Raw genomic sequence first — 114169 nt, 5'->3', positions numbered from 1 at the left:
AGCCACGCCCGAAGGCTTCGCGCTTGCCCATCGCGCCCGCGCCGCCGACCCGCCCGCGCGAAGCGGCCTGAACGCCGCGATGCTCATTGCCTCCCCTTCCCTCCTGTTCCGGACCGACGATGCCCCATTTCTATGAAACCGACGGCGCGGCGATCTACCGCCAATCCTTCGCCACGATCCGGGCCGAGGCCGACCTGGGCCGCTTCACCCCGGAAGAAGAGGTCGTCGTGGTGCGTATGATCCACGCCCTTGGCTTCGTCGGGCTGGAGGCACAGGTTGCCTTCACCCCCGGCATGGCGGTCGCGGCCCGCGCGGCGCTGGAGGCCGGCGCCCCGATCCTGTGCGACGCGCGCATGGTCAGCGAAGGCATCACCCGCCCGCGGCTGCCCGCCGGCAATCAGGTGATCTGCACCCTGCACGACCCGCAGGTGCCGGACCTGGCCGCCCGGCTGAACACCACCCGCAGCGCCGCCGCGCTGGAATTGTGGCGCCCGCACCTGGGCGGCGCGGTGGTCGCGATCGGCAATGCGCCGACCGCGCTTTTCCATCTGCTCAACATGCTGGAGGATCCCACCTGCCCGCGCCCGGCGGCGATCATCGGCTGCCCGGTCGGCTTCGTCGGCGCGGCGGAATCGAAGGACGCGCTGATGGCCGCGCCGCCCGCGCCGTCGCTGATCGTGCGCGGACGGCTGGGTGGCTCTGCCGTCACCGTGGCGGCCATCAACGCGCTTGCCAGCCGAAAGGAATGACCATGGGCCGCATCGTCTGTACCGGGCTTGGCCCCGGCGACCCCGATCTGATCAGCCTGCGCGCCGACCGGCTGATCCGCGCCGCGCGGCATGTCGCCTATTTCCGCAAGGCCGGACGCACCGGCCAGGCGCGGCGCATCGTCGAGGGGATGCTGCGCCCCGATTGCGCGGAATACCCGATGGAATACCCGGTCACGACCGAGCTTGCCTTCGACAGCGCCGAATACAACACCTGCCTCGCAGATTTCTACGACGGCTGGGCGAACCGGCTGGCCGGCCTCGCCCAAACCGAGGAGGTGCTGGTGCTGTGCGAGGGAGACCCGTTCTTCTACGGCTCCTTCATGCATCTTCAGATCCGCCTTGCGGGCCGCGCCGAGGTCGAGGTCGTGCCCGGCATCACCGGCATGTCGGGTTGCTGGACGGCGACGGGACGCCCGATCACCTGGGGCGACGACGTGATGACGGTGCTTGCCGGAACCCTGCCTGAAGCCGATCTGGTGCGCCACATGCGCGCCGCCGATGCGCTGGTGGTGATGAAGACCGGGCGCAACCTGCCCAAGATCCGCCGCGCGCTGGCCGCCGCAGGACGGCTAGAGGCCGCCTGGTTGGTCGAGCGCGGGACAATGCCGCAAGAGCGCATCCTGCGTCTCGCTGAAATGCCCGAAGGCGACTGCCCCTATTTCGCGCTGGTCCTCGTCCACGGTTCGGGCCGCCGGCCGATGGCGGCGGCGACGCCCGCCGAGGCGGCCGCGCAATGAGCGGCTGGCTGGCCATCGCGGGGCTTGGTCCGGGCGACGCGGCGCTGGTCACCCCCGAGGTGCAGGCGGCGCTTGACGCCGCGACCGACGTGATCGGCTACATCCCCTATGTCGCCCGCGTGGCGCCCCGGCCCGGGCTGACCCTGCATCCTTCCGACAACCGGGTCGAGATGGACCGCGCCCGCCATGCGCTGGAACTGGCCCAGGGCGGCGCCCGGGTGGTCGTGGTCTCGTCGGGCGATCCCGGCGTCTTCGCCATGGCCGCCGCCGTGTTCGAGGCCTTGGAAGATGCGCCCGCATGGCAGTCGCTCGACATCCGCGTGCTGCCCGGGATCACCGCGATGCTTGCCGCCGCGGCCCGCGCGGGCGCGCCGCTGGGGCATGATTTCTGCGCGATCAACCTGTCGGACAACCTCAAGCCCTGGGATCTGATCGAGCGCCGCCTGCGGCTGGCAGCCGAGGCCGATTTTGCCATGGCGTTCTACAATCCACGTTCGAAATCCCGCCCCCAAGGCTTCCAGCGCGCCCTGGAAATCCTGCGCGACGCCTGCGGGCCAGAGCGGCTGATCACCTTCGCCCGCGCGGTGTCCACCCCCGACGAGCGGCTGACCACCGTGACCCTGGCCGAGGCCTCCCCCGAAATGGCGGACATGCGCACGGTCGTGCTGGTCGGCAATTCCACCACCCGCCGCGTCGGGCGCTTCGTCTATTCCCCGCGATGTGTGGAAGCGGGGGGCGCGGGATGACCCAGCCAGCGCATCACCTCGGCAACACTGCCCGCCACCTGCCGCGCGGGCAGCGCGGGCCGGTCGATCATCACCACCGGCAGCCCCAGCGCGCGGGCAGCATCCAGCTTGGCCCGCGCCCCCGCGCCGCCGGCGTTCTTGGCCACGATCAGGTCGATCCGGTGATCGCGCAGCAGCGCCGTATCGCCCGACAGATCGAAGGGGCCGCGCGCGATCACGACTTCGGTGCGCGGCAATGGCAGGGCGGCCTCGGGCGGATCGACAAGACGCAGAAGGTAAAGATGATCGGGCCGCGCGGCGAAAGATGCAAGCGTCTGACGGCCGATCGCCAGGAAGACCCGCGCCGGTGCTTCCGGCAACGCCGCAACCGCGGCCTCGGTATCGGCCACGGCGACCCAGCGGTCGCCTGGCCCGGCCTGCCAGGCGGGGCGTTCCAGCGCGATCAGCGGCACGCCGGTGGCGCGGGCCGCCGCGACGGCATTGCAACTGATCTGCGCGGCGAAGGGGTGGGTCGCATCGACCAGATGGGTGATGCGCTCGGCCCGCAGCCAGTCGGCCAGCCCCTGCGGCCCTCCGAAACCGCCGACGCGGATCGGCAGCGGCTGGGCCGCCGGCGCGCGGGTGCGCCCGGCATAGGAAAGCACCGCCTCGATCCCCGCATCGGCCAGCGCGCGCGCCAGGGCGCTCGCCTCGCTGGTGCCGCCCAGAACCAGAACCCGTGCCATCCGCGGCCCTTTCCGTCCATTGCCCGCCCCGAGCAATGCCGCGACCGGGCCGCGCCTGCAAGCACGGAGCGCGCCGATGCCTGACCCTTGGCTTTCGATCATCGGGCTGGGCGAGGACGGGCTGACGGGCCTAGGCGCGCCGGCCCGCGCGGCGCTGGACGCGGCCGAGGCCATCTTCGGCGGCCCGCGCCATCTGGAACTGGCCGTCGCCGGCGACAGGGGGCGGCCCTGGCCGGTGCCCTTCGCGCTGGCCCCGGTGCTGGCGCTGAAGGGGCGGCCGGTCGCGGTGCTGGCCTCGGGCGATCCATTCTGGCATGGCGCGGGCGGCAGCCTGGCGGCACGGCTTGACCCCGGCGAATGGCGCGCCTTTCCCGGCCCCTCGACCTTCTCGCTTGCCGCCGCCCGGCTTGGCTGGCGGCTGGAGGAAGTCGCCTGCCTTGGTCTTCATGCCGCGCCATTCGCTCGCGCCCTGGACCACCTTGCGCCCGGCGCGCGGCTGATCTGCCTGATGCGCGACGCCGCCGCGCTGCCCGAATTCGCGGGCTGGCTGGTGACGCAGGGTTTCGGCGCCTCGCGCCTGTGGCGATTGCAGGCGCTTGGCGGGCCGCGCGAAGAGATCACCGAAACCACCGCCGCCGCCCTTGCGGCCAGCGCCCCCGCCGGGATCGCGCCGATCGCGCTGGCGGTCGAGGCCGCCGGTGCCCCCGGCTTGCCGCGCACCCCGGGCCTGCCGGACGCGCTGTTCGCCCATGACGGCCAGATCACCAAGCGCCCGGCCCGCGCGCTGACGCTGGCCGCACTCGCCCCGCGCCCGGCCGAGATGCTGTGGGACATCGGCTGCGGCTCGGGTTCGGTCGCGGTCGAATGGCTGCGTGCCGCCCCGCGCAGCCGCGCCGCGGGTGTCGAGGCCGATCCGACCCGCGCCGCCCGCGCGCGCGCCAATGCCGAAGCCTTCGGCCTGGGCGACCGCCTCAGCGTGACCGAGGCGCGCGCACCCGAGGGGCTGGAAGGCCTGCCGCGCCCCGATGCCGTGTTCATCGGCGGCGGCGCCGGCGAGGCGCTACTGACCCGGCTGTGGGAGATCCTGCCCGCAGGCACCCGCCTTGTCGCCAACGCCGTGACGCTGGAGACCGAGGCGCTGCTGACCCGCTGGTCGGGCGCCCGGGGCGGCACCCTGCTGCGGATCGAACTGGCCGAGGCGCAGCCGCTGGGCACAAGGCGCGGCTGGCACCCCCTGCGGCCGCTGGTGCAATGGAGCGTGACGCGATGAGGGTGGCCGGATTGGGATTTCGCGCGAATGCGCCGCTTGCCGCGCTGAAGGATGCCCTGGCGCGGGCCGGCGGCGGGCCGCTTGACGCGCTGGCCACCGCCGAGGCGAAGGCCGAGGCACCGGTCTTGCGCGCACTTGCGGCAGAATTGGGCCTGCCGGTCCTTGCCCAGTGGCCCGCGGCGCTGCGGGCCCAGACCACCGCCACCCATTCTTCGCGGATCGCCGCGCGGTACGGCACCGGCAGCCTGGCCGAGGCCGCGGCCCTTGCCGGCGCTGGGCCGGGGGCGCGGCTGATCGGCCCGCGCGCGATTTCCGCCGACCGCACCGCCACCGCCGCCATCGCCGAAAGGAACCCGACATGACCGTCCACTTCATCGGCGCAGGCCCCGGCGCGCCCGACTTGCTGACATTGCGCGGCCGCGATCTGATCGCGAGCGCCCCGGTTTGCCTGTATGCCGGATCGCTGGTGCCGCCCGGGGTTCTGGACCATTGTCCCCCCGACGCGCGGATCGTGAATACCGCGCCGCTCTCGCTGGACGAGATCATCGCCGAGATCGCCGCCGCCCATGACGCGGGCCTTGACGTGGCGCGGCTGCATTCGGGGGACCTGTCGGTCTGGTCGGCGATGGGCGAACAGCTGCGCCGCCTGCGGGCCCTGAACATTCCCTATGACGTCACCCCGGGCGTCCCCGCCTTCGCCGCCGCCGCCGCCACGCTGGAGACGGAACTCACCCTGCCGGGCCTGGCGCAATCCGTGGTGCTGACCCGCACCTCGGGGCGTGCCTCGCAGATGCCGCCGGGCGAGACGCTGGCGAATTTCGCGGCCACCGGGGCGACGCTGGCAATTCACCTTTCAATCCACGTCCTTGCCCGCGTGGTCCAGGAACTGGCCCCGCATTACGGGCCCGCCTGCCCGGTCGCCGTGGTCTGGCGCGCCTCGTGGCCGGACGAACGGGTGCTGCGGGGCACCCTCGGCACCATCGAGGCGGCGATGGACGGCGCGATCTCGCGCACCGCGCTGATCCTGGTGGGGCCGGCGCTGGCGGGCGAAGGTTTCGACGAAAGCCGCCTTTATGCGGGCGATTACGATCGCCGCTACCGCCCGGTCGGGCCCAGCCCGCGTTTTCCGGAGGCGCAATGATCACCGACGCGCTTCCCCCGGGCCTGCTGATCTCGGCCCCCGCCTCGGGGACCGGGAAGACCACGCTGACGCTGGGCCTCGCCCGCGCGTTGCGCGACCGGGGCCTGGCGGTGCAGCCGTTCAAATCCGGGCCGGATTACATTGATCCCGCCTTCCACACGGCGGCCTCGGGGCGGGTGTCGGTGAACCTGGACAGCTGGTCGATGCCCGCCGGGCAGATCGGGGCCGAACTGACCCGCGCCGAGGGCGCCGACCTGATCCTGGCCGAAGGGTCGATGGGCCTGTTCGACGGGGTCGCCACGCCGGGCGAGACGGGGACCGGCGCCAGCGCCGACATCGCCGCGTTGGCGGGCTGGCCGGTGATTCTGGTGCTTGACGCCAGCGGCCAGGCGCAAAGCGCCGCCGCCACCGCCAGGGGCTTTGCCAGCCATAGGCCCGGCGTCACCCTCGCGGGTGTGGTGCTGAACCGCGTCGCCAGCCCCCGGCACGAGGCCCTGCTGCGCGCGGGAATGGAAGAGGCGGGCATCCAGGTTTTCGGCGCGCTTCCCCGCGCCGCCGACATAGAGATGCCCGCGCGCCACCTGGGGCTGGTGCAGGCCGAGGAACACCCAAGGCTCGATCCGCTGCTTGCCGCTGCCGCCCGACTGGTCGAGGCTCATTGCGATCTGGACGCGATCCTAGCCGCCGCGGCCTGCGGCCCTCGCCCGCAGGCGCGACCGGCGGTGCCCCACCCACCCGGCCAGCGGATCGCGCTGGCCCGCGACGCGGCCTTTTCCTTCGCCTATCCGCATCTGGTGGACGGCTGGCGCGCGGCGGGGGCCGAGATCCTGCCGTTCTCTCCGCTGGCCGACGAAGCACCCGACGCGCGCGCCGATGCCTGCTGGCTGCCCGGCGGCTACCCCGAGCTTCACGCCGGGCGCCTGGCCGCCGCGACCCGCTTCCGCGCGGGTTTGCGCAACTTCGCAGAAACCCGTGCGGTGCATGGCGAATGCGGCGGCTACATGGCGCTTGGCGCGGGACTTGTCGATGCGGATGGCACCCGGCACCAGATGGCCGGGCTTCTGGGCCTGGTCACCAGCTTCGCCAAGCGCAAGATGCACCTCGGCTACCGCCGCGCCCGGCTGGCGGCGCCGCTTTTCGACCTGCCGCCGGGGACCGCCCTGGCGGGACATGAATTCCACTATGCGACGCTCTTGGACCAGCCGGACGCCCCGCTGGCCGAGGTTACCGACGCCGAAGGCCGCCCCGTCCCCGAGACCGGATCGCATCGCGGGCGGGTCAGCGGCACGTTCTTCCACTTGATCTCGGTGCCCGCATGACCGGTTTCGTCTCTTTCGTCTCTTCCGGGCCCGGCGATCCGGAGCTTCTGACCCTCAAGGCCGTGCGCCGCCTGGCCGAGGCCGACGCGGTGCTGTTCGACGACCTGTCGGCCGGGCCGATCCTTTCCCACGCCCGGCCCGAGGCGGATCTTGTGGGGGTGGGCAAGCGCGCGGGGCGGACCTCGCCCAAGCAGGACCAGGTCAGCTGGCTGCTGGTCGATTACGCCAGGGGCGGCGCCCGGGTGGTGCGGCTGAAATCGGGCGACGCGGGGATCTTCGGGCGGCTGGAAGAGGAGGTCACGGCGCTGCAAGAGGCCGGGATCGGGTTCGAGATCGTGCCTGGCGTGCCCTCGGCCTGCGCCGCTGCGGCTGCCGCCGGGATCCCGCTGACGCGGCGGATCTGCGCGCGCCGGGTGCAGTTCGTCACCGGCCACGACGTGACCGGCGGCCTGCCCGAGGGGCTGAACATGGCGGCGCTGGCCGATCCGGGGGCGACGACCGTGGTCTATATGGGCAAGCGCACCTTTCCGGCGCTGGCGCAGGCGCTGATCGCGGCGGGGCTGCCGCACGGGACACCTGCATTGCTGGCCGAATCGATCGGGCATCCGGATCAGGGCCTGACGCGCAGCACCGTCGGCGCGCTGGCCGAGACGCTGACACAAGCCGTCGGCACCGCCCCCGCGCTGATCCTTTACGGGCCGCTGGCCGGCGCGGAGGCTGCGCCATGACCACGCTTTCGCTGATCGGCATCGGCACGGGCAACCCCGAGCATCTGACGCTGCAGGCGATCCGGGCGCTGAACGCGGCCGACCTGATCCTGATCCCCCGCAAGGGCGCGGCCAAGGCGGATCTGGCCGAGCTGCGCCGCAGGATCTGCGACGAGGTGCTGACCGCACCCGCGCCCCGGATCGCGGAATTCGACCTGCCCCGCCGCGACGCCGCCCATCCCGATTATCGCGCCGGGGTCGAGGATTGGCATGGCGCGATCGCCCGGGTCTGGGCCGGGGCGATCGCGGCGCAATCGCCGGCCCCCGGGCGGGTCGCGCTGCTGGTCTGGGGCGATCCCTCGCTTTACGATTCGACCCTGCGCATCGCCGCGCGGCTGGGTCACGCGGTCGAGGTGATCCCCGGCATCACGGCGATCCAGGCGCTGACCGCGGCACATGCGATCCCGCTGAACCGCATCGGGGCGCCTGTCACCATCACCACCGGCCGCCGCCTGCGCGACCATGGCTGGCCCGACGGGGTGGACAGCCTGGTGGTGATGCTTGATGGCGATTGCGCATTCCAGACGCTCGACCCCGCAGGCATCGGCATCTGGTGGGGCGCCTATCTGGGCATGGCCGAGGAGATCACCGAAGCCGGCCCCCTGGCCGAGGCCGCGCCGCGCATCATCGCCGCCCGGGCCGCCGCCCGGGCCCGTCACGGCTGGATCATGGATGTCTACATCCTGCGCCGTGGCGGGGATCTGAACGAGGAACAGGAGGTGCCGACACAGCAATAAGTCATCGACAGGTTCCGCCACGGCCAAGCCGGGCGGATGAAAAGGGAACACGGGAGGGCGGACCAAATGAGGGCCCGATCCGTGGCTGCCCCCGCAACTGTAGCGGCGACTGTCGTCCGAACGGCCACTGGCTAACGCCGGGAAGGCCGGGCGACAGAAAGACCCGCGAGCCAGGAGACCTGCCTGTCCGAACCGATCCGTTGGCCCCGCGGGGCCAGACAACCAAGCGGCACGGAGGGTGCCGCGAAGGAGAAATCATGTACGACACGATCCCGGCCGCGCCGCCGAAAGGCGCCTCGGCCAATCTCGGTCTGCGACGCAGGATCACGGCGATGAGCGCCGCGCTGGTGACCGTCAACCTGGCGCTCTGGGCCCTTGCGCTGGTCAGCTTCGGGGACGATCCGGTGCTTTTGGGCACCGCGCTTCTCGCCTATAGCTTCGGCTTGCGTCACGCGGTCGACGCAGACCATATCGCGGCGATCGACAACCTCACGCGCAAGTTCATGCAGCAGGGCCGCAGGCCCGTGTCGGTCGGGCTATGGTTCTCGCTGGGGCATTCCAGCGTCGTCCTCATCCTGTCGGCAGTGGTGGCGGGCACGGCCTCGGTCCTTCAGGCGCCGGAATTCGCCGAGTTGCGCTCTGTCGGCGGGGTGATCAGCACGCTGGTATCGGCCGGCTTCCTGATGGCGATCGCCGCCGTGAACCTGATGCTGATGCGCGGCACATGGCAAAGCCTGCGCGCACTGAACCGCGGCGCGGCGCCGCGCGAAGGCGATCCGGCCCTCGGCTTCTCCGGTGGCGGCATCCTGACCCGGGCATTCAGCCGGCTGTTCCGGATGGTCGACCGCAACTGGCAGATCTATCTTCTGGGGTTCCTCTTCGGCTTCGGCTTCGACACCGCGACCGAGATCGGCGTACTCGGCATCTCGGCCACCGGCGGGGCACACGGGCTGCACCCGTGGGAGATCATGCTGTTTCCGCTGCTATTCTCGGCCGCGATGGCACTGGTCGACACGGCCGACGGGATGCTGATGCTGGGCGCCTATCAATGGGCCTATGTCGAACCGCGCCGGAAGCTGGTCTACAACCTTGTCATCACCGGGCTTTCGGTGGCTGTCGCGTTGCTGATCGGGCTGGTCGAGACGCTGGGGCTGATCGGCGACAAGCTGTCGCTTTCGGGCGGCTTCTGGCAGGCGATGTCCGCGGCGACGGACAGCTTCGGCACCATCGGCTATGGCATCGTCGCCCTGTTCCTTCTGGGCTGGCTGGGGTCTTGGCTGTACGTCCGCCTCGGGGCCCATAAACGGGAAATCCGCGCGAGGGCAGGCCAGCCCGGCAGCGGGCCCCGGCCCTAAGGGGGCCAGGCAAGGGCACGGGGTAGCGCCGCAAGTCGCCCGTGGCGACCAGCCACGGCGATCTTGCGACGCCTCAGCCCGCGCGCTTGCCGATGCGCGCCATTGCCGCGGTCTGGCGGGCCCGGTGACGGGCAATCCAGGTGTCGGTGATCTCGAACCGCATCGGCTTGCCGATCCCGAACCCCTGTACATGGCCACATCCCAACTGCGCCAGAAGAGCGTGTTCGGCCGCGCTCTCGACACCTTCGGCGAGCGTTTCCAGCCCCAGTTGCTCGGCCATCGACAGGATCGCCGCGACCATCTTGCGCTGTTCGGCTTCCTCTTCCAGCCGGGTCACGAAGCTGCGGTCGATCTTGATGCGGCGCACACCGAAACGGCGAACCGCTGCAAGAGAGGCGTGGCCGGTGCCAAAATCGTCCAGGTCGATGCCGCAGCCCATCTTGGACACCGCCGCCAGATTTCGCACCACGACGTCGTTCTCGGTGCCGGCCACGACGGTTTCCAGCACCTCCACCGTCAGGCGCGAGGCCCCCAGACCGAAACGGTCCAGTTCCCATTGCAGGCGCTCGGGCAGATGGGGGTTGGCAAGATCTTCCTGGGTGAAGTTCACCGCCACGCTGGGAACGTCCAGCCCCTTCGCATCCCATTCCGACAGCGCCGTCAGCGCACCAAAAAGCATCACCTCGCCAAGCCGCTCGGACAACCCGGCTTCGGCCACCAGCGGCAGGAATTCGGCGGTCGGGATCATGCCGCGCTCGGGGTGGTCCCAGCGGGCCAGCGCCTCGAACCCCGAAAGCGCGCCGGTCTCGGTCGAGATTTGCGGCTGGAAATAGGGCCGTACCTGGCCGTTGCCAAGCGCGGTCTCCAACTGGTCGCGCAGGGATCTGCGATCGCTATGGGCGCGCTGCATGCTGTCAGACCACGCACGAACCGCCCCCGGACCATTGGCCAGCGCCTGTTTGGCGGCAATCTCGGCGGCGTCAAGCAGATCCCGCCCGCCCTTGTCCGGGGCCCGGGCGGCCAGGCAAAACCCCACGGAAGCGGAAACATGGACCCGCAGCGCGTCGATCGCGATCGGCACTGTCAGCGCCTGTTGCAGTCGCGTCGCCAATTGCAGCACGCTTTCCAGATCGATGCGCGCCACCGGCTGCAGGACCACGGCGAAGCTATCGCCCTCCAGCCGCGCGACGATGTCACCCCCGCGCAACACGTCATGCATCCGTTCCACGGTGCGGCGCAGCACTTCGCCACGGGCGGCATGGCCGTGACGATCCGTCAGCGTCCGCGCATCGTCGAGATGGATCACCAGACAGGCGGTGCTCTTGCCGCTTTGCCCCAGGCCGGCAAGGATCGCGTCCAGTGCGCCAACCAGCCCCTCGCGCAGGATCAGGCCGGTCGTGCCGTCCTGGGCCGCGCCCTCCGGAGGGCGGGCATCCACCTTGAAGGCGCCGCTCATCAGATACAATATCGGCAGGCCCAGCGCGGCCAGGATCAACGAGGCCTCGCCCCCCAGCCAGAAGGCGGCCAGCGTCACGGCCGGCAGAAAGGCCAGGTTTTCGGGCCGGCGCAACCCCTGCCCCAGCCGATAGAAGAAAATCGCCGCCCTTGGCGCCAGTTTGCCACGCATATCACCACCCGTCCTTGCGGGCGCACCCCTTGCCGCCCGGATCGTCGGAAAGGTTAGGAAAACGGGCTGAGAACTTTCTTAATCGCGGGCACCTAGTTGTGGCGGATTTTCCTCAAACCCGGCAGGCCCGTCCAGCGCGAGGCCGGCGAAGTCGAAAAGCCCCGGATCCAGCAGATGCGAGGGCCGCGCGTTCATCAGGGCGCGGAACATCACCTGACGGCGGCCGGGAGAACGCGCTTCCCAGCCATCGAGGATCTGCTTGACCTGCTGGCGCTGCAGCCCGTCCTGGCTGCCGCACAGGTCGCAGGGGATGATCGGATAGTTCATGGCGCGGGCGAAACGGTCGCAATCGGCCTCGGCGACAAAGGCCAGCGGGCGGTAGAGAAACAGATCGCCCTCTTCGTTCACCAGTTTCGGTGGCATGGTCGCCAGCCGTCCGCCGTGAAAGAGGTTCATGAAGAAGGTTTCCAGGATATCATCGCGGTGATGGCCCAGTACCACGGCCGAGCAGCCCTCTTCGCGCGCGATGCGGTAGAGGTTGCCGCGGCGCAGGCGCGAACATAGCGCGCAATAGGTTCGGCCCGCGGGCACCTTTTCCTTCACCACGGAATAGGTATCCTGGTATTCGATCCGATGCGGCACGCCCATCTTTTCAAGGAATTCCGGCAGCACCGTCGCCGGAAACCCCGGTTGCCCCTGATCAAGGTTGCAGGCCAGCAGATCCACGGGCAGCAGGCCGCGCCACTGCAATTCGTGCAGCACCGCCAGCAGGGTGTAGCTGTCCTTGCCGCCCGACAGGCACACCAGCCAGCGCGGCCGCGACGCCCCGGCCCCCGGCAAGACGGGATCGCGCACGCCCTCGTCCAGCATTCCATAGGTTTCGATCGCGGCGCGGGTCTCGCGCACCAGACGCTTGCGCAGCTTCTTGAATTCGGTCGTGGTCGGCGCGCCGCGGAAGAGGGGGTGGATCTCGTCGCCGTCGTCAAGCATCGGGGCCTCGGTGCGCATCTGGATGATCGGGGTGATGATCGTGGACATGTCCGGAATCGGCGCCGGGCACGGGATCGTACCCCGACCCGCCCCAGGGATGGCAGCGCGCGATGCGGCGCAGCGCCAGCCAGCCGCCCTTCAGCGCGCCATGGCGCTGCAAGGCCTCCAGCGCGTAGGCCGAACAGGTCGGCTGATAGCGGCAATTGCTGCCCAGCAGCGGCGAGATCACCAGCCGATAGACATGGACCGGCACCGCGAAGAGGCGCGCCAGGGGGCTCATGCGCCACGCTCCCGGACGGCGTGGACCCGCGCAAGCGCGGTCTGAAGGTCGGCCACAAGGTCGGCGAAGGGGCGATCCACCGTCGCGCCGGGGCGGCCGACAAGGACGTAGTCCCAGCCATCGCGGCCCAGGGCGGGCAGGACCTGCCGGGCCGCCGCGCGCAGGCGCCGCTTCGCGCGGTTGCGCGTCACCGCGTTGCCGATCTTCTTGGAGCAGGTGTAGCCCACGCGGATGCCCTGCGCGGCCTCGTCGCCGGCGCGGCGGCGGGCCTGCAGCAAGAACCCAGCGGCGCCCTGACGCCGGGCCCGCGCGGCGCGCAGGAAATCAGCCCGCTTGGCCAGCACGCTCAGCCGGGACTGCGGACATGCCGACACCGCCGGATCCCCCCCGGCTGTCCCGGCATCTGCCTGGGCCAAGGGGGGTGCCGACGGTGTCATGACAGTGTCGCCTATACCCGGCCTCAGGCCGAGAGATTCTTGCGACCCTTGGCGCGACGCGCGTTCAGGATCTTGCGGCCTGCGGCCGTCGCCATGCGGGCGCGGAAGCCGTGGCGGCGCTTGCGAACCAGGTTCGAGGGTTGGTAGGTGCGTTTCATCGCAAAGGCTCCGTCAGACCAGCCCCGCAATCACTGGGATTCGGGGCCTCATGCATTCGAAGCCCGTCCTTTACGCAGGCGCGGCGCGCAAGTCAACGCAGCGGCGGCGATTTTGTTGGGTCCGGCCCGCCCCGGCGACACGGTCCCGGGACATCCCGGTTGGAAAAGCGGCTGGGCGCGGCGCGCGCCGGCTTCCGACGGACAGGCGGGGCGGGCGCGGCGCAAGCGGCTGCGGAGCGCGCCGGCGCAAGGGACAAGATGCCTTGATCGCCTTGCCGGTGTGCAGTCTGCACCACACCCCGCGCATGCTGGATGCATTGCCCCTCGCATCCCACCGGCCCCGCCGCTAGGGTCGCCTCATTGACCCGAAATCCGGTTAGACGAGGCGCTTATGAGGAAATTCGTTGGTCAGGTCGTGCTGATGGTCCTGATGGTCATGCTGGCCGGTGCCGGGACGTTGCGGGCCCAACAGCAGGCCTGGGTCCAGATCGAGGCCCGCCCCAACCTGTTGCAGGCGCAGGATCGCGCCCGGGCTTATGACGCGTCCTTCGGCAATGTCGAGGGCTTTGCGCTGACGACCGGGTGGTACGCGATCGTGCTGGGCCCCTATGGGCCGGCCGAGGCCCGCGCCAAGCTGCGGCAGCTGCGGCGCAACGGCCAGATCCCGTCCGATTCCTATGTCGTCGAAGGCGAAAAGTTCCGCCGCCAGTTCTGGCCGATCGGCGCGACGACGCAGATGCCGCAGGCCACCACTGCCGCGGCAGCCGAACCCGCGGCGAATGACGAAGCTACCGCGACGGGCGGCGCCGCGATCGCCTCGTCCGCCACGCCAGGGGTGGACCACAGCGCCCGGACTGTTCCCGAGGCGGCCGAGCGTCCCGAGACCCCGGCCGAAGCGCGACGCGCGGAAGCGCAGCTAGACCGCCAGCAGCGCGAGCATCTGCAGCAGGCGCTGAACTGGGCGGGCGCCTACAACGGCGCGATCGACGGCGCCTTTGGCCGGGGCACCCGCGGCGCGATGGCGGATTGGCAATCGGCCCAGGGCTATGAGCCCACCGGCGTTCTGACCACGGCACAGCGCAGCGCGCTGCTGGCCCGCTATGACAAGGAACAGGCGGCACTGGGCCTGAGAACCGTCACCGACGAGAATGCCGGCATCGAGATCGCGCTGCCGATGGCACTGCTGGATCCCCCGCGCTACGATCCTCCCTTCGCTCATTACGACGCCAAGAACGGCAGCGGCGTGCGGGTGTTGCTGATTTCGGAACCCGGCGACCGGGCGGCGCTGGCGGGCCTTTACAACCTGCTGCAGACGCTGCGGATCGTCCCGGTGACGGGGCCGCGCGCGCTGAAATCGGAATCCTTCACCATCTCCGGCAGCGACGACAAGAATTCGTCCTACAGCTATGCCGAGCTGCAAGACGGCTTGATCAAGGGCTTCGTGCTGGCCTGGAAAACCGGTGACGGCAAGCCGATGTCTCGGGTTCTGAAGGCGATGCAATCCAGCTTTCGCCCCTTCGGCAAGGCATCGCTCGATGCCTCGATGGTGCCCACCCCGGCCGATCAGCGCCGCGATCTTCTTGCCGGGCTGGAGGTGCGCAAGCCCGTCGCCGCCCGCAGCGGCTTTTTCGTCGATGGCCAGGGGGCGGTGCTGACCACGGATGCGGTGCTGAAAGACTGCGCCTCGATCACCATCGGCCCCGATACCCAGGCGCGTGTGGCGCATGAGGACCACAAGCTGGGGCTGGCCCTTCTGACGCCCGAGACCGCGCTTGCCCCGCAGGCGGTCGCCCGGTTCGAAAGCGCGGCGCCCTCGGTCGGTGATCCGGCGGCGGTGGCGGGCTTTGCCTATGGCGGCGTGCTGAGCGCGCCGGTGATGACCTATGGCACGATCGAGGGGCTGACCGGCCTGTCGGGACGGACCGATCTGCGCCGCCTAAGCCTGAAGGCGATGCCCGGCGATGCCGGCGGGCCGGTCTTCGACCAAAGCGGGGCCGTGATCGGCCTGCTGTTGCCGCGCGAGGCGGATGCGATCAAGACCCAGGCAGGTCAGCAATTGCCCGATAACGTGCGCTTCGCGATCGACGCGAAGGCGCTGACCGGCGTGCTGAAATCCGCGGGCCTGAATCCCGCCGACAACGACCGGATCGGCACGATGGCGCCCGAGGATCTGGCCGCGCTTGGCGCCGACACGACTGTACTGGTGCGCTGCTGGAAGTGACGCGCCGCCGCCATGTCCCGGGCGCCACGGCGGCCGGGACGGATCGAGGCATCCGTTTCCCTGAGACATCCCATCGATCCCGCCCGGCCTGCCGCCGCCCCCGTCGGTGCGGCTCGGCCCGGTTCAGCCCCGCCAGAAGCGCGGCACGAACAGCACGAAGACCGACAGCAATTCCAGCCGGCCGGCCAGCATGCCGAAGCTCATCAGCCATTTCGCCGGCCAGGGGAAAGTGTCCATCGCGCCGGTCGGGCCCACCCCGGGGCCAAAGGCCGGCCCGATGTTGAACACCGAGGTCCAGGCCGCCGTCACCGCGGTTTCCGAATTCAGGCCGATGAACGACAGCCCGACCGCGACCGCCCCGAAGGTCAGCACGAAAACCGTGAGCAGCACGATGACCGAGTTGATCACGTCCTCGCTGATCGGGCGGCCCTCCAGCCGCACGGGCAAGATCGCGTTGGGGCGCAGGATACGGCGGATCTGGGTGCGGATCGCCTCGAACACGATGAGAAAGCGAAACACCTTGATCGAACAGCCGGTCGACGCGGTACAGCCCCCGATCATGCCGGCGATAAACACCACCATGAAGGGAAAGGGCCCCCAAAGCCCGATGTCGACAGAGGTGTAGCCGGTGCCCGAGAAGATCGTGACCACGTTGAAGGTGGTCTCGCGCAGGGTCGCGAAGACGGGCGCGCCGCGGTCCACCACCTCGTAGGCCACGATCGCGGCGATCGCATAGGCGTTCCAGCGCAGATAGGCGCGCACCTGTATGTCGCGCCAAAGCGGCCGCCAGTTGCCGCCGCCCAGCTGCACAAAGCGGATGAAGGGCATCGAGGCCAGCAGCATGAAGGCGGCCGCAGCATATTCCATCGGCCCGGCATAGGCCGCGAAACTTTTGTCGGACGAGGCGAAGCCGCCGGTCGAGACGGTGGTGAGGGCGTGGACGAAGGCGTTGAACCCGGTCATGCCAAGGGCGAAGTAGGTCGCGGTACAGGCCAGGGTCAGCGCCAGATAGACCTTGATCAACCCGGTCGAGATATCCAGCGCACGCGGCAAGATCTTGCCCAGCGTATCAAAACTTTCCGACCGGAAATACTGCATTCCGCCGACCTTCATCACCGGCAGGAAGACCATCGCCACGATGACGATCCCCAGCCCCCCCAGCCATTGCAGCAGCCCGCGCCACAACAACGTGCCCGCGGGCAGGTGATCAAGGCCCACGAAAACGGTCGATCCCGTAGTCGTCAGGCCCGACATGGCCTCGAAATAGGCATCCGTCAGGCCGACATGCGGAGCGCCCAGCATGAAGGGCACGGCCCCGAACAGCGGCAGGATGACCCAGGTGCCGGTGGTCAGCAGAAAGCTTTGCTGGATCGTCAGCCCCTGCGTCACCCCGTTGGCGCAGGCCAGCGCCAGGGCGACGCCGGCAAGCGAGGTCATTGCCGCGCAGCCCAGGAAGACCGGCCAGTTGCCGTCGCCCTCGATCAGGTCTGCGGCAAACGGCAACAGCATCACCGCCCCGAGGGCGGCAACAAGCAGGCCGATCACATATCCGACGGGGCGCAGATCCGACATGGTCGGGCAGGATTGACCCGGCCAGCCCCAAGCTGTCAAGCGCGCCAAGGCGCCCGCGACGCAGGGTCTCGGGGCGGGCCGGCCCGGCCACCCGCCCGGCCCTTGGCCCGCCCACCGGCCGGCCCGCCCGCGGCACCATGCGGGATCCGTGGCGTCACGCACCGGTCACGACGCCTTCACCGGCTGTTTGCATTTCCGTGCCAAGCTGATCCCCGAGGCAGAACGAAGACGGGCGGGGGGTGATGTGGCCATGGTGCTGATCGCCATCAATGCGAACGAAGGTCGGGCAGGAACGCCGGAAACCGATGCCAGGCTGGATGCGGCGCTGGCCGCCCTGCCCTCGGACGCACCGCTCCTGGTGATGATCCACGGCTATCGCTTCTCGCCCCGGGTGCCGGGCCAAAGCCCGCATGGGCATATCCTTTCCTTCACGCCCGATCCCAGATGCTGGAAGGCCCGGTCCTGGCCGCGCCATCTGGGCGCCACGCCCGATGGGCCCGATCTGGCCATCGCCTTCGGCTGGGAGGCGCGCGGCTCGCTCTGGGCGGCCTATGCGGAGGCCGCGCGCGCCGGTGCCGCGCTGGGCGCCTTGCTGGAGCGGATCGCGACGCGGGCGCCCGGGCGCACGGTCGGACTGGTGGCGCATTCGCTGGGCGCGCGGGTGGCGCTCGCCGCGCTGACCGCCTTGCGCGGGCCGCTGACGCTGCGCGCCGTGCTGATGGCGGCGGCAGAATTTCGCGGACCCGCCCTGCGCGGGCTGCACGCGGCGCCGCGGGCCGAGGTGATGAACGTCACCTCGCGCGCCAATGGCGCCTATGACCTTGCGCTGCGCGCATGCCTGCCGCGATCCGGCCCGACCCTGGGGCACGGCTTGCCACAGGCCGGACGACACTGGGTGGATCTCAGCCTCGACGACACCCGCGCGCTCGACGCCCTGGAGGGGCTGGGCCAATCCATAGCCCGCCCCGGCCCCCGCTTCTGCCACTGGAACGCCTATCTTCGTCCCGGCATCTTCGGCCTCTATCGCGCAGTCCTGAGCGGGGCACTGCCCTTCGCGGCCCTGCGCGGGGCGCTTGCCCATCCGACCCACCGGCCGCACCCGCAGACCCGCGTCAAAGCCCCGACCGGGCCGCATCTTTCCCCCTCGCGTGCCGCGCGCCCCTTGCCTGGCGCCCGCAACGTGCCAAGTTAAGGCCGGCACCGACAGGAGGGACATATGGCCGCACCGATCGAACTTTACTTCTGGCCGACGCCGAACGGCTGGAAGATCACCGTCGCCTTGGAAGAAATGGGACTTCCCTACAACCTCAACCTGGTCGACATCGGCGCGGGCGCGCAATTCGCCCCGGAGTTCCTGAAGATCTCGCCCAACAACCGGATGCCGGCGATCGTCGACCCCGAGGGCCCGGATGGCGCGCCGATCTCGATCTTCGAAAGTGGCGCGATCTTGCAATATCTGGCGCGCAAGACCGGCAAGTTTGGCGGACCGACCGAACGCGACCGGATCGCGGTGGACCAGTGGCTGATGTGGCAGATGGGGGGGCTGGGCCCGATGGCCGGCCAGGCGCATCACTTCCTCAAATACGCCCCGGCGATGGATCCGCCGCACGACCTGCCCTATGCCAAGGACCGCTACCGTTCCGAGGTGGCGCGGCTTTACGGCGTGCTCGACCGGCAGTTGGCAAAGAACGAATTCGTCGCCGGCGATTTCCTGTCGATCGCCGATTTCGCGATCTGGCCCTGGTCCTCGCTTTGGGAAGGCCAGCAGCAGACCCTGGACGACAAGCCGCATCTGCGGCGCTGGCTGGACCAGATGGGCGCGCGGCCTGGCGTGCAAAGGGGCCGCGCCGTCGCGGCCGAAAAACGCGGCGACATCGCCAAGGATCGCAAGGCGCAGGAGGCGCTGTTCAAGCGCGGCTAGCCGCAGGGCGCCGGCCGTCCGGCCGGGGCACCCGCCCCGGCCAGACGCCGATGAAGCAAGGCCCAAGATGCCACGCGCGGGTCCGCCGTTCGGGCCCGTCGCCAAAGCCCATCGCTTAGGCCTGCCCCGCTGCGCCCGAGGCCAGCCAGGCCATGACGGCCGCGCGCACCGATTGCTGGCCCTCGCGGCCGGCGGCATCGATCACCTGACGCAATTCGCCCAGATCGACACGGCGGATCAGGTGCTTCACCGGCCCGATCGAGGCCGGACGCATGGAAAGGGTGCGCAAACCGATCGCCGCCAGGCAGATCGCCTCGACCGGTCGTCCGGCGTCCTCGCCGCAGAAGCTTACCGGCGTGCCCGCCTCTTCGCAGCGCTTCACGATCATGTCGATGAACCGCAGGTAGGAACAGTTCAGCGTGTCGTAACGGCGGCGCACGCGCTCGTTTTCGCGATCGGCTGCGAAGAAGAACTGCTTCAGATCGTTGCCCCCGATCGAGATGAAATCGGCCAGCTCGAAGAATTGCCGCGGCGCATAGGCAAGACTGGGGGTTTCCAGCATCGCGCCGATCTCGACCTTCTCGGGCAGCACATGGCCCATCTCGCGTTCGCGCGCGACCTGTGCCAGGACCAGGTCGCGCGCCTGGACGAATTCCTCGAACTGGGTGACGAAGGGGAACATCACCTGCAGAGGTCGCCCGTTCGCGGCCCGGATCAGCGCCTGGGCCTGCATCTTCATCACGCCGGGCTTGTCCAGTCCCAGCCGCAGCGCGCGCCAGCCCATCGCCGGGTTGGGTTCGTCCTGCGGCTTCATGAAGGGCACCACCTTGTCGGACCCGATGTCGAGGGTGCGAAACACCACGGGCTTTCCCTTGGCGGCATCCATCACCCGCCCGTAAAGCGCCGCCAGTTCGGACCTGCGCGGCACCTTGGTACGAACCAGGAACTGCAATTCCGTCCGGAACAGCCCCACGCCCTCGGCGCCCGACCCCGCCAGCGACGGCAGATCGGCCATCAGCCCGGCGTTCATGTATAGCTTGATCTCGGTTCCGGCCCGATCGGTGGCGGGCTTGTCGCGAAGCCCGGCATAACGTTCCTGCGCCTTGGCCTGCATGGCGATCTTGTCCCGAAAGGCAGAGGCCACGGTTTCCTCTGGTCTCAGATGGACCACGCCCTGATCGCCATCAACCAGGATCGGATCACCATTCAGCGCCTCGGTGGTGATCCGCTGGGCATGAATCACCAGCGGGATCGCCAGAGCCCGTGCCACGATCGCCGCATGGCTGCCGACGGCGCCCTCCTCCAGCACCACGCCCTTCAGCTTGCGGCCGTAATCCAGCAATTCGCCGGGGCCGATGTTGCGTGCGATCAGCACCGGATCGTCAGGCATCTCGGCCCCGGTTTCGTTGCCCTGCCCCGTCAGGATGCGCAGCAGCCGGTTGGACAGATCGTCGAGATCGTGAAGCCGCTCGCGCAGATAGGGATCGGGCACCCGGCCCAGCCGTGCGCGGGTCAGCGATTGTTCCTTCTCGACCGCCGCCTCGGCCGACAGGCCACGCGCGATATCCTCTTCCATGCGCTTCATCCAGCCGCGGGAATTGGCGAACATGCGGTAGGCTTCCAGAACCTTGGTCTGTTCCATGTCGCCGGTCGATTGCGACAGCAGGTCATCGACCGACAGCCGCAATTCGTCCACCGCCGCCTGCAGGCGCACCAGTTCGGCCTGCGGATCGTCGGCGACCGGGTTGGTGACCACGACGCGGGGCTCATGCAGCCAGACATGCCCTTCGGCCGCACCCTCCTGCCCGGTCGCGCCGCGAAACAGCACCGGATGCTTGTGCGGCGCGGCCAGCGCCTCGCCCTCGCCGACGAAGGCGCCCAGCTCCGCCATCTCGGCCAGCACCATGGCGACGACTTCCAGCGCGTAGACCTCGTCTTCCGAGAATTGCCGCGCCTCGCGCGACTGCACCACCAGCACCCCCATGCGTTCGCCCAGGCGCTGGATCGGCACACCGAGAAAGCTGGAATAGGCCTCCTCGCCGGTCTCGGGCATATAGCGAAAGCCGCGCTCCTTCGGGGCCTCGGCGGAATTGATCGGCCGGGCCTCGCGCGCGACGCGGCCCACCAGGCCCTCGCCCAGGCGCAGGCGGGACTGATGCACCGCCTCGGGCTTGAGACCTTCCGAGGCGCAAAGTTCCAGCGTGTCCATGTCGCGAAACAGGTAGATCGAGCAGACCTCGCAGCCCATCGAATCCGCGATCAGATGGGTAACACGGTCCAGCCGCTCCTGCCCGGCGCCGCGCTCGGCCAGGCTGTCACGCAAGCGGCGCAGCAGCTTGCGGCTATCGGTTTCCAAATGCTCGGGCATCCCCTCGCCCCGACTAGATGCTGGGGCCGAATGCCGGATTAGGCACCCGCCTCCAATTCGAAAGCATCATGCAGCGCCTGAACCGCAAGTTCCATGTATTTCCGGTCGATCAGCACCGAAATCTTGATCTCGGAGGTTGTAATGACCTTGATGTTGATCCCCTCGGAGGCAAGCGCCTGGAACATTTTCGCGGCCACACCGGTATGACTGCGCATGCCGATACCCACCACCGAAACCTTGGCCACCTCGGTGTCCTCGACCAGTTCCTCATAGGCGATCTGGCCGGCTGCGCGGGCTTCCTCCATCGCCTTGCGAGCGCGCGCGACCTGGTTCGTGGGGCACGAAAAGGTCATGTCGGTGACCGCGAAGGTGCGACCCCCGTAATCCTTTTCGGAAATGTTCTGGACGATCATGTCCACATTCACCCCGGCCTCGGCCAGGGGCCCGAAGATCGCGCTGGCCACCCCGGGGCGATCTTCCACGGTGACCAGGGTCAGCTTGGCTTCGTCGCGCGAATAGGCGACGCCAGAGACGGCTTTCGATTCCATGATTTCCTCCTCGTCGCAGACGAGCGTTCCAGAATTGTCGTCACTGTCCTCGAAGCTCGACAGAACCCGCAGGCGCACCTTGTAGCGCATCGCAAGCTCGACCGAACGGGTCTGCAATACCTTGGCGCCCAGGCTGGCAAGCTCCAGCATCTCCTCGAAGGCGATCTTCTCCAGCTTGCGGGCCCTGGTGCTGATGCGCGGGTCGGTGGTGTAGATGCCATCGACATCGGTGTAGATATCGCAGCGCTCGGCCCCGAAGGCGGCGGCGAAGGCCACGGCGGTGGTGTCGGAACCACCGCGCCCCAACGTGGTGATCCGGCCTTCGGGGCTAACGCCCTGAAACCCCGCGACCACGGCCACCTTCATGCCCTCGGCGAACTTCTGATCGATGTTCTCGCGCGGAATATCCACGAACCGCGCCGCCGCATGGGCGCTGGTGGTCTGGATCGGCACCTGCCAGCCCTGCCAGCTGCGCGCGGGCACGTCCATCTCCTGCAGGGTCAGCGCCATCAGCCCGGCCGTCACGTTCTCGCCCGACGAAACCACGACATCGTACTCGCGCGCATCATAGAGCGGCGAGGTTTCCTCGACCCAACCGACAAGTTCGTTGGTCTTGCCCGACATCGCGGAAACGATGACGATCACGTCATAGCCGCGCTCGACCTCGCGCTTCACCTTCTGGGCGGCGTTCGCGATACGCTCAAGGTCGGCCACTGACGTGCCGCCGAATTTCATCACCAGAAGCGGCATTTACCCCCCCCTGACAGGACCGGACCGGGGGCGGCTTAGCCGGGTGCGGGGCTTTGCGCAAGGGGCAATGCGACGGCGCAAGACCCGTTGGGATCGCACGCTCACAGATACGAATCCCCCTCTCTGCCCTTCATCTTGGCGGAAATAATCGGCCTTATGTATCAAGGTGGCTCTGTTGCACAAATCCGGTGAGGGATTCATCTCGAGAATCCAGCATGGTAGCTGTGCGTCATGAGCAGACCGATACCACCGACCTATAAGACCAGAAACTGGCCAGCCTATAACGAAGCGCTCAAGCGCCGGGGTTCACTGACGATCTGGTTCGATCCCGAGATGAGGTGGAATGCTGCGCCGATGGGCAAGCGGGGTCGACGGCGACGCGGCGATCCGGGCCTGTCTGTCGATGAAGGTGTTGTTCGGCATGGCGCTTAGGCAGACGACCGGCTTCATCGAGAGCCTGCTGCGCCTGGTTGGGCTGGACTGGGGGGGGGGGGGGGGGGGGGGGGGGGGGGGGGCCGATTTCAGCGCCCTGAGCCGCTGCCAGAAGACGCTGACCGTCAACATTCCCTATCGCGGCTCCAAGGGGCCGCTGCACCTTCTGATCGCCAGCACGGGGATCAAGGTTGAGGGCGAAGGCGAGAGGCCCGCGCGCAAGCATGGCGGCCCAAACGGCGGGTCTGGCGCAAGATCCACCTCGGGATCGACGAGCAGACGCTGGAGGTCCGGGCCGTCGAGATCACCGGAAGCCACATCGGCGATGCACCGGTCCTGCCCGAGCTGCTCAGCCAGATCCCGGCTGACGAGGAGATCGGTTCGGTGACCGCCGACGGCGCCTACGATACCCGCAAGTGCCACGATGCGATCGCCGACCGCGGCGCCCATGCCGTCATTCCGCCGCGCAGGCACGCGAAACCATGGAAGACCGTTGCCGCCGGTGCGATGGCAAGAAACGAGGCCCTACGAGCCTCGAAATACCTCGGTCGGGCACTTTGGCGACGATGGAGCGGATACCATCGCCGGAGCAGCGTCGAGATATGAGCCGGATCAGAAAACGATCCGGGGGATCGTTTGCCCGGCGATTGGATGCACTGCGTGAAACTTCTGGGTCAGCGCCTCATGGCGCGGGACTTCGACCGCCAGATTGCGGAACTTCAGGTCCGCATTGCCGTGCTCAACGGCTACACCGCGCTCGGCATACCCGTCACAGACGTCGTGGGATAAGTCCGTCCGGGGATAGGGGAAGCTCAGCTATCACCCGATTTGTGCAACAGAGCCCGTTTGATGCATAAAGCCGGAAATACTCCTGGGGTGCAGGGGGCAGAGCCTCCTGCCTTCGCCCCGGCCCTCCGCGCCACGGGGTTTACATTCCCGTCCCGGCTTGTCAGGTTTGTCCCTCATCCAAGAGCACCTGCGCCCCCAGGCGCGGCCTCGAAAATTCCCCCGAAACAGAGAGAAATCCATGACCCAGGTGAAACCCGGCGACAAAGTGCGCATCCATTACACAGGCACCTTGGCCGACGGCTCGGTCTTCGACAGCTCCGAGGGGCGCGATCCGCTCGAATTCACGGTCGGCTCGGGCCAGATCATCCCCGGCCTCGACGCCGCGCTGCCCGGCATGTCGGAGGGCGAGGAAAAGACTGTCACGATCGCGCCCGAACAGGCCTATGGCCCGGTCAATCCCGATGCCCGCCACGCGGTGCCCCGCAACCAGGTGCCGGACAACATCCCGCTGGAAGTGGGCACCATGCTGGAACTGCGCACCCCCGAAGGCCAGGCGATGCCGGTCCAGGTGGTCGAGGTGACCGAGGACCAAGTCACGCTGGACGCCAACCACCCGCTGGCCGGCAAGGAACTGACCTTCGCCTTCTCGATCGTCGAGATCGCCTGAAGCGGGTTTCGCCGCGCGAAAGCCTCCTGCGGCGATCTCTTGGTCAAAAAGAAGGGGCGGATCTGGTCAAAAAGAAGGGGCGGATCCGCTGCCCCTTGAAGGAAAGGGAACCGCGTGCCGACCGTTCGGAGACGGGATCAGAGGTTTTCCGGCTGCGGCATGCCCAGGACGTGATAGCCGCCGTCGACGCGGATGATCTCTCCGCTGGTGCAGGCGCCGTAATCCGACGCCAGGTAGACTGCAGTGCCGCCCACCGCCTCGAGCGTGGCGTTGATGCGCAGCGGGGCGTTGGCCTCGGTCTGACGGAAGGTCTTGCGCGCGCCGCCGATGGCCGCGCCGGCCAGTGTCTTCATCGGTCCGGGAGAGATCGCGTTCACGCGAATGCCGTCGGGGCCCAGGTCGTTCGCCAGATACCGCACCGCCGATTCCAGCGCGGCCTTCGCCACGCCCATGACGTTGTAATAGGGCGTGACCCGGTTCGACCCCTGATAGGTCAGCGTCAGGATGGTGCCGCCGTTCGGCATCAGATGCGAGGCTCTGCGCGCAACGTCGATCAGCGAAAAGCATGAGATCGACAGAGAATTACGGAAGTTTTCGCGCGAGGTGTTGATGAAGCGACCGGTCAGTTCGTTCTTGTCGGAATAGGCGATCGCGTGGACCACGAAATCCAGGCGACCCCATTCCTGCTTGAGCGTGGCGAAGGCCGCGTCCAGAGACGCGTCATCCATCACGTCGACCTCGACCAGGATGTTCGAGCCCAGGCTTTCCGCCAGCGGCTGCACCCGCTTGCCGAAGGCTTCTCCTTGGTACGAAAAGGCAAGCTCCGCCCCTTCGGCGGCCATCGCCTTGGCGATGCCCCAGGCGATCGAGCGATCATTGGCCACGCCCATGATCAGCCCGCGCTTGCCCTTCATCAGATCGGCCATGACGCCCGCTCCCTCAATCCAAGTATCTGCTGAACATCAGCGAGGCATTGGTGCCGCCAAAGCCGAAGCTGTTGGAAAGCACGGTATCCAGCGCCACCCCTTCGCGCAGGGTGGTCACGATCTCGTCGGGCTTCAGCGCGGGATCCAGTTCGCTGACATTGGCCGAGGCGGCGATGAAATTGCCCTGCATCATCAGAAGCGAATAGATCGCCTCATGCACGCCGGTGGCGCCAAGGCTGTGGCCCGTCAGCGACTTGGTCGAACTGATCGGCGGCGTCGTGCCATCGCCGAAGATGCGGCGCACGGCCTCGACCTCGCCCACGTCGCCCACCTGCGTCGAGGTGCCGTGGGCATTGATGTAATCGACATGGCGGCCTTCGGGCAGCGTGGACAGCGCCAGGCGCATCGCGCGCTCGCCGCCCTCACCCGAAGGCGCGACCATGTCGTAGCCGTCCGACGTGGCGCCGTAGCCGGTAACCTCGGCATAGATCTTGGCGCCGCGGGCGCGGGCGTGTTCCAGTTCTTCCAACACCACCACGCCGCCGCCGCCGGCAATGACGAAACCGTCGCGCGTGGTGTCATAGGGGCGCGAGGCGGTTTCGGGCGTGTCATTGTATTTCGACGACATCGCGCCCATCGCGTCGAACAGGCATGACAAAGTCCAGTCCAGTTCCTCGCCGCCGCCGGCGAAGACGATATCCTGCTTACCCATCTGGATCAGCTCGGTCCCGTTGCCGATGCAATGGGCCGAGGTCGAGCAGGCCGAGGTGATCGAATAGTTCACGCCCTTGATCTTGAACGGTGTCGCCAGGCAGGCCGAATTGGTCGACGACATGCAGCGCGTCACCATGAAGGGGCCCATCCGCTTCGGGCTGCCCTTCTCGATCACGATCTGATGGGCCTGGAAGAAATTCGACGTCGACGGCCCGCCCGACCCCATGATCAGGCCGGAACGCTCGTTCGAGACGTCGGACGGCTCCAGCCCGGCATCGGCGATCGCGTGCTCCATGGCCAGGAAATTGTAGGCCGCGCCATCGCCCATGAAGCGCATGTTGCGCTTGTCGATATGGTCCGACAGCACGATCTGGGGCTGCCCCTTCACCCGGCTGCGAAAGCCGTGTTCGGCATAGTCCTCGGCGAAGACGATGCCAGAGCGACCCGCGCGCAGGCTTGCCTCGACCTCGGCGGCATTGTTTCCAATCGGGCTGACGATGCCAAGCCCGGTGACGACGACGCGGCGCATGTTCGGCCTCCTCATCTGGTTCCTGGTCAGCTCTCGGAGAGCGCGACCCTCATGTCCTTGACCTGGTATATAACCTCGCCATCGGCCTCAACGATCCCGTCGGCAACGCCCATGGTCAGACGGCGGGTCTGCACGGCCTTGGTGAAGTCGATCTTGTAGGTAAGCAGCTTGCGGTCGGGACGCACCATGCCGGTCAGCTTCACCTCGCCCACGCCCAACGCATAGCCCCGGCCCTTCCAGCCGCGCCAGCCCAGGTTGAAGCCGGTCAGCTGCCACAGCCCGTCAAGGCCCAGACAGCCGGGCATGATCGGGTTGCCGGGGAAATGGCAGTCGAAGAACCACAGATCGGGGGTGATGTCGAACTCGGCCAGGACATGACCCTTGCCATGGGCGCCGCCATCCGCGGAGATGTCGGTGATACGATCCATCATCAGCATCGGCGGCGCGGGCAATTGCGCGTTGCCGGGGCCGAACAATTCGCCCCGCGCGCATTTCAGCAGCGCCTCCCTGTCGAAGCTGGTCGGATACTGCGCCATGCGGCCCTGCCCCCTCATGATCCCGTCTTGGTCCCGGTCCGGTCGTCCGTCCCGGTTCTTCCGATCCCTCTATCACCCAGTCCAGAAGTCATGCAAGGGCGCCGGATCGCGCGCCCGGGCACATGTCGTTTTCGTTTGAACTTGGCCCTGCAGGCATTCTATACTTGTGCGCCATGAGGGAAAGGCCCCAACGGATGAGCGGAAGCGTCACGGAACGCGAGCGCGGTGCAGCCTGGCTGGCCGGCGCGGGGTTGCGTCCGACGCGGCAGCGCCTGTCGCTGGCGATGTTGCTGGTGGGCGATGGTGAAAACCGCCATGTCACCGCCGAGAGCCTATATGTCGCAGCCCGCGCCGCGGGTGAGCAGGTTTCGCTTGCCACGGTCTACAACACCCTGCGCGCCTTCTGCGATGTCGGCCTGATGAACGAGATCGCCGTCGACGGTTCGAAAAGCCATTTCGATACCCGCACCGACGACCACCCCCATTTCTACTGGGAAGACGAGAACCGGCTGAGCGACGCCCCGGCCGAGCATCTGCGCATCTCCGGTCTGCCAAAGCCGCCGGACGGCACGGTCGTGTCGCAGGTCGACGTGGTGATCCGGCTGAAACGCGCCTGAGGCCTCGGCCGCGCGGTCGTCACGGCAGCCATGGAACAAGCCTGCTGCTTCGCGGCCCGCGCAAGGCGGCGCAAGAAGGTGCGGCCCGATGATCCGGGCGGCGCACCGCATCCGGCGCCGGGAACGCCCCCCCCGCCTGGAACCGCCCAGCCTAGAACCACTGCCCCGGCTCCATCAGTCCCAGATCCATCAACTGCTTCGACTGCCATTGGAACGGGACCGAATTGCGCCATTGGAAACTGCCGATATCGAAGGTCGACCCAGGGTTGGACTTCAGTGCCTTGGCAGTCCTGAAAGAGGCGATCGCCGCCGTCAGGTTATGGTGCCACGGACAGGAATAGGTATTGTATTCCTCGTCATTGAAACAGTGATCCTCGCGCAGCCGCAGGCCCTTTCGGGCGCGAAACAGCGCGATCCGGTCGATCCGGCGGCGCTCCTTGGGGATGAATTCCTCGAACCGCCAGCGCAGCCCGCCGAAGAAATCAAGCTGGCGCTCCTTGGGGTGGTCGTGGTTGGCCGGATCGGTGCGGGCCAGCGCATAATAGCCCGAACGATCCAGCATCGCCTCTTCCAGAGATACCGCATTGGGATAGCGTGACAGATCCCCCGCATAGAGATCTATCACATAGGTCAGCATCGCCTCGCGCCGCTCTTCCGTGTGGAAGGCCAGCATTTCGCGGACATTGCGGGTCTCGCAGAACGGATGGAACAGGTATTCGGCATTGTAGCAGTAATACATCCAGGCGCCCGGCGCGGCCTCTATCACCCGGTTGACGGCGCGGGGCACCGCACCCACGGCATGCACGTCGAACGGAATGCGGTGCACCCTGCCCGAAAGCTTCAGCGCGAAATCTATGCTTTCCGGGCAGAACACCAGGATCTGCTCGAAGCTCGCGTCCAGATGATGGCGCACGGTGGAATTCACCTCGACCGCGTCCTCTATGAAGATCAGCGCCAGGGGCCCGGCGCCCAGCCGCCCGCGCTGGCGGGTCAGGAAATCGTCGAACCCCGTGTGTTCCACTGCCGGCTCCTGTCGCACATCCTTGTTCGCGCCCAGAATCAGACAACACCGCCGGCATTGCAAGGCACCACGCCCGACCTTCGGCGCATGGCCCGCCGATCACGGCCTTGCGATCCCGCGCCGACCGCATGACAAGCCTCTTGTCAGAAATGAACCAACGTTCAATTATTGGTCGGCGTCCCGCCCGCGCGGGCCGCGCGAGGGAGGATGACATGACCACGACAACACAAGCGGGCCCGCGCCCGGGCATAACGCCGGCGGGCGGGATGGCCCATGTGGCGGGGGCCACCGACACTCCGCTGATCGAATTGACGATGCCGGCGCTGCTGGCGCGAACCGTCGCACGCTGTGGCGACCGCGATGCCGCCGTGTTCAGCGCCGAGGGCATCCGCTGGACCTGGGCCGAGTTCGCAGCCCGGGTCGACCGGCTGGCGGCGGGTCTAGGCGACTTGGGCCTGAAAAAGGGCGACCGGCTGGGGATCTGGGCGCCGAACCGTTCGGAATGGCTGTTGACGCAGTTCGCCACCGCGCGGATCGGGGTGATCTTGGTCAACATCAACCCCGCCTACCGCCTGCACGAACTTGAATACGCCCTGCGCAAGACGGGCTGCAAGGCGCTGATCCTGGCGGAGCGGTTCAAAAGCTCGGACTATGTGGCGATGACCAACAAGCTGCTGCCGGAACTGGCCCAGGCCCGACCCGGCGCGCTGAACGCCCAACGGCTGCCGGACCTGCGCCACATCATCACGCTGGGCCAGACCGCCCATCCCGGCTGTCACCGTTTCGCCGATATCGAGGCGCGGGGCGAAGGCTTCGACCGTGCCGCGCTGGATGCCATCTCGGATCGCCTGGATCGGCATGACGCGATCAACATCCAGTTCACCTCTGGCACCACCGGATCGCCGAAGGGCGCGACGCTGAGCCACCGCAACATCGTCAACAACGCCAATTCCACCACCGATGCCCTGGACCTGACGGAACACGATCGGCTGTGCATTCCGGTCCCGTTCTACCATTGCTTCGGCATGGTGATGGGCACGCTGGGCTGCGTGACCAAGGGCGCCACAATCGTGGTACCGGGCGAGGGCTTCGATCCGGCCCAGACGCTCGCCACCGTCGCGGCGGAACGATGCACGGGCCTATACGGGGTGCCGACGATGTTCGTGGCGATGCTGGAACATCCCGATTTCGCCCGGCACGACCTTTCCAGCCTGCGCACCGGCACGATGGCCGGCGCCCCCTGCCCGATCGAGATCATGAAGCAGGTGCAGAACCGGATGCACATGTCCGAGGTGACCATCGCCTACGGCATGACCGAAACCAGCCCGGTCTCTTTCCAGTCGGTCACCGACACGCCGCTGGAAAAGCGCGTCTCCTCCGTCGGTCGGATCCGCCCGCATCTGCAGGTGCGCATCGCGCGCGAGGACGGCACGACGGCGGCGGTCGGCGAACAGGGCCAGCTGCTGACCAGTGGCTATTCGGTGATGAAGGGCTATTGGGGCGACGAGGCCCGTACCCGCGAGGTGATCGATACCGAGGGCTGGATGCACACCGGTGATCTGGCCACGATCGACGCCGAGGGCTACTGCAACATCACCGGGCGCGTGAAGGACATGATCGTGCGCGGCGGCGAGAACATCTACCCGCGCGAGATCGAGGAGTTTCTCTATACCCATCCCGATGTCAGTCAGGTCCAGGTCTTCGGCGTGCCCGATCACAAATACGGCGAGATCATCGCCGCCTGGATCGTCGCGCGTCCCGGCACAGAACCGACCGAAGACGCCATCCGCGATTTCTGTCGTGACCGGATCGCGCATTTCAAGGTGCCTGCGCTGATCCGCTTCAAGCCCGAACTGCCGATGACGGTCACCGGCAAGCCGCAGAAATTCATCATGCGAGATGCGATGATCGAGGAACTGGGATTGGTGGTCGAAAAGACCGCCTGAGCCGTCTGGGACGGGTGGCAGGCCGCCCCGCGCGCCGCGCGGTGCAAAAGACAGTGCCCGCCTGGCGGCCGGCGCCGCTTGACGGCCCGCGCCGGTCAAATCTGTGAAATCTCATTACATCTGCTGTTCAGTCGCCGTGGAGGCCGCCATGTCCGCCCCTCAGATGTCCGGCCTTCCACCGCACGGCGGCGCGGCCGGCCAGCCCTGGCGTCATCGGGCACTGCTGGCACTGGACATCGCGGTGAATATCGGTGCGCCCTACCTGATCTACGGCTGGGTGCAGCCCGCATCGGGCGATGTGAACGGGCTGCTGGTGGCCGCGCTGCCGCCGATCCTGTGGAGCCTGGGCGAATTCCTGATCCGCCGCCGTGTTGACGCGCTGTCGCTGATGGTATTGGCAGGGATCGCGCTGTCGCTGCTGGCCTTCCTGGGCGGCGGCTCGGCGCGCTTCCTGCAATTGCGCGAAAAGCTGGTGACGCTGGCGATCGGCCTGGCGTTTCTGATATCGGCCGCGCTGGGGAAGCCCCTGATCCTGCCGCTGGCGCGGGCTTCCATGGCGCGCCGCTCGCCCAAGGATCTGGCGCGGTTCGACGCGGTCCGCGATCAGGCGGTGCTGCGCCGGATGATGATGGTCATGACCCTGGTCTGGGGCGCCACGCTGGTGGCCGAGTTCTGCCTTGGCGCGGCGCTGATCTTCATGCTGCCCATCCGCGATTTCCTGATCGTCGGCCCGGCGCTCACCTATGGCACGCTGGGCCTGCTGTCGCTGTGGACACTGGTCTACCGGCGGCGCCTCACATGCCGGATGCGCGCCGCCCCGGCCTAGGCCGGGACGGCGCCAGAACTGTCGCGCGGCAAGTCAGGCCCGGCGGCTGGCACGCGCCTTGTCGGCAGCCGCCCCACCTTCTTCCGCGCCACCGGCGCCGAAACGCACGTCCTTTGCGCCGTCGACCTTGGCACCCTCGCCGCCCGCCAGGCGAAACCGGGATACCAGCGTGGCCAGTTGTTCGGCCTGTTCACGCAACGCGTGGCTTTCACTCGTGGATTGATCGACCATCGAGGCATTGCGCTGGGTCACCTCCGACAGCGCGTTGGCGCCGCCGCTGATCTCGGACAGGCCCATCGATTGTTCTTCCTGGGCCGCCGCGATGCCCGAAACCAGCGTCGACAGGTTGGCCACCGCGCTCAGCACGCTTTGCAGCGTCTCGCCGGCCTGTCCCACCAGCCGCACGCCGGTGTTCACATGGCCCGACGAGGCAGAGATCAGATCCTCGATCTCCTTCGCGGCCTCGGACGAGCGTTGCGCCAGATCGCGCACTTCCGAGGCGACCACGGCAAAGCCGCGCCCGGCCTCGCCCGCCCGGGCGGCCTCGACACCGGCATTCAACGCCAAAAGGTTGGTCTGGAAAGCGATGTTGTCGATCACGCCGATGATCTTCGATATCTGGCTGGAAGAGGTCTGGATCTCGCCCATGGCGCCAACCGCCTGGTTCATCACCTCGCCCGAAGTCTCGGCGTCCTTGCGTGCCTCGCGCACCGCCACGTCGGCCTTGCCGGCGCCCTGGGCTGTGGTCTTCAGGCTGGCGGTCATCTTGTGCAGCGCGGCCGAGGTTTCCTCGAGCGTCGCCGCCTGGCTTTCGGTGCGGCGCGACAGGTCGTCCGACGCCTTGGCGATCCGCACCGCGCCGCTGTTGATATGCCCCGAGGATTCGAGCAGCTGCGACACCAGATCTTCCAGCTTCTCGCGCGCGGCGTTGAAATCGCGCCGCACCTCCTCGTATTCCGACGCGAAGGGGGTGTCGAGTGCGACCGTCAGATCGCCCTCGGCCAAGGCCGAAAGACCCTTGCGCAGATCGTCGACGACACGCTGCTGCATCTCGGCCTGGGCCATTGCCTCGGCCTCGGCCTTCAGGCGCGCCACTTCAAGCCGGGTCACATCGCTGCCGATCTCGACGATACGGTCCAGTTGGCCCTGCTTGTTGAAGACCGGGTTCATCACCACCTCGACCGAGACCTTGCCGCCCGATTTGGTGGGCCGCTCGACCTTGCGCGTGACACTGAGCCCGTCGCGCAGGCGTTGCATGCCGATACGGGTGTCCTCATTGGGGCCGAAGAGGTCCTCGAAGGTCTTGTTCAGCGCCTCTTCGCCCCAACCGAAGACCTCGGTGAACTTGTCGTTGAACTTGCGCAGACGGAACTGATCGTCATATTCCATCATCGCCTGGTTGCGGCGCAGGGCTTCCATGATCGCGCTGTTGATGCGCGTGTCGGCCACGTCACGCCATTCAAGCGACGCGCCGACATATTCGCCCTCATCGTCGAAGATACCGTCGATCAGCAGTTGCAGCCGGGTCTCGCCAAGGGTGATGTCGGCCGTATAGGGCAGGTTCGCCGGATCGGCCAGGATCGCGCGCTGATGGGCGGGGTTCTTGTGGAACTTGTCGATGTTGATGCCCAGCAGCTTCTCGGGGTCGAAATCGGGCCAGCGCGCGCGCAATTCATCGATGTTGTCGGCGAAAAGCTTCTTCAGCGCCGTGTTGTAGTCGATGATCTCAAGATCGCGGTCGACCAGCATGAAGGCCGCCGCCGCGCCGGAGAAGGCCCGCGACTTGACCAGCGCCATCTTCTCGGCCGCCTCGTTGGCCTGCAACTTACCGCGGAAATCCTCAAGATGGCGGGCGATCGCGCCGCTCTCGTCCCGGCCCTTGCGGTAGGGCACCTCGAAATCGTATTCCTTCGCGGCGATCCGGTCCATCGCGCCCATCACGCCCTGCAGCGGGCGGACGATCTGGCGGGCCATCAAGAGGCCCACGATCACCGCAGCCACCACCGCGCCGGCCATGATCAACAGGCCACGGTCGCGCAGCATTTCGGCCTCGGCCAGGAATTCCTCGCGGCTCTGCTCGGCCAGCAGCGCCCAGCGCTGGCCCATCACGTCGATCGGCGCATAGGCGAAGGCCACCGCATGGCCGGTTTCCGGTGAAATGCCGTTCAGATTGACCCCCGACTTGCCGGACAGCGCCGCCTTGATCTCGGGGATCTGTTGGACCGGATCGAGGATCTTGCTGACCGTGGCGCCATCTTCGACCACCACGTTGCGCAGCCGCCCGTCACCGCCGATCAGCGCGACATGGCCCGCCTTGCCTAGGCCCGTGCGGTCTGCTGCCAGCGCGTTGAGGCGCTGTTCCGGCATCTGCGCGGCCAGAACGCCCGCGAAGGACCCGTCGGGATTGTTGACCCGCGTCGCCACGAAGGCGGTCGGCGTGCCGTTCATCGGGGCGTATTCGGTGAAATCGACGAAGACAACCTTGCCTTCGGGCAGGTCCTTCGCCGCGCGATAGGCATGGCCCAGCCCGGAGTCGGCATAGGGGCCGCTTGCCAGATTGGTCGCGAAATCGGCCTCTTTGAAGACGCTGTAGACGAGGTCGGCCTTGGCGTCGATCAGGAAGATGTCCGAGAAATCGCGCATCTCCTTCAACTCGCGGAACTGGGGATGATATTCGGCATGCGCCTGGCTCCAGCTGGAGCCGTCCTTCGCCGCGTCCAGCTTGTGACGGCTGCCCGCGGGATGCTGATTGTCGAAGACGTAATGCTTTTGCAGATAGGTCCGGGGATCGGCGTCGATCTCGTGCCAACCGGCGTTGAAGGCATCCAGCGCCTCATGCACGTTGGCGCTGTGGCGCATCTCCTTCACTTCCGCGGTCAGCAGCCTCAGCCAGGTCGTCAGTTCCTTCGCGCGGCTCGCGGCGACGGCCTGAAGCCGGTTCTCCGCCTCGTGTTCCAGGCCGCGCTTGGCGCTTTGATAGCTGGAATAGGTGATGATACCGGCAAGTATGACGGCGGACACAGTGAACATCACCGGAATGCGGACGGCCAGAGACGAAAAGGTGATCTTCATTTTCGGTTCCCGGTTTTGGGCGCGCAAAGAAGCCGCGACAGAAAATGGTCTGCATCTGCTATCGCAGGAATCCGTAAATGTAGTCTTAGGACGGGCTAAACGCCGGGCCCGGCCCGCAGTTGACGGGCGCGCAGGTCCTCGGCCGCGGCGCGCACCACCTCTGACAGTTGCACCAGCTGCTTCGTCAGCGGGCTGGTGCGGCGCCAGACCATGCCGATCGTGCGCGAGGGCTGGATCCCCTCGAAACACGATATCGTCACCGCAGCGGAACGTGTTTCCACCCCGACCGCCATCTCAGGGATCAAGGTTACCCCGATCCCCGCGGCCACCATCTGCACCAGGGTCGACAGCGAAGACCCGTCCAGCAATTCCCGCGGCGGCGCCGCGGGCAGGTTGCAAAACGACAGCGCCTGGTCGCGAAAGCAATGCCCCTCTTCCAGCAGCAAAAGCCGCATCTCGCGCAGCCGCTCGGGCGAGGGCGCAGGTTTTCCGGCGTCGCATTCCGGGCGCACCAGCACGAAATCTTCGGAAAACAGCGCCACCTCGTGCAGGTTGGGTTCCGACACCGGCAGCGCCAGGATCGCGGTATCCAACCGCCCTTCGGCCAGCTCGGTCAGCAGCTTGGAGGTCACCGTCTCACGCACCCGCAGATCAAGGCCGGGGCTGCGTTCGGCCAGCTTGCCGATCAGCGTGGGCAGCAGATACGGCGCGATCGTCGGGATGATGCCGATCCGAAGCCGCCCCGCCAGGCTTTCGCGCGAGGCGCGCGCCAGATCTTCCAGTTCATCGACAGAGCGCAGGATCGCCTGCACCCGGTCGGCGAATTCCTCGCCGAAACCCGTCAGCCGCACCTGGCGGGCGCTGCGCTCGAACAGCGGCGTGCCCAACACGGCCTCCATCTCCTTGATCTGCATCGACAACGCCGGCTGCGAGACAGAGCAAACCTCGGCGGCCCGGCCGAAATGACGGTGCCGGGCAAGCGACTCGAAGTAGCGCAATTGGCGCAGGGTCAGGTTGATCATAAGGTCACCTTATCCTCACGATCAGGAGATTCAACTTAATCTAATGGTTCGGCTTTGTTACCTGTCGGATTGGGAGGCGGCGACTCGGGCCCATGGCCCCACCCGCCTGCAAGGAATGAAATCCAGAATCGGAGACAGAGATGGACGGAAACGACGTTTCGAAATCGGGCGGCTGCCCGGTGGCCCATGGCGCCACTCATGTCGGAATACGGTCGAACAGCGATTGGTGGCCGAACCAGCTCAACCTGCGTATCCTGCATCAGAACGGGCCGGCGTCGAGCCCGCAGAAACCCGGCTTCAACTATGCGAAGGCGTTCAAGGCGCTGGATCTGGACGCGGTGAAGCAGGATCTCTTCGCGCTGATGACCGATAGCCAGGATTGGTGGCCGGCCGATTACGGCCATTACGGGCCGCTGTTCATCCGCATGGCCTGGCATTCGGCCGGGACCTATCGCACCGGCGACGGTCGCGGCGGCGCCGGATCGGGCACGCAACGCTTCGCCCCGCTGAATTCATGGCCCGACAACGGCAACCTCGACAAGGCGCGCCGCCTGCTGTGGCCGATCAAGCAGAAATACGGCGATGCGCTGTCCTGGGCGGACCTGTTCATCCTGGCCGGCAATTGCGCGATCGAATCAATGGGCGGCAAGACGTTCGGCTTCGGCGGCGGGCGAGAGGACGTCTTCGCCCCCGAGGAAGACATCTACTGGGGCGCCGAGGCCGAATGGCTTGCCACCTCGGACAAGCCCAACAGCCGCTATTCGGGCGAACGCGACCTGGAAAACCCCCTGGCGGCCGTGCAGATGGGCCTGATCTACGTCAACCCCGAAGGCCCGGACGGCAAGCCCGATCCGATCGCCTCGGGCCGCGACATCCGCGAAACTTTCGCGCGCATGGCGATGAACGATTACGAGACCGTCGCGCTGACCGCCGGCGGCCACACCTTCGGCAAGACCCATGGCGCGGGCGACGCGGCGCTGGTCGGCCCCGAACCCGAGGCCGCCCCGCTCGAGGCGATGGGCTTCGGCTGGCTTTCCACCCACGGCAGCGGCAAGGGCCGCGACGCGATCACCTCGGGGCTGGAAGGCGCCTGGACGCCGACGCCCACCACCTGGGACATGAGCTATTTCGACGTGCTCTTCGGCTTCGAGTGGGAGCTGACCAAAAGCCCCGCCGGCGCCTGGATCTGGCAGGCCAGGGATCTGCCCGAGGACAAGATGGCCCCGGATGCCGAGGACAGCACGAAGCGCGTGCCGATCATGATGTCGACCGCCGACATGGCGATGCGGATGGATCCGGCGTATGAGAAGATCTCGCGTCATTTCCACGCCAACCCCGAGGAATTCGCCGACGCCTTCGCGCGCGCCTGGTTCAAGCTGACCCACCGCGACATGGGGCCGAAGACGCGCTACATCGGGCCGGAAGTGCCGAAGGAAGACCTGATCTGGCAGGATCCGATCCCGCCGGTGGTGCACAAGCTGATCGATGCCGCCGACATCAAGGATCTGAAGGCCAAGATCCTGGCCTCGGGCCTGACCGGGCCGGAACTGATCCAGACCGCCTGGGCCTCGGCCTCGACCTTCCGCGGTTCGGACAAGCGCGGCGGTGCCAACGGGGCGCGTATCCGCCTGGCGCCGCAGAAGGATTGGGAGGGCAACCAGCCCGAACAGCTGGCCAAGGTGCTGGAGGTGCTGACCCGGATCCAGTCCGAGTTCAACGCCACGGCCTCCGGCGGCAAGAAGGTCACGCTGGCCGATCTGATCGTGCTTGGCGGTACCGCGGCGGTGGAACAGGCCGCCAAGGCCGGCGGCCACGCGGTCGAGGTGCGCTTTACCCCCGGCCGGGCCGACGCCACCGCCGAGCAGACCGACGCCGAGGCCTTCGAGGTGCTGGAGCCCATCGCCGACGGCTTCCGCAACTACCTGAAGAAGCAGTATTCGATTTCGGCCGAGGAACTGCTGCTCGACCGCGCTCAGCTTCTGACGCTGTCGGCGCCCGAGATGACGGCGCTGGTAGGCGGTCTGCGGGTGATCGGCGGCAACGTGGGCGGATCGAAGCACGGCGTGCTGACCGACCGCGAGGGGGCGCTGACCACCGACTTCTTCACCAACGTCCTCGACATGGGGACCGAGTGGAAGGCCACCGGCGCGGACGCGCAGGAGTTCGAGGGCCGCGACCGCGCCTCGGGCGCGGTGCGCTGGACCGCGTCGCGGGTGGATCTGGTGTTCGGCTCCAACTCGCAGCTGCGCGCGCTTTGCGAGGTCTATGCCGGGGCCGGGAACGAGGCGCAGTTCGTGCAGGACTTCTGCGACGCCTGGTCGAAGGTGATGGAACTGGACCGCTTCGACCTGGCCGCCTGACGGGCCGGAGGCGCGACATCGGGCCGGGGCGCGGAAAACCGCGCGCCCCGGCCTTTTCTTTTGGCACGGGCCGCCGCAGGATGGCCCTATGCCGACACGCATGGCCCTATTCTCTCTGCTCGTGCCCGACTACGACGCGGCACTTGCCTTCTTTCTGCCGCTGGGGTTCGAATGCCGCGAGGACACCGACCTTGGCGGCGGCAAGCGCTGGGTCCGCATCGCCCCGCCCGGCGCCGAGACCGAGATCCTGCTGGCCCGCGCGGTGGGCGAACGGCAAGGCGCGGCGATCGGCGCGCAGGGCGGCGGCCGGGTCTGGCTGTTCCTGGAGACCGAGGATTTCGATGCCGACCACCGCCGCATGCAGGCGCAGGGCATCCGGTTCGAGAGCGCCCCGCGGGATGAGCACTATGGCCGCGTCGCGGTGTGGTCGGATCCCTGGGGCAACCGCTGGGACCTGATCCAGTTCACCCGCAGCGATCGGGGCGGAACCGCGGCGGAACCGGGGCCTGGGGCAGCCTAGGCCGCCGCGTAGGCCTTCTTGATCTCTTCGCCCACGGGGATCATGAACTGCTGGCCGATGTGATCGACCTTGCGCTCCAGCCCCGCCCCGGCGAGGAATTCCATCACCGCGTCGCGCACATGCATCCGATCGTCGCGCTTCCAGAACAGATCGTCGCCCGCGATCACCCCGCCCAGCCGCACCTTGCGCGCCGCCGCCCGCAGATCGCGGCGCACGAATTCATAGCGGTGATTGCCGTCGATATAGATCCAGTCGAGGCAATCGTCGTCCAGCGTCTCCAGCACATCCGCCGAAAAGCCCTGATGCAGCTTCACCTCGGGACGGTCGGCGAATTTCGCGGCCACCCGGTCGCGCATCGAGCCCATGAAATCCTCGTCGGCGTGCTTCTTGTGGGTCTGCTCGCCCTCGGGGCGGTCAGACAGCAGATCCCAGGGGTCGATCAGGATCAACTCGCGCGGGCGGGTGACTTCGAGGATGTATTCCGAGAACGCCCCGTTCCACACCCCGATCTCGGCGCAGCGCCCGCCGCGGGGCATCTGCGCCAGAAGGCGCAGGCGTTTCTGGTGGCGGTTCGGCGCCTTCAGCTCCAGCTCGCTGCCCTCGGGCACGCGGTAGGGCGGCGGCAGATCTTGCATCGCGGGATCTTCGGGCTGGTCAGCGGGCATCGGTCGGCTTCCTTTCGGATCAATCGGGGCGGATCAATCGGGCTGCGCGAGGTCCAGAACACCCGCGCGCTGCATCGCGCGCAGGACACGCGCGCCGTATTCGGGGGTGCCGTGGATCCCGTCTTCCTCCAGCAGCGCGGGCGGCACCAGGCCACCGGCTTCGCGCGCGAATTCCGGGCTGGGGTCGAAGACCGCAAGCCCCTCGTCACGGTACCAGGCCAGCAATTCCTCGCGGAAGGCGCGGTAATTGGGGCGCTCGAACGCAGGCGGCGGCGCGACCAGGATCAGCCGTTCCTGCCGCGCCCAGCGCCGGGCAATGCGGAAATGGCGGCGGCGGTGGTGGCGGATGTAGTCGCGCAGAAAGGCGCGCGAGGTCACATCGGCCTCGGCCGGGAAACCCTCGGCCCGGGGCAGTGCCTCGTGCCCGTTCCAGCCATAGGGCGGCACCAGCCGGCCCAGATGGAACCCCAGGGTCGACACCACCGGCCGGCCCGGCGGCACCACCCGCGCGCGCCCGACCCGTTCGCGCAGCGCCTCCACCAGCCGCCCCGCCTGCGGCAGGCCGCGCGGATTGATGCCGTTCTCGTTCAGCGCGAAGCGCCCGTCATGCCAGGTCGAACCTGACCAAGAGGCCCCGTCCGCGGCGATCCCCAGAAGCCGCGCGCCGGCCAGAAGTGCCGCGCAATGGCTGTCTCCGATGAAATAGACCTGGGGCTCTGGGCTAGCCGTCATTGAACTGCTCCAGGATGATCTCTTCGCAGACCAGATCCTCGGCCGCCATTTCGGCCTCGGAAGCCTTCTGCCGAGCGGCGGCCCCGTCCTGCGCCCCGTCCTGCGCCTCGCCGCGTTCGGGCGGGGCGGAAATGTCGAGACCGGCGAAGAAATGCGTCATCACCAGGTTCACCCCCTCGGGGGCGATGGTGCGCATGTTGGGCTCAAAGAAGGTGGCGCGGGCGGGTGGGCTTGCGATGATCTCGTAGGAGGGGAAATAATCGACCTCTTCGCATGCGGCGGCCAGATCCCCCGCCACCGCCCGCAAGACGGATTTCGAATGCGTCGTCGCCACCAGCACATGCCCGCCCGAGGCGGTCGCGACCAGCGGCACCGGCGACACGGTGAACAGAAACCGCAAGCCCGGCGTGACGCCGCGCATCAGCGCCATCGCGGCCTCCAGATCCGCACGGATGCGGGGGTAGTCGTAATTGACGAAGACATGGCGCGCGGGGTCGAAGGTGCCCACGCCGGTGCCGGGGCAAAGCGGCCAGCACTGGCCGGTGGAGGCGTCCTCCCAGCCCTCGGTGAGACCCAGGGTGAAGACGAAGACCTCGGCCTCGGCAAAGGCGCGGCGGAAGGCGCGGGCTGTGGTGGCAAGCGAGGCGCGTGCCTCGGCGATGCTCTCGAAGCCGTCGGGTTCTATCTTCGGGCGCAGGGTGTCGTGGAAGCGGCCCTCGGGACCTTCCCAGATCTCGATCGCCTCGATCGGCATCTCGCCCAGTGCCAGGCGGGTCCAGGTCAGCAGTTGCGCGGCAGTGTAGATATTGCCGGTGCGCGCGGTGAAGACGCCGTAATTGTACTTGCGCGCCAATTCGTCGGGGGTGCGGCCCGGGGCGGGCTCGGCATCTTTCCAGGTCACCCCGCGCGCCACCAGTGCCCGGCTGATGTGCTGGGCAAAGCACGACCCGAAGGTGGAAAACCGCGCATCCGACGGCAAACGCCAGGGCGATTTCCAAAGGCCCTGCAAACCGAACAGCCCCGCCTCGGCCACGCCGGTGCGCCAGAACGCGGTTGGGGGAAGTTCCCGATAGGGGTTGTCTGCCACGACCCTTGGCCTCTTTGGTCCGCCGGATGCGGGGTGCGATCCCGTGCCGCGCCCTCGTTGGCACCATCTTGCCAAAATAGGCCCCGGCTTGTCACCAGCTTTGACGCTGCCCGATGCTGGCAGCCACGCGCGCGGCTGAACGGGGCGTCGGGGGCGGATCAGGTGATCGCTTCTAGGCGTTCCTTGGACATCTCGCCCGGGACGATGGTGATCGGGATTGGCAGCGTGCCCGAACTGCGTGTCAACGCCGTGACCAGATTGCCCGGCCCGCCGCGATCGGTCCCCGCGCCCAGCACCAGGATTCCGATCTCGGGGTCTTCCTTGATCTGGGCCAGGATCTCGGCCACCGGCTCTCCTTCGCGGATCACCAATTCGGGATCCACGTTCTGCCGGGTCCGCATCCATTTGGCGAACACCTCGAAATGCGCCTCGATCCGTTCACGTGCCTCGGTGCGCATCACCTCGGCCACGCCCAGCCAGTGCTGGAACTCCTCGGGCGGGATCACTGAAAGGATCTGCACCCCCGCCTTGGTGTGATTTGCACGCAGCGCGGCGAAGCGCATGGCGTTGAGACATTCTCGGCTGTCGTCGAGTACGACAAGAAACTTGCGCATGGGGCCCTCCTAGGACCGTGGGATCATCGCCGAAACCGGGGGCGGCTGACAAGTGGGGATCGCGTCGGCGGCCTCAGCGCGCGTCGCTGAGCGCCCAATCCCAGTACAGTTCGCGCGCGCGGCGGGTGACCGGGCCGATCTGATAGCTTGTATCGTCGAACCGGGTCACCGGCATCACCTTGGACATGTTGCCCGACAGGAAGACCTCGTCCGCGGCATGGAAATCGGCAAAGCTCAGCACCGTCTCGTGGCAGGCGTAGCCCGCGGCGCGCAGGTTCGACAGGTGCCGCGCGCGGGTGATGCCCGACAGGAAGGTGCCGTTGGCGATCGGGGTAAAGACCTCTCCGTCCCTGACCATGAAGACATTCGCGGTGGCGCTTTCGGCGACGTTGCCCATCGCGTCGGCCACCAGCGCATTGCCGAAGCCCTTGGCGCGGGCCTCGGCCAGCATGCGGGCGTTGTTGGGATAAAGGCAGCCGGCCTTGGCATTGACCACCGCATCGGCCAGGATCGGGCGCTGAAATTGCGTCCTGGTCAGCGTGGTCGCGGCCTCGGCCGGAGGCATCGGGATTTCCTCCAGGCAGATCGCGAAGCCGGTGGCGCCGCTTTTCGGCACGATCGCGCTTTCGTCCCCGTCCAGCGCCCAGTACATCGGCCGGATATAGACCGGAGTGCCCTTGGGATAGAGCGCGAGCCCCTCGCGCACGATCTTCACCATCTGGTCGGTCGCCACCGAGGGCGTGATCATCAGCGCCTCGGCCGAGCGGTTGATGCGCGCGCAATGGGCGTCGAGATCGGGGGTGACGCCCTCGAACATCCGCGCCCCGTCGAACACGGTGGATCCAAGCCAGCTGCCATGGTCGGCGGCCTTCATGATCGGCACGTCGCCCTCATGCCAGGTGCCGTCGTAGTAGGTGCGGATATTGCTGCCGCTGGCCATCGTCATTCTCCGTTTTCGCGATCGGGCGGAGTTAATCACCTGCCCGCCGCAGGGTCCAGAGCGGGCGGCGCACGAAGTGGCGGCCAAGGCGGGGGACCTGCCCGCCCGCGCCGCCTTCGCGCCGGGATGCTCTGGCATTTTCCCGCGTTTCACGGCAGAACGTCGGGTGAAAGGAGCCTTTGGATGCATCTCTTCGCCGGCCTTGGCAATCCTGGCGCGAAATACGCGCGCAATCGCCACAATATCGGCTTCATGGCCCTGGACCGGATCGCCGCCGATCACGGCTTTGCCCCCTGGCGCGCGCGGTTCCAGGGCGAGGTGGCCGAGGGCCGGCTGGGCGAGGTGAAGGTGATCTTGCTGAAGCCCCATACCTTCATGAACCTCTCGGGCCAGTCCGTGGGCGAGGCGATGCGCTTCTACAAGCTGGCGCCCGAGGACATTACCGTCTTCCATGACGAGCTGGACCTTGCGCCCGGCAAGTGCCGGGTAAAGCAGGGCGGCGGTCATGCCGGGCACAACGGGTTGCGGTCGATCCACGCCCATATCGGCGAGGCCTATGCGCGGGTGCGGATCGGCATCGGCCATCCCGGCCACAAGGACCGGGTCGCGGGCTATGTGCTGCATGATTTCGCCAAGGCCGATGAGGCATGGATCGACGATCTGCTGCGCGGCATCTCGGATGGCGCCACGGCGCTGGCCCAGGGCGACGGCGCGCGCTTCATGAATGCGGTCAGCCTGCGCACCGCGCCGCCGCGGTCTTCGGGCGGCAGCGGGGGCGGCGCGCGCGCCGCGACACCCGCCCGATCCGACGACCGCGCAAGGGCGGCAGCACCCGAAACCGGCCCGGCCCCGGACGACCGCAGTCCGCTGCAGAAGCTGAAGGATCATTTCAAGTGAACGCCCGGTTGGGTCTGGCCGAGGCCCTGCACGGTCAGGCAAAGGCCTGCGCGGCGCTGGGGTCGCCCTTTACCGCGCGGCTGCTGCGGCTTTGCGCCGACCGCCTGACCCCGGGCACGCCGCTGACCGACAGGCTGTTCGGCTGGCCCGGCGACATCACCGCCCGGGCCGATTCCGTGCCGCTACGACTGGCGGGGGCGCTGCATGCCCTGGTGCAAAGCGGACAGGACACGCCGCTGGCGGCGGTCTATCCGCCGCATGAGGCCGCCGATGCCGCCTTATGGGACGCGGTCGCGGCGGCGCTGGTGCGGCACGAGGATTTCATCCTGCGTTGGCTGGACAGCCCGCCGCAGACCAACGAGGTGCGCCGCTCGGCCGTTCTGATCGCGCTGGCGGCCTGGCTGGAGAACCGGATCGGCCTGCCGCTGGTGTTGTCGGAACTGGGCGCAAGCGCGGGGCTGAACCTGCTGTGGGACCGCTACGCCCTGCGCGCGGGCGGTGCCGAACTGGACCCCATCGTCCTGGGCCCCGCCGATCCGGTGCTGGAACTGGCACCGGAATGGCGCGGCCGGCCGCCCGGCGGCGCCCTGCCCCGGGTCGCGGCGCGGCGCGGGGTGGATCTGAACCCGCTTGACCCGCAGGCCGACCGGCTGCGGCTGATGTCCTATCTCTGGGCGGATCAGTTCGACCGCCTGACCCGAACCGACGCCGCCCTGGCCGAAGCCCGGCGCCTGCGCCCGCAGGTCGACCGCGGCGACGCCGCCGACTGGCTGGAAGCGCGGCTATCCAAACCCCACCCAGGTCACCTGCACCTGGTCTTCCACACCATCGCCTGGCAATATTTCCCCGCCGCGGTCCAGGCCCGCGCCGCCAGGGCGCTGGCCCGGGCTGGCAGCTGCGCCACACCCGAGGCGCCGCTTGCGCATTTCGGGATGGAACACGATGGCAGCGACGATGGCGCGGCGCTGACACTGACGCTATGGGACGGCACGGCGCCCGCCGGCGAAGCGCTGAATTTCGGGCGCGCGGATTTTCATGGCCGCTGGGTCGACTGGCAGGCGCCGGGCTGACGGCCGGCCTGGGCGCTGGCGCGCGCAAACCCGGTGCGGCGCCCGCTGCGACCTGGGCTTGCGTATTTGGGGAACAATGAAAAGGGTCAGTAGTGAGGAGGCACCTGATCGGCCAGCGGGATCGCGCCGGCGGTGTCGTATTCGCGCTCGGCCTCGCGGGCGATCAGCAAGTCCAGACGCCGCGTCAAACGGTCGATTTCTCGTTGCTGGCGGGTGACGACGTCCGAGAGGTCCTCGACGCTGCGGGTCAGGTGGGCGATCTGCTCCTCGAGCGTATCTGTCGCGGTCATGTCGGCCTCCTGTCGCTGTGACCGGTCCAATGTAGGCGGGCGCCGAGCCGGGGCCAAGGGGGCACCTGCCGGGACGGCGGCGGGACCGGCGCCGCCTTGCCCTGCGCCCCCCCTTCGGCTAGACGGGCCGCGACAGCAGTCAAGCGGGTATGGACATGGCGAAGGCAAAGGCCCCCCGGCGCCCCCGGGCGGAAACCCCAAAGGGATTTCGCGACTATTTCGGTGCGGATGTGACCGAGCGCAAGGAGATGCTCGACCGCATCGCCACCGTCTACCACCGCTACGGTTTCGACCCGCTGGAGACCTCGGCCGTCGAGACGGTCGAGGCGCTGGGCAAGTTCCTGCCCGATGTCGACCGACCGAACGAGGGCGTCTTCGCCTGGCAGGAGGAGCCCGGCGCCGACAAGCCCGGTGACTGGCTGGCGCTGCGCTATGACCTGACCGCGCCGCTGGCGCGCGTGGCGGCGCAGTTCCGCAACGATCTGCCCAACCCCTACCGGCGCTTTGCGATGGGTCCGGTGTGGCGCAACGAGAAGCCTGGACCGGGGCGGTTTCGCCAGTTCTATCAATGCGATGCCGATACGGTGGGCGCGCCTTCGGTGGCCGCCGATGCCGAGATCTGCGCGATGCTTTCGGATGCTTTGGAAGAGGTCGGCATCCCGCGCGGCGACTACATCGTGCGGATCAACAACCGCAAGGTCCTGAACGGGGTGCTTGAGACGATGGGCGTCTCGGATCTGGGGCAGGCGGCGGATGTGCTGCGCACCATCGACAAGTTCGACAAGGTCGGAGAAGAGGGCGTGCGCCAGCTTCTGGGCAAGGGGCGGCTGGATGCCTCGGGCGCCTATATCGACGGCGTGGGCCTTGCCCCCGAACAGGGCGAGCCGGTGCTTCTGTTCCTTACCTCAAAGGGCGCTGACAATACCGCGACGCTCACCAATCTGCGGGCAGCGGTGGGCGACAGCGCGGACGGGCTGGCCGGGGTGGACGAGCTTGACCAGATCGTGACGCTGCTGGCCGCCCAGGGCTACGGCCCCGACCGCATCGTGATCGACCCCTCGGTGGTGCGCGGCCTTGGCTATTACACCGGCCCGGTGTTCGAGGCCGAATTGACCTTCGAGATCCTGGACGAGAAGGGCCGCCCGCGCCAGTTCGGCTCGGTCGCCGGCGGCGGGCGTTATGACGATCTGGTCAAGCGCTTCACCGGGCAGGCGGTGCCCGCGACCGGCGTCTCGATCGGGGTTGATCGGCTGCTGGCGGCGCTGCGCGCCAAGGGCCGGATCGGCGCAGAGGCCACGCATGGGCCTGTGGTGGTGACGGTGATGGACCGCGACCGTATGGCCGATTACATGGCCATGGTGGGCGAGCTTCGTGCCGCCGGCATCCGCGCCGAGGTCTATCTGGGCAACCCCAAGAACTTCGGCAACCAGCTGAAATACGCCGACAAGCGCGGCGCGCCGGTCGCGGTGATCCAGGGCGAGGACGAGGCCCAGCGCGGCGTGGTGCAGATCAAGGATCTGATCCTCGGCGCGAAGATCGCGGCCCAGGCCACGCACGAGGAATGGAAGGAACAGCCCGCCCAGACCGAAGTGCCGCGCGCCGAACTGGTCGCCGCCGTGCGCCGCATCCTGGAAGGCTGAGATGCCCGACAAGGCCGCCATCCGCGCCGAGGCGCAGCGCCTATTGGAGCGCTTCATCCAGGCCGGCGCGCAGCCGGTCGAGGCCGATATCCTGCTGCCCGCCGAGACGCTGCTCGACCTTTACGGAGAAGATATCCGCGCCCGCGCCTATGTCACCGCCGATCCGCTGCAGGGCGAGATGATGCTGCGCCCCGATTTCACCGTGCCGGTGGTGCAGATGCACATGAAAGGCGGGGCGGAACCGGCGCGCTATGCCTATGCCGGAGAGGTGTTCCGCCGGCAGGAACATCGCGGCCCCCGGGCGCGGGAATATTTCCAGGCCGGGTTCGAGCTTTTCGCCCGTGACGACCGCGAGGCCGCCGATGCCGAGGTCTTCGCGCTGTTCGCCGAGGTGCTGGCGCCGCTGAACCTGCGCCCCGCGACCGGCGATATCGGCATCCTTCGCGCCGCGGTCGAAGGCCTGTCGACCAGCCCGGCGCGCAAGGCCGCGCTGTTGCGCCACATCTGGCGCCCGCAACGTTTCCGCACGCTGCTGGACCGCTTCGGCGGCCGCCTCGCGCCGCCCGAGGCCCGCAAGCGACTGATCGAGAGCCTCGCGCAAGCCACGCCCGAGGATCTGGTGGCCGGGGCCGGGCCCCGGATCGGGCTGCGCGCGCCCGAAGAGATCGCCGCGCGCGCCCGGGCGCTGGCTGAAGACGCCGCCGTCGCGCCAATCTCGGCGGCCGAAGTCGACGTGCTCGACGACGTGCTGAAACTGCGTGGCCAGGCGCCGGCGGCCCTGGCGCATCTGCGGGACGTTGCGGTGGATCTGCCCGCGATCCAGCCCGCCGTGGATCGCCTTGCGCGACGGCTCGAGGCATTGGCGGCACGCGGGATCGGTGTCGACGATCTCGATTTCGAGGCCAGCCACGGGCGCTCGACGATGGAATATTACGACGGTTTCGTCTTCTCCTTCCATGCCGAGGCGCGCGCGGATCTGCCCCCGGTCGCCACCGGCGGGCGTTACGACGCGCTGACCCGGGTGCTGGGCAAGTCGCTGGAAGGCGGGGCGCGCGAGATCCCCGCCGTGGGCGGCGTGATCCGCCCGGGGCTGGTCGTGGCGCTCAGGGAGGGCACCGCATGAGCCTGAAGATCGGGGTGCCGTCGAAGGGCCGGCTGATGGAAAAGACCTTCGACTGGTTCGGCGCCCGCGGCGTACGGATGGCCCGCGCCGGATCAGAGCGCGAATATGCCGGCCGGGTCGAGGGCGCGGACGGGGTCGAGATGGTGCTGCTCTCGGCCGGCGAGATCCCGCGCGAACTGGCGGCGGGGCGGATCCACCTAGGGGTGACGGGATCGGATCTGGTGCGCGAAAAGCTGGCGGATTGGGACAGCGAGGCGACCGAACTGGCCAGGCTGGGCTTTGGCCATGCCGATCTGATCCTCGCGGTACCGGCGTGCTGGATCGATGTCGATACGCTCGACGATCTCGACGCCGCCGCGGCGGCTTTCCGGGCGGCGCATGGCCACCGGCTGCGGATCGCCACGAAATACCACCGCCTGGTGCGCGAATTCCTGCGTGAGGTCGGGGTCGCCGATTATCAGCTGGTCGACAGCCAGGGCGCGACCGAGGGCACGGTGAAGAACCTGACCGCCGAGGCGATCGCCGACATCACTTCGACGGGCGAGACGCTGCGTGCGAACCACCTGAAGATCCTCTCGGACGGGGTGATCCACCGCAGCCAGGCGACGCTGTTCCTGGCGCGCCGGGCGGATTGGGAGAACGGTGCCCTGCCCGCGCTTGAAGGCCTGGCCGAAACCCTGGGGCTGGACCTGCCCGACGGGATCTAGCGGCGCCCCGCGAACCCCGCGCCCGCTGTCCCGAAGTGCGCGGCAACCGCGCCGGGGGGCCTGCCGAGGCGGGGGGACTGCCGGGGGCCGGATCGCGGCTAGGATCCGGCCTTTGTCACATCATCGGCACGGTCCGGCCCGCCCACCTTGCCGGCCAGCAGGTCCTCGACGAAGAAGGCCGCGAACTGCGCCCGCCCCGAGGTTCCGGATTTCGCGTAGACCGCGGCCATCTGCGCCCGCACCGTGCCCTGGGCGGCGCCGCGCAGACGGGCGATCTCGGACAGGTCGAACCCTTTCAGCGCGAACATCGCCACGTCCTTCTCCGCCGGGGTCAGCCCCCAATCCTCGAACTGGGCCGCGATCACATCCGCGAGCGCCCCCGATGCCGAGGCAAGCGCTGTCTCATGACTTAGCAAAAGATCGTGAGACCGCCGCAATTCATAGACGCCGAAGGCCGTGCCCGCCGCCAGGCCCAGCGCGAAGACCACCTCGAGATAGGTGCCCCAGCCGGCTGACGCGCTGGCCATGTCGGCCCCGACATCCACAACGAAAAAGACCGCCGCGGCGGCCTGGACCAGTGCAAAAAGGGCGACGGCGAGCTTTCGCCGCCGTCGTTCTCTTTGCGTGCTCGGATGTGGCGGCATTATTCTCCTGGCGTGTTGGCTCTGCCTCTCTGGCCATGGATCATAGGCCGCACAAGGTTGCGCCGCAACGACAGGCTCTCGGCGATCACCCCGCCCAGATGGATACCGGACAGCACCAGGATAAGGTCCGCAGCGTAAACGTGAACCAGAGGAATCAGCCAGCCGCCGTGGAAATGCCCCTCGGCGAATTGAGGATTGCTTGAGATCTGCCACGGCATCGCGCCACCGGTCATGTACAGGCCGGTCCCCACGACCAGCAGCAAGAGGCCCCACAGCGCGTAGATCATCATCGCCCCGGCCGGATTGTGCGAACGGTATTCCGGCGGACGGCCGCGCAGCACGGCCCGCAGGTGGCCCACGGCGGCGCTTGGGCTGGGCGGGAACGAGGCAAAGCGCGCCTCAGCCGTGCCCACCAGCCCCCAAAACAGCCGCGCCACCAGCAAGACGAGCGCGGTCCAGCCCAGCCAGACATGGACCACGCCGCCGCCGTCGGTGAACAGGCCGTTCAACAGCACCACGGTGGCGATTCCCCAATGACTTAGGCGCACCAGCGGATCCCAGACGCTGGGCGGCGCACCTTTCAGATGTTCGGTCATCTCAGGCCTCCGTGGACTGATGCGCGGAATGCGGGCGAAACACGGCGGATCGCGAGCCGCGGCGCCGCTGCAAGACGGGAATCAACAGCAGTTGCATGGGGGAAACCTTTCTTGTCATGTCGGTACATCCATCCTTGTCCAGACGGATCGTGGGGGTGGATCATGGGGTGACTACCATACCCGGCTTATACCATGATGGGCATTATATTGCGGCGACGCCCTGCCAAATCGATAGCCGATCCGCTTATCTTTTCGCCGTAAGCAGTTGCTGATGGCGGCTTCTTGCCCAGTTCCGGCGCTTGAAAGCCACCGCCGGGTCTGCCATTTCCATAACTGGCAACAGGAGCGGCGCATGGCCCTGACAGTTCGCGAGCAGCTGAAATACTGGGGGATCGCGACCGCGCTCTTCCTGGCCGCGCTGTGGTTCCTGGGGTCGGTCATGCTTCCCTTCCTGGTGGGGGGGGCGATCGCCTATTTCCTGGATCCCGTCGCCGACCGGCTTGAAACTCTGGGCTTGAGCCGCGCAGTTGCGACGGCGCTGATCTCGGTCGTGGCGCTGTTGATCTTCATTCTCGCAGCGCTGCTGATCCTGCCGCTGCTGGGGCAGCAATTGCTGGCGCTGATCAACTCGGCCCCGAAGCTTCTGAACCAGTTGCAGACCTTCCTGACATTGCATTTTCCGCAGATCCTCGAACAACATGGCGTTGCGCACCAGACCCTGGTGACGATCGGCGAGACGATCAAGTCGCAAGGCGGCAAGCTGGCAAACAGCGTGCTGACGTCGGCAATGACGGTGATCAACGCGCTGGTGTTCATCGTCGTGGTACCGGTCGTGGCCTTCTATCTGCTGCTAGATTGGGACCGGATGGTGGCCCATGTCGACGACTGGCTGCCGCGCGAACACCGTCCGGTGATCCGCCGGCTGGCGCGCGAGATCGACGCCGTGCTGGCGGGCTTCGTGCGCGGGCAACTGACCGTCTGCCTGGTGCTGGGCACCTACTACGCGGTGGCGCTGATGCTGGTGGGGCTGCAATTCGGCCTGGTGGTGGGCGCGATCGCGGGGCTGATCACCTTCATTCCCTATCTCGGCGCCCTGACCGGGGGCACCCTGGCGATCGGGCTGGCACTGTTCCAGTTCTGGGATCAGCCGCTCTGGATCGGCGTGGTCGCGGCGATCTTCGCTGTCGGCCAGACCATCGAGGGCAACTTCCTGACCCCGAAGCTGGTGGGCCATTCCGTGGGGCTGCATCCGGTCTGGCTTTTGTTCGCGCTGTCGGCCTTCGGCACGCTCTTCGGCTTCGTCGGCATGTTGGTCGCGGTGCCGGTGGCGGCGACGCTGGGGGTGCTGGCGCGCTTCGGCATTCGGCAATACCTTAACAGCATGCTCTATCGCGGCACCGAGATGGAGCGGCCCGGCGCGATCGGCGCCCCCCCCGACACAGGCGCCCCGGGCGGGAAAAGCGGCGCCTGACATGGCCGAACAACTGACATTCGACCTGCCCATGCGCGAGGCACTGGGGCGCGAGGACTTCTTCGTGTCCGAGGCCAACGCCGTGGCGCTGGCCGCGCTTGACGATTGGCCGAACTGGCCCCAGGGCAAGATGGCGCTGATCGGCCCGCCCGGCGCGGGCAAGACCCACCTCGCCCATGTCTGGGCCGCCGAGGCCCGGGCCCGTATCCTGCCCGCCCAGGCGCTGACCCGCACGGATCTGCCCACGCTCGGCCCCGCGGTGGGCATCGAGGACGCCGACGAGATCGCCGGTCAACCCGCCGCCGAAGAGGCGCTGTTTCATCTTCACAATCTGACCGCGGCTCAGGGCGGGCGGCTGCTGCTGACAGCCAAGACGCCGCCCAACCGCTGGCCGCTGACCCTGCCCGACCTGGCCAGCCGGATGCAGGCCACCGCGCTGGCCCGGCTTGATCCGCCCGACGACGCGCTGCTGACCGCCGTGCTGATGAAGCTGTTTGCCGACCGCCAGCTTGCCGTGCCGCCCTCTGTACTGACTTATGTCGCGACCCGCATCGACCGCTCGTTCGCCGCCGCCCGCGTCGCGGTGGAACGCATCGATGCCCTCGCCCTGGCCGCGCGCCGCCCGATCACCCGCCCCCTGGCCGCGCGGGCGCTGGACTTAGAGGCCCCCGACACGCCATAGTCGGACGTCACCGAACCGTCACACGCCGTGCCCATAAGCCCCTCATGACCGACGCCGATTACCTTTCCGCCCCGTTCCCCGCGGCCACCGAGCTGCCCGCGCCCCTGTTCGAGGGGCCAAAGCGGTTCTTCAACCGCGAACTCAGCTGGCTGGCCTTCAACTGGCGCGTGGTGGAAGAGGCCCGCAATCCCCGCGTGCCACTGCTGGAACGGGTGCGTTTCCTGTCGATCTCGGCCACCAACCTGGATGAATTCTACACTGTCCGCGTCGCCGGCCTGCGCGAACTGGCGCGCGCCGGCAACACCACGCCGGCCGCCGACGGCAGCCGTCCCGCCGAACAGCTGGTGCACATCAACGAGGACGCCCGCCGCCTTCTGCAGACCCAGCAGGCGATCTGGAACAAACTGAAGAAGGAAATGGAATCGCAGGGCATCACCCTGCTGACCCGCGCCAAGCTGACCCGGCGCGACCACAGGTTCCTGGAAGATTATTTCCTGCGCCAGGTCTTTCCGGTGCTGTCGCCGCTGGCGATCGACCCGGCGCATCCCTTCCCGTTCATCCCCAACACCGGCTTTTGCCTGGCGCTGCAGCTGGAACGCAGCGCCGACGCGCGTCCGCTGCAGGCGCTTTTGCCGATCCCGCAGCAGGTGGCGCGCTTCGTGCCGCTGCCCGCCGAGCCGGGCGAATTCCGCTTTCTGCCGCTCGAGGAACTTCTGCTGCTGCACCTCGGCCTGATCTTCCCGGGCTACCGCGACGCCGGCCATTGCGCCTTTCGCGTGCTGCGCGACAGTGATCTGGAAGTCGAGGACGAGGCCGAGGATCTGGTGCGCGAATTCGAGGTCGCGCTGAAGCGCCGCCGCCGGGGCGAGGTGATCCGCATGACCATCACCGCGGGCGCCCCTGACGACCTGCGCGAAACCGTGCGCCAGGAACTGGGTGTGGCGCTCGATGAGGTGATCGAGATGCGCGGCCTCCTGGGCGTCGCGGACCTGAAGGAGCTGGTGCTGGATGCCCGGCGCGATCTGCAATGGCCGGCCTTCACCCCGCGCGTGCCCGAACGGGTGCAGGACCACGAAGGCGACATGTTCGCGGCGATCCGCCAGAAGGACATGTTGCTGCACCACCCCTACGAGACCTTCGACATGGTCATCCGCTTTCTTGACCAGGCGGCGCGCGATCCCAATGTCCTTGCGATCAAGCAGACGCTCTATCGCACGTCGCGCGACAGCCCGATCGTCGGCGCGCTGTGCGAGGCGGCCGAGGCGGGCAAGTCGGTGACCGCATTGGTCGAACTGAAGGCGCGGTTCGACGAGGCCGCCAACATCCGCCAGTCGCGCAGGCTGGAACGCGCCGGCGCGCATGTCGTCTATGGCTTCCTGCATCTCAAGACCCATGCCAAGATCAGCACGGTGGTGCGGCGTGAAGGCGACCAATTGGTCACCTACACCCATTACGGCACCGGCAATTACCACCCGATCACCGCCCGCATCTACACCGACCTGAGCCTTTTTACCTGCGACGCCGCGCTGGGACGCGACGCGACCAAGGTGTTCAACTACCTCTCGGGCTATGCCCAGCCCGAGGGGTTGGAGAATCTGGCGATCTCGCCGCTCAACATGAAATCCCGGCTGATCGAATCGATCGATGCCGAGGCCGCCCATGCCCGCGCGGGTCGCCCGGCCCAGATCTGGGCCAAGATGAACGCGCTGACCGAACCGGCGGTGATCGACGCGCTCTATGCCGCCAGCCGTGCCGGGGTGAAGATCGACCTGGTGATCCGCGGCATCTGCAACCTGCGCCCCGGCATCAAGGGATTGTCGGAAAACATCCGCGTCAAATCCATCGTCGGGCGGTTCCTGGAACACAGTCGCATCGTGTGCTTCGGCAACGGCCACGGCCTGCCCTCGGATCAGGCGCGGGTCTACATCTCCTCGGCCGACTGGATGGAGCGCAACCTCGACCGCCGGGTCGAGACCTTGGTCGAGATCAAGAACCCCACGGTCAAGGAACAGATCGTCGGCCAGATCATGGCCGGCAACCTGGCGGACGAGGCGCAAAGCTTCCTGCTGCAGCCTGACGGGCATTACATCCGCCAGCTCAACCCCGTCGGCGGAGCATTGTTCAACTGCCACCGCTTCTTCATGGAAAACCCCTCGCTTTCGGGGCGCGGCAGTGCGGGGGCGAAGGACGTCCCGCAACTGGCCCGATTGAAGACCTGACCCCCGGGATGATCGCCACCATGCCCCCGCGCCCTGCCATGCCTTCCCAGCCGCACGAAGCCCCCGGGCCCGTTGACGCGCCGCGCGCGCGCCGGCACAGTCTTCGCGAACCAAGGCGAACCGCCAGATGACCGACCAGACCGCAACGGCCGAGGATTGGGGCCCCTTCGGGCGCCCGCTTTTCGAGGATCCCTCGGCCCGGGCGCTGTCGCGCATCGGCGTGGTCGATGTGGGCTCGAACTCGGTGCGCCTGGTGGTCTTCGACGGCGCCGCGCGTTCGCCCGCCTATTTCTACAACGAGAAGATCCTTTGCGGTCTGGGCCAGGGACTGGCGGCCACCGGCCGGCTGAACCCCGAGGGCAAGCGGCGCGCGCTTTCGGCGCTTCGCCGCTTCGTGCTGATCGCGAAGAGCATGGGCATCCCCTCGCTTACCGCGGTCGCCACAGCCGCCATGCGCGAGGCCGAGGACGGCGACGCATTCCGCGCCGAGATCCTGCGCGAAACCGGCCTGCGCCTATGGGTCATCGACGGCGCCGAGGAGGCGCGGCTGTCGGCGCAGGGCGTGCTTCTGGGCTGGCCCGAGGCCGAGGGCATCGTCTGCGATATCGGCGGCTCGTCGATGGAGTTGGCGGTCGTCGGCCAGGGCCGCATCGGCAAGCGCGTGACTTCGCCGCTGGGGCCGTTCCGCCTGCAGCAGATCGAGGGCGGCGCCAAGGGCCGCAAGAAGCATATCGAGAAGGTGCTCAACGAGCTGAAGGTCGAATTGGAGGCCGATCACCGGCGGCTTTACCTTGTCGGCGGATCGTGGCGGGCGCTGGCCAAGATCGACATGGAGCGGCGCGACTATCCGCTGGCGGTGCTGCATGAATATCGCATGAGCCAGAAGCACGCGCTGGCCACGATCGACCTGATCTCCAAGAGCGATCTGAACGAATTGCGCGGCAAGACCGGCACCTCGCCCGCCCGGATGGAGCTGGTGCCGCTGGCCGCCGAGGTGCTGAAGCAGCTGATCCGGATCTTCCGCCCCAAGGAGATCGACATCTCCTCCTACGGGATCCGCGAAGGCCTGCTGTACGAGCAGATGCCGCAGCGTCTGCGCGCCCGCGACCCGCTGATCGAAGCCTGCCGCTTCGCCGAGGCCACCAATGCCCGGCAGCCCGGTTTCGGCCGCAAGCTGTATGATTTCCTAATGCCGCTTTACCGATCCGCGCCCCGCGCGCGGCTGCGGCTGATCAAGGCAGCCTGTCTTCTGCACGACACCACCTGGCGCGCGCATCCCGATTACCGCGCCGAGGTCTGCTTCGACAACGCGACCCGCGCCAACCTGGGCGGGCTGGACCACCGAGAGCGCGTGTTCCTGGGTCTGGCGCTTCTGCACCGCTACAAGAACAGCCGCTCGGGCACCCGTTTCGAGCCGCTCTACAAGTTGCTCGACGCGCGCGAATTGCAGGAGGCCGAGGTGCTGGGCAAAGCGATGCGCTTTGGCGCGATGATCGCCATGGATGATCCGACCCGGGTGGCGGAGCTGCGCTATTTCCCGCGCAAGGAGATCCTGGAGCTGCGCCTGAAGGATGATGGCGAGGGCCTTTTCGGAGAGGTCGCGCAGGCGCGCTTTGCCTCGCTTGCCGCGGCGCTGCAGGTGAGCGCAAAGGTCACCGTCGCGCGCGGCCACGGCCATGGTCGCGGCTAGCTAGAGCGCGGTCTCGTTGCCCGGATCGCCCGGCGGGATCGGCACCAGCGGCACCTTTCGGCGGATCAGGATATCGCCGTTGGGCAGCACGACCGGTGCCTCGTAGGCGTTCAGGTCGCCCATCAGCGTGCCCAGGCTGTCCAGCATCTGCCGCATCTTGGGCTGCATCTGCGCCAGCATCCCGCGTAACATCAGCCGCGTGCCCTGCTGCATCAGGTCGAAGCCTTTCGACATGTCGCCGGACGCGGCGGGCGGGCTGGATGGCGGTGCAGGAGGCGGGCCGTCGCCCTCGGCCAGGGCGGGGGATGCAAGCGCGAGGCAAAGAACCAAGACCGGCGGTTTCATGCAGGCAGTATAGGCCCGGAGGGTGAGTCGCTCAAAGCGTCGGCTTCGGCGCCCCGGGGCCGGTGGCGGCGCCGGGGGTTTCACACCCCCGGACCCCCGTGGAGTATTTTTCCAAGGTGAAGGGGGAAGACCCGGATGGGGACGGGCGGCTAGATCTCCAGATCGACGCTGACCGGGAAATGATCCGATGCCGCAAGCAGGGCCTCGCGCAGGGGGGTGTCGGCCCAGCATTCAGGATCGTCGAACGGGTGCCAGATGCGCCAGGCCGGCCGTTTCGACATCAGATCGGGGCTGAGCATGATATAATCCAGCAGCGCCGAGAAATAGCGTTTCTGATCGACCAGGTAGAACCGCGCCGACGCCGGCTGTGCCCCCATCCGCGCGCTCAGCGCCATCTGTGCATGCGGATCGATCAGCCGCCGGCTGCTGTCGGCGTCCAGCCCCAGCACCACCTCGATCCCTGAATGGCCGAAAAGGCGCTCATATTCGTCGAGACCGGGTCCGTCGTTGAAATCGCCCATCACCATCAATGGCGTGCCCGCGTCCAGCACCTCGTCGACCCGGGCGCGCAGCCAGACGCATTGCGCCAGTTGCTTGCGCCGGTTCTCGATGCCGATGCGCACCGCCTGTTCGGGTGTGCGCGCGCCGTGCGGGGCCTTCGATTTCGCATGGACCCCGATCATCCGCAGCGAAAGCCCGGCCCTGGTGGTGACCGCCAGTTCCAGCGGCGGCTTCGAAAAGGTGATCGGCTCCGGCGCGGCATCGATATCCAGATCATAGCGAAACACCGTGTCGAAGCGCGGCGCGCCGTTGGGGCCGGCAGGCGCGCCCTTCTTGCCGGTCGGCGCGCCCATCGGCGCATGTTCGGCACTGATCCGGTCGGGATCGAACAGCAGCGCGATCTCCTGCTCGGTGTCCGAGGGAAAGCCGATCACCGCACGCCGCGCCCTGAGGCCGGCAAAGGCCGCGAAGGCCTGCAACTGGGTCACCGTCGAGCGGCGATGATTGTCGTCGGGGGCCTCGATCACCATGACCGCGTCGGCATCGAGCGCCGCAAACACCCGCGCCAGCGCCGAAAGCTGCTGCGCCCGCGTCACCTGATAGCGGGCCGACCATCCGCCATCGTCCAGCATCCGGCCGTCGGCGCTGAACAGGTTGCCGAACCATTCCACATTGTAGGTGGCGATGCGCATCGCGCGTCAGGCTGCGCGCTGGCCCGAGATTTCCTCCCAGGCGGCATTCACGGCGATCAGGCGGTCGTTGGCCAGCGCCAGCGCCTCTTGCGGGACGCCGCGCGCGCGCATCCGGTCGGGGTGGCAATCCTTCACCGCGTGGCGCCAGGCGGTTCGGACCTCGTCGATCGGGGCGTCGGGCGCGACGCCCAGCACGTCATAGGGATCGGGTTGCACATCGGCCATGTGGCGGGCCTTGAGGCTGCGAAAACAGCGCCCGTCGAGGCCGAATATTTGCGCCACGCGGTGCAGGAAGGCGTCTTCCGAGGGGTGATATTCACCATCCGCCACCGCGATGTGGAACAGACCATCCATCAGGTCGATCAGCACCTGGTCGTCATCGGTAAACATGCGCTTGATTCGGCGGGCGTATTCCTCGAACCCGGCGACATCCTGGCGCGCCAGGTTGAAGACCCGCGCGGCATTGGCCTCTTCCGAGGGGGGGATCTCGAACACCTGACGGAAGGCGGAAACCTCGTCTCGGGTGACATGGCCGTCGGCCTTGGCCATCTTGGCCCCCAGCGCGATCACCGCGATGGTGAAGGCGACAGAGCGTTCGGGCGGCGCGCGCAGCTTTTCGAACACCGCACCCAGCCCCTCGCCCTTGGCGAGAGACGAGATCGCGGCAGAGATGCGGGCCCAGATCGACATGGGGCCAGTTTAACCGCTGCGGCGCGGCATGTCAGGAGAGCATTTTGCACATCAGCACCAGATCCATCCAGCGCCCGAACTTGAAGCCGACCTCGCGCAGCACCGCGACCTCGGCATAGCCCAGCGCTGCATGAAAGGCCCGGCCGGCCGGGTTTTCGGCGCTGACCCCGGCGAAGATCGAATGCGCCCCATTCGCGCGCGCGTGATCCTCGATCGCCGCCATCAGCGCGCGCCCCACGCCTCGGCCGCGGGCGGCGGGGGCCAGGATGATCGTGTGTTCCATCGTATGCGCATAGCCGATGCCACCGCGAAACTGCCCGTAGGTGGCGAAACCCAGAAGGCCCCCCTCGGCCTCGGCCACCAGGAAGGCATGGCCGTCGGCCCGTTTCTGCGCGAAACTTTGGGTCAGGTCGTCGGCGGCCTTTTCGATTGCGTTGAAGGTGATCGCGGTGTCGCGGATCACCGGGTTCCAGATCGCCGCGACGGCATCGGCGTCGCAGGCGGTGGCGGGGCGGATCAGGCTCATATCCGGCGCCTCCCGTGCGGGGTGTCGATCTCGGCCCGCATCTCGGGGCGCGGGCCGGGCACCACCATGACGCGGGGCTCGACGATCAGCGGGGCAAGGGCCGCGCGCAGGGCCTCTGCCCCGGGGTGGGCGATCTCGAGCCGTCTCAGCCGGCACCCTGTTTCCGGCAACCGCCGGGTCGGGTGCCGCGTGGTGGCCGCCGCGCCCTGCCACTGGATCAACGCCGGGAAGGCATTGTCGAAGGGCAGCCTGCCATCGGCCGGCACCGCCATGCGCCAGCGCAGATCGTCGCGCGCGAATTGCATCGGCTGGCCGGCGCCAGCGGGCGCGGCGGCCAGGGCGGTTTCCAGATCGTTGCTGCGCGCGATCCAGTTGGTCACCCGCGCGCCGCCCGAAAACCCGTCCAGATCGAACCAGCGCGGGTGGTCGGGGGCCGGCGCGGCGGGATCGACGGCGATCACCTCGAGATACAGATCGCCAAGCCCCAGCAGGCGGTTGTGGGTGCCCATCCGCGCATGGCGCCCCCCCGGCCCCATCGGCAGCCCCAGCGCCGCCTCGATGGCGGCAACCCCGTCCTCCAGCGTCTCGGCAGACACGGCGAAATGGTCGAAGATCAGCACGGTGCCCCCTTGATTGCTGGCGCCGGTTTCCGCCCGGCGCCGCCGTCGCGCGACTATTCCCGCGACGGCGGGGAATGTCACGGGGTTGCGCGATCGGACGGATCTGCGCGGAGGTTTGCCATGCGGCGCGATCGTGTCGTGCCATGCCCCGCGCGCCCGGCTGGATCGGGGCGCCGCCTCTCAGATTGACTTTCTCTCGGCGACGGGAAATCATTCGCACACAAACGGTTGATGCGGAGGCAGGGATGGAGGCTCGGGGACAGGTCGTGGGGGTCGATGTGGGCGGCACGTTCACCGATCTTGTGGCGCTGGATCCGGGCAGCGGCGCGGTGCGGCTGGCCAAGGTACGATCGACGCTGGAAAACCAGGCCTTCGGCGTGCTTTCCGCGCTGGCCGAGGCAGAGGTGGATCTGCCCGCGCTCGACCTGATCGTCCACGGCACGACGACGACGACCAATGCGGTTCTGGAACGCAAGCTGTCGAAGACCGGGCTGATCACCACCCAGGGCTTTCGCGACGTGCTGGAACTGGGCCGCCGCACCCGGCCCCAGGCCTATGGAATGAAGGGCCGCTTCACCCCGATCATCCCGCGCGATCTGCGCCTTGAGGTGCCCGAACGGATGGACGCGGCCGGAGAGGTGATCGTGCCGCTGGACGAGGCCGCGCTGCAAGAGGCCGCCTATCATCTACTGGCCCAGGGCTGCGAATCGCTGGTGATCCATTTCCTTCATGCCTATGCCAACCCGGCGCATGAATTGCGCGCCGCCGAAGTGCTGCGCCCGATCTGGCCCAACGCCCACATCACCTTGGGCCATGCCCTGCTGTCGGAAAGCCGCGAATTCGAGCGCGGCGTGACGGCGGCGGTCAATGCCTCGGTCCAGCCGCTGCTGGAACGCTATATCCGCCGGCTGGAAAAGGAACTGGCCCGCGGCGGCTATGGCGGCGAGGTGCTGGTGATGAACGGCAACGGCGGCATGGTGTCCTCGCGCAGGGTCGCGCGCGAGGCGGCAAAGACGGTGATGTCGGGGCCGGCCTCGGGCGTGATGGCGGCCGCCTACACCGGGCGGGCCAGCGGTTTCGCGGATCTGATCACCTATGACATGGGCGGCACCTCGACCGATGTGGCGCTGATCCGCGGGGCCGAGCCCTCGGTCTCGAACGAGATCGAGATCGAATATGCGATGCCGATCCATGTGCCGATGGTCGATGTGCGCACGGTGGGCGCGGGCGGCGGCTCTATCGCGCGGGTCAACGCGGCGGGGCTGCTGGAGGTCGGGCCCGAAAGCGCCGGCGCCAGCCCGGGGCCGATCTGCTACGGGCGCGGCGGGGTGGAGCCCACGATTTCGGATGCGAACCTGCTGCTGGGGCGGCTTGACCCGGCCGGGCTGAAATCGGTGGAAGGCGGCGTCACGCTGGAGACCGTCGCGCGGATCTTCGACGAAACCCTTGGCGCGCGGCTGGGCCTGTCGGCCATCGAGGCGGCCGAGGCGGTGATCCGGTTGGCCAATATCAAGATGGCGGGGGCGATCCGCATGGTCTCGGTCTCGCTGGGCGCCGATCCGCGGGACTTTGCGCTGTTCGCCTTCGGCGGGGCGGGGCCGTTGCATGCCTGCGCGCTGGCGCGCGAATTGGGCATTCCCCGGGTGCTGATCCCGGCGCGCCCCGGCATCACCAATGCGCTGGGCTGCGTCGTGGCCGATCTGCGCCATGATTTCGTCACCACGCTGAACGCGCCGCTCGACACGCTGGACATGGGCCTGCTGCACGACACGTTGCGCGCGCAGGCGCGGGAGGGAGAGGCCCTGATCGCCGCCGAGCGGATCGAGATAGGCGAGGTCCGGCATCTTTATTCCGTGGACATGCAGTTCCAGGGCCAAACCCACCTGTTGCGTGTGCCGCTGGACGGCCTCGACATCACCCGAGACGCGCTGCGCGCCCGCTTCGAAGCGGCCTACTACGCGCGTTTCCGGGTGGAACTGGCCGAGATCCGCGCCGCGGTGGTCAATGGCAATTGCTCGGTCATCGGGGCGCGTCCCGCGCTGGATCTGTCGACCCTGATCGACCCCGCCGGGCGCCGCCCCAGACCCCGGGACGCCCGCGTCGCCACCCGCCCGGTCCGTTTCGACGGCGCCTGGCACGACACCCCCGTCTACTGGCGCGATCACCTGCCGCTGGACGCGGTGCTGCAGGGACCGGCGGTGGTGGCGCAGATGGACACGACCCTTCTGATCCCGCCGGGCGACCGTGCGGAAGGCGACGCCCAGGGCAATATCATCGTCACGATCGGAGGCGCGGCATGAGCCTTGATCCCATCACCCTGTCGGTCATCCAGGCCGGCTTGCAGCAGGTCTGCGACGAGATGGACCTGAGCTTTTCGCGCGCCGCCTTCTCGCCGGTGATCGCCGAGGCGAACGACCGCTCGGACGGGATCTACGCCGCCGAGGATGGCGCGCTGATCGCCCAGGGCGCCGGCGGGCTGCCGGTTTTCGTGGGCACGATGCAGGCCTCGACCGCGACGCTGATCGAGATGATCGCCGCGGGCCGCGCCGCCGCGCCGAAGCCCGGCGATATCTATATCGTCAACGATCCCTACCTGGGCGGCACCCATCTGATGGACGTGCGCTTCGCCCGGCCCTTCTATCGGGGCGGCAAGATCTTTTGCTGGTTGTCGAATACCGGCCACTGGCCCGATACCGGCGGCGCGGTGCCGGGGGGGTTTTCGGCCTCGGCCACCGCTGTCGAACAAGAGGGGCTGCGCCTACCGCCGGTGCGGCTGTTCAAGGAAGGCCGGCTGGATCAGGAGATCTACGCGATCATCTGCTCGAACATCCGGGTGGCCGACCAGCGCATCGGCGACGTGAAGGCCCAGGCCGCGGCGCTGATGGTGGGCGAGGACCGGTTGGGCGCGCTGATGGATCGCTACGGCGATGCCACTGTCGCCGAGGCGATCGCCGAATTGCGCGCCCGCGCCGCCACGCAGATGCGCGCCTTCATCGCGGCAATCCCCGAGGGCACGCATCGCGGCCTCGCGTTGATCGACAGCGACGGGGTGGTGAACGAGCCGCTGGAAATCCGTCTTGCCGTCAGGCGCCGGGGCGAGGATCTGATTTTCGATTTCGCCGGCTCGTCCGCGCCCTGCGCCGGGCCGATGAATTCGGTGAAGGCGACGACGCTGTCCTCGGTCTATCTGGCCATGCGCCACATCTTCCCCGAGGTGCCGATCAGCGCAGGTGCCTTCGCGCCGCTGATCGTGACGGGCATCGAAGGCACCTTCCTCGATGCCCACTACCCACGGCCGGTGTCGGGCTGTGCGGCCGAGGTAAGCCAGCGCATCGCCGAGGCCGTCTTCGCCGCGTTGGTGGCGGCGCTTCCCGACCGCGTCACCGCCGCGCCCGCCGGCACATCGGGCAATTTCGCCCTGGGCGGGCACGACCCGGCGCGCGGGCGCGATTTCGTCATGTATCAGCTTTCGGGCGGCGGCTATGGCGGCAATGCCGATCACGACGGGCTGTCGAACGGATGCTCGACCATCGGCATCTCCAAGGCGCCGCCGGTCGAGATCATGGAGCAGCAGTTCCCCGTCCTCTACCATCATTACGCCCTGCACGAGGGATCTGGCGGGGCCGGGTCGCACCGCGGCGGGTTCGGGCTGGATTACCTGCTGGAACTGCGCCGCGGAACGGCAAGGGCAAGCTTCGTGATGGATCACGGACGCGTCGGTCCGCAAGGCGCGTTGGGTGGCGCGGACGGAGCGGTGAATATCGTGACCGTCTGGCGCGACGGAAAAGCGCTGACACCCGAACACCTTTCCAAGGCACAGGACATCGCGCTGGGGCCTGGCGACCGGGTGCAGGTGCGCACCCCGGGGGGCGGCGGCTATGGCGACCCACTGAAGCGCGACCCGCGCGCGGTGGCCGAAGACGTGCGCCTGGGCCGCTACACCGCGGCGCAGGCGCGGCAGTTGTTCGGCGTGGCGTTGCAAGGTACACCGCCCGCGCCGGATCCGACCGAAACGGCCCGGCTTCGTGCGATGCCGTAAGGCTGGGCGCGTAGCCCGGGCGCAAAGGGCGTGCAGGCAGCCCTGGAGGCGCCCCCTCACCCCCGGGGAGCATTTGCGCTAAGGCGAAGGGCCACAGGCGCCGCAGTTCCGTTCGCGTCAGTTGAGTTCAAGGATCCTGTCGGGCCGGGCGCGGCGCAGGGCCAGGTCACGCAATGCCATCAGGTTGCCGCGCAGCCGGCCACGCCGGTCGACCCAGGGTTCGGGCCGGATCGAATGCAGCAGATTGGCAGCCAGATTGCGCAGCATCAGCCGCAGCGCCCTACGCGGGGCCATGGTGCCCTTGGCGATAAGATAGGCCGGGTTGGCGACCTGCGAATAGCCCAGCTTCACCCCCGGCGTGCGCCCCGACTTGCTGCCCAGATGCACACCGCGCAGCGCCTCGGAGCGTACCACCCGACCGTGGGCCGCCACGCGGCGCGAGAAATCGACATCCTCGAGCCAGGCATAAAGCGGCAGCGCCTCGTCGAAGCGCAGGCTATGTTCAAGAAGCGGACGTGCCCGCACCGCCATGTTGCAGCCATAACCGTTGTAGGCCTCGGACAATCCCCCCGGCGCGGGCTTGTCGGCGGCATCGCGCAGCCGCGCCAGCCCCTCGCCGAACTCATAGCCCGGGCCACAGATCCCATCGGCCACGACCCGCCCGGTCGCCACCGCCACCTCGGGGTGGTCGGCGAACAGCCGCACCGTCTGCTCGACATAATCGGGGGCCATCAGGAAATCATCGTCGAGCAGCAACAGCACGTCCTCGGGCCCCAGCATCTCGATCGCGCGGTTGCGTTGCACCGAGGCGCCCTTCTCTCCAGTCACGACCAAGCAGGGAAACGGCAGGTCCTGCAGCGCACGCTCGTCCACATCCTCGACGCCCGAGACCGAAATCACGACGAAATCCGGCAGCCTGGTCTGGCGGCCGATATCATGCAGCACCTCGGACAGAAGCGCGGGACGTCCCGCCGTGGGAATGGCCAGAACCAGCCTCATTTTCGCCACCTTTCGCTGCTCAAATTTTGTAAAGACCGGGTATGATTCAAGATAATCATCACGCGCTGGCGGGCTGATTGTCATGGAGTCCTCGTCTAGTGATGGATTTAGGTGCAGACCGCGAGCCCCGCGTCCCGGGAACGAACTACTGGAGGACAAGCCTTGGCGATGGTAGACGACCGCAGTGCGACCGCGCCCTGTCCCGCCTGGGTGGCGAAGCTGTCCGATGTGACGCTGCGGCGTCTGGTGATTGGCGGGTGCGCCCTGTTCTGGGTGTGTCTGGCGGTCGCGGTCTTCGCCTGAAATGGAGCATGGGACAGGTGGTCTCCTAAACGGCGCCTTCACGGAGGAGCACGACGCGCACCGTTCGAAAGAGCACGCAGAGATCGCCCACGAAACTGCGGCCACGCACATAGGCCACGTCGATCGCCACGCGCTGCGCATAGGTTGTGGTACTGCGTCCGCTGACCTGCCACGCCCCCGTCAGCCCGGGACGGACCGACAGGTAGTCGGCGAAGTGTTGGCCGTAGTAGATGCTTTCGTCCTCGACGATCGGGCGAGGGCCGACCAGAGACATCTCGCCGCGCAACACGTTGAAAAGCTGGGGAAGCTCATCCAGGCTGGTGCGACGCAGGAAATGTCCGACACAGGATACCCGCGGGTCTTGCGACAGCTTGTGTGTTTCGGCCCATTCCTGGCGCGCGGCGGGGTCGCTATCCAGCAGCCGCTGAAGACGGGCTTCGGCATCGGGCACCATGGTGCGGAATTTCAGGCAGCGGAACGGCTGGCCGCCGCGCCCCACGCGGGTATGGCCGAAGAGTATCGGCCGGCCTTCGGTTACCAAAAGCACCACGGCGACCAGGATCAGGAACGGCGCGAAAAACACCAGAAGTAGCGCCGCAAAAAGCCGGTCGAAGACCCGCTTCGACATCGGATCGCGCGTCCTGTACAGGTCGGCCGTCCGCATTTTCGCCGGGGCAATCGCAGCCCGGCCGGCCTCCGCAATGGGAGGTTCGGTTACGTCACTCATGCTTTGTCAAGCCGGAAACCGGCCCCCCATCGGCTTGCACCACCGAATCACACCCAGTTCCCCTGATAGGTGCTCAGGGCACTTTCCTGTGAGCAAAGAGTTGTTAAATGACTGTTTCCCAATAAGAAACAGACGCCCCGCGATTGCCCGAGGCTGCTCATAACCAACTGTCTTCAAACACTTTCCCTGGGGATTTCGCCGGGCGTGGCCGCGGGGTTTCCCCCTGGCCCATTCCTTCCGCAGCACGGCCCCATTGCCGCCACCGGGGCGATCCGTGGATAGTGCCCCAGGCCTGACGGGCCGACGGGACCGAAGCCGGCCGCCCCTTTGGCGCTGGAGATCTGCGAGGCAGGAGTGACGCGAGACCCGGATCAGCCCAAGGAAACGCGCCGCAAGACAGGCGGTTCGGGCGCCATCGGTGGCGGCCTCTGGACCGTGTTGGAACGGGTTCTGTCGCAGGGCACGCAACTGGTCATATTCGTGGTGGCGGCCCGTCTTCTCAGCCCGGCGGAGTTCGGGGTTTTCGCGCTGGTTTCGGCCTGTGCGATCCTGATGCTGCGCGTGTCCGAGGCCTCCTGGGCACCCTATATCATGTCCTGGGCCGGCGACGCGAAGGTGCCGCGCCAGGTGGTGATGGTCTCGATCTGGTCCGGGTTGGCGCTGGCCGCGGCCGGGGCGCTGGGCGCGCTGATGTTGCCGCTGCTGGGGGTGGACGTCGCGACAAGCCATCTGGTGGTTCTGTTTTCGGGCTGGGTGTTCCTGGCCACCGTTTCGTCCGCCCAGAAGGGGATGCTGATCTGGCAGGGAGGCCTGCGCGCCTCTGCCCTGTGCGAGATCCTGGGCGATCTGATCGGCATGGCGGTGGCGGTGGCGGCGCTCTATGCCGGTTGGGGGGTCTTCGCGCTGGCCTTCGGGCGGCTGGCGTTTCAGGCGACGCATCTGACGCTTAGCTTCGGCTTCACCCGGGCGGCACCGATGCGCGGAATGCGCGGGGCCGCGCTGGCAGATCTGTGGGCCTATACCCGGCAAAGCTTTACCGCGCGGATGATCGCCAATGTCCGCCTGTACGTCGCGACCTTCCTGATCGGCGGTTTCCTGGGGCCGGCGGCGGTTGGCTACTATCGCGCCGCGCAAAGGCTGGTGGGCTCGGTGGCAGAGATCATCGGCCAGCCCGCCCTGCTATTGGCGTGGAACCTGTTTCGCCGCGCCCGCGACGCGGCCTCTGGCACCGCCGGTTTCCAAGCGGTGGCGCGGGTCTTCTTTCCGGCCCTGGTGGCGATCAGCGGGCCGGTGTTCATCTGGCTGGTGCTGATGGGCGAAGACCTGATCGAGGGGCTACTGGGGCCGAAGTGGCTGCCGGCGCTTCCGGTGGTCGCGGTACTGGCCCTGTCGCGCGGGGTCGTCTCTCTGGGAGTGGCGACCGAGCCGGTGCTGTCGCTGGCCGGAGAGATCCGGCGCCTGCCGCTGTTCAGCCTGCTGTTCCTGATCGCCACCGTCGCCCTGACATTGCTGGCCGCGCCCTTCGGGCTGATGGCGGTGGCCTGGGCGCAGGTCGCGGTGGCTGCGGTGATGGTCGGCGCCTCGATGTTCCTGATCCAGCGTCATGGCGGAATCGACTGGGTGGATGTCGGCACGGTGGCATGGCGGCTGATCGCGCCGATGCTGGCCGGCGCCGCCATGCTGCTTTGGGTGCGCGACTGGACGATCTTCGCCGGTGCGCCGCCGCTGGTGCGCGCCTTCGCCGTGCTGGTGCCGACGGCCCCCGCCTATCTGCTGGCGCTAACCCTGGCGCTGCCCGGGCTGCGCAGTCAGGCGCGGGCACGCCTTGCCCGGCTGCGCCGCCCGGTGCTTGGCGCCTGAGCCGCGAACCTGCCTCGACGCCGCCAACGTCGATTCGGGCGGCCGCTTACAAATTGTCTCCACGGGGGAAACGATTCTCGCCAGCGCACCTATCGTTTCCCACGCGCCCAGGCTCTTGCACGCAAACGCCCCCAAACATTGCAAAAGCGCGGTTGGACGGCGAGTGCCGCATTCGGTTGCCTTAGGAAACAGTCCGTTTCCCATGCGCCGGAAATCCGCGCCAGAATTCATCTTATCTATTTATTAACAAACACTTAATGAAATGTCGCGATGAGGCGTTGCATAATGCGAAACGCCGCCAGGGCCGCCTGTGTTGACAGGTTTCGCAATCGGCAAATACTCGCGCAATGATGGCGCGTCCCGTCAAGTCTTGGCGATGGGGCCGTTATCTTGGGGAGTGCGGGTAATGGGTGCGACGGAAAGACTTCGCGAACCGCCGGCGACAGCGGCGGCGATGACGATCCGTGCCGCCCGACGGGCCCGTGGGGTGCGCCGATGACGGATGCCGACCTGCGCCACCAGGCCGGCCTTGGGCTCTGGCCGCTGTTTCATGCTCAGGTCGTGGCGCGGCCCGACGCGCCGGCGCTGCTGTGTGACGCCGGGCCGGTCAGCTATCGTGCGCTGGCCGACAGGGCCGAGGCGATCGGCGCGGCACTGGCCGCCCGCGGCGTGGGACGCGGCGATCATGTGGCGCTGCTGGCGTCGCGCGGGGCCGATACGATTGCGGCAATGCTGGGCTGCCTGCGGGCAGGCGCGGCCTATGTGCCGCTCGATCCCGGCCATGCGCCCGAACAGCTTGCCTTCATCGCCCGCGACTTGCCCTTCAGCGCAGCCCTGATCGACCCGCGCCACGCCGCGCTGGCGCCCGCGGCGCTGCCCGCGGATCTGCCGGTTCTGGCGCTGGACGCGGCGCTGACGCAGGCCGCGCCCGCCACACGCCCCGCCACACGTCCCGCCGCCGATCCGCCCTGCACGGGCGAGGACCCGGCCTATGTGATGTACACCTCCGGCACCACCGGCACGCCCAAGGGCGTGATCGTCTCGCAACGCGGTGTCGCCGGCATCGCCCTGGCCCAACCGCTGCTGGATCCAGGTCCCGGCGACCGGATGCTGCACGCCGCGACGATCGCCGCCGACGGCTCGACCTACGAGATTTGGGGGGCGCTGCTGAATGGAGCGGCGCTGGCCATCGTCGAAGCCGAAAAGCCCGCCCTGGACGAGATCGCCCATGTGATGCGGAGCCGGAAGGTCACCTTCGCGCTGTGGTATGCCGGGCTGCATCATCTGATGATCGACCATCAGCCTTGCGCCTTCGAGAGCCTGCGCAAGACGGTCTCGGGCGGCGACACCGTTTCGCCCGCGCATATCCGCAAGCTGCTGCAAGCCTGGCCGGGGCTTGAGGTGGTGAACGTCTTCGGCCCGACCGAGGCCACCGTTGTCAGCCTGGGTACGAAGATCACGCCCGACTTGCTGGACGGCGTCGTGCCGATCGGCCGTCCTTTGGCGGGAGAAGAGGCCTTCGTCGTCGACGAGGCACTGGCCCCTCTTCCCGCGGGCGAGACCGGGCAGTTGGTGCTGGCGGGGCTGGGGGTGGCGCTCGGCTATCACGGCCATGCCGACAAGACCGCCGCCGCCTTCGTCGACGATCCGCGGCCCGGGCGTCGGGGCAAGGTCTACCTGACGGGCGATCTGGCCGCCGAGGACCCGCACGGATCGTTCCACTTTCATGGCCGGGCCGACCGGATGGTGAAGCTTCACGGCCGGCGGATGGAACTGGACGGCATCGAACATGTCCTGCGCGCCGATCCGCAGGTAAGCGAGGCCGTGGTCGAGGTGATCGAGATCGCCGGCGCAAAGCGGCTGGCCTGTGCGCTGCGCCCCGAAACCGGCACGGCACAGGGCGCCGACCACGACGCCTTCGCCCGCGCCGTCCTGGCCCGGGCCGCGACGCATCTGAATGCCACCGAACTGCCGCGGCTGACCCGCATCCTGGACAGGCTGCCGATGACGGCGGCGGGCAAGATCGACCGCCGCGCCCTGCGCCAGTGGCTGGTCGACACTGCCGCCGCGCCCGGCCCGCGCCCGCCCGGCGGCACCCCGACCCAGCCCCTGCAGGAGATCGAGGCGACCATCGCCGCCGTCTGGGACGAGATCCTCGGCTGCGGGCCGGTATCGGATCGGGCGACCTTCTTCGATGCCGGCGGCTCGTCGCTGCAACTGATCGATGCACATGCCGCGATCGAGGCGCGGCTGGGCGTAATATTCCCGATCACCGCGATGTTCGACACGCCACAGCTGGGCGCGCTGGCCGCCAGCCTGGCCGAACTGCCCGCCACCGCGCGCCGCGCACCAAGGGCCCGCCCGGCCTCGGGCGCGATCGCCATCGTCGGACGTGCGGCGCGGCTGCCCGGGGGGCGCGATCTGGCCGGTCTTTGGCAGGCGATCCGCGCCGGCGAAAGCCTGATCGAGACCTTCGCCCCCGACGAGATGGAAGACGCCTTCACCCCCGAAGAACGCGCCCGCCCCAACTACGTCCGCGCCCGCGGGATCATCCCCGAGGCCGAATATTTCGACGCGAAGTTCTTCGGCATCCTGCCGCGCGACGCCGCCCAGATGGATCCTCAGGCGCGGATCTTCCTGGAGCTTTGCCATCAGGCGCTGGAGGACGCGGGCCTCGACCCCGAGCGCGCGCCCGGCCCGGTGGGCGTGTTCGGCGGGGCCTCGCCCAGCACCTATCTGTGGCACAACCTGCTGGGCGACCCCGGCGCCGCCGAGCGGCTGGCGACCGATTACCAGTTGGCCAGTTTCGCCGCCGTCACCGGCAATACGCCCGACGCGCTGACCACCCGGGTCGCGCACAAGCTGGGGCTCACCGGGCCGGCGCTGAACGTATCGACGGCGTGTTCGACCTCGCTCGTCGCGGTGGCGCAGGCCTGCATGGCGCTGCGTGCGGGCCAGTGCGACGCGGCGCTGGCGGGCGGCGTTTCGGTCACCTTCCCGCAAAAGCGCGGCTATCTGGCGATCGAGGGCGGGATGGCCTCGGCCGACGGGCTGTGCCGGCCCTTCGATGCCCAGGCGGGCGGCACCGTCTTCGGCCAGGGGGCCGGCGTCGTCGTGCTGAAGCGGCTGGAGGAGGCGCAGGACGCGGGCGACCACATACTGGGCGTGATCCGCGGCGTCGGGATCAACAATGACGGCGCCGGCAAGATCGCCTTCACCGCGCCCTCGGTCGGCGGCCAGGCCGCGGCGATCGAGATGGCGCAGCGCGACGCGGGCGTCGATCCGGCGACCATCAGCTATGTCGAATGCCACGGCACCGCGACACCGCTGGGCGACCCGATCGAGGTGGCCGGGCTGGCGCGGGCATTCGGGGCCGGCAAGCCGGGCACCTGTGCGCTGGGCTCGGTCAAGGGCAACCTGGGCCATCTGGACGCGGCGGCGGGGGTGGTGGGCCTTCTGAAGACCACGCTGATGTTCGAGGCCGGCGAGATCCCCCCCGTGGCGCATTTCCGCCGCCCCAATCCGCGCATCGATTTCGACACCACCCCGTTTCGGGTGCCCAACGCGCCCGAACCCTGGGCCGCGCCCGGCCCGCGCCGCGCCGGTGTCTCGGCCTTCGGGGTCGGGGGCACCAATGTGCATCTGATCGTCGAGGAATCGCCCGCGTCACCGCCCGCATCGCAAGACAGCCCCAAACCGCATGTGCCGCAGATCCTGCCGCTTTCGGCCCAAACCCCCGAGGCCCTGGCCGAGATGGCCGAGGCCCTGGCCGCCCGGCTGGAGGCGCCCGATGCGCCGCCGCTGGCCGATGCGGCCTTCACCCTGCAGGAGGGGCGGCGCCAGTTCCGCCATCGTCTGGCCATCGCCGCCCGCACCCCGGCAGAGGCGGCAACCGCCCTGCGCGCCGCCCAGCCCCGCCTGGCACCCAAGACGCCGCCCGGGGTGATCTTCCTGTTTCCGGGCCAGGGGTCCCAATACCCCGGCATGGGCAGGGGGCTTTACGCCGCCGAGCCGGAATTCGCCCGCTGGATCGACCGCGGGCTGGAGACCCTGCGCCCCCTGGTGGGCAGCGATCTGGATGAGATCCTGTGTTTTGGCGATCTGTCGGATGCCGCCCAGGCCCGCGCGCTGCGCGAAACCCGGCTGACGCAACCCGCGCTGTATCTGACGCAGATCGCCACGGCACGCCTGTGGCAAGCCCGCGGCGTGCTGCCCGATGCGCTGATCGGCCATTCGGTGGGCGAATTCGCCGCCGCGACGATCGCCGGGGTGATGTCCTTCGAGACCGGCCTGAAGGTGATCGCCGAACGCGGCCGGCTGATGCAGGACATCGCGCCCGGCGCGATGCTGTCGATCCGCGCCGATGCGGCAACGCTCGCCCGCCACCTGGGCGGCGGCATCGACCTGGCGGCCCTGAACGCCCCCAAACAGCAGGTGGTGGCCGGCCCCCTCGCCGCGATCGAGGCGCTCGAACGCCGCTTGCAGGCCGAGGGCATCGCCTGCCGCCGCCTGCACAGCTCTCATGCTTTTCACAGCGCGATGATGGAGCCGGTGGTTCCCGCGCTGGAGGCGACGATCGCGCAGCACGCCCTGCGCGCGCCGCAGATCCCGATCTATTCCGCCGTCACCGGCCAACGGATGACGGACGAGGCGGCGCGCAGCCCGGCCTTCTGGGCCGGTCAGGCGCGCGCGCCGGTCAGGTTTCAGGCCGCCCTGCAGGCGGCAACAGAATCAGGGGCTCCGGTCCTGGTCGAGGTGGGTGCTGGACGCACCCTTTCGACCTTTGCGGGCCAGTCCCTGAAACGCGGTGGCCATGGCGGGATTTTCCAGTCTCTGCCGGATCACACCCAAACCGGTCTTGACGATGATATCGCCATGGCCACCGCGTGCTCGAACCTCTGGACCGCGGGGGGGGCCATCGATTGGGCCTGCCTCGCGCGCGGCAGCCGCAAGCTGTCGCTGCCCACCTACGCCTTCCAGCGCAGCCGCCACTGGATCGAGCCGCCGCACCGGGCCGCCATCGGGCCCGCAGCCGGCACCGCCGCCGCGCTTGCCCTTCCCGCCGCCGCCTCTTCCGCATCGGAGCCCGCCATGCCCGCCCGTATCGACCGTACCGACCGTCTCACCGCCGAGCTTCTCTCGCTGTTCTCGGATCTCTCGGGCGAGGATCTGACCCCGGACGCGGCGCAGCAGTCATTCCTGGAACTGGGCTTCGATTCGCTGTTCATGGGACAGGCCGCCCAGGCGCTGGGGCAGCGCTACGGGGTCCAGATGACCTTCCGTACGCTGCTGTCCGACACCCCATCCGTCGCCAAGCTGGCTGCGCATCTCGACCAGGTTCTGCCCGTCGGATCCGCTGTTCCGAACCCGGCCGCGGGTCTTCCACGTCACGCCGGCCCGGTCGCGACGCAGATGCCCGCAGATGCGAACAAGGATCTGGCGACGCTGATCGAGGCGCAGATGCAGACCATGCAGGCCGTCTTCGCCGAACAACTGCGCGCTTTGGGTGCCGCCGCCCCCGCCGCGGCGCAGCCCGCCCGCGAAGCCCCTGCGGCAAAGACCGACGCGCCCGGCTTCAAGATCGGACGCGCGCCGAACCTGTCGGGGGTTGAACTGTCCGCCGAACAGCGCGCCTTCGTCGCGGATCTGGCGGCACGCTATGGGGCGCGGCATGCGCGATCGAAGGCCTATACCCAGACCTATCGCCCGCAGCTGGCCGATCCGCGCACCGCCGCCGGCTTCCACCCGGAATGGAAGGAACTGGCCTTCCCGATTGTCGCGGATCGCTCGAAGGGCGCGAAGATCCACGATATCGACGGCAACAGCTTCGTCGATGTGGTCAACGGCTTCGGCCAGACCGCCTTCGGCCATTCGCCCGACTTCGTCTCGGCCGCGGTCACGGCCCAGCTGGAACGCGGCTATGCGATCGGGCCGCAATCGGAAAAGGCGGGACCCCTGGCGCAGCGACTGGCACGGATGCTGGGCCACCAGCGGGTCAGCTTCTGCAACACCGGATCCGAGGCGGTGATGGCCGCGATGCGTCTCGCCCGCACGGTCACCGGGCGCGACCGGGTCGTCGTCTTCAGCGGCGATTACCACGGCCAGTTCGACGAGGTGCTGGTCAAGGGCAGGCTGCACGGCACCCCCGCCGCGTTGCCGATCGCGCCGGGTATTCCCCGCGCCGCCCTGACCAACATGGTCGTGCTGCCCTATGGCGAAGACAGCTCCTTGAACTGGATCCGCGCCAACGCCGCCTCCATCGCGGCGGTGCTGGTCGAGCCGGTCCAGTCGCGCCATCCCGACCTGCGCCCCGAGGATTTCGTGCACAGCCTGCGCGAGATCACCGCGCAGGCCGGCTCTGCGCTGATCCTGGACGAGGTCGTGACCGGCTTTCGGACCCATCCGCGCGGGGTGCAGGGCCTGTGGGGGATAGACCCCGACATGGCCACCTACGGCAAGATCCTGGGCGGCGGCCTGCCGATCGGGCTGCTGGCGGGCTCTGCGCGGTTCATGGATGCGCTGGACGGCGGCCAATGGGCTTTCGGGGATGACAGCGCCCCGCAGGTGGGGCCGACCTTCGTGGCCGGCACCTTCGTGCGCCATCCGCTGGCCTTGGCCGCGATCGAGGCAGTTCTGGACCATCTGGATCAGGCGGGCGACGCGCTTTGGACCGGCACGGCCGCGTTGACCGCCACGCTGATCGAGCAGTTGAACGCGGCGCTCGGCAGACGTGGGCTGCCGCCGCTGGTCACTGGCTTTTCCAGCTGGTTCATGTTGAACGTCACCGCCCATGATCCGCGCGCCTCGTTGCTTTATCCGCTGATGCGGATGGAGGGGGTGCATATCCTCGACGGTTTCGCGGGCTTTCTGACCACTGCCCACGGCCCGGCCGAGATTGCGCAGATCCTGCGCGCCTTTGAAACCGCATTGGATGCGCTGCAATCGGTCGGCATCCTGACCAGCGCCGTCACGGGCCGGCACGCGGCGCAAACAGCGCCGGACACCGCCATTCCGCTGACCGAAAGCCAGCAGGAGATCTGGCTGACGCATCAGCTGGGCGACCGCGCGGCCAGCAGTTTCAACGAAGGCGTCCAGCTGGAACTGACAGGCCCGCTGGACCGCGCGGCGCTGACCCGGGCGCTGGATGGGGTGGTGGCGCGGCACGACGCACTGCGGCTGGTCTTCGACCGCTCGGGCACCGGCTTTCGCGTCGCTGCGCCTGCGCCCGTGGCGCTGCCTTTCACCGACTTGTCCGCCCGGCCCGACCCCGATCGCGCGCTGCGCGACGCGCTGATCCAGGCCGCCGCGATCCCCTTCGATCTGACCAAGGCCCCGGGCTTTCGCGCCCATCTTTTTCGCCTGGCCGATGACCGGCATGTGCTGACCCTGACCGCGCATCATATCCTGTGCGACGGCTGGTCCTTCAACGTGATCTTCGGCGATCTGGCGCGGCTCTACGGCGGCGAGGCCCCCCCCGCCGCCCCGTCTTTCGCGGCCCATGCCCGCGCCCGCGCCGGCCAGGCGCCCGGGGCCGATACCTTGGCGTTCTGGCGCGCGCGCTATGCCGAGCTTCCCGCCCTGCCCGATCTTCCCGCCGACCGCCCGCGCCCCGCACAGCGCAGCTTTGCCGGCGGCACCGTCACCGGCCATGTGCCCGCCACCACGGTCAAGGCGCTGCGCAAGGCGGGGGCAAGCGCGGGATGCACCCTCTTCGCCACGCTCTTCGCGGGTCTGCAGATGACGCTCGGGCGGCTATCGGGCGCGTCGGATGTGGTGATCGGCGTGCCCACCGCGGGGCAGGCCGGGCTGCCCGAGCCCGCCGTTGTCGGCCATCTGGTGAACTTCCTGCCGATCCGCGTGCCCTTCGATCCTTCCGGCCCCGCCGCCCTTCATCTGGAGAACGCCGGCCAGGCGCTGATGGAGGCCTTCGCCCATGGCGACATCACGTTCGGCACCCTGGTGCGGGAACTGGATCTGCCGCGCAGCCTGGGCCAGACCCCGTTGACCGAGGTGCAGTTCAATCTGGACAAGATCGACGATGACCTGACGCTTGGCCCGGTGTCGATGCGCGCCCGCCCCACCCCCAAGGCGGCGGCGAATTTCGCGCTGTTCTTCAATGTGATAGAGGCAAGCGATGGCCTGCGCATCGACGTCGATTATGACGCGGATCTGTTCGATCCCGAAACCGTCACCCGCTGGATCGGCCATTACCGCGCACTGCTGGAAGGGCTGGCCGCGGACAGCGCCTGCCCGGTGGAACGCCTGCCGCTGACCACGGCGCAGGACCTTCCGGCCCTGCTGGAGGCCCCGAACGCGACCGCGCTGGCGCTGGAAGAGGGGCTGATGCTGCACGATCTGGTCGCCCGCGGCGCCGCGCTGAACCCGGACGCCGTGGCCGTCGAGGCCGCGGATGCCACCCTGACCCATGCCGAACTGGCGGCGCGCTCGGATGCGCTGGCCGCGCATATCCGCGCCGCCCTGCCCGACCCGGGTCGGCGCATCGCCATGGCGCTGCCGCGCGGCGCCGGAATGCTGGTCGGCCTGCTGGCGATCCTGAAGGCGGGGCATTGCTATATCCCCCTCGATCCGCGCCAGCCCGAGGCCCGGCTGCGTACCATCTGCGACACCGCCCAGGCCGCCGCCGTGCTGGCCGAAGCGGCGCCCTTCGCCGATCTGCCGCTGATCCGGCCCTCGGAGGCCCCGGCCGGCGCCCCCTGCCCGGCCGCCGCGCCCGATCCCGGGCGCGCGGCCTATATCATCTTCACCTCGGGCTCGACCGGTACGCCGAAGGGCGTCGCGGTGCCGCACCGCGCGGTGGTGAATTTCCTGACCAGCATGGCGCGGAAGCCGGGGCTGGGCGCCACGGATACGTTGCTGTCGGTCACCACGGTGATGTTCGACATCGCGGTGCTGGAATTGTTCGGCCCGCTGTCGGTCGGCGGCAAGGTGGTGATCGCCAGCCACGAGGACATCCTTGACGGCTTTGCCCTGGCCGAGCGCGCCGCGCGCGACGACATCACCGTGATGCAGGCCACGCCCACCTTGTGGGATCTGGCGCTGGAGGCCGGGCTGACGCCGCGGCCGGGGCTGACGATGCTGGCCGGCGGCGAACCCCTGCCCCCCGACCTGGCGCGGCGGCTTGGCGCGGGCGGGCCGCTTTGGAACCTTTACGGCCCCACGGAAACCACCGTCTGGTCGGCGCTGAAACGCATCGACGACGGGCCGATCACCATCGGCCACCCGATCGGCAATACCGAACTGCACATCCTGTCCGAGGCCGATCAGCCGCAGCCGGTGGGCGTGGCGGGCGAATTGAACATCGGCGGCGCCGGGCTGGCGCTGGGCTACTATAACCGCCCCGACCTGACCGAGGCCGCCTTCCGCCAGGTGACCCTGGGCGGCAAGCCGCGGCGCCTTTACCGCACCGGCGATCTGGCGCTGCGCCGCGCCGACGGTGAAATCGTGGTGCTCGGGCGGCGCGACACGCAGGTGAAGCTGCGCGGCTTTCGCATCGAACTGGGCGAGATCGAGACCCGGCTGCGCGCCCAGCCCGGCGTCGCCAAGGCGGCGGTCGATCTGGCCCTGCGTCCGGGCGGCGACAAGCAGCTGGCGGCCTGGATCGTGGCCCAGCCCGGCGCCGCGCCCGATCCGGCGCGGCTGCAGGCGGCGCTGGCGGCGGAACTGCCCGATTACATGGTCCCGCAGGCCTGGCAGGTGCTGGATGCCCTGCCGCAGACCGCAAACGGCAAGCTCGACCGCAAGCGCCTGCCCGCGCCCGATGCCACGCCTGCGCCGGGCCCGCGACCGATCCCGGCGGATGCCGCGGCCCAAGACCTGCCCAAAGGCCCGCTGGAAGAGCAGATCGCCGCGATCTGGCGCGAGGTTCTGGGGCGCGACACGATCGCGGCCACCGAGACGATCCATGCGCTGGGGGTGGATTCGCTGGCGCTGTTTCGGATCGCGGCACGGATGCTGGATGCCGGGCTGAACCTGGAAGCGCGCGATATCCTGGCCCACCCGACGATCCGCGCGCTGGCCGAACTGGCCGGCTCGCGCACGGCGGCCAGCGCACGGCCGCGACCCTCGCTGAAGGCCTTCCGCGGTGGCGCGCGGCGTGAAAAACTGAAGGTGTCGTGAAATGGATGGTTTGACCAAGGCAGCGGGGCAACCCGCGATCGCGCGCTTCCCGGTCACCACGATCCAGCGCCAGTTCTGGTTCATGGACCAGATCGCGCCGGGCGATCCGGCGCTGAACATCGCCGTGCGGTGGGAATTGCGCGGCAAGCTGCGCGCGTCCAGCCTGGAAACCGCCTTCCGCGGCGTCATCGACCGGCACGAGATCTTCCGCACCCGCTTCGCCGACCACGAGGGGCAGCTTTCGCAGGAGGTGGTCGAACAAGTGCCCTTCCGCCTGGGCGTGGTCGATCTGCGCACCACCCCGGCGGAACACCACGCCGACCGGGTCGACCAGATCGCGCTGGAAGAGGCCGCGCAACCCTTCGATCTGTCGCAGCCGGGGCTCCTGCGGGTGACGCTGGTGCAGTTGGCGGCGGATCGGGCCGTCGTGCTGATCACCGCCCACCACATCGTCTTCGACGGCTATTCGATCGGCGTCCTGGGCCAAGAGGTCGGCCGCCTCGCCGCCGCGGCCGAGGCCGGGCAGACGGATGCCGACCTGGCGGAACTGCCGCTGCAATACGGCGATTACGCGCTGTGGCAGAAGGAATATCTTGCCTCCGGCGTACTGGACGAAGACGCCGCATATTGGACGGTCCAGCTGCGCGGCGCGCCCTATTTCGAACTGGCCCCCGACAAGCAGCGCCCGCCCCAGCGCACCAGCGCCGTGGCACGCGCGGGCTGCGATATCCCGGCCACCCTGATCCGCCGGATGGAAGCTGCCGCCCGGGCGGGCGGCGTCTCGCTGTTCGCCTTCGGCACGGCGGCGGTCAGCGCCGCCCTCCACCGCATCACCGGTGCGCCGGAGGTACTGCTGTCGACCCCGATCGCCGGCCGTTTCGACACCGATCTGGAACCCCTGATCGGCCCCTTCATCAGCACCCATGTGCTGCGCTTTCGCTTCACCGAAGACAGCGATTTCGACACCCATGTCGCCGCCACCGGCCGGCTTGTCGAACAGGCGCTCAGCCATCAGTCGCTGCCGTTCTCGCGACTGGTCGAATTGCTCAACCCGCCGCGCGATCCGTCGCGGGCGCCGCTGGCCTCGATCGCGTTCAGCCTGCAGCATGTGTTCCACCGCGATCACGATTTCGGCGGGTTTGAGCTGATCTCACAGCCCTCGCACACGCCGGGCTCGGCCCAGGATCTGAACATCGTGCTGATCGGGCGTCCGCGCGGCTGGCGGCTGAGCGTCGAGTACAACCCCGACCTGTTCGAGGCGACCACCGCCGAGGCGCTGGTCCAGACCCTTGCCCAGGCCTTCGAGGCCGTCAGCGCCGATACGCCCGCGCCGGCGCCTGCGGCTCTGCCCGTCGCACCGGCCATCGCGGGCCGCCGGGCGGGCGCGACGCGGCCGTTCGCCAACGTCGAGGCGGTGCTGTCGGCCCACCCCGAGGTGGCTACCGTCGCCGCCGTTCCCGCCACGCGCGACGGGGCCGGCGAGGCCGCCGCCTGCTACGCTTTCGTCAGCCCCCGTCCCACCAGCCTGATCCCGCTGGAAACCCTTCCGGCAGAGTTGATGGGGTTTGCCGCACGCCGCTTGACACCAGCCGAGATGCCCCTGGGCGTGTCGGTGCTGGCCGCGCTGCCCCGCACGGCGTCGGGCGACCTGGATCGCGCGCTGCTGCCCCGCCCGCTTCCGTCGGGGTCGGCGGCCCGACCGCAGGCCGCAACCGTACAGCCCGCCGAGGGCGAGGCGCTCGAAACCGAACTTGCAGCCATCTGGGCGGATCTGCTGGACCGCGCCGAGATCCCGCGCGACGTATCGTTCTTCGATCTGGGTGGCCATTCGCTGATGGCGGTACGGCTGATCGCGCGGGTCCGCGAGCGGTGGCGCGTGCGCCTGAGCGTCGCCACGCTTTATGACACTCCCACGCTTTGCGGCCTGTCCGCCCGCCTCGCTCGCGATCTGACGCCAGAGACCGGCACCTCCGGGGCACCGAACCGCGCCACCGCCGCGCCCGCCGCCGCCGCCGCCGCCTCCGCCGAGGGCGACGATGACTGGCAGATCGAGCCGCTGCTGACCGAGGGCGCCGCTCAGCCGATCATCGGTGTGAACGATGTCGGCCTGATCATCGACACTTGCGGCCACATGCGCGACCGTCACCCCGCCACCTGCGTGCGTCTGTTCGACGGCACGCGCGGCATCGATCGCAGCCCGCGCAGCTTTGAAGAGATCGCGCGGGAATATGCCAAAACGATCCGCCGCGCCCAACCCGAGGGGCCCTATCTGCTGTTCGGGGTCTGCGTGCATGGCAACATCGCGCTGGAGGCGGCGCGCATCCTGCAATCCGAGGGCGCCGATGTCACCGGCGTGGTGATCAAGGACGTGTGGGAACCCGGCTACGCCGCGGGGCTGAAGACCCAGCGCGCCACCCGCTGGGCCGAGCGGATCTATGCCCTGCGCAACAAGATTCGCATGGTACGGATGGGCCTGCTGTCGGTATCGGCGATGCTGGGCAGCTACCGCATCATCCGCCGAACCGGCGTTCTGCAGCTGGCGCACAGGATGGGGCTGATCGAACGGGTTCGGGCCTCGGATCTGGCGCCGGAACAGGAACGCTTCGTCTCGTATATCTCGGCGGCGCGCAACGTCTACCGGCCCGAGCCGCTGGATCTGCCGGTGCTGCATGTGGTCACCAAGATCACCGCCCAGGGCAAACGTTTCCTGCCCTCGATCGGCTGGGAACATGTGGTCGCGCCGGGCCAGTTGAAGACCGTGAAGATCGACCAGATCTTCGTGCAGGGACGCTGGCGGCTGGGCACCAAGGAGCTGGCGCAAGAGATCGACAGCTGGCTGGGCGCGCGCGGCTAGGCCCTACCCCGGCAGCGGCAACTGGCCCTCGCACAGCCGCGTCTCGACCGTGCGGCCAGCAGCGCGCACGGCCAGCGCGCCCTGCATCCCCGCCCCGGGGCCAAGGTCTTGCAGCAGCCAATCCGCGACCCGGCCGCCATCGATCCGCAAGAGCCGCGCTTCGGGGCCGAGGGTCACGTCGAAGGCATCCAGCGGATGCGACAGCCCGGTGCCCAGCGCCTTGATCACCGCCTCCTTGCGGGTCCAGAGGCGGAAGAAGCCCACCTGCCATGCCGCACCCGACAGCGGCGCCAGCGCGGCGATCTCGGCGGGGGCAAAGAAGCGTTCGGCCACAGCGGGTTCGACGGGGCGATGGGCCTCGATATCCAGGCCCAGATCCACGGTGTCATGGGCGACGGCAAGCGCCGCCCAGCCCCCGGCATGGCTGAGGTTGAAGGCGGGGCCATCGGCGAGGAAGGGCTTGCCCTGGGGGCCATAGTCGAAGCGCAGATCCCCGGGCCGCCGGCCGGTATAGCCCGCCAGGACCCGGCGCAGCCCGCCACGCGCGGCGCGGTAATGGGCGGCATCGCGGGGCTGGACGAAACGCGCGGCGCGGGTTTCCTCATCCGCCGAAAGGCCGGTACCGGGCGCCGTCAGCAGCCAGAAGAACAGATCCACGCGCAGCGCCATGCGGGGAAGCCCGTCAGACGCCGGCCAGCCGCAGCGCCGGCCGCCCCGTCCGCCGGCTGTCAAATCCGATCCCGTCCAGCGCGTCATGAATACCGAGCTGAAAGGTAGCCTCGTCGAAGCGCCGGGCCTGCGCCATCAGCAAGGCCGGATCCGGGTCCGAGAGCGGCGCGGCTTCGAACCGCTCGACCGCGTCGATCAGCGCCTCGACGCTTTGCTGGTGGAAGAACAGACCGGTCTCGCCCTCGCGCAGCGTGTCCAGCGCGCCGCCCCGGCCATAGGCGATCACCGGGCGCCCCGAAGCCAGCGCCTCGACCGGGACAATGCCGAAATCCTCTTCGCCCGGGAACACCAACGCCTTGCAGCGCGCAAGATGATGGCGCAGCTCATCGAACGGCACCTTGCCCAGGAAGGTGACATTGGGCGCGCCGCGCGCCTTCAGCTTCGCCACGGCCTTGTCGGGCCCGCCGATGACCACCAGCTTGCGGCCCATGCGGGCGAAGGCCTCGATCGCCAGATCCGGGCGCTTGTAGGGGGCAAGTTCACCGGCCCACAGGTAGTAATCGCCCAATTCGTCGCGCGGGGCGGCGGCGAAATCGGCCACCGCCACCGGCGGATGCACCACCTGCGCCTCGCGGCGCCAATATTTCCGGATGCGCTGCGCGACATGGGTGGAATTGGCGGCAAACCCGTCGACACGGGCGGCCGAGGTCACATCCCATTGCCGCAGCCGGTGCGCAAGACCGGGCATCAGCGCCCGGGTCAGTGCACCCGCGCTGCCGCGATAGCCGTGGTACTGATCCCAAAGATAGCGCATCGGCGAATGACAATAGCACAGATGCGGCGCGTCGGGCGGCGCGATCACGCCCTTGGCGGGCCCGGCCTCGGACGAGATCACCAGATCATAGCCGGTCAGGTCGATCTCTTCCAAGGCGCGCGGCATCAGCGGCAGGTATTTCTGATAGAGCCGCGCCGCCATCGGCAGCCGGCCCACCCGGGTTTCACGGATCCGATGCGCGCCGATCACCGGCCCCACCGCGCCGGGCACATGGACATGGGTGTAGATATCGGCCTGCGGGAACATCCGGCACAGCGATTCCAGCACCTTTTCGCCGCCGCGCATGCCCACCAGCCAATAGTGGATCAGCGCGACACGGGGTTCGTGAGGGGGCAGATGATCGAACATGGCCTAATCCGAATAGGCGTAGCCGCCGGCATAGACGTCGGGGCTGAGTTGCGGATCGACCAGGGTCAGCACGGTGCCGGCCACCACCAGCCCGGCCTCTTCGCAATCCGACAGGCCCTTGGCGACCGCCTGCCGCGGCGTATGCCCCCAGCGCACCAGATACAGGCAGCTATCCACCGCCTGACCGATCACCAGCGCATCGGATACCGCCAGAAGCGCCGGCGCATCGACCAGCACCAGATCATACTTGCGCTTCAGCGTCTCGAACATCGGCAACAGCCAGTCGACCGCCAGTTCATCGGCCACATCCGGCCGCCCGCGCGACGCCGCGAGCACGTCGAAGCCAAGGTCCTTGTCGTGGTGAATCGCCTCTGCCAGGCCGCATTCATTGTTGATGAACGAAGCGAAGTCCTTCTCGGCCCGCCAGCCGAACAGCCGGTAGAGCATCGAGCGGCGCAGGTCGCAATCCACCACTACCACCTTCTTGCCCGCCAGCGCGGCCATGCGTGCCAGTGCCAGAACCGTGGTCGTCTTGCCCTCGGCCGGGGTCGATGAGGCCATCATCACCGACCGCGCGCCTTCCTTGCCGTCGCGCATCAGAAGCGCGGTGCGCAGGTGGCGGATGCGTTCGGCGTAAAGGCCGTAGGGATCCTGCGCCAGTTCGCGCCAGGCCCCCAGAGGCGATTTCCAGGGCCCCCGCGGCACCGCGGCCAGCACCGGCAGATCGGTCTCGCGCTCTAGCTCGCCAAGGCCGCGGAAGGTGCTTGCGGTCAGTTCCAGGAAAAACACCAGCCCGATGCCAAAGATCAGCCCGGTCACCCCGCCCAGGACCGCCAGCAGCTTGGTCCGCGGCGACGATGGGCGCGACGCGATATCGGCCCGCGCGATCACCTTGGCGTCGGGACGCTGCATCTGTTCCTGGGTCTGGGTGTCGGTCAGGCGTGACAGCAATTGCTGATAGGCCGCCCGCGCCGCCGTGGCCTGGCGCTCTAGCTGGCGTAGGCCGATGGTGGAACGCGACAGCGCCACCACCCGCGTTTCCATCTTGTTGATCGACTGCTCCAGCGTCCGCGCCCGGATTTCGGCGATGTCGGCGTCGTTCTTGCGCTGGGTGATCAGCTTTTGCACCTCTTCGTTCAGGTCGTGCTGCACGCCCTTGATCTCGGCCGCCAGACGCACCCGTTCGGGATGCTGGGGGCCGTAGTGCTGCGCCCAGATCGCATCCTGGCGCTGCAAACCCATCAGCTTTGCGGACAGCGTATCCAGCGCCGGCGAGGACACGATCGAGCTGACCTCTGCCAGATCACCCTTCTTGATCACCTGCTGGATCCGGTCATAGCGCGCCTGCGCCGCGATCTGATCGCCGCGCGCGATGACCAACTGGTTGTTCAGCTGACCCAGCTGCTGGCGCGCGGCCTCCAGCGTGCCGCCATCGACCAACAGGTTCTGCGCCCGGTACTGTTCAACCTTGGCCTCGGCCGCCTCGACCTGCTTTTGCAGTTCCGCGACCCGGCCCGTCAGGAAACGTGTGGCCTTCGCCGCTGAATCCTGGCGCCCGGTGACTTGAGAGGCGATGTATTGATCCGCCAGCCCGTTCGCCAGAAGCGCGGCAAGTACCGGATCGGGGTTCGACACCTTCACGTCGATCACATAGGATTGCCCCTCGCGGGTGACGCGCAGGTCCTTGCTGACGGCCCAAATCAGGCGCTGAAGCTGCTTTTGCGCGGGCGTCAACTGCGGGGCGCCGGGCAGAGGCTTCGACGCGGTCGATCCGGCCCGCAGCCCAAGAACCCCCTTCACCGCATCGATCCCGCGCGCCAGCAGGGACGGCTTCTTCAGCGCGGGATCCATCGGTGCCAGCCGCTTGACGCCGATCGCCTCGATCGCCTGGCCGATCAGTACGTTCGATTGCAGCACCGCGACTTCGCTGTTGACCACCTGATCGTTCAGCGGCGGCTGCATGCCGCGGTTCGGCGCGCCTTCCGACACCTGACTGGGGCGACTTTCGATCAGCACCTTGGCAAGGCCGGTATAGGTCGGCGTCATCAGATGGCTGACCGCCAGCGCCAGCACCACGCCGCCGAAGATCCCACCCAGCACCACCCGTCGGCGGCGCCAGAGCATGCGAAACAGTTCCCGCACGTCGACACGGTCGGGCTCTTGCGGGCGGCCGCGACCGCCGCCACGACGATGCGGATCCCGGCCGCGACCGCCGCCGCCACCCAGCCTGCCGTCCAGCGCGCCCGATTCGAAGGGCAAGACCCTGCTGTTCATCCCGTTTCACTCCCTCGGGGCACAGAGGCCCCGAACCCGCCAGTGGCAGGTCTACGCGTCAGGCCGGCGTCGCTTGCGACGGCGCCAGACCACGGTCTGGAAGCGATATGCCCGCACGCCATATCCGCACGCCCGAAAGCGTCACGCACCCCACGCTCAGCCCAGGCCTGCCCCCGGAATAACCCCCGTCAGGACATTGATGGCATGTGGCCAAAGAGGTCAAATTTTGGGTTTTTTTGCGGCGCATTGCGCCCGGACGGCGTCACAATCCGCCAATCCTTTCAAGATTGGCCCCGCGGCGGCGCCAATTGCCTGGCGCGGCCGCCTCGGCCTGCTCAAGTGATTCTCTCTGCGCGCCCCGGCTCAGCCCGGCGGCAAGACCCGCCATGGCGAAGAAGAACACGCCCAGATCCGGCGTCGGCGCGGTCAGGTTGGCCGAGATGAAAAGCGCCAGACAGCCCGATTTCAGCGCCCCGATCACCGCGGCGCGTTCGGGCTCTGCGCCCAGGGGCGCGCGTGCCAGCGTGGCCACGAAGGTCAGGAACAGGCCGGTGCCGATCACCCCGATGCTGCCCAGACTGGCCAGCACCCAGTTCGAGGCGCGCATACTGCCCAGCCCCGCACCGATGCCGCGCGTATCAAGGAAATTCGCCCAGGCCTGGGTGTTCCAGCTCATCCGTTCGACGCCCGAGGCCGTACCCATCTTGTCGAACAGCGACCGGTCCAGGAAGGCCGAGACCGGCTCGATCGTCAGATAGGCCAGCCCCAGCGCCATCAGCGCAAGCGCGATCCCACCGGCCAGGCCTAGCGTCACCGCCAGCCCCCGGCGCGACACCCCGCGCCCGTCATAGCGCGTCATCCGCAACGCGCCATAGCCCAGGACGAAGACCGCCGCGGCGACATAGGCCGAGGACGAGGTCGAGCGCAGCAGCGCCACAGTTGTCGCGATCAGCGCCAGCGACACCAGCCACGATCGCCCGCGCGCCACCCACATGTGCAGCCAGAAGGCGAACAACCCCAGGGTGTAGTAGCCGAAGGCCGAGGCCTCGGGAAAGCCGCCGATCATTCGCTTCAGCCCAGCCATCGAGACATTCGACAGGATTGCGTAATTGGCGGTCTGGATCGGGGCCAGAAGGTTCGGCATGCCGATGTCGAAGGACAGCACGTCCAGCCAGCCGAGGCCCGCGCTGACAAAACTGGCCACCGCGACCGCGACGATGACGCCGCGCGCGTCGGGCCGCAGACGGAAGGCAGTGGCAAGCGCGAAGAAGGCCGCGGCATCCAGGAGAATGCGGAACAGCTGGGTCAGGTTGCCGTTGGTCGGATGCAGGGGGATCTCGACGATGCCAACCTCGTTGTTGGCCCGCGACAGGCCGAAGACATTGGTCGCCCCCTGGAAGAGACGCGGGAAGAACAGCGCCGAGATCACGCAGACCACCACAAACAGCAGCATCCAGAAGCCGGGCTGATAGGCGCGCATCGATCCGGTGATCCGCGCGGGCGCATCGGGCTGCACCCAGAGCATGGCGAACATCATCAGCGCGGCCAGATCGCTGACCAGGATCGAGGCCCCCCCGGCGGCCGGCAAGTTGAACGCCGCCGCCGCACCGAAAGGCGTGGTGGCCAGGAATACCCACAGGCCGCGACGGGGCCCCAGCACTGCCAGGGCCACAAGCACGGCCAGCGCGAGAATTGTCGAGGGAACGAATTGCATCTTTGGCCTGTCGCCGCGGAAGGGGCCCGGAAGGGGCGGTTTCGGGCCGTCAGCATAGCGACGCCGCGCCGAAAGGCGAGTCGCGGGTATCGAAGGCCGCGGCGGCCCCTTAGCCCCTGGCCGCTCGGGATATTTCCGCCGGGAACGAAGCGCGGACCCGGCTTCGTCCTTCATCTTGGCGAAAATACTCTGCCGTGTCTGCCGCCCAGGCACCAGCGCTTCATTCCGCCCAGAGCGCGCGGCCCCCCCCCTTTGTCGGCGGAACCGACAAGATGCGCGCCCCGGGGCAGACGCTCTATTGCGCTATTTCGCATCGTGCATCTAACATTGGTGCATATGAAACGTGCCGCATGCCTCGTCCCGGCCCTTTTAGCCGCCTTGAACGCGCCCGCCGCGGTGGCCGCGCCGGCGGGCGAAGCGACCGGCCCGACGCTTGGCGCGGCGTCCAATTTCGGCCAGCACTGGCAGCCGGGAATGTTCGCCGCCGCGCGCCGGCTGGGGGTGCGGAATTTCCGCGACGCGGTCTACTGGTCCGAGGTCGAGCGCGATCATCGCTATGTCTTCGACACGCCCGACACGACCTGGCCCGATCATCTGGCGGCCGACCAGACCACAAGCCTGACGGTCAATAACGGACACAAGGGCTATGACGGCGGGGACACCCCGTACACGCCCGACGCGATCCGCGCCTTCGCCGCCGATGCCGCCGCCACGGTGCAGCATTTTCCCCGCGCCGATGCGGTGGAGGTGGGCAACGAGATGAACGCCCAGAACTTTGTCTCGGGGCCGGTAAGGGCCGAGGGGCTGGCGCAGCGCCCGGCGCGCTATCTGGCGATCCTGAAAGCCACCTATGCGGCGGTCAAATCCGCCCGCCCCGACCTGCGCGTCCTGGGCGGGGCGCTGCACTCTATCCCGGTGGGCTATGTCAGGCGGCTGTTCGCGCTGGGGGCGGCGCGATACATGGATGCGCTGGCCTTCCATCCCTACACCACGCCGCCCGAACAGCTGGACCGCCAGATCGCCGTTCTGCGCCAGGTGCCGGGCCTGGCGCATATGCCCCTGGAGGCCACCGAATTTGGCGACCCCGACCCCGCGACCGCGCCGGGCACCTTGCTGCGCTATTATTGCCAGTTGGCGCTTGCGGGTGTGACGCGCGCGGTCTGGTACCCGCTCAACCCGCGCGGGGACGGGCTGACGCCGCTGATCGGCGCGGATCTGCGACCTACGCCGACCGGCCGCGCCTTTGCCACCGCGCAGCGGCTGATGGAACATCGCGCCGTCACCGATGCCGCGCCCGACCCCTTCACCTATGCCTGCCGTTTCGCACCCGACACGCTGGTGATCTGGGGCGCGCCGCGCCGTATCACCCCGGCACCGGGGCAACACGCGTTCAGCCCCGAGGGCCGGCCGATGCAAGGACCGCTGACCTTGTCCGAAAGCGATCCGCTGATCCTGACAGGCCCCGGAAAGCCCGGACTGGGCCGGCAACGCGTGCTGGCCGATAGCTACGACCAATTCGCCTATCCCGGCGGGGCCGTCCGCGACGGGTTCGAGCGCTACGCGATGGATGGCGCGGCCCGCGTGCCGCTGATCCTGATGCCGGGACAGGAGGCCGGCGGCCGCCCGTGGACACCCTATCTTGCGGCGCGGGGCAATCCCGATGTCCGCCTGCAGGCCGATACGCTGCTGCCCGGCGGCGGCGGCACGCATGTCTGGCGCATCGTGCAGGACTGGCACGCGCCCGACGCACAGCGCATCCGCGCCGAGGTACAACTTGCGCCCGCGAAACGCTCGGGTGATGGGGTGCGGCTGCGGATCAGCCTGGGGGGCAGGCTGCTGGAAGACAGGGTGGTGACCTCGGCGCTGGATTGGAAAAGCCCGCCGCTGAGCGTCACGAAGGGAGAGGTCCTGTCGGTCTCGGTCGGGCCCAACGGCAATGCGCGGGGCGATGTCACGACCTATCGGATCACGATCCGCCGGGACGGATAAGCCCGCAGGCCGCCATCGCGGCGGCGACGGCCTGGCGCGCCTCTGTCAGCGCGTGGGCGTGGGCGGGGGCGGCGATCCCGGTTTCCAGCGCCTCGATCAGCCGGTCGGCTGCGTCGGCGGCGGTGACCGCGGGATCGGACAGGCAAAACCGCGCCGCGCCCACCGATGCGAAGAAGCTTTCGACCTTGCGGTCCCAGCCCAGTCCCACCACGGGCCGTCCATAGGCATAGCCCAGGATGCAGGCATGCAGCCGATGCGCCACCAGCCCGTCGAGCCCGCCGATCAGATGCGCAAGCTGTGCGGGGCGTTCCGGCGGTGGGGCGATCTCGACCCGCCCCCGCGCCACCAGATCGGCCAGCGGCGCGGCCAGCGCGGCAAGGGCGCGGCCGTCTTCCTCGGCGCCGTTGCAAAACAGCAAGACCTTTCGGCCCCGCTCCGCCAGCGCCCTGACAAGCGCGGCCTGGAACCCCGGCCCCGCCCCCGCGACCGCGCCGTCGGCGTGGTAGCCCAGGATCGCGGGATCGGTGACGCAAAGCCCCAGCCAGCCCTCGCGGCGCGGCGCGGGGCCATAGCATTCGGCCGCCAGAAGTCCGGGATCGCGTGCCAGACCCGGCGCCGGCGGGTGGCCCGCGGTCTGCTCGGTCCAGGCTGCGATCGACGGCGCGTCGCGCAGGCCCACGGCACGCAGATCGGTCGAGAAAAGCTCTGCAAACAGCGCGCGCCCGGGCCGGCTCCAGTTCCGCGACACGCCCGCGGCATGTATCGCGACCGGCACGCCGGCTTCGCGCGCCACCTTCGCGGCGCGGGCGATCTTCAGCGGAAAGTTCAGATCGGCGTCCGACAAAAGCTGCCCGCCACCGATCAGCGCGGCCCCGGCACCCTGGCAGGCCTCCTGCCAGCGCGGTGTCGCGGTATCGAGCATCCGCCCGAGTTTCGCGCGCACCAGCATGTGGCGCAGCGGGCGGGGCATGGCGGAAAGGATCTTCAGCGCCCGCCCGCGGTTGGCCATCGTCACCGCGCCGAACCCGCCGCGTCCCGACAGATCCACCGCCACGACCTGAAGGCCCGGCACCAGATCGCGCGCGGCGTGGGCCATGCAGTCGGCGATCACGCCGTCACCCAGGTTCGGGCTGTAGCCCAGCCCGAAGATGACCAGCTTCATCGTTCCTCGTCCCCTGCCCCGGGGCCGCCCACCTGACCGCCCGCCGACCGCATACTGGCCGGATGCGCGCGCCAAGGCCATAGGCTTCGGCGGAGTTCGGCGCTAGGCTGGCACCGAACCCGGCCCGGACCCTCTTGCGACGCACATGAGCCACGCCCCACCGGCCACGCCCGATCGCGTGGTGATCATCAATGATGCCAGCGTCGCCCGAGGCGGCGCGACCGGGCTTGCCCTGCTGGCAGCACGCGAGATCCGGGCGCTGGGGCTTCGCGTCACCTATGTCGCGGGAGACAGCGGCGCGGCGCCGGATCTGGCGGATCTGGGGATCGAAGTGATCGCCACGGGCGGGGCCCGGCTGCTGGACCAGCCCAGGCTGAAATCCGCCACCGCGGGGCTTTGGAACGCCGCCGCCCGGGCCGCGATTGCGGACCTGGTGGCGCAAGACACGCCGGGGACGGTCTATCATGTGCATGGCTGGGCGCAGATCCTGTCGCCCGCGATCTTCGCCGCCCTGGCGCCGGTCGCGCCGCGAGTGGTTGTCCATGCCCATGACCGGTTTCTGGCCTGCCCCAACGGCGTCTATCACGATTTCGGCCGCGACCGGCCCTGCGCGCGCGCGCCGTTGGGCGCCGCCTGCCTGGCCACCGATTGCGACAAGCACAGCTACGCGCGCAAGCTCTGGCGGGTGGCGCGGCAGCTGATGCTTCGCCGCGCCTTCGATCAGCGCCGCCCTTGGGGCGCGATCGTCCTGATCCACCCGCGCATGGCCGGGCTGATGGAAGACGTGGGCTACCCGCCGCAACGCCTGTGCGTGCTGCGCAACCCCGCCAGCCCCTATACCGAAAGCCGCGTCCGGGCCGAGGAAAACCGCGCCCTCGCCTTCATCGGCCGGATCGAGCGCGAAAAGGGGCTGGCAGAACTGGCCGAGGCCGCCCGCCGCGCCCGGCTTCCGCTGATGGTGATCGGCGAAGGCCGCGAACGCGCCCCGCTTGCCACCGCCTATCCCGAGATCCGGTTCGAGGGCTGGCAGGATCGCGCCGGCATCGCCCGGCTGATCAAGGGCGCGCGCGCGGTGATTGTACCGGGGCGCATCCCCGAACCCTTCGGCCTGGTGATCGCCGAGGCCTCGTTCAGCGGGCTGCCACTGTTGGTCTCGGACAGCGCCTTCCTCGCCGCGGAAATCGACCAGGCCGGTCTGGGCCGATCCTTCGACATGCGCGCGCCGAACGGTCTAGACGCCGCGCTGACCCGGTTTCGCGACCTGTCCGACGCCGAGGTCCGGACGATCAGCGAACGCGCGTTCGCCCGCCCCGTACCGCTGGCGCAGACAACAGAGGCCTGGGTCAAAGGGCTGCTGGCGCTGTACCGGCGCGTGCTCTAGCACCGGGGGTTTTACACCCGCCGTCATTTTCGCTCGGACCATTGGCGCAACGACTGACGCGCGCGCCGTAGAGTATTTGGACCAAGATGAAGGACAAAGACCCCTCGTTGCCTTCATCTTGGCACAAATACTCCGGGGGTGCAGGGGGCAGAGCCCCCGCCGCCGCGCCCTAAAAGAAGCTTTGCGGATCGATGTCGATCACCAATCGCAGGTTCGGCGGCTGGCGCAGCTGCCGCACCCAGCGGCTTAGCGCGGGTTGCAGCGCCGCACCCTTGGGCGCCTTGACAAGCAGGCGCACCCGGTGGCGGCCCCGGATCCGCGCGATCGGCGCCGGGGCGGGACCGAAGACGACGGCGCCAACCGCGCGCAACGGCCCGTCGCGGCGGGCCAACTCGGCGGCATGGTCGAAGACCGGCTGCGCCTCGGGGGCCGAAAGGATGATCCCGGCAAGCTTGCCGTAAGGCGGCATACCCGCGGCCTCGCGCTCTGCCGCCTCGGCGCGCCAGAAGCCTTCCTCATCGCCGGAAAGGATCGCGCGGATCACCGGGTGCTCGGGCTGAAAGGTCTGCAAAAGTGCCATTCCCGGGCGCTCTGCCCGGCCGGCGCGGCCCGCGACCTGGCGCATCAGCTGGAACGTGCGTTCGGCGGCGCGCAGGTCCGATCCCTGCAACCCCAGATCCGCGTCGATCACACCCACCAGCGTCAGCAGCGGAAAGTTGTGGCCCTTCGCCACCAACTGGGTGCCGATGATGATATCCGCCCCGCCCTCGGCGATCGCCTCGATCTGCGCCTTCAATGCCCGCGCCGAGGCGAACAGATCCGACGACAGCACCGCGACGCGGGCATCGGGGAAATGTTCGGCCACCTCCTCGGCCAGGCGTTCGACGCCCGGACCGACGGGGGCAAGCTTGCCTTCGGCCTTGCAGGATGGGCAGGCCTGGGGGATCGGCTTCTCGGCGCCGCATTGATGGCAGACGAGGCGCCCCAGGAAGCGGTGCTCGACCATGCGTGCGTCGCAATCGTCGCAGCCGATCTGATGGCCGCAGGCCCGGCAGATGGTGACTGGCGCATAGCCGCGACGGTTCAGGAACAAGAGCGCCTGTTCGCCCGCCCCGATCCGCGCCGCGACCGCGCCCTGCAGCGTCGGCGAGATCCAGCGGTTCGAGGGCAGATCCTCGGCCCGCATGTCTATCGCCTGCATCTCGGGCAGTTCCGCCGCCCCGAAACGGGCAGGCAGGTCGAGCCGGGCATATTTGCCGGCCTCGGCATTGGCCCAGGTTTCCAGCGAAGGCGTGGCCGAGGCCAGCACCACCTGCGCGGAGCAGAGCGAGGCGCGCAGGACACCCATGTCGCGCGCGTTGTAAAGAACCCCGTCCTCCTGCTTGTAGGAGGTATCGTGTTCCTCATCCACGACGATCAGGCCAAGGTCGCGAAACGGCAAGAACAGGGCCGAGCGCGCGCCCACGACCAACTGCGCGCCGCCCTCGGCCACCATGCGCCAGACCCGGCGGCGCTCGGTCTGGGTGACGCCGGAATGCCATTCGCCGGGCCGCGCGCCGAAGCGTTCCTGAACGCGGGTCAGGAACCCCGCCGTCAGCGCGATCTCGGGCAGCAGCACCAGGGCCTGGCGGCCATGGGACAGGCATTCGGCTACGGCCTCCAGGTAGACCTCGGTCTTGCCGGAACCGGTCACGCCCTTCAGCAGCGTTGTGCCATAGGCGCCGGTCGCCACCGCGGCGCGCAGGCGGGTGGCGGCCTCTTGCTGCCCGGCGCTCAGCGCATGGCCGGGAAGCGCGGGATCGAGATGCGGGAAGGGCGTATCGCGCGGCGCCTCCACCTCTGCCACGATGCCCTGCGCGACCAGCCCCTTGACGACAGAGGCCGAAACCCCCGCGGCCTGCGTCAGTTCGGCCAGTGTCAGCGCACCGCCCCCCATCGCGTCCAGCGCGTCCATCACCCGGGCGCGGGCGTCGGTCATGCGCTCTGGCTCTCCGTGCCCGCGGCGATAGACGCGTCGACTGGCCGGGGGATCGCCCAGGCCCGGCGCCCGAGTGGCGAGGCGCAGCATCGCGGGCAGCGAGGTCAGCGTGTAGTCGCCTGCCCGGATCAGGAAGGCGCGCAATTCGTCGCGCATCGGCGGCAGGTCCAGCACCCGCCCCACCGGGCGCAGCCTGGCCGCGTCAAAAGCGCCGTCGCCCGGCCCCCAGACCACGCCCAGCACCCGGCGCGGCCCCAGCGGCGCCTCGACGTAATCGCCCAGGCAACATCCGCCCTCGGGCGCGCGGTAATCCAGCACCCGGCCCAAGGGCTGCGTCGTCAGCACCCCGATCCGCGCGCCCTGTGCGAAGTCCGCCTGCCTCACGCCCAGCCTCTCGTTCGGGGTTTCGCCCCATAGTCCCTTGCGCTAAACCACCGGCCAAGCCCACGCGCAACCCTGGAGGTTCTGCTCATGAAGTTCTTCGTCGATACCGCCGATGTCGAGGCCATTGCCGAGCTACATGCTCTGGGCATGGTGGACGGCGTCACCACAAACCCGTCGCTGATCATGAAATCGGGGCGCGACATCCTCGAGGTCACCAAGGAAATCTGCGAGATCGTTCCCGGCCCGGTGTCGGCCGAGACGGTGGCGCTGGATGCCGAAGGCATGATCGCCGAGGGCCGCAAGCTGGCCGCGATCGCCCCCAACATCACCGTCAAGGTGCCGCTGACCTGGGACGGGCTGAAGGCCTGCAAGGTGCTGTCGGGCGAAGGCCACATGGTCAATGTCACGCTCTGTTTCTCGGCCAACCAGGCGCTTCTGGCGGCGAAGGCGGGGGCCACGTTCATCTCTCCGTTCGTGGGGCGGCTTGACGATATCAACCTCGACGGGATGGATCTGATCGCCGATATCCGCACGATCTACGACAATTACGATTTCAAGACCCAGATCCTCGCGGCCTCGATCCGCACGGTCAACCATGTCAGCCAGGCGGCGATGATCGGTGCCGACGTGATGACCGCGCCGCCCGAGGTGATCCGCAAGCTGGCCCAGCACCCGCTGACCGACAAGGGGCTGGAGGCCTTCCTGAAGGATTGGGAAAAGACCGGCCAGAAAATCCTGTAAGGGGATTGGGACCCGAAGTCACGGGTCCGAAGTCACGGACTGAAGTCGTGGGGGCGTCGCCGGAAGGGGGCGCCCTTTTTCGGTGCCACCGGAACGGCCCGCGCGGGCGCAACGCCGAAATGCGCCCCTAGCCCGCCTCGGTCCGCCCGCGACGGTCCGAGCGCAGATTGGCGTAAAGCACATGGTTGCGCCAACGGCCGTCGATCTGCAGATAGCTTTGCGCCACGCCCTCATATTTGAAACCGCATTTCTCCAGCACCCCGCGCGAGGGGGTGTTCTCGGGCAGGCAGGCGGCCTCGATCCGGCTTAGATCCAGCGTGGTGAAGGCATAATGCACCACCGCGGTGATCGCTTCGCGCATATAGCCGTGGCGGGCATGTTCCTGCCCTACCCAATAGCCCAGCGTGCCCGCCTTGGCCGGACCCTGGCGGATGTTGTCAAGCGTGATGCCGCCGATCAGCGCCTCGTCCTCGCGACGGATCAGGAACAGCGGCACCCCGCGCCCCTGAGCCAGCGACCGCTGCGCCCAATAGACCCGGTTGGTGAACGCCTTGCGGCTGAGGTGGTCCTTGGCCCAGCTCGGCTCCCACGGTTGCAGGAATTCGTGGCTGGTGCTGCGCAGCCGGGTCCAGGCGCGGAAATCCGAATGCACCGGCAGACGCAGGGTCAGGCGCTCGGTCTCCAGCCGCACCCGGCGGCGCGTCAGCCGCATCAGGCAGCCAGCCTTCTGCGCAGATCGTCAAGCGCCGGCGCCCCGGCGACCGGCCCGTAAAGCGCCAGCGCCGTCGGTGCCCCGGCCGCCATCGCCGCCGCATGATCGCGCACGCCGTCACGGGTGACCGCGTCGATCCGTTCCACCGCCTCCTCGACCTCGGGCACCCGCCCCCAGATCGCCAGCAACCGCGCCAGACGCTCGGCCCGGGCAGAGGGGCTTTCCAGCCCCATCAGCAGCCCCGCCTTCAGCTGAGCCCGCGCGCGCGCCACCTCGGCCTCGGTCATCTCCTCGGCCGAGCGCTTCATCTCATCCACCGTCAGCCCCGCGAGTTCCGAGATCTCCTCGGCCGAGGTGCCTGCATAGATCGTCATCATCCCGGTATCGTCATAAGCCCCGACCTGGGAAAAGATCGTATAGCAAAGCCCGCGTTCCTCGCGCAGCTTCTGGAACAGCCGAGAGGACATGCCGCCGCCCAACGCGGTAGAGAAGACCTGCGCGGTATAGACCGCATCGTCGCGGTAACCCGGCGATTCGAAGGCCAGCGCGAAATGCGCCTGTTCCAGATCCTTCACCACCCGCTTCTCGCCGCTGGCGAAGGCCGCGGCCTCAAGCCCCCAGCCGCCGCGGCGCTTGAGGCCGCCGAAGACCGCGCGCGCCTGCTCCACGATGCTGTCGTGATCCACGGCCCCCGCCGCGGCCAGGATCATCTGGTCGGGCCCGTAATGTTCGCCTACGAACCCCTGCAGATCGTCGCGCTGGAAGCGGCTGACGCGTTCCGATGGCCCCAGGATCGACCGGCCCATCGGCTGATCGGGATAGGCGGCTTCCTGCAACCAGTCGAAGATCACGTCGTCGGGCGTGTCCAGCGCCTGGCCGATCTCCTGCAAGATCACATGCCGCTCGACCTCTATCTCCTTCGGGTCGAAGACCGGGTTCAGCACGATGTCCGAGATCACGTCCAGCGCCAGCGGCACGTCGTTGGCCAGCACCCGGGCATAATAGGCGGTCATCTCGCGCGAGGTGTAGGCGTTGATATAGCCGCCGACATCCTCGATCGCCTCGGCGATCTGCAGGGCGGTGCGCTTCCGCGTGCCCTTGAACGCCATATGTTCCAGGAAATGCGCGATACCGTTCTGTTCCAGACGCTCATGCCGGCCGCCGGCACCGACCCAGATCCCGATCGAGGCCGACATCAGCCCGGGCATCGCCTCGGTGACAATGCGGACGCCGTTTTCTAGCGTGGTCAGGCGGGGGCTCATCGGCCGGTCCTCTCGTGAATCAAGGCCTTGAGCGCGTGCAGGTCGTTGGGCACGCGGGTGACCCGTTCTTGGCGTTCAAATAGGTCCGCCATGCGCGGCGGCAAAGCGGGGCGCTGTCCGGTCGCGGCCTGAACCGCGTCGGGAAACTTCGCCGGATGCGCGGTGGCCAGGCTGATCATCGGGGTCGGACCCAAATGGTCGCCCGCGACCTTCACGCCAACGGCGGAATGCGGGCAAAGCACCTGTCCCGTCGCATCATGGATGGCTTCGATGGTGGCCGAAGTTTCCTGTTCCGAGGCGCGGCCCGAGGCAAAGACCTCGCGCAGCGCCTCCAGCGCACCTTGCGAGATGGTGAAGCCCGCGCCGGATTTCAACTCTTGCATCAATTGCGCGACCGCCACACCGTCGCGGCCATAGGCGTCGAACAGCGCGCGCTCGAAGTTGGAGCTGACCTGGATATCCATCGACGGGCTCATCGAAGGCGTCACGCCGGCCGGCGTATAGGCGCCGCTGGCCAGCGCGCGGTGCAGGATGTCGTTGTGGTTGGTCGCAACCACCAGCCGCTCGATCGGCAGGCCCATGCGCCTGGCGATCGAACCGGCGAAGATGTCGCCGAAATTGCCGGTGGGCACGGTGAAGCTGATGCGGCGGTGCGGCGCGCCCAGGCTGACGGCCGAGGTGAAGTAATAGACCACCTGCGCCAGCACCCGCGCCCAGTTGATCGAGTTCACACCGGCAAGGCCCACCGCATCGCGGAAGGCGAAGTCGTTGAACATGTCCTTCAGCCGCGCCTGGCAATCGTCGAAATCGCCGTCCAATGCCAGGGCATGAACATTCGATTCCGTCGGCGTCGTCATCTGGCGGCGCTGGACCTCGCTGACGCGGCCATGGGGGAAAAGGATGAAGACATCGACATTGGCCAGGCCGCGGAAGGCCTCGATCGCGGCCGAGCCGGTATCGCCCGAAGTGGCGCCGACGATGGTGATGCGCTGGCCGGACCGGGCAAGCGCGGTCTGGAACAGCTGCCCGATCAGCTGCATCGCGAAATCCTTGAACGCAAGCGTCGGGCCGTGGAACAGCTCCAGCAGGAAATGGTTGGGGCCCAATTGCACCAGCGGCGCCCGCGCGGCATGGCCGAAGCCCTGATAGGCGCGGGCGATGATGCCGGTCAGGTCGGCGTCGGAGAAGCTGTCGCCCAGGTAGGGGCGCATGATGCGAAGTGCCGCGTCCTCATAGCGCAGCCCCGCCAGCGCGGCGATCTCTTCTGCGGGCATTTGCGGCACCATTTCGGGCACATAAAGGCCGCCGTCGCGGGCCAGCCCGGTCAGCATCGCTTCCTCGAAATTCAGGACCGGGGCAGTCCCCCGGGTGGACACATAGCGCATGGCACAGGCCTTCAGTCTTTCCGCCGGGTGATACGCCAGAGCAAGAGGCCTGTCATCCCCAACCAGACAATCGAAAGCGAAAACCAGGTGATCGCGTATTGCATGTGGTTGTTCGGTATCCCTTCCGTCGTGACCGGGATGGCCTCGGCCCCCGTGCTGGCGCCGGCGACGCGGCTGGCGACGATCAGGATCGGCGCGGTGCCCAGAGCCTTGGCCATCGCCGGCACGTCGCGGGCGAACCAAAGGTGATGGGCCAGATCGGGGGCGGGGGTGAAGCTGTCGACCTCACTCGGCCAGACCAGGTTGCCGGTCACGGTGACAGCGCCCCGCGGGATCGCGGTGCCGCCGCCCTCGGCCCGGAAGCCGAGATCGACCATCACCCGCCGGGCATCGGGCAGCGCCAGCACCGCGACGATCAGATGGCCAGGCCCCTTGAACTTGATGCCGGTCAGCACCCGCAGGCCCTGGCCGGTCAACTGGCCGCTGACCGCCACCGGCAGGTATTGGTCACGCGCCGGGTCGGGATCGGCGGGCAGCGCGACGGGGGCGGCGGCGATCTTCGCCTCGATCCGCGCAAGGATCGCCTGCTTCCAGTGCAGCCGCTGGATTTGCCAGATCCCGAGCGCGATCAGGATCGCCGCCCCGGCGAGGCCGAAGATCAGAACCGGGGTCAGGCGGCGGGTCATGGTGGCTCCGTTCGGGGTGGCGCAGGGTTGGGGGATATTTGCCCCCGGCGTATCAGAAGGCGCAATTGAAAAGGCGCGCGCCGCGGGGGCACGCGCCAACAACGACGGGACGGTCGCGGCGCTAATGCGCGATGCCGGAACTGCCCCAGATATAGACCGCCGAGAACAGGAACAGCCAAACCACGTCCACGAAGTGCCAGTACCAGGCGGCGGCTTCGAAACCCACATGCTGCTGCGGGGTGAAATCGCCACGCATCGCGCGCAGCATGCAAACGAAGAGGAACAGCGTCCCGATGATCACATGGGCGCCGTGGAACCCGGTCGCCATGAAGAAATTCGCGCCGTAGATATTGCCCGAGAAGCCGAAATGCGCGTGGGTGTATTCGTAGGCCTGAACCACCGTGAAGAACAGCCCCAAGCAGATCGTCAGCGCCAGGCCGCGCACCAGATCCTTGCGGTTGTTCTCATGCACCAGCGCGTGGTGCGCCCAGGTGATCGCCGCGCCCGACGTCAGCAGGATCAGCGTGTTGATCAGCGGCAGATGCCAGGGATCAAAGGGCGTCACCCCCTGCGGCGGGTAGGTCTGGAACGCCGCCGGCTGTTCGGGCCCGCCGGGATACATGGCGTGTTTGAAGAAGCTCCAGAACCAGGCGGCGAAGAACATCACCTCGGACATGATGAACAGGATGAACCCGTAGCGCAGCCCCAGCCGCACCACCGGGGTGTGATCGCCGTGGTTGCCTTCATAGACCACCTCGGACCACCAGCCATACATGACGTAGAGGACCAGAAGCAGCCCCCCCACGAACATGTAGGGCCCCTTGTCATGGATCATCAGCACCAGGCCGAAAAGCATGATGAAGGCCCCAAGCGCGCCCAGGAAGGGCCAGATGGAAGGCTTCAGAATGTGATAATCGTGGTTCGTTTCATGCGCCATTTACGTCCCCTCGTCGGAATGTTCCTGACCTTTGGTCATGCCCGGCGGTGGATGCGCCGGCAGTTTGGCCACGAAGGGCACATCGGCACCCCCCCCGGCGGGAAAATCGGCTTTGGTAAAACTGTAGGATAGCGTGATTTCGCGGATGCCGCGCAGCACCGGATCGCGCGCGATCGCGGGATCGACGTAGAAGGCCATCGGCACCTCGGCCCGCTCGCCCGCGCCCAGAACTTGGGTCTGGCCGCATAGACAGGCAACCCGGACCAGATAGCGATCGGCTGCGGCGGGGGTAACGCGATACGCCGCCCGCGCCGCCCCGGCCTGAACACCGGGATTGCGCAGGTTGAAGAAGGCAAGGCCCGTCTGCCCCAGCTTCAACTCGATCTGCCGCGCGCTGGGGCGAAAGTCCCATCCGGTGGCAGAGGCATGGGTCTCGAACCGGACGGTGAGGCTGCGTTGCAGCGGGTGCTGCGCCCCCGCGCCCCGCGCCCACAGATACAGCGGCCCGGCCCCCAGAACCGCCAGCACAACAAGACCTGCCCCGACACGGGCGCGCAATCCGCGCGGCGTCGGGGCGGATCGCGTCATCCCGAGGCCCCCTGGCTGGCCGCGGCCGGCTTGGCGGAAACCGGCTTCGGCTGGTCGCCCACCTTCACGATGGTCAGCGCGAAGATCAGCACCACCAGCGCCAGAAGCGCGCCGCCAAGCCCGAGATTGCGCCCAAGGCGGCGCTTGAAGATCTCATGCCCGGCGGAAAAGCCCATTACCACCAGCCCCCCAGACCCAGATGATGCAGCACGCCCTCGGCCAGAAGCGCCGCGAACAGCCCTGCAAGATAGATCAGCGAGAAACGGAAGGTCTTTTTCTCGACGGCGTATTTGTCGGCTTCGGCCGCGGCCTCGTCACGTTTCCAGATCCGCCACGCGCCGCGCAGGAAGCCCGCGCTGAGGATCAGCGAGGCGGCCAGATAGACGCCGCCGCCGATCGCGGTGAACGCCGTGCCCACGGCCACCGGCGTCAGCAGGATGGTGTAGACAAGGATATGCGTGCGCGCCGCCTTGCGCCCGTGGGTCACCGTCAGCATCGGCACCCCGGCGTTGGAATAATCGTCCTTCATGAACAGGGCCAGCGACCAGAAATGCGGCGGCGTCCACATGAAGATCAACATGAACATCGCGACGCTTTCCAGGCTGATCCCGCCGGTCGCGCAAGCCCAGCCGATCATCGGGGGGAAAGCGCCCGCGGCGCCGCCGATGACGATGTTCTGCGGCGTCGTGCGCTTGAGCCACATCGAATAGATGACGACGTAGAAGAAGATGGTAAAGGCCAGCAGCCCGGCCGCGACCCAGTTCGCCGCAAGTCCCAGCATGGCGACCGAGATCAGCGACAGCACCAGACCCAGCGCCAGCGCCTCGCGCGGCTCGACCCGGCCGGCGGGGATCGGGCGGGCGCAGGTGCGGCGCATGATCTGGTCGATGTCGCTGTCCCACCACATGTTCAGCGCGCCCGAGGCACCGCCGCCCAGCGCGATGAACAGGATCGAGGCGACGGCGATGACCGGATGCACCGGCACCGGCGCGACCAGCAGCCCCACCAGCGCCGTGAAGACGACCAGCGACATGACCCGGGGCTTGAGCAGCGCGACATAGTCGCGAAACCCCGCCTCGCCCGTTTGATCAAAGGCCCGAATATCGGTCATCTCGTCCTCGCCGGAAGTCAGGGGAATCCACGCATTCCCCTACTCCCATCCCTATCGCAACGCTACGCGGATCGCGGGTTTGTTACCACCCCGCCCCGGAACAGGCGCATCGGTCGCACCCGCATCCGCGAACTGCTGTTTGGCCTTGGCAAGCCAGGCCTCGTATTCAGGCTGGCTGACCACCCGGATCTCGATCGGCATGAAGGCGTGATCCTTGCCGCAAAGCTCCGAGCACTGGCCGAAATAGATACCTTCCTTGTCCGCCTTGAACCAGGCCTGCGCCAGGCGGCCGGGAACCGCGTCCTGCTTTACGCCGAAGGCGGGCAGCGCGAAGGAATGGATCACGTCGGCACCGGTGATGTTCAGCACCACGATCTTGCCCACCGGCACCACCACCGGATGATCGACCGCCAGAAGCCATTGGTCGCGGCCATAGCCCGCCTTCTTCAGCTTGGCCTCCATCGCGGCGTTCAGCACGAAGGGCTTGATGTCGGGCCCGTCGCTGTCGTCGATCGTCGCCGGGCTGCCGATCATGTAGCTGTCGAACACGATCTTCTCGTCGGGGTACTGATAGCTCCAGAACCACTGGTTGCCGGTCACCTTGATGGTCACGTCGGCCTTGGGGATCTCCATCTCCTTGAAGAGGGTCGGCAGCGAGAAGGCCCCGATCGTCACCAGGATCACCACGGGGATCAATGTCCAGGCGATCTCGAGCGGGGTGTTGTGGGTAAAGCGCGCGGGCGTCGGGTTGGAGCCCGCCCGGAAGCGATAGATCACATAGAGTAACAGCACGGTGACGAAGACGACGATCGCGGTCATGATCACCATCATCATGCCGTCAAGCCATTGCAGATCATGCGCCACCGACGAGGCGGCGCCCTGAAAGCCGATACCGCCAGCTTTCGGCTGACCCATGAATTCAAGCTGTTGGGCACTCGCGGCAGCGGCGGCGAGAAGCGAGGCGGACAGGGTAGCGACGCCCGCGAAAGTGGTCGTGATGCGCATTCTGTGTTCCCATGTTTTGCCGCGGCGTTGACACCCGCTTGTCGAGGCGCGCGGGGCGCGCTCCCGTCTGTTTCTCAAAAATGTGAAGCACATTGCGCGGGAATCGACAAGAAAAACTGGCGCGGCAAAACAGCGCCCGTTGATCCAGATCAAAGACGTGCTAAGCCCATTCACATGACTCAGGATGTTTTCCGCCCATTCGAGACCGATCTGGATGAGGGCCGCGCGCTGGCCCATCTGCGCGCGGCGACCGCCGGCGCCGACGACGGTGAACTGTTCCTTGAACGCCGCCGGTCCGAGGCGCTGGTTCTGGACGACGGGCGCATCCGCAACGCCAGTTATGACGCCTCCGAGGGTTTCGGCCTGCGTGCCGTGCGCGGAGAGGTGGCGGGCTATGCCCATTCCACCTATCTGACCGAAAGCGCGCTGGCGCGCGCGGCGGAAACCGCGCGCCTGGCGGTGGGCGATGGCGGCGGGGTGATGGCCGATGCGCCGCAGCCCACCAACCGCCGCCTCTACACCGACCACGACCCGATGGCGGATGCCGGCTTTGGCGTGAAGATCGACACGCTGCGCGAGATCGACGCCTACGCCCGGGCGTTGGACCGCCGCGTGGTTCAGGTCTCGGCGACGCTGGCGGCCTCGTTGCAAGAGGTGGTGATCCTGCGCCCGGAAGGGAGCATCGTTTCCGACATCCGACCGATGGCGCGACTGAATGTCGCGGTCATCGTCGAAGAGAATGGCCGCCGCGAAAGCGGCAGCGCCGGGGGTGGCGGGCGCGTCGGCCTGACCGGGTTGATCGCAAGCGACGCCTGGCAGGAAACCGCGAAGGAAGCGTTGCGCATCGCGCTGGTGAACTTGCGCGCCGAACCCGCGCCGGCGGGCGTGATGGATGTGGCGCTGGGGTCGGGCTGGCCCGGCGTCTTGCTGCATGAGGCCGTGGGCCACGGGCTGGAGGGCGATTTCAACCGCAAGAAATCCTCTGCCTTTGCGGGATTGATGGGCCAGCAGGTGGCGGCCAAGGGCGTGACCATACTGGACGACGGCACGATCCCGGACCGGCGCGGCAGCCTGACAGTGGATGACGAGGGCACGCCCTCGGGCAGGAATGTGCTGATCGAGGACGGGGTGCTGGTGGGCTACATGCAGGATCGCCAGAACGCCCGGCTAATGGGGGTGAAACCCACCGGCAACGGGCGGCGCGAAAGCTATGCCCATATACCGATGCCGCGGATGACCAATACCTACATGCTGGGCGGCGACGCCAGCCCCGAGCAGATCGTGGCCGAGGTCAAAGACGGGATCTATGCCGTGGGCTTCGGCGGCGGGCAGGTGGACATCACCAACGGCAAGTTCGTGTTCTCCTGCACCGAGGCCTACCGGGTGAAGAACGGCCGTCTCGGCGCGCCGGTGAAGGGCGCGACGCTGATCGGCGACGGCCCGACCGCGATGCAGCATATCCGCGCGATCGGCAACGACATGGCCCTGGATCCGGGCGTCGGCAATTGCGGCAAGGCCGGGCAATGGGTGCCGGTGGGCGTAGGTCAGCCGACGCTGTTGATCGGCGGGCTGACGGTGGGCGGCTCGGCGGCCTGAGGCCGGGACAGAGCCGTGCGCGTTCGGAGAGCTGGCCAGGGAGCCGCCGGCCACGCATGGCCATCAGGGCGCCAAGCCATTCCTACATCTGGCGGAGGCCACAAAGTGGCGCACCGCCCCGTCTGCCCGGCGCGCGGCGGCGAGATAGGCGCGCTCGAACGCGGCTTCGCCCATGACCTGGGCAGGGCAAGCCCCTATTCCGCCGCCCATTAGGCGTTGGTCGCGGGGAGAGAGAAATAGCTGTCGGGCGCGCCGGTGCGCCCGGGGGCTTTCAAGAGACCGCAGGGCAGCGTGCTGCCAGAGCGCGGCGCGGTGCATGGCACGTCGCCATTGGTCACCGCCCCAGCACCGCCCGCCACGGGTCTATTCCGCAGCCTTCTTGGTGGACTTCGTGGCGGTGGTCTTCTTGGCCGCCGTCTTCTTTGCCGCCGTCTTTTTGGCTGCAGGTTTCTTCGCCGCGACCTTCTTCGGAGCGGCTTTCTTCTTGCCGCCCTTGGACGCCTTTTCATTGACCAGCTGCACGGCCTCTTCCAGCGTCACCGCCTCGGGCTCCATCCCCTTGGGCAGAGTCGCGTTGACCTTTTCCCATTTCACATAGGGGCCATAGCGGCCAGGCATCACGCTGATCGCGCCGCCATCGGGGTGATCACCCAATTCCTTCAAGGGTTTGGCCGCCGCGCCGCGACCGCCGCGCGCGGCCTTCTGGGCCAGCACCTCGACCGCGCGGTTCATGCCGATGGTGAAGACCTCTTCCACATCGGGAAGGTTCGCGTAGACGCGGCCGTGCTTGACATAGGGGCCATAGCGGCCGACGCCGGCCTCGACCAGTTCGCCATCCTCTGGGTGCGGGCCGATCGGACGGGGCAGCGCGAGAAGCTCCAGCGCACGCTCCAGCGTCAGATCGCCCGGCGCCCAGCCCTTGGGCAACGAGGCGCGGTCGGGCTTGGGCTGCTCCTCCGTCGCCTCGCCGCGCTGGACATAGGGGCCGAAGCGGCCGTTGCGCAGCGAGATGTCATTTCCCGCCGCGTCCTGGCCCAACACCTTGCCGTCCATCGCCGCCGCGCCATCGTCGCCGCCGGGGGCCGAGATCGGGCGCGTGTAGCGGCATTCGGGATAATTGCCACAGCCGATGAAGGCCCCGCCCGAGCGCGCCGTCTTCAAATGCAGCCGCCCGGCGCCGCAGAGCGGGCAGACGCGCGGATCCGACCCGTCCTCGCGCGCGGGGTACAGATGGGGCGCCAGCACCTCGTCGATCTTGTCTAGCACCTCGCCGATGCGCAGATCCGCCGTCTCGGCGATCGCGGCCGAGAAATCGCGCCAGAAATGCGCCAGCACCTCCTTGTAGTCGCGCTGGCCGTCCGAAATGTCGTCAAGCTGCGCCTCGAGATCGGCGGTGAAATCGTATTCGACATAGCGGCGGAAATAGTTGGTCAGGAACACCGTCACCAGCCGGCCCTTGTCCTCGGGGATCAGGCGGTTCTTTTCCTTGCGGACGTATTCGCGATCCTGGATCGTGGTGATGATCGAGGCATAGGTCGAGGGGCGGCCGATGCCCAGTTCTTCCATCCGCTTGACCAGCGAGGCCTCGGTATAGCGCGGCGGCGGCTGGGTGAAATGCTGCTCGGGCGTGATCGCGCGCTTCTCGGCGGCCTCGCCCTCGCTGATCTGCGGCAGGCGGTTTGCATCCTCGTCGCCGTCGTCGTCGCGGCCTTCCTCATAGACCTTGAGGAAGCCGTCGAAGGTGACGACCTGGCCGGTGGCACGCAGGCCGACCTGACCATCGGCCGAGGCGATATCGACCGTGGTGCGCTCGAACTGGGCCGCCGCCATCTGGCTGGCGATGGTCCGCTTCCAGATCAGATCGTAGAGCTTGCGCTGATCGGCATCATGGATGCGCAGGCGATCGGGCGAGGCAGACATGTCGGTGGGACGAATGCATTCATGCGCTTCCTGCGCGTTCTTGGCCTTGTTCTTGTACATCCGCGGACTGCTGGGCACATATCTGTCGCCCCAGCTGGCCTTGATCTGGTCGCGCGCGGCCATAACGGCCTCGGGCGCCATATCGATGCCGTCGGTCCGCATGTAGGTGATATGACCGGCCTCATAAAGCCGCTGTGCCGCCGACATCGTCTGACGCGCGCCCATGCCGAACTTGCGGCTGGCCTCTTGCTGAAGGGTCGAGGTCATGAACGGCGCCGAGGGGTTGCGCGTCGCCGGCTTGGCCTCGACCGAGGCCACCTTGAGATCGCGCGAAGTGACCGCCTGGACGGCCAGTTCCGCGGCCTCGGTCGTGGGGATGTCGAACTTTTCCAGCTTCTTGCCGCCCAGCACCGTCAGGCGTGCGTCATATTCCTGGCCGCGGGGCGTGGCCAGCTTGGCGGTGACGGTCCAGTATTCCCTGGCGCGGAAGGCCTCTATCTCCATCTCGCGCTCGACGATCAGGCGCAGGCAGACCGATTGCACCCGGCCCGCCGATTTCGCCCCCGGCAGCTTGCGCCACAGGACGGGCGACAGGTTGAAACCCACCAGGTAATCCAGCGCGCGGCGGGCCAGGTAGGCCTCGACCAGTTCCATATCCACTTCGCGGGGGGCCTTCATCGCCTCGGTGACGGCGGATTTGGTGATCGCGTTGAAGGTGACCCGCTTGACCGACTTGCCCTTCTTCAGCGCCTTGGACAGCGCCTCCTGCAGATGCCAGGAAATCGCCTCGCCCTCGCGGTCGGGGTCGGTGGCGAGGATCAGCTCATCGTCGGATTTCAGCGCCTCGGTGATGGCGCGGACATGTTTCTTGCTGTCACTCGCCACCTCCCATTTCATCTCGAAATCATGGTCCGTGTCGACCGAACCGTCCTTCGGCGGCAGGTCGCGGACATGGCCGTAGGAGGCGAGAACCGTATAGCCGGGGCCCAGATACTTGTTGATTGTCTTGGCCTTGGCGGGGGACTCGACGACGACGACTGCCATGAAAACCTCTGCATGAATTCCCGGTGAGGGGCGGCGTTAGATGGGGGGCATGGGGCCGGAATGTCAATGGATCGCGGTCAAAGCCTGTGTGATCCGCCCTTCGGCCGCCCGATATCGCCGCCTTTGCCTGGCGCTTCGGCACCGATCGCCAGGCGACGGGGGCATATTGCGCGGGCCATGCCGGCGCCGTACCGGGTGCCGATCCGCAGGATGTCACACTCAGTTCATGCGGGAAAGCAACCCGCCGGGCTGGCGCTGCACCCGGCCTTCCAGCTCCAGCGTCAGAAGTTCGGGGGCGATCTGCGCCGCCGGCAGCGCCAGGTCGCGGATCAACTGATCCTCGGCGACCGGGCTGGGGCCGAGCCGATCGAGGATCGCGCGGTGCAGCGCGGCAGCTTCGCGTAGCTCCGGGTTGGCGGGGCGCGGAGGGCGCGGATGCGGTATGCGCCCGCCCTCGCCGCCGACACCGTCGCCGCCGCCCGTGCCGTCGCCGTCGCGTTTGGCCGCCGGGCGCGACTCAGCCCCGCGATCCGCATCCGCGACGCCAAGCCGCGCGGCCCGGTGCGCGTCGGCCAGTGCGGGGGCCAGCAGTTCCAGCACGTCCTCGGCGCCGCGCACCAGCGTCGCGCCATCGCGAATCAACTGGTTGCAGCCACCGGCGCGCGCATCGAACGGATGCCCGGGCACCGCCAGAACTTCGCGCCCCTGATCAAGCGCCGCGCGCGCCGTCATCAGACTTCCCGAGCGTGTCGCGGCCTCGACCACGACCACCACCCGCGCCAGGCCCGAAACCAGGCGGTTGCGCGTCGGGAAATGCCGCGCCTGGGGCGCCGCGCCGATCGGCTGTTCCGACAGCCGACAGCCGCGCGCCGCGATCTCGCGCGCCAGGTCACCGTTTTCCCGCGGATAGATCACGTCCACCCCACCCGCCTGTACCGCCACCGTACCGCTTGGCAGCGCGGCCTCATGCGCCGCCGCGTCGATGCCGCGCGCCAGTCCCGAAACAATGCCGAAACCGGCCTCGCCCAGCGCCGCGGCCAGACGGCGCGCCATGCGCAGCCCCAGGCTAGAGGCGTTGCGCGCCCCGACCAACGCCACCAAAGGCTGTGTCAGCCTTGCCAGATCGCCGATCGCCCACAGCACCGGCGGTGCGTCGGGCAGGTCCATCAGTGCAACGGGATAGTCCGGCGCGCCCCAGCAAAGCATCCGCGCCCCGACCCTGCGGGCCGCGTCCATCTCGGCGCCGGCCTCGTCGATCGTCACCGGGCGATATGTTGTCACGCCAGCCGCGCGGGCCACGTCAGGCAGCGCCGCAAGCGCCGCCTGCGCCCCGCCATGTTCGGCCAGCAATCTGTGAAAGGTTGTCGGCCCTACCCTATGGGAGCGAATGAGACGCAGCCACGATAATCTGTCTTCTTCCGTGGTGGGTGGGGTGAAGGGTGTGGGGGAAGAGAACAAATCTTCGTCCATCGTAACTTCGCCTCATTCGCAAGAAGCACATTGCACGCCAAAGGTTAACAGGTCGTAAACCAATGAACGCATTGCGTGTAATTTTATGCATTTCAAACGCGCGCCGTCAGAGGGACCCGGCGACTGCCCGGGCGGCGCGGTTTTCGGTGTCGGCGAACTTAGCGGCGCGGGCCTGGTTCGCGGTCAACGCGTCGGCGCGCGCATTGTAATCGGCCTCGGACATCGCGCGCACGGCGGCTTCCATCTGGGCCCGATTTTCGCACAGAATCATGCCAGCGGGGTCGAAGTAGTTGGCGATATCGGGCGCGCCCCAATATATCGGCAGAGTCCGGCACAGCAGCGCATCCACCAGCTTTTCGGTGAAATATCCGCGCTCGCGCACGTTCTCGATGACCAGCGAATAGCGATAGGGCGCAAGGCCCTCGGACTTGCGCTCGAACGGCACATAGCCGCCGCCCATCACATCCGCCGCGCCACCGCCGGCGCGCAGCCAGTCCACCATCTCGTGGCGCAGCTTGTGGCCCGGCAGGTCGCGCTTGCCCGAGGCGATCAGCGAAAGCATCCCGGTCTTGGTCAGGTCGGTTTCGCGCCATTCGGGCACCCAGGTGGAGCCGAAGACGAAATCGAGCCCATTTGGAATCGCCGCCAGAAGACCCGGATTACAGGTAAGAATCCGGTGGAAGCGGCGATGATGGCGCCGGGCCTTGGCCATGTGGCGGGCATGCAGGGCCTCCGGCTCGACGATCATCAACGACAGCCTCGCCTTCACCCCGGGCGCGGCAAAAGGCAGCCAGAGCCGCCCCGAGGGATACAGCAGCAGATGATCGCGCGGCCCCAGGTCGCGGACCCGCCCCGCGACCAGCCGCGCCGGACGTCCAAGCGGCCAGTTGAGCCTGTCCAGCGGCATCGCGGCCAGGGCCCGTCCGGGTTTCACCCCATAGGGCAGGATCGCGATGGCGGTCTCGTCTGGCGCGGCGGTCATGCCCATCGCATAAGCGCGCGCCGGGGCCTTGCCAAGCCCCCGCAGCCTTTGCGCCTAGCCGGCCACCCGCAGCCAGCGCTCGGGCAGGATATCGGGGTTCGAAAGCTTCGGATCGCCGAACCAGGCCACCGGCCCCGCCACAACCTTCTGCGGGTTGCGGTTCAGCCAGGCCGCCCACCACGAGAACGAGGAATTGGCGATCACGTTGTGGCGGCACAGGCTCATGAGGCGCAGATCCTCGTAATCCGCCTCGGGGCCGTTGAAGTCGATCACCACCTTGTCGTAGGGCAGCGGCAGGTTGGCCTTGGCCCAATCCGGATCGTCGGAGAAGACGAAGACGGTCGGGTGAACCCCGGCGGCCCGGGCCACCCGTGCCAGCGCGGCGCGGTAATAGGCCTCGGTGCAGGTCGCGTGGGCGGCATGCGCAAGGTAGTCGCCGCGCCGCACATGCAGCGACACCGCCGTGTCGCAGGCCGCGATCCGCGCCGCCATCTCGGCGTTGCGGGGGCTTGGCGGGGTCAGCATCTCAAGCTCGCGCCGCAGGGTCTTGGCGATCGGCGCGAAGTAGCGCTCGGATTGCCAGTAGCCGTGCAGATAGGTGCCGTCGCCCCAGCTTTCGAATGCCGGGTTGTAGCCCAGGCCGCGTTCGCGCTGGAAGCGCGGGTTGCGGCCGGCAAGACGCCACAGGCCATAGCGCAGAAGGCCCTCATGCTTGGCCGGTGGCAGGGGCGCATCGGTGCGGCCGGTCCAGGCGAAATGCCGCCGGCAGGGGCGGTTGCCCTTCACCGCCAGCGCGCGTTCGTCGATCGCAAGCTCTGCCCCCAGCCGCGCCGCAAGCGCCCGGCCCGCCGCGTATTGGAAAAGCTGGTTGCCCATGCCGCCGTGCAGCCGCGTCCAGATCATCGCGCTGCCTCCGACAACCGGCGCACCGCCGCGCGGTAGCGGCCGCGCTTCCATTCCCGCGCCAGACGGTCGGCCAGGCTCTTGCGCTGGGAAATGGTGCTGCCCCCCGCCGTGGCCGCCACGTCGCGCAGCCCCGCCGGATGGATCGCTCCGGGCCTCAGCCCGGTGTGCCAGTGCATCTGCACGAACGTGTCGATCGGCCGGTCGAACGGCGCGGTCAGATCCAGCAGCCGATGCGCACAGTCGCGGTGGATCAGTTGGCCCGAGGCCCGCAGCGGCGTGATTGTGGGGCGGAAAAGACGCGCCGACCCCTCGGCGTCGACCGGATCGCCCGCGACGGGACGGGTCTGGAACTGCACATAGCCCATCCGCGCCACATGACGCTGCGCCAGGGTCAGCGCGGGGGCGAAGGCGGCCGGATCAAGCACCATGTCGTCCTCGAACAGCGCCAGCGCCTCGGCGTCGCTGTCGATCAGCCGCTGCCAGGCGGCCCGGTGGCTGAGGAAACAGCCGATCTCGGCCGCGCGCAGCGCGAAGGGATAGCGCGGGCGCAGAAGGTCGGGACGGTAGGCCGCGGCCAGCGCCTCGGCGGGCAGCGCCGCGCCATCGCAGGCCTCAAGCAGATCGCAAGGCACACCGCAGGCGGCGCGCAGGGCCTCGGCCACCGGCCGCCGGGCGGTGGCGCGGGGCAGGTGAATGACAAGGCCCATCAGACGCATGGCGCCCCTTAGCACGGGGGGGAAAACCTGTCCACGCGGCGTCGCCCGGGGTGACCGTGCTGCGATTCGGGCCTGTGACCTGCGGGCGCGGCGTGTATGCTGGCGGTCGGGGAGATCCCCGGAAAGACCAGGGGCCCGCGGCCGTGGCACCCCCACCGCGCAGGAGATCATGCCATGATGGAACCATCGCTCAACGTCCTGGGGCTGCCGCTGGAGTCCTGTTCGGCAGACCCGTTGACCGGGTTCTTCCGCAACGGTTGCTGCGACACCGGCCCCGCGGACCGCGGACTGCATACCGTCTGCGCCGTGATGACGGCGGAATTCCTGGCGATGTCGAAATATCTGGGCAACGACCTGTCCACCCCGCAGCCGCATTTCGGCTTCGCGGGTCTCAAGCCGGGCGACCGGTGGTGCCTTTGCGCCGCGCGTTTCCTGCAGGCGCATGAGGAAGGCGCGGCCCCGCAGGTGCACCTGTCCGCCACCCACCGCCGGACGCTGGACGTGGTGCCGCTGGATATCCTGCGTCGCTACGCCGCCGACTGAGGTGTCGCAGCGGGGCCGCGCGGGCCGTCCTCGGCCAGCATGTCCTCGATGAACAGGCTCAACAGCTGCGAGCGGCCGCTGACCCCCGCCTTCCGGTAGATCGCCGCGGTCTGGGCCTTGACTGTGCCTTCCGAGGTTTCGCGCAGCTGCGCGATCTCGGCCGTCGACAGCCCCTTGATCGCGAACAGCGCGACATCGCGTTCCGCCGGGGTCAGGCCCCAGTCGGCGAATCGCTCTTCCAGCAGGTCCAGGAAGGCGATCGAGACCGCGCGCAACTGGCGCTCGACCCGGGCATGGCGCCGCACGGTGCGCGCCAGCGCCAAAGCCCCCAGCAGCACCCCCAGCAGCAGACCAAGCGCCGCCCCCACCTGCAACATTTCATGAGCTTCCCAGGGGATCGGTGCCGCACTTAGCCCAAAGACCGAATTCACGATCTCGGAAACGAAAAACACCGTGCACAGCGCCTGCACGATCAAGATCGCCGCAATGACGAAGCTGTTGCTCATCGGGGCCGCCCCGCGCCGCGCGAGAGCATGACCTCACTCGCCATCGCCGCCGCCTCCGCCATCGCCGCCGCCGTCTCCGCCGCCAGAGCCTCCATCGCCACCGGAACCCCCACCGCCTTCGCCGCCGTGGCTGCCGTGGGCGTCGCCTGCCCTGGTCTCGCCGAGGATATCCTCCTGTGCCTTTCCGGTGCCATGCGTCGTGGTGTAGTCGCGCAGAATTTCGCCGTTATGCGGGTTGACGACGATTTCGCGGACTGCGGTCTTGCTCTTGGCCAGGATATGGATGCGCCCCAACCAGGTGCGCCCAATCGTCATCTGGGTAAAGCCCTCGCGGGCAAGCTCCTTCTCCACCTCCTTGGCATAGTCGGGGCTTTGGGCCCAGGAGGCGGCGGGAAGGACGGCGGCCGGGCCCAGACCGGCGATCGTGACAAGAAAACTGCGTCTCGTGAGCATCACGTCTCCGTCCTGCAGGGCCGTCCGGGAAGACGGACGGCCCCAGGGTCTTGCGCGGGATCAGTCGTCCCCGCCGCCGCCATCGCCACCGTCACCGCCGCCGCCGCCGGCACCACCGCCGCCGCCAGCACCGGCACCAGCGCCCGCACCGGCACCAGCGCCCGCACCGGCACCAGCGCCCGCACCGGCACCTGCACCGCCGCCATGGCCGCCGCTATCGTCACCACTGCCGGAATCATCCCCACTCGCATGGCCAGAGCTGGAACCGGAATCATCCGCGCTCTCGTGCCCGGAGCTGGAGCTGGAAACATCCGCGCTCTCGTGCGACGCGCTGTCGGGCGAATCGTCGGCTGCGGTTCCGTTGTCGCCCGAGGTAGAGGATTGCGCGGATGTCCCCGAGGTCGTGTTCGCGGTCGCGGTGATCGAAAGGGGCTGATCGACATTGTTCGCGGCGATCATCATCGCCGTATTCTGAGAGGTTGCCGTGAGTGGCGTATTGGTGGTGGTTGTGGTCGCTGTGTTGGCCGGTGCGCTGGCCATCGCCATGGTACCGAACGTGCCCGCGGCGGTGAGCGCCGTCGCGGCAAGGAGCATCTTCCTCATTGTCTCTCTCTCCGAATTGACGGCAGCACCACACGTGCCACCTGACACAGTGATGTTGCCCGCCCCCACTTATCGATAACCATTGCACACGGGTTTAGGAAAGCCCCACTAAACCCATGAACGACGCGCATAAACCTAGGTTTATGCGCCGCAGATGCAAGAATTCACCAACCCGATGGGGACTCTTTCATTACGCATCAAAAGCTTAGCTATTCATCTCTACCCCAAGGTGGCGCGCCACGGTGAAGATGTCCTTGTCGCCCCTGCCGCACATGTTCATCACTATGATATGCTCTTTGGGAAGCGTCGGCGCGATCTTCATGACATGGGCAAGAGCATGGGAAGGCTCTAGCGCGGGGATGATTCCCTCCAGCTTGCACGACAGCTGGAACGCCTCCAGCGCCTCGGCATCGGTGATGCTGACATATTCGGCGCGCCCGGTGTCATGCAGCCAGGCGTGCTCTGGCCCGATGCCGGGATAGTCGAGCCCGGCCGAGATCGAGAAGCCTTCCAGGATCTGGCCGTCGTCATCTTGCAGCAGATAGGTGCGGTTGCCATGCAGCACGCCGGGCCGACCGCCGGTAAGACTGGCGCAATGCTGCATCTTCTCGTCCACGCCCTTGCCGCCGGCCTCGACGCCGATGATCCGCACCTCCTTGTCGTCGAGGAACGGGTAGAACAGCCCCATCGCGTTCGAGCCGCCGCCGATCGCGGCGATCACCGTATCGGGCAGGCGGCCTTCGCCCTCCTGCTCGGCCAGTTGCCAGCGCACCTCCTTGCCGATGATCGACTGGAAATCGCGCACCATCGCCGGATAGGGATGGGGCCCGGCCACCGTGCCGATGCAGTAGAAGGTGTCGCGCACGTTGGTCACCCAGTCGCGCAGCGCATCGTTCATGGCGTCCTTCAGCGTGCCGCGACCCGAGGTGACGGGGACCACCTCGGCCCCCAGAAGCTTCATGCGAAAGACGTTGGGCGCCTGGCGTTCGACATCATGCGCGCCCATGTAGACCACGCATTTCAGCCCGAACTTGGCGCAGACCGTCGCCGTGGCCACGCCATGCTGGCCGGCGCCGGTCTCGGCGATGATGCGGGTCTTGCCCATGCGGCGCGCCAGGATGATCTGACCAAGCACATTGTTGATCTTGTGCGCGCCGGTATGGTTCAGCTCATCACGCTTGAGGTAGATCTTGGCGCCGCCCAGATGCTCGGTCAGGCGGCTGGCGTGGTAAAGCGGGCTGGGCCGGCCGACGTAATGCTTCCACAGATCGTCCATCTCGGCCCAGAAGGTCGGGTCGGTCTTGGCCTTCTCGTATTCGGCCTCCAGCGCCAGGATCAGCGGCATCAGCGTCTCGGACACGAAGCGGCCGCCGAAGATGCCGAAACGGCCCTGCTCGTCCGGGCCGGACATGAAGGAATTGATCAGATCGTCGGCCATGGTCTTTCTCCCGCGTTACAGCACGCGTTTATCGCCCTTGCGGCACTGCGTAAAGCCAAGCCGTTCGCGCATCGCCGGCATGGGGCGGCGGCCAGTCATCGCCGCCATGCCGAAGCGCGGGGCCGTAGTCACCTTCGCGCCGCAGTGACGAAGGCACGGATCAGCCCGGCGTCCTTCACCCCCGGCGCGCTTTCCACCCCCGAGGCTACGTCGACCTGTCGCGCCCCGGTCAGGCGCAGGGCCTGCGCCACATTCGCGGGCGTCAGGCCACCGGCAAGCATCCAGGGCCGTTTCCACGTCCGGTCGGCGATCAGCCGCCAGTCGAAGGCGATACCGTTGCCGCCAGGCAACTGCGCGCCTCGCGGCGGCTTGGCGTCGACCAGGATCTGATCGGCCTCGTCCTCATAGGCGCCAAGCGCCGCCAGATCCTCTGCCCCTGAAAGCCCCACCGCCTTCATCACCGGCAGCCCGTAGCGCGCGCGCACCTCCGCCACCCGCGCCGGGCTTTCGCGGCCGTGCAATTGCAGCATGTCAAGCGGCACATGATCGAGGATCTCATCCAGTTCCGGATCGGTGGCATCGACCGTAAGCGCCACCTTGGCCAGCCCGACCGGCGCCGCCAGGGCAAGCTCACGCGCGGCGCGCGGTGCGATATACCGTGGTGATCTGGCGAAGAAGTTGAGCCCGACATAGGCCGCCCCCGCCGCATGGCAGGCCTCGACATCCTCGGGCCGGGTCAGGCCGCAGATTTTCACGCGCGTGGTCATGACGCAGCCTTACGCCGCGGCGGGCGGATTGGAAAGGCCGGGCCGAGCGCAAACGACGAAGGGCCGCCCAAAGGGGCGGCCCTTGCATCACGAAGTGATCCGATCACTCGATGATTTTCGACACGACGCCGGCGACGCCAGAAGTGTCCAAGATCATCACTCGATGATCTTGGAGACGACACCCGCCCCAACCGTGCGGCCGCCTTCACGGATGGCGAAGCGCAGCTTCTCTTCCATGGCGATCGGCGCGATCAGCTCGACCTCGAACTTCAGGTTGTCGCCCGGCAT

97 protein-coding genes, 1 pseudogene and 1 riboswitch (1 of these 99 cut by a window edge) are annotated in these 114169 nt (G+C 68.2%); of the genes and pseudogenes, 41 read left to right on the top strand and 57 right to left on the bottom strand.

Features of this window, described 5'->3' with window-relative positions:
• The 4 genes in view from cobG to cobJ are tightly spaced (at most 2 nt apart) and all read left to right on the top strand, a layout consistent with a single transcriptional unit that may run on beyond the window.
• Positions 1 to 136, top strand: partial view of a precorrin-3B synthase gene (gene cobG / locus BLV97_RS10180; protein WP_035845387.1) — the final stretch only. The gene continues 1028 nt to the left of window position 1, outside the view; only the last 136 of its 1164 coding nucleotides appear in the window; its start codon lies off the left edge, out of view; it ends in the stop codon at positions 134 to 136.
• Positions 120 to 749, top strand: coding sequence for a precorrin-8X methylmutase (locus tag BLV97_RS10175; protein WP_035845384.1), 630 nt, complete (start codon positions 120 to 122; stop codon positions 747 to 749). The genes cobG and BLV97_RS10175 overlap by 17 nt, the downstream gene beginning before the upstream one ends.
• Positions 750 to 751: 2 nt before the next feature.
• Positions 752 to 1507 carry a precorrin-2 C(20)-methyltransferase gene (locus BLV97_RS10170; RefSeq protein WP_035845382.1) on the top strand — a complete coding sequence of 252 codons (756 nt, stop codon included), beginning with the start codon at positions 752 to 754 and terminating at the stop codon, positions 1505 to 1507.
• Entirely contained in the window at positions 1504 to 2253 is a 750-nt protein-coding gene (gene cobJ / locus BLV97_RS10165; RefSeq protein WP_035845380.1) for a precorrin-3B C(17)-methyltransferase, read from the top strand. Before BLV97_RS10170 ends, cobJ begins: the two co-directional genes overlap by 4 nt.
• Here the strand turns inward: cobJ and BLV97_RS10160 are convergent.
• Entirely contained in the window at positions 2214 to 2978 is a 765-nt protein-coding gene (locus tag BLV97_RS10160) for a cobalt-precorrin-6A reductase (RefSeq protein WP_035845378.1), read from the bottom strand. The genes cobJ and BLV97_RS10160 overlap by 40 nt on opposite strands.
• A gap of 76 nt (positions 2979 to 3054) precedes the next feature.
• On the opposite strand from BLV97_RS10160, the gene cbiE reads away from it, so the two are divergent.
• The 7 genes from cbiE (at position 3055) to BLV97_RS10125 (ending at position 9567) form a co-directional block, all read left to right on the top strand.
• Positions 3055 to 4248 carry a precorrin-6y C5,15-methyltransferase (decarboxylating) subunit CbiE gene (gene cbiE, locus BLV97_RS10155; RefSeq protein ID WP_092164050.1) on the top strand — a complete coding sequence of 398 codons (1194 nt, stop codon included), beginning with the start codon at positions 3055 to 3057 and terminating at the stop codon, positions 4246 to 4248.
• On the top strand, positions 4245 to 4610 hold the full coding sequence (locus BLV97_RS10150; RefSeq protein ID WP_035845374.1) for a cobalamin biosynthesis protein: 366 nt from the start codon (positions 4245 to 4247) through the stop codon (positions 4608 to 4610). Before cbiE ends, BLV97_RS10150 begins: the two co-directional genes overlap by 4 nt.
• Positions 4607 to 5389: a precorrin-4 C(11)-methyltransferase gene (gene cobM, locus BLV97_RS10145; RefSeq protein ID WP_035845372.1), complete on the top strand. Its 783-nt coding sequence runs from the start codon at positions 4607 to 4609 to the stop codon at positions 5387 to 5389. Before BLV97_RS10150 ends, cobM begins: the two co-directional genes overlap by 4 nt.
• The gene (locus BLV97_RS10140; protein ID WP_092164049.1) at positions 5386 to 6708 is read left to right on the top strand and encodes a cobyrinic acid a,c-diamide synthase CobB; all 1323 of its coding nucleotides are present in this window, start codon (positions 5386 to 5388) and stop codon (positions 6706 to 6708) included. The genes cobM and BLV97_RS10140 overlap by 4 nt, the downstream gene beginning before the upstream one ends.
• On the top strand, positions 6705 to 7436 hold the full coding sequence (gene cobA / locus BLV97_RS10135; RefSeq protein WP_035845354.1) for a uroporphyrinogen-III C-methyltransferase: 732 nt from the start codon (positions 6705 to 6707) through the stop codon (positions 7434 to 7436). The genes BLV97_RS10140 and cobA overlap by 4 nt, the downstream gene beginning before the upstream one ends.
• Entirely contained in the window at positions 7433 to 8212 is a 780-nt protein-coding gene (gene cobF / locus BLV97_RS10130; protein WP_051646236.1) for a precorrin-6A synthase (deacetylating), read from the top strand. Before cobA ends, cobF begins: the two co-directional genes overlap by 4 nt.
• Positions 8205 to 8413, top strand: a riboswitch (cobalamin riboswitch). Its footprint overlaps the gene before it by 8 nt.
• A gap of 56 nt (positions 8414 to 8469) precedes the next feature.
• Positions 8470 to 9567 (top strand): HoxN/HupN/NixA family nickel/cobalt transporter, encoded by a 1098-nt coding sequence (locus BLV97_RS10125; RefSeq protein ID WP_051646235.1) that lies wholly within the window; start codon positions 8470 to 8472, stop codon positions 9565 to 9567.
• Between the two features lie 73 nt (positions 9568 to 9640).
• Here BLV97_RS10125 and BLV97_RS10120 read toward each other — a convergent pair whose 3' ends face one another.
• The 5 genes from BLV97_RS10120 to rpmH all read right to left on the bottom strand — a co-directional run bounded on the left by BLV97_RS10120 (position 9641) and on the right by rpmH (position 13059).
• Positions 9641 to 11194: a putative bifunctional diguanylate cyclase/phosphodiesterase gene (locus BLV97_RS10120; RefSeq protein ID WP_051646234.1), complete on the bottom strand. Its 1554-nt coding sequence runs from the start codon at positions 11192 to 11194 to the stop codon at positions 9641 to 9643.
• 78 nt (positions 11195 to 11272) lie between these two features.
• The gene (gene ttcA / locus BLV97_RS10115) at positions 11273 to 12184 is read right to left on the bottom strand and encodes a tRNA 2-thiocytidine(32) synthetase TtcA (protein WP_035845357.1); all 912 of its coding nucleotides are present in this window, start codon (positions 12182 to 12184) and stop codon (positions 11273 to 11275) included.
• On the bottom strand, positions 12177 to 12464 hold the full coding sequence (yidD, locus tag BLV97_RS10110; protein ID WP_051646233.1) for a membrane protein insertion efficiency factor YidD: 288 nt from the start codon (positions 12462 to 12464) through the stop codon (positions 12177 to 12179). Before yidD ends, ttcA begins: the two co-directional genes overlap by 8 nt.
• A complete protein-coding gene (gene rnpA / locus BLV97_RS10105) occupies positions 12461 to 12901 on the bottom strand; it encodes a ribonuclease P protein component (protein WP_035845352.1) in 441 nt (146 codons plus the stop codon). The genes yidD and rnpA overlap by 4 nt, the downstream gene beginning before the upstream one ends.
• Before the next feature lie 23 nt (positions 12902 to 12924).
• Positions 12925 to 13059 (bottom strand): 50S ribosomal protein L34, encoded by a 135-nt coding sequence (gene rpmH / locus BLV97_RS10100; RefSeq protein WP_035845350.1) that lies wholly within the window; start codon positions 13057 to 13059, stop codon positions 12925 to 12927.
• 391 nt (positions 13060 to 13450) lie between these two features.
• Here rpmH and BLV97_RS10095 point away from each other — a divergent pair, with 391 nt between their 5' ends.
• Complete coding sequence (locus BLV97_RS10095; protein ID WP_035845348.1) at positions 13451 to 15280, top strand: serine protease; 1830 nt, start codon at positions 13451 to 13453, stop codon at positions 15278 to 15280.
• Between the two features lie 123 nt (positions 15281 to 15403).
• On the opposite strand, the gene BLV97_RS10090 is transcribed toward BLV97_RS10095, so the two are convergent.
• A complete protein-coding gene (locus tag BLV97_RS10090) occupies positions 15404 to 16852 on the bottom strand; it encodes a TrkH family potassium uptake protein (protein ID WP_035845346.1) in 1449 nt (482 codons plus the stop codon).
• Between the two features lie 148 nt (positions 16853 to 17000).
• On the opposite strand from BLV97_RS10090, the gene BLV97_RS10085 reads away from it, so the two are divergent.
• Together BLV97_RS10085 and BLV97_RS10080 are read left to right on the top strand one after the other, a co-directional pair.
• Complete coding sequence (locus tag BLV97_RS10085; protein WP_143037510.1) at positions 17001 to 18044, top strand: alpha/beta hydrolase; 1044 nt, start codon at positions 17001 to 17003, stop codon at positions 18042 to 18044.
• Positions 18045 to 18068: 24 nt separating this feature from the next.
• A complete protein-coding gene (locus BLV97_RS10080) occupies positions 18069 to 18773 on the top strand; it encodes a glutathione S-transferase N-terminal domain-containing protein (protein WP_035845344.1) in 705 nt (234 codons plus the stop codon).
• Between the two features lie 115 nt (positions 18774 to 18888).
• Here BLV97_RS10080 and ptsP read toward each other — a convergent pair whose 3' ends face one another.
• The gene (gene ptsP, locus BLV97_RS10075; protein WP_035845343.1) at positions 18889 to 21141 is read right to left on the bottom strand and encodes a phosphoenolpyruvate--protein phosphotransferase; all 2253 of its coding nucleotides are present in this window, start codon (positions 21139 to 21141) and stop codon (positions 18889 to 18891) included.
• 38 nt (positions 21142 to 21179) lie between these two features.
• Positions 21180 to 22439 carry an aspartate kinase gene (locus BLV97_RS10070; protein WP_035845342.1) on the bottom strand — a complete coding sequence of 420 codons (1260 nt, stop codon included), beginning with the start codon at positions 22437 to 22439 and terminating at the stop codon, positions 21180 to 21182.
• Between the two features lie 231 nt (positions 22440 to 22670).
• Between BLV97_RS10070 and BLV97_RS10065 the strand changes: the two are divergent.
• A pseudogene (locus BLV97_RS10065) lies at positions 22671 to 23660 on the top strand (IS5 family transposase).
• A gap of 238 nt (positions 23661 to 23898) precedes the next feature.
• Positions 23899 to 24327: an FKBP-type peptidyl-prolyl cis-trans isomerase gene (locus BLV97_RS10060; protein WP_035845335.1), complete on the top strand. Its 429-nt coding sequence runs from the start codon at positions 23899 to 23901 to the stop codon at positions 24325 to 24327.
• A gap of 137 nt (positions 24328 to 24464) precedes the next feature.
• Here BLV97_RS10060 and BLV97_RS10055 read toward each other — a convergent pair whose 3' ends face one another.
• The 3 genes from BLV97_RS10055 to fabA are packed head-to-tail and all read right to left on the bottom strand — an operon-like array spanning position 24465 to position 27032.
• Positions 24465 to 25253, bottom strand: coding sequence for an enoyl-ACP reductase FabI (locus BLV97_RS10055; RefSeq protein WP_035845334.1), 789 nt, complete (start codon positions 25251 to 25253; stop codon positions 24465 to 24467).
• A gap of 13 nt (positions 25254 to 25266) precedes the next feature.
• Positions 25267 to 26496, bottom strand: a complete 1230-nt coding sequence (gene fabB, locus BLV97_RS10050; RefSeq protein ID WP_035845333.1) for a beta-ketoacyl-ACP synthase I — start codon at positions 26494 to 26496, stop codon at positions 25267 to 25269.
• Between the two features lie 26 nt (positions 26497 to 26522).
• Complete coding sequence (fabA, locus tag BLV97_RS10045) at positions 26523 to 27032, bottom strand: bifunctional 3-hydroxydecanoyl-ACP dehydratase/trans-2-decenoyl-ACP isomerase (RefSeq protein WP_035845332.1); 510 nt, start codon at positions 27030 to 27032, stop codon at positions 26523 to 26525.
• Between the two features lie 194 nt (positions 27033 to 27226).
• Here fabA and irrA point away from each other — a divergent pair, with 194 nt between their 5' ends.
• Complete coding sequence (gene irrA / locus BLV97_RS10040) at positions 27227 to 27649, top strand: iron response transcriptional regulator IrrA (protein WP_035845331.1); 423 nt, start codon at positions 27227 to 27229, stop codon at positions 27647 to 27649.
• A 151-nt stretch (positions 27650 to 27800) separates the two neighbouring features.
• Here the strand turns inward: irrA and BLV97_RS10035 are convergent, their stop codons facing one another.
• Complete coding sequence (locus tag BLV97_RS10035; protein ID WP_092164048.1) at positions 27801 to 28670, bottom strand: glycosyltransferase family protein; 870 nt, start codon at positions 28668 to 28670, stop codon at positions 27801 to 27803.
• Between the two features lie 212 nt (positions 28671 to 28882).
• Here BLV97_RS10035 and BLV97_RS10030 point away from each other — a divergent pair, with 212 nt between their 5' ends.
• On the top strand, positions 28883 to 30616 hold the full coding sequence (locus BLV97_RS10030; RefSeq protein WP_051646230.1) for an AMP-binding protein: 1734 nt from the start codon (positions 28883 to 28885) through the stop codon (positions 30614 to 30616).
• 148 nt (positions 30617 to 30764) lie between these two features.
• Positions 30765 to 31442: a VC0807 family protein gene (locus BLV97_RS10025; protein WP_035845304.1), complete on the top strand. Its 678-nt coding sequence runs from the start codon at positions 30765 to 30767 to the stop codon at positions 31440 to 31442.
• Between the two features lie 33 nt (positions 31443 to 31475).
• On the opposite strand, the gene BLV97_RS10020 is transcribed toward BLV97_RS10025, so the two are convergent.
• Positions 31476 to 34514, bottom strand: coding sequence for a methyl-accepting chemotaxis protein (locus BLV97_RS10020; protein ID WP_051646229.1), 3039 nt, complete (start codon positions 34512 to 34514; stop codon positions 31476 to 31478).
• Between the two features lie 95 nt (positions 34515 to 34609).
• Entirely contained in the window at positions 34610 to 35536 is a 927-nt protein-coding gene (locus tag BLV97_RS10015; RefSeq protein ID WP_035845303.1) for a hydrogen peroxide-inducible genes activator, read from the bottom strand.
• Between the two features lie 140 nt (positions 35537 to 35676).
• On the opposite strand from BLV97_RS10015, the gene katG reads away from it, so the two are divergent.
• Entirely contained in the window at positions 35677 to 37896 is a 2220-nt protein-coding gene (katG, locus tag BLV97_RS10010) for a catalase/peroxidase HPI (RefSeq protein ID WP_035845302.1), read from the top strand.
• Positions 37897 to 37984: 88 nt separating this feature from the next.
• Positions 37985 to 38416, top strand: a complete 432-nt coding sequence (locus tag BLV97_RS10005) for a VOC family protein (protein WP_035845299.1) — start codon at positions 37985 to 37987, stop codon at positions 38414 to 38416.
• On the opposite strand, the gene BLV97_RS10000 is transcribed toward BLV97_RS10005, so the two are convergent.
• From BLV97_RS10000 to BLV97_RS09980, 5 genes are all read right to left on the bottom strand, one after another.
• A complete protein-coding gene (locus BLV97_RS10000) occupies positions 38413 to 39081 on the bottom strand; it encodes a class I SAM-dependent methyltransferase (RefSeq protein WP_051646228.1) in 669 nt (222 codons plus the stop codon). The genes BLV97_RS10005 and BLV97_RS10000 overlap by 4 nt on opposite strands.
• A 33-nt stretch (positions 39082 to 39114) precedes the next feature.
• Positions 39115 to 39813, bottom strand: a complete 699-nt coding sequence (locus tag BLV97_RS09995) for a hypothetical protein (protein WP_035845296.1) — start codon at positions 39811 to 39813, stop codon at positions 39115 to 39117.
• Complete coding sequence (locus BLV97_RS09990) at positions 39803 to 40900, bottom strand: GSCFA domain-containing protein (RefSeq protein ID WP_035845294.1); 1098 nt, start codon at positions 40898 to 40900, stop codon at positions 39803 to 39805. Before BLV97_RS09990 ends, BLV97_RS09995 begins: the two co-directional genes overlap by 11 nt.
• Positions 40901 to 41058: 158 nt before the next feature.
• Positions 41059 to 41514: a universal stress protein gene (locus BLV97_RS09985; RefSeq protein WP_035845292.1), complete on the bottom strand. Its 456-nt coding sequence runs from the start codon at positions 41512 to 41514 to the stop codon at positions 41059 to 41061.
• 73 nt (positions 41515 to 41587) lie between these two features.
• Complete coding sequence (locus BLV97_RS09980; protein WP_035845289.1) at positions 41588 to 42454, bottom strand: branched-chain amino acid aminotransferase; 867 nt, start codon at positions 42452 to 42454, stop codon at positions 41588 to 41590.
• 183 nt (positions 42455 to 42637) lie between these two features.
• Here BLV97_RS09980 and pth point away from each other — a divergent pair, with 183 nt between their 5' ends.
• Both pth and BLV97_RS09970 read left to right on the top strand, forming a co-directional pair.
• Entirely contained in the window at positions 42638 to 43351 is a 714-nt protein-coding gene (pth, locus tag BLV97_RS09975; protein ID WP_035845283.1) for an aminoacyl-tRNA hydrolase, read from the top strand.
• A complete protein-coding gene (locus BLV97_RS09970) occupies positions 43348 to 44421 on the top strand; it encodes a DUF2332 domain-containing protein (protein WP_244521006.1) in 1074 nt (357 codons plus the stop codon). The genes pth and BLV97_RS09970 overlap by 4 nt, the downstream gene beginning before the upstream one ends.
• An 86-nt stretch (positions 44422 to 44507) precedes the next feature.
• Here BLV97_RS09970 and BLV97_RS09965 read toward each other — a convergent pair whose 3' ends face one another.
• Positions 44508 to 44711: a SlyX family protein gene (locus tag BLV97_RS09965; protein ID WP_035845282.1), complete on the bottom strand. Its 204-nt coding sequence runs from the start codon at positions 44709 to 44711 to the stop codon at positions 44508 to 44510.
• A gap of 155 nt (positions 44712 to 44866) precedes the next feature.
• Between BLV97_RS09965 and hisS the strand changes: the two genes are divergently transcribed.
• Genes hisS through hisG form a run of 3 tightly spaced genes read left to right on the top strand, consistent with a single transcriptional unit; the run spans position 44867 to position 48181 of the window.
• The gene (gene hisS, locus BLV97_RS09960) at positions 44867 to 46351 is read left to right on the top strand and encodes a histidine--tRNA ligase (protein ID WP_035845320.1); all 1485 of its coding nucleotides are present in this window, start codon (positions 44867 to 44869) and stop codon (positions 46349 to 46351) included.
• Between the two features lies 1 nt (position 46352).
• Positions 46353 to 47474 (top strand): ATP phosphoribosyltransferase regulatory subunit, encoded by a 1122-nt coding sequence (locus BLV97_RS09955; RefSeq protein WP_035845281.1) that lies wholly within the window; start codon positions 46353 to 46355, stop codon positions 47472 to 47474.
• Positions 47471 to 48181 (top strand): ATP phosphoribosyltransferase, encoded by a 711-nt coding sequence (gene hisG, locus BLV97_RS09950; RefSeq protein ID WP_035845280.1) that lies wholly within the window; start codon positions 47471 to 47473, stop codon positions 48179 to 48181. Before BLV97_RS09955 ends, hisG begins: the two co-directional genes overlap by 4 nt.
• A gap of 98 nt (positions 48182 to 48279) precedes the next feature.
• Here hisG and BLV97_RS09945 read toward each other — a convergent pair whose 3' ends face one another.
• The gene (locus BLV97_RS09945; RefSeq protein WP_244521005.1) at positions 48280 to 48708 is read right to left on the bottom strand and encodes a helix-turn-helix transcriptional regulator; all 429 of its coding nucleotides are present in this window, start codon (positions 48706 to 48708) and stop codon (positions 48280 to 48282) included.
• Between the two features lie 116 nt (positions 48709 to 48824).
• Positions 48825 to 49421, bottom strand: a complete 597-nt coding sequence (locus BLV97_RS09940) for a cytochrome b/b6 domain-containing protein (protein WP_035845277.1) — start codon at positions 49419 to 49421, stop codon at positions 48825 to 48827.
• Positions 49422 to 49773: 352 nt separating this feature from the next.
• Between BLV97_RS09940 and BLV97_RS09935 the strand changes: the two genes are divergently transcribed.
• From BLV97_RS09935 to BLV97_RS09920, 4 genes are all read left to right on the top strand, one after another.
• Entirely contained in the window at positions 49774 to 50892 is a 1119-nt protein-coding gene (locus BLV97_RS09935) for an AI-2E family transporter (RefSeq protein ID WP_051646226.1), read from the top strand.
• 1 nt (position 50893) lies between these two features.
• Positions 50894 to 51574 (top strand): P-loop NTPase family protein, encoded by a 681-nt coding sequence (locus tag BLV97_RS09930; RefSeq protein WP_035845276.1) that lies wholly within the window; start codon positions 50894 to 50896, stop codon positions 51572 to 51574.
• A 44-nt stretch (positions 51575 to 51618) separates the two neighbouring features.
• On the top strand, positions 51619 to 53793 hold the full coding sequence (locus tag BLV97_RS09925) for an RNA degradosome polyphosphate kinase (RefSeq protein ID WP_035845275.1): 2175 nt from the start codon (positions 51619 to 51621) through the stop codon (positions 53791 to 53793).
• A gap of 127 nt (positions 53794 to 53920) precedes the next feature.
• Complete coding sequence (locus BLV97_RS09920) at positions 53921 to 55483, top strand: Ppx/GppA family phosphatase (RefSeq protein ID WP_035845268.1); 1563 nt, start codon at positions 53921 to 53923, stop codon at positions 55481 to 55483.
• Here BLV97_RS09920 and BLV97_RS09915 read toward each other — a convergent pair whose 3' ends face one another.
• The 5 genes from BLV97_RS09915 to BLV97_RS09895 all read right to left on the bottom strand — a co-directional run bounded on the left by BLV97_RS09915 (position 55484) and on the right by BLV97_RS09895 (position 58857).
• The gene (locus tag BLV97_RS09915) at positions 55484 to 55828 is read right to left on the bottom strand and encodes a hypothetical protein (protein WP_035845259.1); all 345 of its coding nucleotides are present in this window, start codon (positions 55826 to 55828) and stop codon (positions 55484 to 55486) included. It abuts the gene before it with no gap.
• 149 nt (positions 55829 to 55977) lie between these two features.
• Complete coding sequence (locus tag BLV97_RS09910) at positions 55978 to 57021, bottom strand: endonuclease/exonuclease/phosphatase family protein (protein ID WP_035845253.1); 1044 nt, start codon at positions 57019 to 57021, stop codon at positions 55978 to 55980.
• 6 nt (positions 57022 to 57027) lie between these two features.
• The gene (locus BLV97_RS09905) at positions 57028 to 57711 is read right to left on the bottom strand and encodes a molecular chaperone DjiA (protein ID WP_035845252.1); all 684 of its coding nucleotides are present in this window, start codon (positions 57709 to 57711) and stop codon (positions 57028 to 57030) included.
• A 31-nt stretch (positions 57712 to 57742) separates the two neighbouring features.
• Positions 57743 to 58231, bottom strand: coding sequence for a GNAT family N-acetyltransferase (locus BLV97_RS09900; protein WP_035845315.1), 489 nt, complete (start codon positions 58229 to 58231; stop codon positions 57743 to 57745).
• Positions 58232 to 58233: 2 nt separating this feature from the next.
• The gene (locus BLV97_RS09895) at positions 58234 to 58857 is read right to left on the bottom strand and encodes a VOC family protein (protein ID WP_035845250.1); all 624 of its coding nucleotides are present in this window, start codon (positions 58855 to 58857) and stop codon (positions 58234 to 58236) included.
• Positions 58858 to 59102: 245 nt separating this feature from the next.
• Here BLV97_RS09895 and BLV97_RS09890 point away from each other — a divergent pair, with 245 nt between their 5' ends.
• On the top strand, positions 59103 to 61157 hold the full coding sequence (locus tag BLV97_RS09890) for a hydantoinase/oxoprolinase family protein (RefSeq protein ID WP_035845244.1): 2055 nt from the start codon (positions 59103 to 59105) through the stop codon (positions 61155 to 61157).
• Positions 61154 to 62896 carry a hydantoinase B/oxoprolinase family protein gene (locus tag BLV97_RS09885; protein ID WP_092164047.1) on the top strand — a complete coding sequence of 581 codons (1743 nt, stop codon included), beginning with the start codon at positions 61154 to 61156 and terminating at the stop codon, positions 62894 to 62896. Before BLV97_RS09890 ends, BLV97_RS09885 begins: the two co-directional genes overlap by 4 nt.
• A 117-nt stretch (positions 62897 to 63013) precedes the next feature.
• Here the strand turns inward: BLV97_RS09885 and BLV97_RS09880 are convergent, their stop codons facing one another.
• Positions 63014 to 63895 carry a glycosyltransferase family 2 protein gene (locus tag BLV97_RS09880; protein ID WP_092164046.1) on the bottom strand — a complete coding sequence of 294 codons (882 nt, stop codon included), beginning with the start codon at positions 63893 to 63895 and terminating at the stop codon, positions 63014 to 63016.
• A gap of 162 nt (positions 63896 to 64057) precedes the next feature.
• On the opposite strand from BLV97_RS09880, the gene BLV97_RS21180 reads away from it, so the two are divergent.
• On the top strand, positions 64058 to 64198 hold the full coding sequence (locus BLV97_RS21180) for a hypothetical protein (RefSeq protein ID WP_160169194.1): 141 nt from the start codon (positions 64058 to 64060) through the stop codon (positions 64196 to 64198).
• Positions 64199 to 64223: 25 nt separating this feature from the next.
• Here the strand turns inward: BLV97_RS21180 and BLV97_RS09875 are convergent, their stop codons facing one another.
• Positions 64224 to 64826 (bottom strand): sugar transferase, encoded by a 603-nt coding sequence (locus tag BLV97_RS09875; RefSeq protein WP_035845234.1) that lies wholly within the window; start codon positions 64824 to 64826, stop codon positions 64224 to 64226.
• A gap of 453 nt (positions 64827 to 65279) precedes the next feature.
• Here BLV97_RS09875 and BLV97_RS09870 point away from each other — a divergent pair, with 453 nt between their 5' ends.
• The 3 genes from BLV97_RS09870 (at position 65280) to BLV97_RS09860 (ending at position 79776) form a co-directional block, all read left to right on the top strand.
• Entirely contained in the window at positions 65280 to 66785 is a 1506-nt protein-coding gene (locus BLV97_RS09870) for an oligosaccharide flippase family protein (protein WP_160169193.1), read from the top strand.
• A 495-nt stretch (positions 66786 to 67280) separates the two neighbouring features.
• Entirely contained in the window at positions 67281 to 76922 is a 9642-nt protein-coding gene (locus BLV97_RS09865) for a hybrid non-ribosomal peptide synthetase/type I polyketide synthase (RefSeq protein WP_092164045.1), read from the top strand.
• Between the two features lies 1 nt (position 76923).
• Positions 76924 to 79776: a condensation domain-containing protein gene (locus tag BLV97_RS09860; RefSeq protein ID WP_051646219.1), complete on the top strand. Its 2853-nt coding sequence runs from the start codon at positions 76924 to 76926 to the stop codon at positions 79774 to 79776.
• Positions 79777 to 79779: 3 nt separating this feature from the next.
• On the opposite strand, the gene BLV97_RS09855 is transcribed toward BLV97_RS09860, so the two are convergent.
• The 4 genes from BLV97_RS09855 to BLV97_RS09840 form a co-directional block, all read right to left on the bottom strand.
• Entirely contained in the window at positions 79780 to 80445 is a 666-nt protein-coding gene (locus tag BLV97_RS09855; protein WP_051646218.1) for a 4'-phosphopantetheinyl transferase family protein, read from the bottom strand.
• Between the two features lie 13 nt (positions 80446 to 80458).
• Positions 80459 to 81628: a glycosyltransferase gene (locus BLV97_RS09850; RefSeq protein WP_051646217.1), complete on the bottom strand. Its 1170-nt coding sequence runs from the start codon at positions 81626 to 81628 to the stop codon at positions 80459 to 80461.
• A 3-nt stretch (positions 81629 to 81631) separates the two neighbouring features.
• Positions 81632 to 83902 (bottom strand): GumC family protein, encoded by a 2271-nt coding sequence (locus BLV97_RS09845; protein WP_035845161.1) that lies wholly within the window; start codon positions 83900 to 83902, stop codon positions 81632 to 81634.
• A gap of 262 nt (positions 83903 to 84164) precedes the next feature.
• Entirely contained in the window at positions 84165 to 85616 is a 1452-nt protein-coding gene (locus BLV97_RS09840) for a hypothetical protein (RefSeq protein WP_035845157.1), read from the bottom strand.
• A 378-nt stretch (positions 85617 to 85994) separates the two neighbouring features.
• Between BLV97_RS09840 and BLV97_RS09835 the strand changes: the two genes are divergently transcribed.
• Positions 85995 to 87605 carry a hypothetical protein gene (locus BLV97_RS09835; protein WP_035845154.1) on the top strand — a complete coding sequence of 537 codons (1611 nt, stop codon included), beginning with the start codon at positions 85995 to 85997 and terminating at the stop codon, positions 87603 to 87605.
• On the opposite strand, the gene BLV97_RS09830 is transcribed toward BLV97_RS09835, so the two are convergent.
• A complete protein-coding gene (locus tag BLV97_RS09830; RefSeq protein WP_051646216.1) occupies positions 87583 to 88767 on the bottom strand; it encodes a polysaccharide pyruvyl transferase family protein in 1185 nt (394 codons plus the stop codon). The two genes, BLV97_RS09835 and BLV97_RS09830, sit on opposite strands and share 23 nt — an antisense overlap.
• A 145-nt stretch (positions 88768 to 88912) precedes the next feature.
• On the opposite strand from BLV97_RS09830, the gene BLV97_RS09825 reads away from it, so the two are divergent.
• Positions 88913 to 90148 carry a glycosyltransferase gene (locus BLV97_RS09825; protein WP_035845153.1) on the top strand — a complete coding sequence of 412 codons (1236 nt, stop codon included), beginning with the start codon at positions 88913 to 88915 and terminating at the stop codon, positions 90146 to 90148.
• 169 nt (positions 90149 to 90317) lie between these two features.
• Here the strand turns inward: BLV97_RS09825 and BLV97_RS09820 are convergent, their stop codons facing one another.
• Positions 90318 to 92510: a primosomal protein N' gene (locus tag BLV97_RS09820; RefSeq protein ID WP_092164043.1), complete on the bottom strand. Its 2193-nt coding sequence runs from the start codon at positions 92508 to 92510 to the stop codon at positions 90318 to 90320.
• Positions 92511 to 92597: 87 nt separating this feature from the next.
• On the opposite strand from BLV97_RS09820, the gene fsa reads away from it, so the two are divergent.
• Complete coding sequence (gene fsa / locus BLV97_RS09815; RefSeq protein ID WP_035845142.1) at positions 92598 to 93251, top strand: fructose-6-phosphate aldolase; 654 nt, start codon at positions 92598 to 92600, stop codon at positions 93249 to 93251.
• Positions 93252 to 93378: 127 nt separating this feature from the next.
• Here fsa and BLV97_RS09810 read toward each other — a convergent pair whose 3' ends face one another.
• The 9 genes from BLV97_RS09810 to coxB all read right to left on the bottom strand — a co-directional run bounded on the left by BLV97_RS09810 (position 93379) and on the right by coxB (position 100937).
• The gene (locus BLV97_RS09810; RefSeq protein WP_092164042.1) at positions 93379 to 93963 is read right to left on the bottom strand and encodes a GNAT family N-acetyltransferase; all 585 of its coding nucleotides are present in this window, start codon (positions 93961 to 93963) and stop codon (positions 93379 to 93381) included.
• Complete coding sequence (locus BLV97_RS09805; protein WP_035845140.1) at positions 93963 to 95225, bottom strand: M16 family metallopeptidase; 1263 nt, start codon at positions 95223 to 95225, stop codon at positions 93963 to 93965. Before BLV97_RS09805 ends, BLV97_RS09810 begins: the two co-directional genes overlap by 1 nt.
• Positions 95222 to 96610 (bottom strand): threonine synthase, encoded by a 1389-nt coding sequence (thrC, locus tag BLV97_RS09800; protein ID WP_092164041.1) that lies wholly within the window; start codon positions 96608 to 96610, stop codon positions 95222 to 95224. Before thrC ends, BLV97_RS09805 begins: the two co-directional genes overlap by 4 nt.
• An 11-nt stretch (positions 96611 to 96621) precedes the next feature.
• Positions 96622 to 97296 carry an SURF1 family protein gene (locus BLV97_RS09795; RefSeq protein WP_035845137.1) on the bottom strand — a complete coding sequence of 225 codons (675 nt, stop codon included), beginning with the start codon at positions 97294 to 97296 and terminating at the stop codon, positions 96622 to 96624.
• Positions 97297 to 97417: 121 nt separating this feature from the next.
• Positions 97418 to 98233, bottom strand: coding sequence for a cytochrome c oxidase subunit 3 (locus BLV97_RS09790; protein ID WP_035845135.1), 816 nt, complete (start codon positions 98231 to 98233; stop codon positions 97418 to 97420).
• A complete protein-coding gene (locus BLV97_RS09785) occupies positions 98234 to 98821 on the bottom strand; it encodes a cytochrome c oxidase assembly protein (RefSeq protein WP_081825148.1) in 588 nt (195 codons plus the stop codon).
• Positions 98818 to 98997: a hypothetical protein gene (locus tag BLV97_RS09780; RefSeq protein ID WP_035845133.1), complete on the bottom strand. Its 180-nt coding sequence runs from the start codon at positions 98995 to 98997 to the stop codon at positions 98818 to 98820. Before BLV97_RS09780 ends, BLV97_RS09785 begins: the two co-directional genes overlap by 4 nt.
• Entirely contained in the window at positions 98997 to 99932 is a 936-nt protein-coding gene (gene cyoE, locus BLV97_RS09775; protein WP_035845128.1) for a heme o synthase, read from the bottom strand. The genes BLV97_RS09780 and cyoE overlap by 1 nt, the downstream gene beginning before the upstream one ends.
• Before the next feature lie 51 nt (positions 99933 to 99983).
• Positions 99984 to 100937: a cytochrome c oxidase subunit II gene (gene coxB / locus BLV97_RS09770; protein WP_081825147.1), complete on the bottom strand. Its 954-nt coding sequence runs from the start codon at positions 100935 to 100937 to the stop codon at positions 99984 to 99986.
• A gap of 174 nt (positions 100938 to 101111) precedes the next feature.
• On the opposite strand from coxB, the gene tldD reads away from it, so the two are divergent.
• Positions 101112 to 102533, top strand: a complete 1422-nt coding sequence (gene tldD / locus BLV97_RS09765; RefSeq protein ID WP_035845127.1) for a metalloprotease TldD — start codon at positions 101112 to 101114, stop codon at positions 102531 to 102533.
• A gap of 209 nt (positions 102534 to 102742) precedes the next feature.
• Here the strand turns inward: tldD and BLV97_RS21955 are convergent, their stop codons facing one another.
• From BLV97_RS21955 to BLV97_RS09740, 6 genes are all read right to left on the bottom strand, one after another.
• Positions 102743 to 102856, bottom strand: coding sequence for a Stf0 family sulfotransferase (locus BLV97_RS21955; protein WP_373296455.1), 114 nt, complete (start codon positions 102854 to 102856; stop codon positions 102743 to 102745).
• Between the two features lie 40 nt (positions 102857 to 102896).
• The gene (gene topA / locus BLV97_RS09760) at positions 102897 to 105497 is read right to left on the bottom strand and encodes a type I DNA topoisomerase (RefSeq protein WP_035845126.1); all 2601 of its coding nucleotides are present in this window, start codon (positions 105495 to 105497) and stop codon (positions 102897 to 102899) included.
• Between the two features lie 219 nt (positions 105498 to 105716).
• Positions 105717 to 106967 carry a DNA-processing protein DprA gene (dprA, locus tag BLV97_RS09755; RefSeq protein WP_081825146.1) on the bottom strand — a complete coding sequence of 417 codons (1251 nt, stop codon included), beginning with the start codon at positions 106965 to 106967 and terminating at the stop codon, positions 105717 to 105719.
• A 106-nt stretch (positions 106968 to 107073) separates the two neighbouring features.
• Entirely contained in the window at positions 107074 to 107949 is an 876-nt protein-coding gene (locus tag BLV97_RS09750; RefSeq protein ID WP_051646215.1) for a glycosyltransferase family 10 fucosyltransferase, read from the bottom strand.
• A gap of 54 nt (positions 107950 to 108003) precedes the next feature.
• Positions 108004 to 108852 carry an alpha-1,2-fucosyltransferase gene (locus tag BLV97_RS09745; protein ID WP_035845146.1) on the bottom strand — a complete coding sequence of 283 codons (849 nt, stop codon included), beginning with the start codon at positions 108850 to 108852 and terminating at the stop codon, positions 108004 to 108006.
• Positions 108849 to 109571: a glycosyltransferase family 25 protein gene (locus tag BLV97_RS09740; protein ID WP_035845123.1), complete on the bottom strand. Its 723-nt coding sequence runs from the start codon at positions 109569 to 109571 to the stop codon at positions 108849 to 108851. Before BLV97_RS09740 ends, BLV97_RS09745 begins: the two co-directional genes overlap by 4 nt.
• A gap of 174 nt (positions 109572 to 109745) precedes the next feature.
• Between BLV97_RS09740 and BLV97_RS09735 the strand changes: the two genes are divergently transcribed.
• The gene (locus BLV97_RS09735) at positions 109746 to 110114 is read left to right on the top strand and encodes a DUF2237 family protein (protein WP_035845122.1); all 369 of its coding nucleotides are present in this window, start codon (positions 109746 to 109748) and stop codon (positions 110112 to 110114) included.
• Here BLV97_RS09735 and BLV97_RS09730 read toward each other — a convergent pair.
• The 6 genes from BLV97_RS09730 to BLV97_RS09705 all read right to left on the bottom strand — a co-directional run.
• Positions 110099 to 110620 carry a helix-turn-helix transcriptional regulator gene (locus tag BLV97_RS09730; RefSeq protein ID WP_035845120.1) on the bottom strand — a complete coding sequence of 174 codons (522 nt, stop codon included), beginning with the start codon at positions 110618 to 110620 and terminating at the stop codon, positions 110099 to 110101. The two genes, BLV97_RS09735 and BLV97_RS09730, sit on opposite strands and share 16 nt — an antisense overlap.
• A gap of 33 nt (positions 110621 to 110653) precedes the next feature.
• Positions 110654 to 111073: a hypothetical protein gene (locus BLV97_RS09725; protein ID WP_035845118.1), complete on the bottom strand. Its 420-nt coding sequence runs from the start codon at positions 111071 to 111073 to the stop codon at positions 110654 to 110656.
• Complete coding sequence (locus BLV97_RS21175; protein WP_176992646.1) at positions 111073 to 111312, bottom strand: hypothetical protein; 240 nt, start codon at positions 111310 to 111312, stop codon at positions 111073 to 111075. Before BLV97_RS21175 ends, BLV97_RS09725 begins: the two co-directional genes overlap by 1 nt.
• Before the next feature lie 569 nt (positions 111313 to 111881).
• On the bottom strand, positions 111882 to 113114 hold the full coding sequence (trpB, locus tag BLV97_RS09715; protein WP_035845117.1) for a tryptophan synthase subunit beta: 1233 nt from the start codon (positions 113112 to 113114) through the stop codon (positions 111882 to 111884).
• Positions 113115 to 113242: 128 nt separating this feature from the next.
• The gene (locus tag BLV97_RS09710) at positions 113243 to 113881 is read right to left on the bottom strand and encodes a phosphoribosylanthranilate isomerase (protein WP_035845114.1); all 639 of its coding nucleotides are present in this window, start codon (positions 113879 to 113881) and stop codon (positions 113243 to 113245) included.
• A 156-nt stretch (positions 113882 to 114037) separates the two neighbouring features.
• Positions 114038 to 114169, bottom strand: a 132-nt coding sequence (locus BLV97_RS09705) for an EF-Tu C-terminal domain-related protein (RefSeq protein WP_483063685.1), incomplete at its 5' end; no start/stop codon positions are given.

This window comes from Allgaiera indica (assembly GCF_900106675.1).
Lineage (GTDB): Bacteria > Pseudomonadota > Alphaproteobacteria > Rhodobacterales > Rhodobacteraceae > Acidimangrovimonas > Acidimangrovimonas indica.
This window is presented reverse-complemented; position numbering and strand designations above follow the sequence as displayed.

What these genes read in the sequence shown, in the direction of transcription:
- BLV97_RS10175 (WP_035845384.1), top strand. Translation starts at nt 120, where the DNA reads ATGCCCCATTTCTATGAAACCGACGGCGCGGCGATCTACCGCCAATCC.
- BLV97_RS10170 (WP_035845382.1), top strand. Translation starts at nt 752, where the DNA reads ATGGGCCGCATCGTCTGTACCGGGCTTGGCCCCGGCGACCCCGATCTG.
- cobJ (WP_035845380.1), top strand. Translation starts at nt 1,504, where the DNA reads ATGAGCGGCTGGCTGGCCATCGCGGGGCTTGGTCCGGGCGACGCGGCG.
- BLV97_RS10160 (WP_035845378.1), bottom strand. Translation starts at nt 2,978, where the DNA reads ATGGCACGGGTTCTGGTTCTGGGCGGCACCAGCGAGGCGAGCGCCCTG.
- cbiE (WP_092164050.1), top strand. Translation starts at nt 3,055, where the DNA reads ATGCCTGACCCTTGGCTTTCGATCATCGGGCTGGGCGAGGACGGGCTG.
- BLV97_RS10150 (WP_035845374.1), top strand. Translation starts at nt 4,245, where the DNA reads ATGAGGGTGGCCGGATTGGGATTTCGCGCGAATGCGCCGCTTGCCGCG.
- cobM (WP_035845372.1), top strand. Translation starts at nt 4,607, where the DNA reads ATGACCGTCCACTTCATCGGCGCAGGCCCCGGCGCGCCCGACTTGCTG.
- BLV97_RS10140 (WP_092164049.1), top strand. Translation starts at nt 5,386, where the DNA reads ATGATCACCGACGCGCTTCCCCCGGGCCTGCTGATCTCGGCCCCCGCC.
- cobA (WP_035845354.1), top strand. Translation starts at nt 6,705, where the DNA reads ATGACCGGTTTCGTCTCTTTCGTCTCTTCCGGGCCCGGCGATCCGGAG.
- cobF (WP_051646236.1), top strand. Translation starts at nt 7,433, where the DNA reads ATGACCACGCTTTCGCTGATCGGCATCGGCACGGGCAACCCCGAGCAT.
- BLV97_RS10125 (WP_051646235.1), top strand. Translation starts at nt 8,470, where the DNA reads ATGTACGACACGATCCCGGCCGCGCCGCCGAAAGGCGCCTCGGCCAAT.
- BLV97_RS10120 (WP_051646234.1), bottom strand. Translation starts at nt 11,194, where the DNA reads ATGCGTGGCAAACTGGCGCCAAGGGCGGCGATTTTCTTCTATCGGCTG.
- ttcA (WP_035845357.1), bottom strand. Translation starts at nt 12,184, where the DNA reads ATGCTTGACGACGGCGACGAGATCCACCCCCTCTTCCGCGGCGCGCCG.
- yidD (WP_051646233.1), bottom strand. Translation starts at nt 12,464, where the DNA reads ATGAGCCCCCTGGCGCGCCTCTTCGCGGTGCCGGTCCATGTCTATCGG.
- rnpA (WP_035845352.1), bottom strand. Translation starts at nt 12,901, where the DNA reads ATGACACCGTCGGCACCCCCCTTGGCCCAGGCAGATGCCGGGACAGCC.
- rpmH (WP_035845350.1), bottom strand. Translation starts at nt 13,059, where the DNA reads ATGAAACGCACCTACCAACCCTCGAACCTGGTTCGCAAGCGCCGCCAC.
- BLV97_RS10095 (WP_035845348.1), top strand. Translation starts at nt 13,451, where the DNA reads ATGAGGAAATTCGTTGGTCAGGTCGTGCTGATGGTCCTGATGGTCATG.
- BLV97_RS10090 (WP_035845346.1), bottom strand. Translation starts at nt 16,852, where the DNA reads ATGTCGGATCTGCGCCCCGTCGGATATGTGATCGGCCTGCTTGTTGCC.
- BLV97_RS10080 (WP_035845344.1), top strand. Translation starts at nt 18,069, where the DNA reads ATGGCCGCACCGATCGAACTTTACTTCTGGCCGACGCCGAACGGCTGG.
- ptsP (WP_035845343.1), bottom strand. Translation starts at nt 21,141, where the DNA reads ATGCCCGAGCATTTGGAAACCGATAGCCGCAAGCTGCTGCGCCGCTTG.
- BLV97_RS10070 (WP_035845342.1), bottom strand. Translation starts at nt 22,439, where the DNA reads ATGCCGCTTCTGGTGATGAAATTCGGCGGCACGTCAGTGGCCGACCTT.
- BLV97_RS10060 (WP_035845335.1), top strand. Translation starts at nt 23,899, where the DNA reads ATGACCCAGGTGAAACCCGGCGACAAAGTGCGCATCCATTACACAGGC.
- BLV97_RS10055 (WP_035845334.1), bottom strand. Translation starts at nt 25,253, where the DNA reads ATGGCCGATCTGATGAAGGGCAAGCGCGGGCTGATCATGGGCGTGGCC.
- fabB (WP_035845333.1), bottom strand. Translation starts at nt 26,496, where the DNA reads ATGCGCCGCGTCGTCGTCACCGGGCTTGGCATCGTCAGCCCGATTGGA.
- fabA (WP_035845332.1), bottom strand. Translation starts at nt 27,032, where the DNA reads ATGGCGCAGTATCCGACCAGCTTCGACAGGGAGGCGCTGCTGAAATGC.
- irrA (WP_035845331.1), top strand. Translation starts at nt 27,227, where the DNA reads ATGAGCGGAAGCGTCACGGAACGCGAGCGCGGTGCAGCCTGGCTGGCC.
- BLV97_RS10030 (WP_051646230.1), top strand. Translation starts at nt 28,883, where the DNA reads ATGACCACGACAACACAAGCGGGCCCGCGCCCGGGCATAACGCCGGCG.
- BLV97_RS10025 (WP_035845304.1), top strand. Translation starts at nt 30,765, where the DNA reads ATGTCCGCCCCTCAGATGTCCGGCCTTCCACCGCACGGCGGCGCGGCC.
- BLV97_RS10020 (WP_051646229.1), bottom strand. Translation starts at nt 34,514, where the DNA reads ATGAAGATCACCTTTTCGTCTCTGGCCGTCCGCATTCCGGTGATGTTC.
- BLV97_RS10015 (WP_035845303.1), bottom strand. Translation starts at nt 35,536, where the DNA reads ATGATCAACCTGACCCTGCGCCAATTGCGCTACTTCGAGTCGCTTGCC.
- katG (WP_035845302.1), top strand. Translation starts at nt 35,677, where the DNA reads ATGGACGGAAACGACGTTTCGAAATCGGGCGGCTGCCCGGTGGCCCAT.
- BLV97_RS10005 (WP_035845299.1), top strand. Translation starts at nt 37,985, where the DNA reads ATGCCGACACGCATGGCCCTATTCTCTCTGCTCGTGCCCGACTACGAC.
- BLV97_RS10000 (WP_051646228.1), bottom strand. Translation starts at nt 39,081, where the DNA reads ATGCCCGCTGACCAGCCCGAAGATCCCGCGATGCAAGATCTGCCGCCG.
- BLV97_RS09995 (WP_035845296.1), bottom strand. Translation starts at nt 39,813, where the DNA reads ATGACGGCTAGCCCAGAGCCCCAGGTCTATTTCATCGGAGACAGCCAT.
- BLV97_RS09985 (WP_035845292.1), bottom strand. Translation starts at nt 41,514, where the DNA reads ATGCGCAAGTTTCTTGTCGTACTCGACGACAGCCGAGAATGTCTCAAC.
- BLV97_RS09980 (WP_035845289.1), bottom strand. Translation starts at nt 42,454, where the DNA reads ATGGCCAGCGGCAGCAATATCCGCACCTACTACGACGGCACCTGGCAT.
- pth (WP_035845283.1), top strand. Translation starts at nt 42,638, where the DNA reads ATGCATCTCTTCGCCGGCCTTGGCAATCCTGGCGCGAAATACGCGCGC.
- BLV97_RS09965 (WP_035845282.1), bottom strand. Translation starts at nt 44,711, where the DNA reads ATGACCGCGACAGATACGCTCGAGGAGCAGATCGCCCACCTGACCCGC.
- hisS (WP_035845320.1), top strand. Translation starts at nt 44,867, where the DNA reads ATGGCGAAGGCAAAGGCCCCCCGGCGCCCCCGGGCGGAAACCCCAAAG.
- BLV97_RS09955 (WP_035845281.1), top strand. Translation starts at nt 46,353, where the DNA reads ATGCCCGACAAGGCCGCCATCCGCGCCGAGGCGCAGCGCCTATTGGAG.
- hisG (WP_035845280.1), top strand. Translation starts at nt 47,471, where the DNA reads ATGAGCCTGAAGATCGGGGTGCCGTCGAAGGGCCGGCTGATGGAAAAG.
- BLV97_RS09945 (WP_244521005.1), bottom strand. Translation starts at nt 48,708, where the DNA reads ATGGCCAGCGCGTCAGCCGGCTGGGGCACCTATCTCGAGGTGGTCTTC.
- BLV97_RS09940 (WP_035845277.1), bottom strand. Translation starts at nt 49,421, where the DNA reads ATGACCGAACATCTGAAAGGTGCGCCGCCCAGCGTCTGGGATCCGCTG.
- BLV97_RS09935 (WP_051646226.1), top strand. Translation starts at nt 49,774, where the DNA reads ATGGCCCTGACAGTTCGCGAGCAGCTGAAATACTGGGGGATCGCGACC.
- BLV97_RS09930 (WP_035845276.1), top strand. Translation starts at nt 50,894, where the DNA reads ATGGCCGAACAACTGACATTCGACCTGCCCATGCGCGAGGCACTGGGG.
- BLV97_RS09925 (WP_035845275.1), top strand. Translation starts at nt 51,619, where the DNA reads ATGACCGACGCCGATTACCTTTCCGCCCCGTTCCCCGCGGCCACCGAG.
- BLV97_RS09920 (WP_035845268.1), top strand. Translation starts at nt 53,921, where the DNA reads ATGACCGACCAGACCGCAACGGCCGAGGATTGGGGCCCCTTCGGGCGC.
- BLV97_RS09915 (WP_035845259.1), bottom strand. Translation starts at nt 55,828, where the DNA reads ATGAAACCGCCGGTCTTGGTTCTTTGCCTCGCGCTTGCATCCCCCGCC.
- BLV97_RS09910 (WP_035845253.1), bottom strand. Translation starts at nt 57,021, where the DNA reads ATGCGCATCGCCACCTACAATGTGGAATGGTTCGGCAACCTGTTCAGC.
- BLV97_RS09905 (WP_035845252.1), bottom strand. Translation starts at nt 57,711, where the DNA reads ATGTCGATCTGGGCCCGCATCTCTGCCGCGATCTCGTCTCTCGCCAAG.
- BLV97_RS09890 (WP_035845244.1), top strand. Translation starts at nt 59,103, where the DNA reads ATGGAGGCTCGGGGACAGGTCGTGGGGGTCGATGTGGGCGGCACGTTC.
- BLV97_RS09885 (WP_092164047.1), top strand. Translation starts at nt 61,154, where the DNA reads ATGAGCCTTGATCCCATCACCCTGTCGGTCATCCAGGCCGGCTTGCAG.
- BLV97_RS09880 (WP_092164046.1), bottom strand. Translation starts at nt 63,895, where the DNA reads ATGAGGCTGGTTCTGGCCATTCCCACGGCGGGACGTCCCGCGCTTCTG.
- BLV97_RS09875 (WP_035845234.1), bottom strand. Translation starts at nt 64,826, where the DNA reads ATGTCGAAGCGGGTCTTCGACCGGCTTTTTGCGGCGCTACTTCTGGTG.
- BLV97_RS09865 (WP_092164045.1), top strand. Translation starts at nt 67,281, where the DNA reads ATGACGGATGCCGACCTGCGCCACCAGGCCGGCCTTGGGCTCTGGCCG.
- BLV97_RS09860 (WP_051646219.1), top strand. Translation starts at nt 76,924, where the DNA reads ATGGATGGTTTGACCAAGGCAGCGGGGCAACCCGCGATCGCGCGCTTC.
- BLV97_RS09855 (WP_051646218.1), bottom strand. Translation starts at nt 80,445, where the DNA reads ATGGCGCTGCGCGTGGATCTGTTCTTCTGGCTGCTGACGGCGCCCGGT.
- BLV97_RS09850 (WP_051646217.1), bottom strand. Translation starts at nt 81,628, where the DNA reads ATGTTCGATCATCTGCCCCCTCACGAACCCCGTGTCGCGCTGATCCAC.
- BLV97_RS09845 (WP_035845161.1), bottom strand. Translation starts at nt 83,902, where the DNA reads ATGAACAGCAGGGTCTTGCCCTTCGAATCGGGCGCGCTGGACGGCAGG.
- BLV97_RS09840 (WP_035845157.1), bottom strand. Translation starts at nt 85,616, where the DNA reads ATGCAATTCGTTCCCTCGACAATTCTCGCGCTGGCCGTGCTTGTGGCC.
- BLV97_RS09830 (WP_051646216.1), bottom strand. Translation starts at nt 88,767, where the DNA reads ATGAAGCTGGTCATCTTCGGGCTGGGCTACAGCCCGAACCTGGGTGAC.
- BLV97_RS09825 (WP_035845153.1), top strand. Translation starts at nt 88,913, where the DNA reads ATGAGCCACGCCCCACCGGCCACGCCCGATCGCGTGGTGATCATCAAT.
- fsa (WP_035845142.1), top strand. Translation starts at nt 92,598, where the DNA reads ATGAAGTTCTTCGTCGATACCGCCGATGTCGAGGCCATTGCCGAGCTA.
- BLV97_RS09810 (WP_092164042.1), bottom strand. Translation starts at nt 93,963, where the DNA reads ATGCGGCTGACGCGCCGCCGGGTGCGGCTGGAGACCGAGCGCCTGACC.
- BLV97_RS09805 (WP_035845140.1), bottom strand. Translation starts at nt 95,225, where the DNA reads ATGAGCCCCCGCCTGACCACGCTAGAAAACGGCGTCCGCATTGTCACC.
- thrC (WP_092164041.1), bottom strand. Translation starts at nt 96,610, where the DNA reads ATGCGCTATGTGTCCACCCGGGGGACTGCCCCGGTCCTGAATTTCGAG.
- BLV97_RS09795 (WP_035845137.1), bottom strand. Translation starts at nt 97,296, where the DNA reads ATGACCCGCCGCCTGACCCCGGTTCTGATCTTCGGCCTCGCCGGGGCG.
- BLV97_RS09790 (WP_035845135.1), bottom strand. Translation starts at nt 98,233, where the DNA reads ATGGCGCATGAAACGAACCACGATTATCACATTCTGAAGCCTTCCATC.
- BLV97_RS09785 (WP_081825148.1), bottom strand. Translation starts at nt 98,821, where the DNA reads ATGACGCGATCCGCCCCGACGCCGCGCGGATTGCGCGCCCGTGTCGGG.
- BLV97_RS09780 (WP_035845133.1), bottom strand. Translation starts at nt 98,997, where the DNA reads ATGGGCTTTTCCGCCGGGCATGAGATCTTCAAGCGCCGCCTTGGGCGC.
- cyoE (WP_035845128.1), bottom strand. Translation starts at nt 99,932, where the DNA reads ATGACCGATATTCGGGCCTTTGATCAAACGGGCGAGGCGGGGTTTCGC.
- coxB (WP_081825147.1), bottom strand. Translation starts at nt 100,937, where the DNA reads ATGCGCATCACGACCACTTTCGCGGGCGTCGCTACCCTGTCCGCCTCG.
- tldD (WP_035845127.1), top strand. Translation starts at nt 101,112, where the DNA reads ATGACTCAGGATGTTTTCCGCCCATTCGAGACCGATCTGGATGAGGGC.
- topA (WP_035845126.1), bottom strand. Translation starts at nt 105,497, where the DNA reads ATGGCAGTCGTCGTCGTCGAGTCCCCCGCCAAGGCCAAGACAATCAAC.
- dprA (WP_081825146.1), bottom strand. Translation starts at nt 106,967, where the DNA reads ATGGACGAAGATTTGTTCTCTTCCCCCACACCCTTCACCCCACCCACC.
- BLV97_RS09750 (WP_051646215.1), bottom strand. Translation starts at nt 107,949, where the DNA reads ATGACCGCCGCGCCAGACGAGACCGCCATCGCGATCCTGCCCTATGGG.
- BLV97_RS09745 (WP_035845146.1), bottom strand. Translation starts at nt 108,852, where the DNA reads ATGATCTGGACGCGGCTGCACGGCGGCATGGGCAACCAGCTTTTCCAA.
- BLV97_RS09740 (WP_035845123.1), bottom strand. Translation starts at nt 109,571, where the DNA reads ATGCGTCTGATGGGCCTTGTCATTCACCTGCCCCGCGCCACCGCCCGG.
- BLV97_RS09735 (WP_035845122.1), top strand. Translation starts at nt 109,746, where the DNA reads ATGATGGAACCATCGCTCAACGTCCTGGGGCTGCCGCTGGAGTCCTGT.
- BLV97_RS09730 (WP_035845120.1), bottom strand. Translation starts at nt 110,620, where the DNA reads ATGAGCAACAGCTTCGTCATTGCGGCGATCTTGATCGTGCAGGCGCTG.
- BLV97_RS09725 (WP_035845118.1), bottom strand. Translation starts at nt 111,073, where the DNA reads ATGCTCACGAGACGCAGTTTTCTTGTCACGATCGCCGGTCTGGGCCCG.
- BLV97_RS21175 (WP_176992646.1), bottom strand. Translation starts at nt 111,312, where the DNA reads ATGATTCCGGCAGTGGTGACGATAGCGGCGGCCATGGCGGCGGTGCAG.
- trpB (WP_035845117.1), bottom strand. Translation starts at nt 113,114, where the DNA reads ATGGCCGACGATCTGATCAATTCCTTCATGTCCGGCCCGGACGAGCAG.
- BLV97_RS09710 (WP_035845114.1), bottom strand. Translation starts at nt 113,881, where the DNA reads ATGACCACGCGCGTGAAAATCTGCGGCCTGACCCGGCCCGAGGATGTC.